The following is a 115,343-nucleotide window of genomic DNA, read 5'->3' as shown; positions in this document are numbered from 1 at the left end:
CGCGCTGTGGAGCCGCTCCGCCGCGTACAGCAGGAACCTCTGCACCGCCTGAGCCTTGCTCTCGCCGTAGGCGTTGCGGTAGTCGATGGTCCCCGCCTTCTCGTAGCTATACGCCCCATCGGGGAAGCGGATATAGTCGAACTGGATCTCGTTGAAGCCCAGAGCCGCCGCCTCCAGCGCCAGATCCACCTTGTACTGCCACACCGTCCGGTCGTAGGCGCTGGGCCAGTACATGGAGCTGATCTTCAGAGGCGTACCCTCCAGGTCGCAGATGACCTGCTCCGGATGGTCCGCCGCCAGATGGGCGTCGTTGAACACGGTGATGCGTCCGATGAGGTAGTATCCCGCAGCCTTCAGCTTCTGAATGTTGGTCTGGAAGTTTTCTCTGGTGTCCATGGCCGCCGCGTAGGCGGACGGGCTGTACTGCTGCATCACCGGTGAGGCGTAGGACACGGCGGTACCGTCTACGATGTCCACCACGAAGGCATTGACGCCGCTGCCCTCCGCCACGCGCAGGTAGCTGTCGGCGTACTGGACGGCGGAGCCGTTGAGGTACAGGGCCCGCACCTCATCGGGCATGACGTTGCCCTCGATGGCCCCCTTCTCCACAGGGTAGTAGTCCAGCCCCGCTGCATCGCCGCCGCCCCAGCTGTCGCCGCGGGAGGCGTGGAGCTGATATAGCTCCGCATCGTACTGGGTCAGAGCCTCGTCCTCTGTCATGCGGACGTTGGCAGCGGCGATATAGCCCTCGCCCCGCTGGCAGGACACCTGCCAGCGCAGCACCTCGCCGTTTTCGTCCAGCCCGTCGAAGCCGGTGACGGCGAGGGCCATGCCCTTTTCCACGGCGCAGCCCGGGACAGCCCCGGTCTCATCCAGCAGGCTCATGCCCCGCAGAGCGTACACCGTCTCCACCTGTACCGTCCGGCTGAGATCATCGGCCAGATGGGACGCGTCCAGCAGGACGTACCCCTCGCCGTTGACCACGCGGACGCGGCCGTCCTCACGGGGCGTCTCCACGTCTGCGGCCACGTAGGCCACCTGACTGCCCCGCACCAGTACGCCCAGCTCCGCGCCGCTGTCGGCGTCGTACACCGGCGCGGACGCCGTCTCCGACGCCACGTAGCCGATGGCCGTCTCCGGCGCCTTCGGCGGCTGCAGCTGCCGGCAGATATACACGCCCAGAACGGCCACCGCCGCCAGCGCCAGCAGGATAAAGAGGATCCCCGCGGTGCGGCCGGCGCTGCCGGTTTTCTCTTTTGTTGACATAGGCAAATTCTCCTTGTGCTCGTTGGTGTTACAGCGGACATTATACGATATTTTCCGCCATATTTCCACCCTGTTCTTCCTGCGGCGGCAAAATTTCCTCCTTTTTCCGTTTTTCCCCGCATTTCCGGTAGACAACAGCGGGAACGAATGGTATACTGTCAGTGATTATTATGTAAATCAGCGGCGTTCTCCGCCGCTTTGACGACTACTGAAAAGGCAGGGTGTATGCGATGAAAAGGATGAAGCGGAGCACCGCCATGGTGCTGGCCGCCGCCGTGGTGCTGAGCCTGCTGGCCACGGCGCTGCTGGCCGCCAGCAAGAACTGGCAGAACGCGGGACTGGGCGACCTGAGCCAGTACTACGAGACGGGCAACAGCGCCGACCCCGGCTACGTCTCCACCGTCCGCGGCGACAGCGGCGGCACGTCCTACGGCATCTATATGTTCGCCAGCAACGCCGGCACGCCCCTGAGCTTCGTCCAGTGGCTGCAGGAGTTCAACTCCGGCTCCATCTACCGCGACATGGGCGACACGCTGTATAACGCCTACGCCTACGACCGCAACGGCAAGTACTCGCCCGGCTACGGCAGCAATTTCAACGCCACCTGGCGCAGCGTGGCCGACGACTACCCCGACGAGTTCATGCAGTCCCAGAAGGACTATTGGGAGACCCACGCCTATGCGGACCTGCTGAAGAACATCAAGTCCGCCGTCCCCTCCTTCGATCTGGATGACTACTCCGTGGCTCTGCGCAATGTGTTCTGGAGCCGCAGCGTCCACCACGGCGCAGGTGTGATCCGCGGCGCCAGCAGCAGCGATGGGCGCAGCGGCGCCACCGGCGTCATCCTCCGTGCCTTCGACTCTCTGGGCGGCTTCAAGAACCAGAGCGAGGCCCAGCTGATCCAGGCCATCTACGCCGAGTGCAGCCGTCTGGACAAGACCCCCGAGCCCAAGCGCATGACCGGCGACACCGCCAGCAAATACGGCGTATCCGGCCAATCCATGGCTTATTTCAGCGCCAACTCCGGCGACGTGCAGCTCAGCGTGTACAGCCGCCTGCACGTCAATGAGCCGGCGGACGCGCTGGTAATGCTCTACGCCAACTCCGACGCCCCGCTGGCCGACGGTGCCTACCGCCTGTCGCCCCGCGGCACTACGGACCGCGGCATGGCCGCCGACCTGTCGGGTCTTACCAATATCTCCTCTGCCGCCTCCGTGCAGCTGACGTACTTCGCCAGCGGCTACTACACCCTGACGGTGGGCGATAAGCGCCTCAGCGATAACGGCGGCAAGGTCACGCTGGCCTCCGCCACTGCCGGCAACGAGCAGCTGTGGGCCCTCACCGGCGACAGCCCCTACTATCTCCAGAACCGCGCCACCGGCCGCTATCTGGCGCTCGCGGACAACAGCGTGTCCACTGTGAAGGACACCGCCGGCGCCACCAAGCTCCAGCTCACCGCCGATGGCAGTGTCTGGGGCGCCGAGGGTCTGTTCTACCCCGGCAGCGAGGGCAATGAAACCCAACTGCTGGCCAATAAATCCTCTTACCCCGTCCGCGGCGTCATCACCAGCAGCCTGCCCATCACCAGCGTCACCGTGAAGGCGGTGTCCTCCAGCGGCAGCACCGGCTTTACCGCCACCAGCAGCATCAAGGGCACCGTCTACTCCTACGACCTGTGGAAGCTGGACAGCGCCTGCGCCTTCAGCCGCCTCAGCGTCGGCGAGTACACCCTGACCATCACCGCGACAAACAGCGCAGGCACCGTGACTCTGGCGGAGTCCCAGTTCAAGGTCAACGCCAACAGTTCCTTCAGCCCCGGCGACCTCTCCGACGAGGAGTACGCCGTGTCCTTCCAGATAGGCGACGTGGTGGTCGAAAGCCGCATGTACCGCCTTACCGACACCTATGGCGAGCTGCCCACGGTGGACGAGGCCGGCTTCCAGGGCTGGTACCGCGAGGACGGCACGGAGATCTCCCCCAACTCGCCGGTGGCCGCCTCTAACCACACGCTTTACGCCCGCTTCGGCGACCTCTACACCGTCACCTTCCAGGTGGACGGCGAGACGGTCCGCACCTTCAAGCTGGCCCAGGGCGATCTCATCACCGCCCCTGCCAACCCCGTGAAGGCGGCGGACAGCAAGTACACGTACAGCTTCAAGAACTGGGTGGATCAGAACGGCGACGTTTTTGCCGCCAAGGCCACCTACATGGGCACCAAGGACATCACCTACACCGCCCAGTTCACCAAGACCGCCAAATCCGACCACGGCAGCGGCGATCCCACGGAGCCCTCCGGCGCGTTCCTCACCGGTATCGCGCCCCAGACCTCCGTCAAGACGCTGAACGACTCCGGCTACACCGTGTATGACGGCAAGAAGGAGATCACCTCCGGCTACGTGGGCACGGGCATGACCGCCGTCGACGGCAGCTCCAGCCTGACCATCGTCGTCACCGGCGATGTCACCGGCGACGGCCGCATCACCATCACCGATGTGGTCAAGCTCCAGAACTACGCCGCCGGCGCAGGCGACCTGAACGAGGCCGCTCTGAAGGCCGCCGACATCAACGGCGACGGCCGTGTCACCATCACCGATGTGGTCCAGGCGGCCCAGGTCACCGTGGGCCAGCGCACCATCTGAGCAGGAGGTACTCCATGAAAAACAAACTGCTTCGCACCGCCCTTTCCCTGGTCACAGCGTGCCTGCTGGTACTGGCCATCCTGCCCCAGCGGGCGGAGGCCGCCGGCGCGTCCCTCTCCGGCAGCAGCAGCGTCCAGGCCGGCAATTCCGTGACGCTGACCCTGTCCGTGGACAGTAAGATCCTCGGCCTGACGGCGGACCTGAACTGCGGCGACGGCCTGACCTTCACCAACTACTCCTGCTCCGTCAGCGGCTGGAGCATCCTGGTGAACCAGAACCATTTCAGCGTCTATGGCACCAACAGCGCCAGCGGCGGCATCATCACCGTGACGCTGAAGGTATCCTCCAGCGTTCAGGGCGGCGCGGCCCTCAGCGCCAGCTTCAGCAACATCGTAGCCTCCGACGGCGAGACCGACATCGACGTGGGCACCGCCAGCTGGACCGGCAGCGTGGCCGCCGCGCCCAGCGGCGACTGTACCCTGTCCGCCATCATGTGCGGCAACGCCACCCTGTCCCCCGCCTTCTCCTCCGGCACCACGTACTACACCGCCAAGGTCCCTTATAGCGTGTCCAAGCTGAGTCTGGATTATAACCGCAACGACAAGGGCCAGACCGTCAACATCAGCGGCAATGACCTGGCCGTAGGCGTCAATACCGTCACCCTGAAGGTCACGGCGGCCAACGGCACCACCAAGTCCTACGTCATTGAGGTCACCCGCGAGCAGGACCCCAACTACAAGGCCTCCACCGATGCCGCTTTGTCGGCGCTGGGCATTGAGGGTGCGACCCTCAGTCCCGCCTTCAGCAGCACCGTCCACGACTATGTGGCCTATGTGCCCTTTGAGACAAAAACGGTGAAGGTCAACGCCTCCGCCAACGACAGCAAGTCCAGCGGCATCACCGGCACCGGCGACATCACGCTGGACAAGGAGGGCGACAACCCCATCTCCGTGGTATGCACCGCCGAGGACAAGACCACCAAACTGGAGTACACCGTCCATGTGGTCCGTATGCCGGAGTACACCGGCACCCTGCCCGTGATCTCCGCGGCGGAGCCGGAACCGGAGCCGGAACCGGAGCCCGAGCCCGAGCCGGAGACTCCCATGCTCCAGATCCCCGTGAGCATCAAGCTGCCCCTGCTGGGTGAGGTCCGCACCGTGGTCGCCCTGATCGGCGGCGTGGTGCTGGTGGCCGCCCTGCTGTTCCTGCTTGGCCTGTTCATCGGCCGCGGCACCGGCGGCGGTCCCGATGATGACGGCAACGGCCCCGATGACCGCGATGACCGCCCCGACCGCGGCGGCAGAGACCACCGCGAGGAGCGCGAGGAGCGCCGCGAGCGCCGTCACCCTGCGCCGGAGCGTTCCCGCCCCGCGCCCCGCATCGTGCCCCGTCAGGCGGAGCCGGTACAGCAGCCCGCTCCCAAGGCCCGTGACTGGAAGGACTTCGACATCCCGCTGGACGATGAGCCCACCGTCAGGCCCGCGCCTCAGCCCGCCGCTCCCGACAAGGACCTGCTGGCGGACACGGTGGATCAGGTACTGGCGGACGAGCCCACTCCCAAGGACGAGGAGGACGTGCGCACCATGTCCCTGGAGGACCTGCTGAAGGATATTCGCAGCATGTAACAAAAAGAGTACGGACGCTTTCGCGTCCGTACTCTTTTTTTCTCACAGCGCCCCCTTGGGGCAGTTCTTCACACACTCCATGCACAGGATGCACTCCGTGCCGTTGGCCCGTCGGCGGGAGTTGTCCGTCATGTCCACCTCCATGGGGCACACCCTTCTGCACCGCCCGCAGGACACGCATTTGCTCTTGTCGCAGGTGATACGGACCAGGGAAAAATAGCTCATGGGCTTTAAGAACACCGTCACAGGGCACAGGTACTTGCAGAAGGCGCGGTTGTCCCGAAACGCAAAGGCCAGCAGGATACCTGCCCCGTAGTACAGTGCGTTGCCGATGACAAAGGCCCAGAACATGATGCGCTCCAGGTGCCCCACATTGGCCAGAAACAGCGTCGCCACAAAGGCCAGCGACAGTGTGAACGTCACGTACCGCAGCCAGCCGATGGGCTTCCGCGGCGTCTGCGGCACCTTGTAGGGCAGGAAGTCCAGCACCATGGCCGTCCAGCAGGCGTACCCGCACCAGCCTCGCCCGAACAGCAGCGGCCCGAAGATCTTGGCCACGGCGTAGTGGATGGTGGCCGCCTCGAACACGCCGGTGAACAGGTAGTACCAGAACCCCTCGATCTGCATATTCTCCCCGCAGATCAGGCCCAGATACACCAGCATATACGATCCCACCAGCAGCTGCGTCACCCGTCGGGCGTGCTTGTATTTTCCCACGAACAGCGCCGTCCCCAGGGCGATAGAGCCGCCGATATAGCTAAAATTAAAGAGGTAGAACAGGTTGTCCTTGGTGAGCCACAGCACCACGGCCACCGTCTCGAACACCGCCAGCAGCGCCAGCGAGGGCAGATACTTCTTCATACCCTTACTGCCCTCTGCGGAGCATGGAGGCCGCCTCGCGGGCCGCCGAAGCCGCGTCCTCGGTGTAGGCATCTGCGCCGATCTCGTCGCAGAAGCTCTGGCTGATAGGCGCGCCGCCCACCAGGATCTTCACCCTTCCGCGGATGCCCATCTCCTCCGCCAGACGCACCACGTCCCGCATCTCCTGCATGGTGGTGGTCAGCAGGGAGGAACAGGCGATGATGCCGCAGTTCTGGTGCAGCGCGGCCTCCACGAATTTCTCCGGCGCCACGTCCACGCCCAGGTCCACCACCTCAATACCGCTGCCCTCCATCATGATCTTCACCAGATTCTTGCCGATGTCGTGCATATCGCCCCGCACCGTACCGATGCAGGCGCGGCCCAGCTTCTCCGTGCCGCTGCCGGCCATGCGGGGCCGCAGCAGCTCCAGAGCTGCCTGCATACACCGCGCCGCCATCAGCATCTCCGGCACGAAGGCGATACCGGCGGAAAAGTCCACGCCCAGCCGGTCCATGCCCCGCATCAGCCCGCCGGACAGGATGTCCGCCGCCGCAATGCCCTGATCCAGCGCCTCCCGGCACAGGGCCAGCACCTTTTTCTGCTGTCCCCGCTGCAAGGCCGCCGCCACGCGGTCCAGTGCGTTGTCGCCGTTCTCCGCAGTCCGGACGGCATCGCCGCTCTCCTTCTGCGCCAGCACCCGCCGCGGCACCGGCGGCAGATCAAACTTCGGCAGGTGTACCTGCCGGTTATACCCGTCGATGGCCTCGTCGATATACCGATCCACGTGGGGATACACCGTCCCCGCCAGTCCGTAGGTGATGGATGGGATGAAGTGCCCCAGCGGCCCGCAGGCCGCCAGCACGTTCTTTGCGTAGTCCCGTATCTCCTCCGGCGACGCGTCGGCGCGGTCGATGGCGGCGCCCATGCCGCCCATCAGCACCAGTCTCCCCCTCAGCTGCCGCTGTAAGGCGGGGATATCGTTCTCCGGCAGCACGCCCTGCCACACCTGGATGCCGAGCTCCGCCATGTCCTCCACGATAGGCGCCAGATAGGAATCGGCGTGGTGGACGGCGATACAGCCCCGGGACCGGATGTACCCATAGAACCGGCGGTACGGCTCCTTGAAAAACTCCCGCCACATCTCCGGCTGCATGAACAGGGCGTTCTTGGTGCCCCAGTCGTCGTGGGAGAAGATGACGTCCGGCTGCAGGTTGTCGATGAGCAGCTTCACATATCCCAGCCGGTACTCCGTGATGTACTCAATGAGCTCGTGCATCTCCTGCGGGTGCTCGTACAGCGCCGTCAGCGTGTCCTCAAAGCCCATCAGGAAATGGCACTGTTCAAAAATACCGGTGCCCATGAACCCTGCCAGCAGCTTCTCCTGCCCGCATGCCTCCCGCGCCTGCTGCCGGACGGCCTCCCAGCCCTCCGCGCAGTTGGCCGCCAGATCCGGCGCATGCACCGTCTCCCGCCACCGCGTCACGTCGGGGCACACCGCAAGGCCATCGTGGGTGACGGGCATGGGCCCCGGCGCGTCCTCCGGAAAGCTGATGGTGGTGCCCCACCGGTCCACACTGACGGTGCCCCGCTTCCGGTTGCCCCGCAGGTAGGTGTTGATGGGATCGCCCAGGCACATGTGCAGCGCCTCGTACTGCCGCAGCAGCCGGTCCGGCTGTCCGTCCGGCTTCAGAAGCTCCAGAAAGATCTCTTTCGCTGTCATCATCGCGCTCACCTCACAAAGACTCTTGACAAAGCAGCCCCGCACTGCTTAAAGTAGTGGTATCATTATAGAAATCTGGTTCCCCCCTGTCAAGTACGGCGCGGCCCTTTCATCCCATCACGGAGGTATTCACATATGGAACTGCATTTTCCCCTTATTCTGGACGGTGCCACCGGTACGGAGCTGCAAAAGCGCGGCTACACCGGCGACGTCAGCGCGGAGCAGTGGGTGCTGGCCCATCCGGACAGCATCCTGTCCATCCAGCGCGATTACGTGGCCGCCGGCAGTCAGGTGCTCTACACCCCCACCTTCGGCGGCAATGCCGTGAAGCTGGCGGAGCACGGCGTAACGGAGGACACCGCCGCCTATAACCGCCGTCTGGCGGACCTGTCCCGTCAGGCCGCGGACGGCAAGGCCCTGCTGGCCGGCGACCTGTCTCCCACCGGCCTGTTTCTGGCCCCTCTGGGCAGCACCTCCTTCGACCAGCTGGTGGACGCCTACGCCCAACAGGCAGCCGGACTGGAAGCCGCCGGTGTGGACCTGTACGTCATTGAGACCATGATGACCCTGTCCGACGCCCGTGCCGCCGTGCTGGCCGTGCGCAGCGTCTCCGCCAAGCCCATCTTCGTCACCTTTACCTGCGACCAGAATGGCCGCAGCATCTCCGGCACCGACATCACCGCCGCCCTGCTGGTATTGCAGGGCATGGGCATCGACGCCTTCGGTCTCAACTGCTCGGCGGGGCCGGACCAGATGCTGCCCCAGCTCCGCCGCCTGCGGGAGTACGCCCGCATCCCCCTGATCGCCAAGCCCAACGCCGGCATGCCCACCATCGTGAACGGCAAGGCGGTGTACGACTGCACGCCGAAGCAGTTCACCGCGCTGGTGCCGGACATGCTGGCCTCCGGCGTCATGATCTTCGGCGGCTGCTGCGGCACCACGCCGGAGCATATTGCCGCCCTGCGCGGTGCGCTGGACGGCGCGGCCATCACGCCTCCCGCCCCGCTGCACACAGATCTGCTGCCCGCCGCCACAGAGAAGCTCCCCGCCCTGCTGCCCGCCAACGCTGCCCACGGGCCGGTACTGGACGTGACCCCCGGTCTGGAGGATGCCCTGTCCGACGCGCTGGAGCGGGACGACCCCATGGTGGCCCTCCGCGTTGCCTCCATGGCGGACGTAAACGCGCTGGCGGACTGCCAGTACCTGCTGACAAAGCCCCTGTGCCTGGTCTGCGGCGATGCCGCCGTGCTGGAGCAGGCCCTGCGGGTCTATCAGGGCCGCGCCCTGTACGAGGGCAGCCTGCCGGAGTCCGTTCTCCGGCCCCTGTCCGACAAATACGGCCTGCTGTTCTGAACCGCATAAAAAGAGGGGCGCTTCCCCAAGGGAAGCGCCCCTCTTTTTCTCATTTTTCGGCCTTCATGCGGAAGGTATAAATGCCATCGGCGCACACGGTGCCGCCGTCATCCTCCACCCACGCCCGCATCACCACGATGCTGTGACCCATCCGCACCGCCTCCGCGTGGGAGGTCAGCGTACCGCCTACCGCGCCCGCCGCCAGAAACCGCACGTCGCAGGTGACGGTACGGCACAGCGCGCCGCGGCTGCACGCCGCCGTCCCCGCCACCTGATCCATCATGGTGCAGTACACGCCGCCGTGTACGATACCCATGGGGTTGCCGTGCCGCACCTCGGTGTGCAGCTCCCCACGGGCCCAGCCCTCGCCCATGGCCACGATGCGCATGCCGTTCTCCACGCCGAAGGTGTCCTTCTGGTTGGCCCGCTTCATCACGGCCGCATACAAGATCTCCTTTTCCTGCTCTGTCATTTGCTCCTTATCCTTCCGCTATCAGCGTCATCTCGCCCAGCACCACATACCGGTAGTTGTCCGCCTCGTAGGAGCAGGTACACAGCCCCACGATGCGTCCCGTGGGGATGCCCCGTCCCGCGTAGAACGTGGACTGGCTGATGAACCGCTCCAGATCCACAGTCTGGAACGATGTGTTGAATACCTCGTGCTCTCCGGGCACAATGAGGCCCGCGAACAGATCCACCCGATACGTCCCCGCGTTGGTGTAGACGTAGAGACACGGGTGCGCGTCGTAATACCACTGCTCCTTGTAGCCGTCGATGGACGCGAACATGGTGCGGTCCTTCATGTGGTGGCCGTACAGCATATTGCACTGTGCGCTGAAATCCCGCGGCGCCCGGGCGTCCAGAAAGATGGTGCCGTACTCGCTGTAATTGCCGTCCAGATCGTGATGCAGGTAGTATTCGTTGTTGCCATCGTAGGCGATCGGATAGCTGATGGGCGTTCCCGGACAGTACACGTAGCCGATGATGTCGGGATAGCGGGCCTGCCACCAGCTCAGGTCGATGTCCGCCGGCGGGCCGCTGTGCAGCGCCTTTTCCACCGTCTCGTCCACACTGTCCCGCAGCTGCTGCACCGCCGCATCCAGCGGCTCTGCGGCGGACAGCGCCGCCTCCATCGCCGTACCGGCCCGCACCGCGGCTGACGCCAGCACCGGTACGGCATCCTCCCCGGCCGCGGGCGCCGCCGCCCCCGCCAACTGCACCGCCAGCCATGACGGCACGCCTACCACGGCCAGTGCCAGCAAAAATGCCGCCCAACGTCTCCTCATACTCCACGCGCCCCCACACAAAAATATGCTTCATTATACGCGGCACGGCGGCGCACCGTCAAGCACCGCACGGAAAAATCTCCATTTTCCCGCCCTATGCCGCCGCGTCCTCGCCGCAGAAAGCCGCCGCATCCCCCCACGGCCACCGCCGCCCGCCCTCAACAGCCGCTCGCCGCGCTCCCAACACAAACGCTCCCGTTTCCCCGTAAAAGCTCCCCTCGCCTCCGCAGCAAAAAAGGACTTCCCCGTAAAAGTTCCCCTCGCCTCCGCAGCAAAAAAGGACCGCCGCGCTTATGTGCGGCGGTCCTTTTTTATCGCATGTCCGTGAAGGGGTACGACTTATTTGTCGTACATCTCCACCAGCTTCTGCAGGTGCTCGAAGCGGGCCTTGGCCTCGTCCTCGTTGCGCTGGAACAGCACGTCCGCGCGCTCGGGGAACTCGCGGGTCAGACGGGAGTAGCGGGCCTCGTTCATCAGGAACTCCTGATAGCCGCCGGCGGGAGCCTTGGAATCCAGCGTGAACTTCTTCTCGCCCTCGGGGTTGTAGCGGAACAGGTTCCAATAGCCGCACTCCACAGCCTTCTTCATTTCCTTCTGGCAGTTCATCATGCCGCCCTTGATGCTGTGCATCTCGCAGGGGCTGTAGCCGATGATCAGGGACGGGCCGTGATAGGCCTCGGCCTCGGTGATGGCCTTGATGGTCTGCGCGGGGTTGGCGCCCATAGCCACCTGGGCCACGTACACATAGCCGTACTGCATGGCGATCTCAGACAGGCTCTTCTTCTTGATCTCCTTACCGGCTGCGGCAAACTGTGCCACCTGACCGATGTTGGAGGCCTTGGATGCCTGTCCGCCGGTGTTGGAGTACACCTCGGTGTCGAACACGAAGATGTTCACGTCCTGCTTGGAGGCGATGACGTGATCCAGACCGCCGTAGCCGATGTCGTAGGCCCAGCCGTCGCCGCCGAAGATCCACATGGACTTCTTGGCCAGATATTCCTTCTTGCTGAGGATATCAGCCGCCAGTGTGCAGGCAGCGCAGTCGCAGAACAGAGCGCCCTTGTTCTTCAGCTCAGCGGCGTGCGCAGCGAACTGAGGCACAGCGGCCAGCTCTTCCACGGTGCAGATGCTCTCCTCCAGAGCCTTGACGTAGGCTTTGGCAGGCTCAGCGTTGGCGGTACCGTCGTCCATGGTGTCCAGCCACGCCTGAGCGGCGGCCTTCAGCTCCGGACGGGCCCACTCCACAGCGATGAGCTCGCGGGTCTTGTCGGCCAGATCCTGACGGATCTTGTTCTGGCCCACGAATATACCCAGACCGTGCTCCGCGTTATCCTCGAACAGGGAGTTGCACCATGCGGGGCCATGGCCCTCCTTGTTGGTGCAGTAGGGAGAGGTAGCCGCGGGACCGCCCCAGATGGAGGAGCAGCCGGTGGCGTTGGAAACGTACATATGGTCGCCGAACAGCTGGGTGACGAGACGGGCATAGCTGGTCTCGGCGCAGCCGGCGCAGGAGCCGGAGAACTCCAGCATGGGCTGCTTGAACTGGCTGCCCTTGACGGTGTTGTCCTGCATATCCTTCTTCTCGGACACCTCGGCCACGCAGTAGTCGAACACATCCTGCTGCGCAAGCTCGCCCTCCTGAGCCACCATGGTCAGCGCGTTGACGGGGCATGCGCCCACGCAGACGCCGCAGCCCATGCAGTCCAGCGGGCTGATGGCCATGGTGAACTGATAGGTGCCCTTGCCCTTACCGGCCTTCACGTCCACGATCTTGGCGGCCTCGGGAGCCTTGGCGGCCTCATCGGCGGTCAGCGCGAAGGGGCGGATGGTGGCGTGGGGGCAGACATAGGCGCACTGGTTGCACTGGATGCACTTGGTGCTGTCCCAGGTGGGGACGGACACGGCCACGCCGCGCTTCTCATAGGCGGCAGCGCCCAGCTCGAACTGGCCGTCCACGTGATCGACGAAGGCGGAAACGGGCAGGCTGTCGCCGTCCATCTTGCCCACGGGGTTCAGAATGTCCTTGACCATCTTCACCAGCTCGGGCTTGCCCTTGAGCTGCTTGGGCTCCTTGGTATCCACGGCGTTGGCCCAGTCGGCGGGCACATCGATCTTCTTGTAGGCGGTGGCGCCCAGGTCGATGGCCTTGTAGTTCATATCCACCACGTCCTGGCCCTTCTTCAGGTAGGATGCCTTGGCCTTCTCCTTCATGTAGGTGATGGCCTCTTCCTCGGGCATGACCTTGGCCAGGGAGAAGAATGCGGACTGGAGGATGGTGTTGTTGCGCTTGCCCATACCGATCTCGATGGCCAGGTCGATGGCGTCGATGGTATAGAGCTGGATGTTGTTCTGCGCGATATAGCGCTTGGAAGCGGCATCCATGTGGTGGTTCAGCTCATCGAAGTCCCACTGGCAGTTGATCATATACACGCCGCCGGGCTTGACATCCTGCACCATCTTGAAGCCCTTGGTCACATAGCTGGGGTTGTGGCAGGCCACGAAGTCAGCCTTGTTGATATAGTACGGAGAACGGATGGGCTTGTCGCCAAAGCGCAGATGGCTGATGGTGACGCCGCCGGTCTTCTTGGAGTCGTACTGGAAGTAGGCCTGCACGTACTTGTCGGTATGGTCGCCGATGATCTTGATGGAGTTCTTGTTGGCGCCCACGGTACCGTCGCCGCCCAGGCCCCAGAACTTGCACTCGATGGTGCCGGCCGCAGCGGTGTTGGGACAGTTCTCATCCTCGGGCAGGGACATGTTGGTCACATCGTCCACGATGCCGATGGTGAACTGGCGCTTCATCTCGTCCTTCTTCAGCTCGCTGTAAACAGCAAACACGGAGGCGGGAGGCGTATCCTTGCTGCCCAGACCGTAACGGCCGCCGATGACCTTCACATCGTTCATGCCGGCGTTGGCCAGTGCGGTGACAACATCCTGATACAGGGGCTCGCCCTGGGAGCCGGGCTCCTTGGTGCGGTCCAGAACGGCGATCTTCTTGGCGGTGGCGGGAATGGCCTCGATCAGCTTCTCGGGTGCGAAGGGGCGGAACAGACGGACCTTCACCAGACCAACCTTCTCGCCGTGGGCGTTCAGATAGTCGATGACCTCCTCGGCCACATCGCAGATGGAGCCCATGGCCACGATGACGCGGTCAGCGTCGGCAGCGCCGTAGTAGTTGAACAGCTTATAGTCGGTGCCCAGCTTGGCGTTGATCTTGTCCATGTACTTCTCCACCACGGCGGGCAGGGCCTCGTAGTACTTGTTGCAGGCCTCGCGGTGCTGGAAGAAGATGTCGCCGTTCTCATGGCTGCCGCGCATATGGGGATGCTCGGGGTTCAGGGCGTGACGGCGGAACTCGGCCACGGCGTCCATGTCGCACATGTCCTTCAGATCCTCGTAGTCCCACACGGCGATCTTCTGGATCTCATGGCTGGTACGGAAGCCGTCGAAGAAGTTGATGAAGGGCACCTTGCCGGTCAGGGCGGCCAGATGTGCCACAGGGCTCAGGTCCATGACCTCCTGCACGTTGCCCTCGCACAGCATGGCAAAGCCGGTCTGGCGGCAGGCCATAACATCGGAGTGATCGCCGAAGATGTTCAGGGCGTGGGTGGACACGGTACGGGCGGAAACGTGGAACACGCAGGGCAGCTGCTCCGCCGCGATCTTGTACATGTTGGGGATCATCAGCAGCAGGCCCTGAGACGCGGTGTAGGTGGTGGTCAGCGCACCGGCACCCAGAGAGCCGTGAACGGCGCCGGCAGCGCCGGCCTCGGACTGCATCTCCACCACCTTGACCTTGGTGCCGAAGATGTTTTTCAGGCCGTTTGCGCTCCACTGGTCGACAAAGTCGGCCATGGGGCTGGACGGCGTGATGGGGTAGATGGCAGCAACCTCAGAAAACGCATAGGAAACATGCGCTGCGGCGTTATTGCCATCCATGGATTTCATTTTTCTTACCATAACGTGCCTCCTTAAATAAATGTCGGTGTGATCGCCCCCGTCTGCGCTGCACGCAGGCGAAAGCGCTCCCTCTCCGTCCTCCTCATCTGTCCGGAGAGAAAGCTGATCCGATCGAGGCCCCCTAAAAGGCCCCTATCCGTTGATATTGTTGATAGTATCACAAACTTTTCGCCATGTAAACCTGCTTTTTGTTATTTTTACTATTTTGAAACTTTTTTAGCACCATGCACAAAATTTCTCACTCCCATCCCGCCGGAAAGCGTCGTTCCGCGCAAAAACCGGAAGGCTTTTTTGAAAAAATCGCTGTTCACCGTCCCGATTTTATGATAAGATAGGTGCTGAACGACCATTTGGAAGGGGGAAACGACCCATGGTGGTCACTGTGCGTTCTCTGGGTCTCACCGGCATCCGCGGCTACGAGGTGACGGTGGAGTGCTTTCTCTCCGGCGGTCTGCCCGCCTTTGACATGGTGGGTCTGCCGGACGCGGCGGTCAAGGAGTCCCGCGAACGGGTGCGGGCCGCCGTGAAAAACTGCGGGGCAAAATTCCCCGTCAGCCGCATCACCGTAAATCTGGCCCCTGCCCGGGTCCGGAAGGAGGGCACACTGTACGATCTGCCCATCCTGCTGGGTATCCTGGCCGCAGCGGAGGAGCTGAAGCCCCTGCCGGAGGACGCTGCCTTTCTGGGCGAGCTGAGCCTTACCGGCGCGCTGCGCCCCGTCACCGGTGTGCTGCCCATGGCGCTGTGCGCCGCCCGTCTGGGCGTCAGGACTCTGTATGTCCCTGCCCAGAACGCCGCGGAAGCCACGCTGGCCGACGGCCTGACGGTCTACGGGGTGGAGAGCGTCTCCCAGCTCATCGCCCACCTCAACGGCGACGCGCCTATGACCCCCGCGCCGCGCTGGCAGCCGAAGCCGTCTGATCGCCCCCTGCCGGACTTTGCCGATGTCATGGGGCAGGAGAACGTGAAGCGGGCGCTGGAGATCGCCGCCGCAGGCGGCCACAACATTCTGCTCATCGGCTCTCCCGGCGCGGGCAAGTCCATGCTGGCCCGCCGTCTGCCCTCTATTCTGCCGGATATGACCCGCGCCGAGTCCCTCCAGACCACGGAGATCTACTCCGTGGCGGGCATGACGGATCCCGCCCACCCGCTGGTGGACACCCGCCCCTTCCGCAGTCCCCACCACACGGCCTCCACCGTGTCCCTGGCCGGCGGCGGCGGAACGCCCCGCCCGGGTGAAATATCTCTGGCCCACAACGGCGTCCTGTTTCTGGACGAGCTGCCGGAGTTCGACAAGTCGGCGCTGGAGACGCTGCGCCAGCCGCTGGAGGACGGCTTTGTCACCATCACCCGCGCCGCGGGAACGCTGACGCTGCCCAGCCGCTTCATGCTGGTGTGCGCCATGAACCCCTGCAAGTGCGGCTGGTACGGCCACCCCTCCGGCCGCTGCACCTGCTCGGAAAATCAGGTGGACCAGTACATGCGCCGCATCTCCGGTCCCCTGCTGGACCGCATCGACATGTATATCGAGGTCCCCTCCGTGGAGTACGAGGCCATGCGCCGCAAAGAGAAGCCGGAGTCCTCCGCCGTCATCCGTAAACGTGTCAACGCCGCCCGGGAGGTGCAGAAGCAGCGCTTTTCCGGCACGGAGGTATCCTGCAATGCCTATATGCCCCCCGCCATGATCGGGCAGTTCTGCGCGCTGGACGCTGCCGGCGAAAGGCTGATGCAAAGCGCCTTTGACCGTCTGGGCCTCACCGGCCGCAGCCATGACCGCATCCTGCGCATGGCCCGCACCATTGCCGATCTGGAGGGCGCCGCCCGCATCGAAGCACCGCACCTGGCCGAAGCCATCCAATACCGCAGCAGTATACTAAAATAAGGAGAAACCGCACCATGCACGAGATCATCCTCTGCAAGCTGGGCGAGGTGGTCCTGAAGGGCCTGAACCGCCGCAGCTTTGAAATGAAGCTCATGAGCAACATCCGCCGCCGCACCCAGCGGTTCGGCAAGTTCAGAATTTACTCCCGCCAGTCCACCATCTACGTGGAGCCGGCGGAGGAGACCTGCGACATCGCCGGGGCCTACGCCGCCTGCAAGCAGGTGTTCGGCATCATCGCCATCACCCGCGCCCTCCCCTGTGAAAAGTCCAAGGAGGCCATTTTCGACACCGCCAAGACGTATCTCGCCGGCGCCCTCACCGCCGCCGGGAGCTTCAAGGTGGAGAGCAAGCGGGCCGACAAGACCTTCCCCATGGGCAGCATCCAGCTGAGCCAGTGGGTGGGCGGCGCGCTGCACGACGCTTTTCCCCACCTGACGGTGGATGTCCACCATCCGGAGCTGACGGTGTACGTGGAGGTCCGCGAGGACGCGGCCTACGTCCACGGTCCGGCGGAGGCCGCCGCCGGCGGCCTGCCTCTGGGCATGGGCGGCCACGCGGTGAGCCTGCTGTCCGGCGGCATCGACAGCCCCGTGTCCAGCTACATGATCGCCAAGCGCGGTGTCCAGCTGGAGATGATCCACTTCGCCTCCCCTCCCTACACCAGCGAGCTGGCCCGGGAAAAGGTGCTGAAGCTGGCCCAGGAGCTGACGCCCTGGTGCGGCCGTCTGGCGGTGTTCATCATCCCCTTCACCGAGATTCAGGAGGAGATCCGCCGCAAGTGCCCCGAGGATCACTTCACCCTCATCATGCGCCGGTTCATGATGCGCCTTGCCGATATGCTGGCCCGCGAGCTGCGCTGCCGCGCTCTCGTCACCGGTGAGAATCTGGGTCAGGTGGCCAGCCAGACCATGCAGGCGCTGGCCGTCAGCGAGGACGTCGCCACCATGCCGGTGCTGCGCCCCCTCATCGGCCTTGACAAGGAGGAGATCGTGAAGATCGCCCGTAAGATCGGCACCTTTGACACCTCCATCCTGCCCTATGAGGACTGCTGCACCGTGTTCACCCCCCGCCACCCCAAGACAAAGCCCAGCGTGGAGGAGACGCGGGAGTACGAGGCCGCGCTGGACGTGGAGGGCCTGTGCCAGCGGGCCATGGCCAACCGGGAGATGATCCGCGTCAAGCCCCAGTATTAAGGAGGCGCATCCCATGCCCCGTACCGCGGAGATCATCGCTGTCGGCAGCGAGCTGCTGACCGGCGGCGTCACCAATACCAACGCCCGGTTCCTGTCGGAGCTGCTGACCGCCGCCGGTGTGGACGTGCTGTATCACACCGCCGTGGGCGACGATGAGGGCCGTCTGGAAGCCGCCGTCACCGCCGCGCGGCAGCGGGCGGAGCTGCTGGTATTCACCGGCGGCCTGGGCCCCACCTACGACGATATGACGAAAACGGCGGTGTGCGCCGCGCTGGACACGCCGCTGGTGTTCCATCCGGACATCGTACCGGACATCCGCCGCTATTTCGACACCGTGTTCCACCGGGAGATGCCCGCCTGCAATCTCCGGCAGGCCTATTTGCCTCAGGGCTGCACCGTGTTCCGCAACCCCGTGGGCACCGCCCCCGGCTGCGCCTTTACCGCAGGGGGCGTCACCGCCGTGCTGCTGCCCGGCGTTCCCGCGGAATGCCGCTATCTGGCGGAGCACTGCCTGCTGCCCTATCTGGAGCGGCTCCACGGCCAGGTCATCCGCTCCCACGACCTGCGCATCTTCGGCCTGACGGAGCCGCAGGTGCAGGAGCTTCTGAACGACCTGCTCCATCAGGAGGAGGATCTGACGCTGGCCCCCTACGCCGGTACCGGCGAGGTGTCGCTGCACCTGTCCGCCCGCGCCGCCGATGATGCCGCCTGCGAAGCCCGCATGGCCCCGCTGCTGGCGGAGGTCCGCCGCCGTCTTGGCAGCTATCTCTACGGCACGGACGTGTCGGGGCTGGAGGAAACGGCGCTGCGCCTCTGTCAGGCCCGGGGCCTGACCCTCTCCGCCGCCGAGAGCTGCACCGGCGGCCTCATCGCCAAGCGCCTGACGGACATCCCCGGCGCGTCCCAGACGTTTCTGGGCGGCGTGGTCAGCTACACCAACACCGTGAAGCAGCACGTGCTGGGCGTCCCCGCCTCCCTGCTGGAGACGTATGGCGCCGTGTCCGCCCCCGTGGCCCGCGCCATGGCCATGGGTGTCCGCGTCCTTACCGGCTCGGATCTGGCCCTGTCCGTCACCGGACTGGCCGGCCCCGCAGGCGACGACCACGGCAACCCCGTGGGCACCGTGTTCACAGCCCTTTCCACGCCTCAGGGCGTTTTCGTGCGGCAGCTGGCGCTGGGCGGCGATCGGGAGCGCATCCGCACCCTCTCCGCCCACCACGCGCTGGACCTGCTGCGCCGCTATCTCACGGATCAAATGACAGGAGGAGAATGACCCATGTCCAAAAACAGTTACCGGCCCGGCGTCAACCAGTACGCCAATCAGGAGGAAGCCCGCCGCAAGGCCCGGGGCAACCCCAACAAAAACGTACACCAGAAGAAGAAAAACAGCAATTACGCCGGCTACGCCGGCAATCCCGTGACCCAGAAGATCATCGAAAAGGCCAACCAGCAGGAGCGGGTGAAGCTCCCTACCTGGCTGAACATCTGGCTGGCGGTGCTGTTCGCCGCCATTATCGTGGTGCTGATCCTGCGTCTGGCGGTGTATAAGGACAGCATCCTGCTGAGCTCCCTGTCCTCCCTGCTGCTGGGCATCGCCTGCCTGTCCCTGTTCTATATCCGCCGCTTCAAGCACACGAAAAAGGAGAGCCCCGTCTACAAGATCATCACCGTGGTGCTCACCGTCTGCGGCGTCATCTACACGTTTATGGGCGCGGTGGGCCTGCTTTCGCTGGCCGGTATCCTGTAAAAAATCGGTTTTTTCGGCAAAATAGCCATTGACAAGGGCTAATTTTGTGAGTATAGTAGCGTTATCTTAAGGAAACACCGTACAACTGCGATGAAGGAGACGCGCCCCGCCTCCCTGCCGCGCGAAGAGAGCCGCCGTTTGGTGCAAGGCGGACGGGCAGCCGGTCTGGGGTATCACTCCCGAGCATCCGCCTGATGGCCTCTGGCCGGTAAGCGCGGACGGCAGCGGGCCGTTATCACCCCGTACCCACGGCTGGTGGGACTGAGTGGCCGCTTTCCGCGGCAACAAGAGTGGTACCGCAGAGGATGCTTTCACGCGCCTTTGTCTCTTAACGAGACAAAGGCGCTTTTTATTTTGTTTCAACAAAAAATTTCGGATAAAAGGAGACGCAACATGGAATACAAAAAGACCCTGAACATGCCCAAGAGCGGCTTTCCCATGCGTGCCGGCCTGCCCAAGCGCGAGCCGGACATGCTGAAGCACTGGGAGGAGATCGACCTCTACAACGAGCTGCTGAAGAAGAACGAGGGCAAGCCCCTGTTCTCCCTGCACGACGGCCCTCCGTTCTCCAACGGCGCGCTGCATATGGGCCACGCTCTGAACAAGTCCCTGAAGGACTTCATCAACCGCATGTACGCCATGCGCGGCTACTACACCCCCTATATTCCCGGCTGGGATAACCATGGCATGCCCATCGAGTCCGCCATCATCAAGCAGAACAAGCTGAACCACAAGGCCATGAGCGTGGCGGACTTCCGCACCGCCTGCCATGAGTTCGCCGACCACTATATCGACGTCCAGCGCGAGGGCTTCAAGCGCATGGGTGTGGTGGGCGACTGGGAGCATCCCTACAAGACCATGGACCCCGGCTTTGAGGCGCAGGAGGTTCGGGTGTTCGGCAAAATGTACCGGAACGGCCACATCTACAAGGGCCTCAAGCCCGTGTACTGGTGCCCTCACGACGAGACGGCGCTGGCCGAGGCGGAGATCGAGTATAAGGACGATCCCTGCACCACCGTCTACGTCAAGTTCCCCATGCACGATGATCTGGGCAGGCTGTCCCATCTGGACCACAGCAAGCTGTACTTCGTGATCTGGACCACCACCGTCTGGACCCTGCCCGGCAACCTGGCCATCGCTCTGCACCCTGACGAGAGCTACGCGGTGGTGAAGGCCCCCAACGGCGAGCTGTACGTCATGGCCGAGGCCCTGACCGACAAGGTCATGAAGATCGGCGGCTTCGACAGCTATGAGATCGTGGAGACTCACCCCGGCAGCTTCTTTGAAAATATGCTGGCTGACCACCCCTTCCTGCCCAAGACCTCCCGTCTGGTGCTGGCGGACTACGTCACCATGGATTCCGGTACCGGCTGCGTCCACACGGCGCCCGGCTTCGGCGCCGACGACTATGTGACCTGCAAGCGCTACGGTATGGACATGGTGGTGCCTGTGGACGATCAGGGCAAGCACACCGCCTACGCCGGCAAGTACGAGGGCATGACCACCGATGAGTCCAACCCCGTGATCCTTCAGGATATGAAGGACAACGGCTCCCTGTTCGCCAGTGAGGACATCGTCCACAGCTATCCCCACTGCTGGCGCTGCAAGCAGCCCATCATCTTCCGCGCCACCCCCCAGTGGTTCTGCTCCGTGGACTCCTTCAAGGATGAGGCCATCGCCGCCTGTGAGGACGTGCGCTGGGTGCCCTCCTGGGGCAGAGACCGCATGCGCTCCATGATCCTGGAGCGCACCGACTGGTGCATCAGCCGCCAGCGCCGCTGGGGCCTGCCCATCCCCGTGTTCTACTGCAAGGACTGCGGCAAGCCCGTCTGCACCGAGGAGAGCATCGAGGCCGTGGCCAGCCTGTTCGAGGAGAAGGGCTCCAACGCATGGTTCGATATGGATGCCGCCGACATCCTGCCCAAGGGCTTTACCTGCCCCCACTGCGGCAAGTCCGCCGGCTTCGAAAAGGAGAACGACACGCTGGACGGCTGGTTCGACTCCGGCTCCACCCACTTCGCCGCCATGGAGCGCGATCAGGGCTTCTGGCCCGCCACCATGTATATCGAGGGCCTTGACCAGTATCGCGGCTGGTTCCAGTCCTCCCTGCTGGTGGCCGTGGGCGCTCTGGGCCGCGGCGCTCCGTTCAAGGAGTGCGTCACCCACGGCTGGACCGTGGACGGCGAGGGCAAGGCCATGCACAAGTCTCTGGGCAACGGCATGGACCCCGCCGAGATCTTCGACAAGTACGGCGCGGATCTGCTGCGTCTGTGGGCCGGCTCCGCCGACTACCACGTGGATGTCCGCTGCTCCGACGAGATCTTCAAGCAGCTGAGCCAGAACTATCTGAAGTTCCGTAACACCTGCAAGTTCTGCCTGGATAACCTGGTGAGCTTCGATCCCGACCATCTGGTGCAGCCCGATGAGATGCTGCCTCTGGACAAGTGGGCCGTCACCCGCCTGAACACCCTGATTGAAAAGGTGTTCGCCGCCTACGACAACTACGAGTTCCATGTGGTGTCCCACATGATCAACGACTTCTGCGTGGTGGATCTCAGCTCCTTCTACTTCGATATCATCAAGGATCGCCTGTACTGCGGCGAGGCCAGCGGGCTGGAGCGCCGCAGCGCCCAGACGGCTGTCTGGCTGATCCTGGACGCCATGACCCGCATGTTCGCTCCCATTCTGGCCTTCACCTGCGATGAGGTCTGGCTGGCCATGCCTCACCGCTCCGCCGACGATGCCCGCAACGTCCTGTTCAACGAGATGGTGCAGCCCTACGCCGCCTATGCCCTCAGCGAGGAGGAAATGGGCAAGTGGGCGCGCCTCGCCGCCCTCCGTACCGCCGTTAACGGCGCGCTGGAGCAGGCCCGTGCCGACAAGACCATCGGCAAGAGTCTGGAGGCCGAGGTGGACCTGACCGTCACCGCCGAGGACGCCTTCCTGGCCGATATGGACGCCGCCGACCTGGCCGATACCCTCATCGTCTCTCAGGTCCGCGTGGATGTGGGCGCGGAGCAGGCCGTGGCCGTCCGCCCCGCCGCCGGCGCCAAGTGCCTGCGCTGCTGGAAGGTCCTGCCCACCGTGGGCAGCGATGCGGAGCACCCCGAGCTGTGCCCCCGCTGCGCCGCCGTGGTCAAGAATCTCCCCGTCATCGAGTGATTTCCATACAGCACAAAGGAGGCCTGCCGTCCGGCAGGCCTCCTCTTTTTATCGCGCACACTTTATCCGATATAAACCACCAACGTCAGGTAGCAGGTGTCCAGTTCCCGATTCAGATCGCCCAACTCGCTGTTGAAATCACTGTACGTGTAACCCGCGCCGTTCAACGTCAGATTGGTCAGCCGGATATAGGCATCGTAGTATGCCTTCAGCGCCCCATAGGCGTCCTCGTATCCCTCCGGTGCATCCTTGAGGCGGCTCATGCCCTCCGCTGCGCTTTTCCGGCTGCTGTCGATAAAGGCCTCCTTGCTCTGAAACTCGCCGTTCTCATACAGCTTACCCAGTGCATCGTTGAAGTCCTCCAGAAACACGCCGTCCTCCATGGTGTACGGGTCCGTACTCGCATCCCGCTCCTGATAGATGCTGTTGCGCCAGACGGAGGCCTGCACGACTGCCGCGTCGTAAGCGTCCTCTGCATAGCCCTGTATCCGCTCCGCAAGCTGCTTCAGCTCCTCCTGATAGGCGGCCGCCTGTTCCTCCGCGTCCCGTTTCACCACCGCGTCTTTTCTCTGCTGGACCCCCATTCCGATGAATATCCCCACAGCTACCAGCGCCACGGCGATCACCGCCGCCAGTACGATCTTTTTCACTCCGTGCGTCTGCCGCGTCTCCTTCTCCTCCATGTTCCGTTCTCCTTTCCCGAGTATGGTGTGGATATTGTATAACTTTTCCTGAATATACGCAAGTGCGTATACGCGCTCACGTATATTTTTTACAATCTCCACGAGGTGATGCTATGTCGGTAAAAGATGCGGTGGCCACGCGGCTGCGCGCCATTTGCGCCCAACAGGGCATTCGGATCAACGAGCTTGCCAACATTTCCGGCGTCACGCCCTCCACGGTTTACAGCCTGCTGGACCCCCGGTGCCGGGACGTCTCCGTGATCACGGTGAAAAAGCTGTGTGACGGGCTGAACATGACTCTGGCCGAGTTTTTTATCGCGCCGGTGTTTGACGAGCTGGAACAGGAGATACAATAGCAAAAAGGAGGTCTGCCAGATCCTCGCCCCCCTTGTGTATTGACCGATTCTAGTCAATACAAATATACACCTGATTCGGTTAATATTCAAGTGGAAAGAGGGGCTTGAATGTTATGATCTCCTGCGAAAACCTGTGGCTCACCATGGCGTGCAAAGGCGTCACACAGCATGCGCTCATCAAGAAGCACGGCGTCAGCCCTGCGCAGATCACCCGCCTGAAGCGCGGTGAGAGCGTCAGCACCCACACCATCGACATGTTTTGTCGCATTCTGGGCTGTGACGTTTCCGACATCATGGCGTATATTCCTGACGCCTGCGGCTGAACACACCGCACGTCGTCTCCTCCTGCCCATGGTTTATCTGAAAATCAGATAAAATGCAGTATCTGGAATAGGGATATTCTATGGTCAACTGGGTAATAAGAATGCGTTATGAAGTCCTGAGCTATGAGAATATCCGAAACCTGCGTATCGACCACGGCTATACCCAGCAGCAGATCGCGGAGTACCTGAACGTCCGCCAGAACACGTACTGTCAGTATGAGCTGGCACTCTGAATTATCCCATCGACGTGCTGTGCAAGCTGTCGGTGTTTTACAATGTCAGCGTGGATTATCTCCTGGGCCTCACTGAGGAAAAGAAGCCCTACCCCCGCAAGCGTTAGTCCGCCTGCACCCTTATACGCACAAAAGGGCACACGCGCCGTTGGCGCGTGTGCCCTTTCACTACACTTTCTTTTCCAGCTTCCGCAGCTGCTCCTGAAACTCCTGCGGCAGCGGGCAGTGCAGCTCCACCGCCTGGCCGGTACGCGGGTGGATAAATCGCAGCCCCACCGCGTGGAGACACTGCCCCGTCAGACCCGCCACCGGCTTTTTCGCGCCATACACCGTGTCCCCCAGAATGGGATGCCCGATGTAGGCCATGTGTACGCGGATCTGGTGTGTTCGCCCCGTCTCCAGACGGCAGCGCACATGGGTCACGCCCGCATACCGCGCGATGACCTCCCAGTGGGTCACGGCGGGCCGCCCGCCGGCTACCACCGCCATCTTCTTCCGGTCCGACGGATGCCGTCCGATGGGAGCATCCACGGTGCCGCTGTCCTCCTTCAGGTTGCCCACCACCAGACACTCGTACGTCCGCGCCAGCGTGTGGTCGCTGAGCTGGGCGCTGAGCCCCAGATGGGCGGCGTCGTTTTTAGCGGCAATGATGAGCCCGCTGGTGTCCCGGTCGATGCGATGGACGATGCCGGGCCGCTTCTCCCCGCCGATGCCGGACAGCGACGACCCGCAGTGGTGCAGCAGGGCATTGACCAGCGTCCCGTCGGGATGCCCCGGCGCCGGATGCACCACCAGCCCCGACGGCTTGTTCACCACGATAACGTCCTCGTCCTCGTACACCACGTCCAGCGGGATGTCCTGCGGCTCCAGCGCCGTCTCCCGCACCTCCGGCACGTCCACCGTCACCGTCTCGCCGCCGCCGATACGGCAGCTCTTGGCGGCGGGCTTGCCGTCCACGGATACCCGCCCCTCTTCGATGTACCGCGCCGCCTGCGAGCGGGTCAGTCCGTTGGCGCGGGAGGCCACAAAGGCGTCCAGCCGCGTCCCGGCGTCCTCCGTCTCAGCTTTCAGATGCAGCGTCATCCTTCGGCTCCTTCTTGTCGTACTTGTCGTAGAACCACAGATAGTACACAGCGCCCAAAATGACGCCCACCACCACAAAGCAGTCCGCCAGATTGAAAATGGGATAGCTGATGAACTGCAGGTCGAACATATCCACCACATACCCCCGGCACACGCGGTCGATGACGTTGCCGATGCCGCCGCCCAGGATCAGCACCCCTGCCGTCACGCCCAGCGGATGACGGACGATCTTCTTCACCAGCAGCCACGCCACCGCCAGCATCAGCACGATGGTCACGATGGCCAGCAGCCCGGTCTTGCCGGAAAAGCTGCTCCACGCCGCGCCGGTATTGTGCAGCCGCGTCAGCTGCACCACGCCCGGCAGCAGCGGCGCGGACTGCCCCATCTCCAGATGGGCCGTCACCCACCACTTCAACAGCTGGTCGCCTGCCACGCAGGCCGCCAGCAGCAATACATACCACATAGGGCATCCTCCCTGCCTGTTTGAGATTCCTCCCCATCATATCCCATTTGCCCGCGGTTTGCAACTTTTATTCCGCGGCTTTCTTGTATTGCGCATCGCCGCGTGGTATAATATCGTATTCAAATATCGCCCCGTATCCACATCGGGGCAGGGAGGCCCGACTTGGACAGAAAACAGGTATTGATCCCGGAGGAGCAGACGCTCCGTCAGCGGGATTTCGAACGGAAAATAAGAGAGTTGCACACCCAGCGGGGCAGGAGCGTCCGCGCTCTGGTGGACACCTTCGGCTGCCAGCAGAATGTGGCCGACAGCCAGCATATCATGGGTATGCTGGAGGCCATGGGCTGCACCTTCGTCACCGCGCCGGAGGAGGCGGACATCGTGGTGCTGAACACCTGCGCCATCCGTGACCACGCGGAAAAGCGGGTCTACGGCACGCTGGGCGCCCTGACCCACACGAAAAAGGCCAACCCGGAGCAGATCATCTGCCTGTGCGGCTGCATGGCACAGCGGCCCGAGGTGGCGGAGAAGGTACGCCAGTCCTATCGCCATGTGGATCTGGTATTCGGCCCCCAGGCGCTGTGGAAATTCCCCGAGCTTCTGTATCAGGTCTATACCCGCCGGGGCCGCGTGTTCTCCGTGGAGGACGAGCACGGCTCCATTGCCGAGGATATGCCGGTGGTGCGGGAGGGCCGCACCCGTGCGTGGGTGTCCATCATGTACGGCTGCAACAACTTCTGCTCCTACTGCATCGTCCCCTACGTCCGCGGCCGGGAGCGCAGCCGCGAGCCGGACCGCATCCTCGCCGAGGTCCGCCAGCTGGCCGCTGAGGGCTACAAGGAGATCACCCTGCTGGGGCAGAACGTCAACTCCTACGGCAAGGATCTGGATACGCCGTGGGACTTTGCCGACCTTTTGAGCGCACTGGACAAGATCGAGGGGGACTATCTCCTCCGCTTCATGTCCTCCCAGCCCAAGGACGCCAGCTATAAGCTGTTCGACACCATGGCCCGCTGCAAGCACGTGGCCAGGCAGCTGCACCTGCCGGTGCAGTCCGGCTGCGACCGGGTGCTCCGCGCCATGAACCGCCCCTACGACCGGGCCAAATATCTGGATCTCATCACCTACGCCCGGAAGGTCATGCCCGATCTGGTGCTGACCAGCGACGTCATCATCGGCTTCCCCGGCGAGACGGAGGCCGAGGCCATGGAGACGGTGGCGCTGGTGGAGCAGGTGCGCTTCGACGCCCTGTTCACCTTCATCTTCTCCCCCCGTCCCGGCACCCCCGCCGCCAAAATGGACGACCCCGTGCCCCGCAGCGAGAAGCAGAAGTGGTTCGACCGCCTCTGCGACGCCCAGAACAGGATCTCCGAGGAGATCCACGCCGGGTATGTGGGCGACACCCTGCGCTGTCTCATCGACGGTGAGAGCGACGACAGCCGCTGGCCGCTGACGGCCCGCACCGCCGGGGGACGGCTGGTGCATCTGGTGGGCAGTCCCGACGCCGTGGGTACATACCGCGACGTGAAGATCACCGACAGCAATACATGGGCGCTGTTCGGCCAACTGATTTGATTTTTCCCAAGGAGGTATCCCCCATGGCAGAGCTCACCCCCATGATGCGCCAGTATATGGAGATCAAGGAGCAGAATCCCGACTCCATCCTGTTTTTCCGTCTGGGCGACTTCTATGAGATGTTCGGCCCCGACGCCCGCACGGCGTCCCGTGAGCTGGATCTTGCCCTCACCACCCGCGACAAGGACAAGACCAAGTCCTTCGACGACAAGATCCCCATGTGCGGCATCCCCTACCACGCCTCCGACGCCTACATCGCCCGCCTCATTGCCAAGGGCTACAAGGTGGCCATCTGCGAGCAGACGGAGGACCCCGCCGCCGCCGCCAAGGGGCTGGTGAAGCGGGACATCATCCGCGTCGTCACCCCGGGCACCGTCATCGACGAGTCCTGCCTCAGCGCCGAGCGCAGCAACTACCTGTGCGGCGTGTATCTGGACGATACCGGCGCGGGTCTGTGCGCCTGCGACATCTCCACCGGCAAGGCCCAGGCCACAGTGTTCACCGGCCCCGACCGGGTCCGCGCCCTGCTCAACGAGCTGGGGCGGTTCTCCCCTGCCGAGGCGGTGATGAACGAGACGGCCTATTTTGACGAAACGCTGCACCGGACGATGCAGGAGCGCTTTTCCTGCCACATGGAGAAGCTGTCCGATGCCCGGTTCACCCCGGAGGACGCGGAGAAAAAGGTCCGCGCCCAGTTCGGTCAGGACGCGCTGGAGCGCCTGCCCCGGGACAATATGACGCCCCTGCTGGCGCTGGGCGGTCTGCTGGGCTATCTCTACGACACGCAAAAGACCGATCTGGGTCACCTCGACCAGCTGACGTGGTACCGCACCGGTCAGTATATGGAGCTGGACCTCACCGCCCGCCGCAATCTGGAGCTGACAGAGACGCTGCGGGGCAAGGAAAAGCGCGGCAGCCTGCTGTGGGTGCTGGACAAGACCAAGACCGCCATGGGCGCCCGCAACCTGCGGGCATGGCTCCAGCAGCCGCTGGTGGACGTGGCCGCCATCGACCGGCGGCTCAGCGCCGTGGCTGCTCTGGCGGAGCACACCGTGGCCCGGGAGGAGCTGACGCTGGCCCTCAGCGGCATCGCCGACATGGAGCGCCTCATCGGCCGGGTGGTCTACGGCTCTGCCGGCGGACGGGATCTGGTGTCCCTCCGTGCCTCCATGGAGCGTATTCCCGCCGTCAAGGCGCAGCTGGCCGCCTTCCCCTCCGGTGCGCTGCACCAGTTGGATCAGCAGCTGGAGGATCTCAACGATCTGGCCGCCCTGATCGGCCAAACGCTGGTGGACGAGCCGCCGTTCTCCGTCCGTGAGGGCGAGATGATCCGGGACGGCTTCGACCCGGAGGTGGACCGCCTGCGGGGCATCCTCCACGGCGGCAAGAGCTTCCTGGCCCAGATGGAGGCGGAGGAGAAGGAAAAAACCGGCATCCGCACCCTGAAGATCGGCTATAACAAGGTATTCGGCTATTATATCGAGGTATCCAACTCCTTCCGGGATCAGGTACCCGACCACTATATCCGCAAACAGACGCTGGTCAACGGCGAGCGCTACATCACTCAGGAGCTGAAGGATCTGGAGCACGATGTCCTCACCGCCAAGGACCGCGACGCCGCGCTGGAGTACGAGCTGTTCTCCTCCCTGCGCGCCAGGCTGGCGGCGTCCGTCACCCGCGTCCAACTGGCGGCGTCCCTTATCGCCCAGCTGGATACGCTCTGCTCCTTTGCCGCCGTGGCGGTGAAAAACAACTACTGCCGTCCCTCGGTGGACGAGTCCGGCGTTATTGAAATTCAGGGCGGCCGCCATCCGGTGGTGGAGAAAATGCGCTCCGACGCCCTGTTCGTCCCCAACGACACGGTCATGGGCGTGAAGGAGGATCGGGTCAGCATCATCACCGGCCCCAACATGGCCGGCAAGTCCACCTACATGCGTCAGGTGGCGCTGATCGTGCTGATGGCGCAGGTGGGCAGCTTCGTCCCCGCCCACGACGCCCACATCGGCGTGGTGGACCGCATCTTCACCCGCATCGGCGCCAGCGACGACCTGTCCGCCGGCCAGTCCACCTTCATGGTGGAGATGACGGAGGTATCCGACATCCTCCGCACCGCCACCAAGAACAGTCTCCTCATTCTGGATGAGATCGGCCGCGGCACCTCCACCTTTGATGGGATGTCCATTGCCCGGGCAGTGCTGGAATACTGCGCCCAGAAGCTGAAGGCCAAGACCCTGTTTGCCACCCACTACCACGAGCTGACAGCGCTGGACCAGACGCTGCCCAACGTCCGCAACTACAACATCGCCGTCCGCGCCCGGGGCGAGGACATCATCTTCCTGCGCAAGATCGTCCCCGGCGGGGCCGACCGCAGCTACGGCATCGAGGTGGCCAAGCTGGCCGGTCTGCCCGACAGCGTACTCAAGCGGGCCCGCGCCATTTTAGAGGAGCTGGAGAGCCAGTCCGGCCGTCCCGCCCCCGCCGCCCCACCGGACGACCAGCTGTCCCTGACCGCCATGGCCGAGAGCGAGGCGGCGGACACCATCCGCCGGACGCAGGTGGACTCCCTCAGCCCGCTGGAGGCTCTGAATCTTCTGTATGAGCTGAAGCGCCGCCTCAGCTGACCCTCCCCGTTTTGCCGCGCCGCGGCCTCAGGATCATACTTTCTTCATCATGAAGTGTAAAACCGGAAAAAACGGGGGTAAACCGGAAATAAAATGCGTCGTTTTTTGTGGCCCTTCCGGCCCGCAGGACCCTTGAAAGGAGGCCCCATCCCATGCCCCAGATCCAACAGCTGCCGCCCCATCTGGCGGACCTGATCGCCGCCGGCGAGGTGGTGGAACGCCCCGCCTCCGTGTGCAAGGAGCTTCTGGAAAACGCTCTTGACGCCGGCGCCTCCGCCATTTCCACCGAGCTGGAAAAGGGCGGCCTGACCTACATCCGCATCACGGACAACGGCTGCGGCATCGCGCCGGAGCAGCTGCCCACTGCCTTCCTGCGCCACGCCACCAGCAAGCTCCGCCGCCCCGAGGACCTTGCCGCCATCGGCACTCTGGGCTTCCGCGGCGAAGCGCTGGCCGCCATCGCCGCCGTGTCGCGGGTGGATATTTTTTCCAGGCAGACCGGTGCGGACTGCGGCGCCGCGCTGCACCTGGAGGGCGGCGTACCCGATGATGTCACCGAGGCCGGCTGCCCCGACGGCACCACCGTCTGCGTGCGGGACCTGTTCTACAACACCCCCGCCCGCATGAAGTTTATGAAGAAGGATTCCGCCGAGGGCGCCGCCGCCGCAGGCGTCGTGACCCATCTGGCGCTGAGCCATCCCGATGTGTCCTTCAAGCTGCTGCGGGACGGGCAGGAGATCCTCCACACCCCCGGCGACGGGCAGCTGCTGTCCGCCATCTACGCCGCGCTGGGCCGCGACTTTGCGGCCAGCCTGCTGCCCGTCAGCGGCAGCGGCGGCGATGTGCGGGTGGAGGGCTTTGTCACCAGACCTCTGGCGGGACACGGCACCCGCGGACGCCAGCTGTTCTTCGTCAACGGCCGGTTCGTCAAGAGCCAACTGCTGGCTGCCGCCGTGGAGGAGGCCTACCGCAACCGGCTGCTGAAGGGCAAGTTCCCCGGGTGCGTCCTTCATATCACGCTGCCGGTCAGCGAGGTGGACGTCAACGTCCACCCCGCCAAGACCGTGGTGAAATTCCTGTCCGACAAGACCGTCTTCGATGCGGTACACTATACCGTGAAGGACGCGCTGGACCGTGAGGGACAGCCCGCCGCGCCGGAGAAAAAGCCGTTCTATCAGGCCATGAGCGCGGAGGAATTCCGCGAGAAAGCCCCCGCGTCCCAGGGCGTCCGGCTGCCCTTTGTCAGCGGCAGGCCCGTCGGCTCCGCCGGAGCCGACCGTCCCACCGTCAACCGTTTTGCGCCCGCCGTGCCGACGGTGCAGACGCCGCGCGAGACGGTACGACCCGCCGCAGCGCCGCAGGGCGAGGTATGGCAGGTGCGGGACGCCGCGCCGGAGGCCGGCAGATCCTTCACTGTCCCCAGCGGACGGGAGGGCGTCGTCTACCGCATCACGCCGCCGGATGCGGCGGATGCGATGCCCGGCACGATGGGCGCTTCTCCTGACATGGCGGGTACATCATCCAACGGGCCGGAAAGCGCCGAGGTGTGCGGCGGCATGGCCGCTCCGCAGACGGAGGGCGTGTGCGCTCCCGCGCAGGCGGGCACTTATGCGGAGATAGACGCGGCCGCCGTGGCAGCGGAGCACGTCCAGCAGGAGCTGGCCATGCCGGAGGAGGAAGCCATCGGCGAGACGCCGTGGCGCATCGCCGGAGAGGTGCTGAAAACCTATATTATCTGCGAGGACGGGGAGCAGAACGTGTGGCTCATCGACAAGCACGCCGCCCACGAGCGCATCCGCTTCGATGCGCTGAAGGCGGACCCTGTGCCGCCCATGGCCCAGCAGCTGATGACCCCCGCCGCCGTGACGCTGACCGCTGAGGAGTACGGCGCGGTGCTGGAGCAGCTGGACGTGCTGGCGGGCTACGGCTTTTTGTGCGAGGACTTTGGGGACGGCACCGTGCTGGTGCGGGAGATCCCCGACTACATACGGGCGGAGGACGCTGCCGCCACGCTGGAGGAGTTGGCCCGCAAGCTGCTTTTGCAGCGGGCAGACCCTGACGGAGTGAGAGACGAGCTGCTGCACACCATGGCGTGTAAGTCCGCCATCAAGGCGGGCATGACCACCGACACCGCCGAGCTGACAGCACTGGTGCGGCAGGTACAGTCCGGCGCCGTCCGGTACTGCCCCCACGGCAGGCCCGTGGCGGTGAAGCTGCGGAAATACGAGGTGGAGAAAATGTTCAAGCGGGCGTGACCCCTTGACGCACAGGAGGTGAAGCGATGGCACAGCGGGTGATCTGCGTGGTAGGACCTACCGCGTCGGGCAAGACGAAAATGGGCGTGGCGCTGGCCAAGCGCTTCAGCGGCGAGGTGGTGTCCGTGGACTCCATGCAGATCTACCGGGGCATGGCCATCGGCACCGCCGCCCCCACGCCGGCGGAGATGGAGGGCGTGCCCCACCACATGATCGGCGTGGCCGACCCGGCGGAGAGCTGGTCCGTGTCCCGCTTCACGGAGGCGGCGGACCGGTGCGTACAGGACATCCTGTCACGCGGGAAGCTGCCCGTGCTGGTGGGCGGCACCGGATTATATCTGGACGCGCTGGTACGGGGCAATACGTTTGCCGCCGGACAGCAGGGCGGCGCGGTGCGGCAGGAGCTGCAGGAGCGGCTGGCGCAGGAGGGTGCGGCGGCGCTGCTGGCAGAGCTGGCGGCGGTCGACCCTGAGACGGCGGCGCGGCTCCACCTGCGGGATGAAAAGCGCATTCTGCGGGCGCTGGAGGTATACCGCGAGACCGGCGAGACCATCAGCGAGCATGACCGGAAAAGCCGGGAGACACCCGACCGCTACGACGCCCTGTACATTGGACTGAGCTTCCGTGACCGGCAGGATCTGCGCGACCGCATTGACCGGCGGGTGGACGCCATGGTGGCGCAGGGCCTTTTAGACGAGGTGCGGCGGCTGCTGGGCAGTGGGCTGCCCCGAGACGCCACGGCCTTACAGGCCATCGGGTTCAAGCAGTTTTTAGCGGTGGCCGACGGGACAGCCACCGAGGCGGAGGCCGTGGAGGAGGTCAAGCTCCGGTCAAGGCAGTACGCCAAGCGGCAGCTGACATGGCTGCGGCGGAATCCGGATATCCACTGGATACTATGGGAAAAAGAGCCTGATTTTCCGTGGGCTCTCCAAAATGCGACAGATTTCCTCACCGCCGCCGGCGTATGCTGAGAGCGGCGGACGGAGGACATGCCTATCGTCCGCACACAGACATAAAGGAGCAGACGATATGCAAAAGACAAACAATCTTCAGGAGATCTTTCTCACCCGCGCCCGCAAGCAGAACATCCCCGTGACCATGTTCCTGGTCAACGGGTTCCAGCTGCGGGGCATCATCACCGGCTTCGACTGCTTCGTGGTCATTCTGGACTCCGAGGGCAGGCAGCAGGTCATCTACAAGCACGCCATCTCCACCATCGCGCCGATGCGGCCCGTGGAGCTGCGGGAGGACGAGGCGGCGGAGGCATAGCGTCCGGCGCGGGGAGCAACATACGAGACAGAGGAAAGCACCATGAAAAAAACATCGCCCCTCATGAAAATACTGCCCATCGCCGTGCTGGCGGCGGTGCTCATCTATTTTGCCGTGCAGCTGTACAACTACCTGTCCGACCCTGTCACCACCACGCTGGTGACGGAGGGACAGGCGGAGGACACCATCCCGCTGAACGGCTGGATGGTGCGGGACGAGGAGCCGCTGGCCGCCCAGAGCGGCACGATCAGCCGTGTGCGGCAGGAGGGCGAGCACGTAGGCGTGGGCCAGATGCTGGCCCGTGTCTACGCCAACGACGGGGCCTTGCAGACCGTGAGCCAGATCGAGACGCTGCAGCTGCAATTGCAGCAGCTGCAATTCGCGCTGACCTCCTATCTGGACCCCGATGCGGCGCTGAAGCTGGACACCTCCATCACCGGCGACATCCTGACGCTGCGGCAGTCCCTCACCGGCGGCGACTACACCGCCGCGGAGAGCGACATCGCCCAGCTGAAGGCCGCTGTGCTGAAACGGGACCATCCCTACACCTCCCAGGAGGAGATCCAGACGGAGATCAAGTCGGTGGAAGGGCAGATCCAGTCGCTGGAGAACTCACTGTCCGGCGCCGCCACCGTCACCGCCAAGTCGTCGGGGACGTACTCCGCTGTGTGCGACGGATATGAGACGGTGCTGACCACGGAGTTTCTGGAGGATGTGACGCCCGCCAAGCTGGCGAAGCTCCAGCCCTCCGGCGAGGACAGCAACATCGGCAAGCTCATCTACGGCGACACGTGGTACTATGTGGTGACGCTGGCGGAGGAGCAGGCCAATGTGATCAGGGGGCGGAGCAGCGTGACGCTGCGGTTCGCCAAGGGCTTCGACCAGAATCTGCAGATGCGGGTGGTGTCCGTGTCCGCGGCGGAGAACGGGCAGGCGGCGGTGACGCTGTCCTGCCGGAAGTATCTGGCCCAGACCACGCTGCTGCGCCATCAGGCGGCGGACATCATCCTGCGGACCTACACGGGACTGCGGGTGCCGTCCAACGCGCTGCGGGTCAGCAGCGACGGCGTCACCGGCGTATACTGCGTGGACGGCGTCACTGCGGCGTTCCGGCCGGTGACGGTGCTGTATCAGGGGCAGGGCTATGCGCTGGTGCAGCCCGCCGACGGCGTGGACGATACCCAGACGCTGCGGGCGGGGGACGAGGTCATCGCCACCGCCGGTGAGCTCCACGAGGGCAAGGTCATTCGATAACGGACAGACATCCGATCAGAAATACGCAAGGAGGAAGGCTTCTATGTCTATCAGAGAAAATATTGCGGAGATCCGCCGCCGGATCGATGAGGCGGCCCGCGAGACAGGGCGCACCGGCGCGGACATCACGCTGGTGGGCGCCAGCAAGATGAATGACGCCGCCGCCTGCCAGGAGGCTATCGCCGCCGGTATCGACGTGCTGGGCGAGAACCGCGTGCAGGAGATGGTGACCAAGCTGGCGGAGAACGCCTACGACGGTGCGCCGCTGCACTTTATCGGGCACCTGCAGCGCAACAAGGTGAAGCAGGTGGTGGGCAAGGCCGCGCTTATCCAGTCCGCAGGCTCCGTGGAGCTGCTGGATGAGATCGAGAAGCAGGCGGAAAAGCTGGACATCGTGCAGGACATCCTGCTGGAGGTGAACATCGGCGGCGAGGCGGCCAAGAGCGGCTTCGCGCCGGAGGCCGTGGAGGCTGCGGCTGCCCATGCGAAAGAGCTGCCCCACGTGCAGGTAAGGGGATTGATGACCATCCCCCCTGCCGGTGCGGCGCGGGATGAAAATATGGTATATTTTGAAAAAGTCCATGCCCTATATGTTGACATAAATCAAAAAATGTATAATAATGAGTTAGACTATCTTTCCATGGGCATGAGCGGCGATTTCGCCGACGCCATCCGCGCGGGCAGCAACATGGTCCGCGTGGGTACGGCTATTTTTGGCGCCAGAGATTACACAAAATAACGCGGGAGGTACATTGCAATGGGCTTCATGGACGAGCTGAAGAAGATCATTCATCCCTACGATGATGAGGATTACGATTACGAGGACGATTTCGAGGAGTCTGCCAGGGAGTCCCGTTCCCCGTTTGAGGACCGCAAGGAGGAGCGGCGCGGCGAGGATCGCCGCACCGAGGATCGCAGGTCCGAGGACCGCCACAACAAGGTGGTGAACATCCACGCCACCACCCAGCTGAAGGTGGTGCTGGTGAAGCCGGAGCGATTCGAGAACGCCTCCGAGATCGCAGACCACCTGAAGGAAAAGCGGACGGTGGTGCTGAACCTGGAATCCACCAACAAGGACGTGGCGCGCCGGCTCATCGACTTTCTGTCCGGCGTGGCCTACGCCGGTGAGGGCAAGATCAAAAAGGTGGCGGCCAACACCTATATCATCACGCCGTACTCCGTGGACATCATGGGCGACCTGATCGACGAGTTGGAGAACAACGGCCTGTATCTGTAAGACTAAGGATCGGAGGGATCATTCATGTTTACACCGCAGGAGGTTTCGGAAAAGGTATTCCCCAAGGCATCGTTCGGCAGCGGCGGATACAGCATGAGCTCCGTGGACGAGTTCCTGGACGCGCTGACGGAGGATTACAGCACCCTGTTCAAGGAGAATGTGACGCTGAAGGCCAAGCTGAAGGTGCTGGCGGAGAAGGTGGAGGAATACCGCTCCACTGAGGACGCCATGCGGCAGACGCTGCTGACCGCCCAGAAGATGGCGGCCAAGCTGGTGCAGGAGGCGCAGGCCGAGAAGGACCGGATGCTATCCGGCGCCAAGGCCGAGGCGGCCCAGGAGATCCAGCGTCTGGAAAGCGAGAAGCAGGCCGCCCAGCAGAAGCTGGCGATGGCCCAGGAGAAGCTGGCGGAGTTCATCCGCCGATCCGATGAGCTGTGTCAGGCCCAGTCCGCGTTTCTGCAGACGCTGCCGGAGCTGGAGCTGGTACCTGCGGCGGCGGAGACGGCGGAGAAGCCCGACGCCGTGGTGGGCGCCATCGAGCAGGACATCCTGACCCAGTACGATGCGGCACCGGAGGAGAAGGCGGAGGAGATGAAGCCCGCCGTCACCGACGAGCCCACCATTCAGTTCCCGCCGGTGAACGACAACGCCGTCCCCACCGACTTCAAGCTCAGTCTGGACGAGCTGAAGTTCGGGCGGAACTACAACGGCGGCAAATAAGACGCACAATCAAAAAAGGCGGCCTGTGGCCGCCTTTTTTCAGAATGGACGCCTGCGGGAAATACCGGTAAGGGACCGCAGAAAACAGCCGGCCGCGCCGAAATGTGCGGCGTGGCGCAGCGGAGACGCCGGTGGCCGCGCTGAAATGTGCGGCGGGGCGCCGGCAGCGGGCGGCTGCGGTGAGAGACAGCCGCAGCTCCAACGGTCCGGTGCGGCGCTGGCGAGGGCGGGCAGCCACGATTCCGGCGGGCAGAGGACTATGGCCCCGGCAACGAAGAATGGCGGCTCCGGCGGGGCCGCACGGACAAACAAGGAGGAGAGCAGATGACGGACAAGCCTATCATCGCGCTGCTGTACGATTTCGACAAGACGCTGTGTACCACCGATATGGAGGACTACGCCTTTATCCCCGCGCTGGGGTACACCCCCGCCCAGTTCTGGGACAAGGCCAACACCTTCGGACGGGACAACCGGATGGACGGCCTCCTGGCTTATATGTACACCATGATCGCGGAGTGCCGCGCCCAGGGGAAACGGCTGGACCGCGATTTTCTGGTGCAGTGCGGCCACAGCATGGAGCTGTTCCCCGGCGTGCGGGAGTGGTTTGGGCGCATCAATGCCTTCGGCGAGGAACAGGGCGTCACCATCGAGCACTATGTCATCTCATCCGGCCTGCGGGAGATCATCGAGGGCAGCGGCATCGCCCATGAATTCCGCGAGATCTACGCCTGTGAGTTCTTCTACAACGCGGAGGGACTGGCGGCATGGCCCAAGCTGGATGTCAACTTTACCAACAAGACCCAGTTCGTCTACCGCATCAACAAGGGCGTTCTGGATGTGTCCGACGACAAGACGCTGAACGACTCCATGCCCGACGACAGCAAGCGTATCCCCTTCACCAACATGATCTACGTGGGCGACGGATTGTCCGACGTGCCGTGCATGAAGATGATGCGGGCCTACGGCGGGCAGGCTATCGCCGTGTATCAAGCCGGCAACCGCGTCGGTGTGGAGGACCTGCTGAGCAAGGGGCGGGTGGACTTCATCTTCCCCGCCGACTATCGGGAGGGCACGGGACTGGACAGCACCGTGAAGAACATCATCCGGAAGATGGCCATCAGCGATGCCCTCACCGCCGAGAACGTCCAGCAGCTCCAGGCCATCGGGCGGGGCGACCTGCCGGAGCAGGTGGGACTGTTCGAGTGAGAAAAAACTGCGAAAAAAGCGTCTGCACGCGGTGCGTGCAGACGCTTTTTTGTGTTTGGAGGGGTGCGGGCGGGGCTCACTGCATGACCTGACGGATCACGCGGATGAAGCGGGCGCGGTCGTAGATCACCGGCACGGGGTACGTGGGGTTGGCCTCCGCCGCGGCCCAGGCCGCCATCCGGGGCAGGTCCTGCTCCCGTATGCAGGTGAAACCGGTGGGAATGCCCAGGCGGCGTTCCATGGCGGAGATGGCGTCGATAAAGGCGTTGGCTCTGTCCGCCTCGCTGTCGCCGGTGAGGCCCACCAGCTCCGCCAGGCGGGCCAGCTTCCGGTGGGCCGCCGGACCGTAATCCCGCAGGACCACCGGCAGCAGTACCGCGTTGGCAAGGCCGTGGCCCACGCCGTACAGGCCGCCCAGAGTGTGTGCGATGGCGTGGACGTTGCCCACACCGGCGCGGGTGAAGGCGAAGCCCGCCTGATAGGAGGCGGTGAGCAGAGCCTGTCGGGCGGCCACATCATCGCCGTGGGCGCAGGCGTGCTCCAACGTTTGAAAAATGGTGACAACGGCCTGCTCCGCCAGCCGGTTGGTCTCACGGGTGGGGTAAAAACGGCCCAGATATGCCTCCACCGCGTGGGTCAGGGCATCCATGCCCGTCTCGGCGGTGGTGTGGGGCGGCAGGGATACGGTGAGCAGCGGGTCCAGCACGGCGCAGCGGGGGATCAGGCACAGGTCGCTGACGGCGTACTTGTGGTAGTCCGCGCCGGTGACTACGGCGGCAATGGTGGTCTCGGAGCCGGTGCCGGCGGTGGTGGGCACGGCAATGAAGGGCGGAATGGGGCGGCGCACCTTCAGAAGCCCCGCCATCTGGGCCAGCGTCCTGTGGGGACGGGCCAGCAGGGCGGCGGCAGCCTTGGCCGCGTCCATGGGACTGCCGCCGCCCACGGCCACGAAGCTGTCGCACTGTTGTGCGCGGTACAGGGCGGCGATGGCCTCCGCCTCGGCCACCGGCGGGTTCGGCGTCACGCCGGTATAGAGGGCATAGCCCTCCAGCCGGTCCAGCACCTGCCGGAAGGCAGGGGCGGCGCACTGGCGGCGGCTGGCCACCACCAGAGGGCGGCGGGCGCCGTACTTTTGCAGCAGGTCCGGCAGGCGGCGGAAGCTGCCGGCACCGGTGACGGCCTCCGGCCTGCGCCAGGGCAGCAGGCGGGCGCCCAGCCCGAAGGCCAGCTGGTAGGTACGATACCACAGATGCAGTAAGGTCAGGGCGGACACGTCCTTTCGTTTTTGTCCCATTATGGCAGATGGGGGCGGGTTTTGCAAGGAAAGGACGCAAAAAAGGGGGCGGCATACGCCGCCCCCTTGGGAGATGGTCTATCACTCCACCGTCTCGATCAGGCCGTAGCCGCCGTTGTTGCGGTGGTACACCACGCAGATGGCGTTGTCGTCAATGCGGCGGAACACATAGAACGAGTGATCCAGCAGGTTCATCTGCAGGATGGCCTCGTCCGTGGTCATGGGCTTGACGGCAAAGCGCTTGGTGCGGATGACATCGAAGTCGTTGTCCTCCACCACGTCGAACTCAGCCGGAACGGAGGATACCAGCGCATCGGCCCGCAGGTTCTTCGCCAGGCGGGTCTTGTTCTTGCGGATACGGCGGTCGATGAAGCTGACAGCCTCGTCAATGGCGCCGCGCATATCGCCGTCGGGGTCCTCCGTCTGGGCGCGGAACAACGTGCCGTTGGCGCTGCGAATGGTCAGCTCCACCACGCAGCGGTTCTTCTTCTCCACGGCAAAGGTCACAAAGGCGTCTGCCTCCTCCGGAAAATACTTATCCAGCTTACTGATCTTCTTTTCCGCGTATTCCTTGATGGAGTCGTTGAGGGAGATCTTCTTGCAGGCGAATGTGAACTTCATAATTCTTGCTCCTTTCGTCAGTGCGGTAAACACAGGTCAGGGTCGGGGAGCCGGTTCCCTTTATCCTTGTCCGTATTATAGCAAGTCGCATGACGTTTGAAAAGCCGTTTTCTGTGAATTTGTGAAAACTTCACAAATCGTTTGCAATTCAGACACATTCGACACCGGCCCCTAAAAGTCGTACCCGTCCGACAAAAGCTCCTATTTACAAGGGGACGGGCTTGCGCTACTATAATAGAGGAAGCTTTCCAATATCCCACCCGCTTGGGCCGCTCTGCTTGCAGGGCGGCTCCTTTTTTGTGAAAAAAAGAGAGAGAGACGGCATGCGCCGTCTCTCCTGCTCAGGCATCCAGTTTCTCCGAAAGGGTCTCGTCCAGCTTTACCGCGCCGTACAGGTTCTTGGCGGAGCAGCCGGCACGTCCGCCGCCGGCGCAGGCGCAGGCACACGCACAGGCGCAGCTGCTGGCGCAGGCGCAGCTGCTGGCGCAGGCGCAGTGGCTTCCGCCGCCGAAGCCACCTCCGCCGAAGCCGCCGCCCCTGCTGCCGCCGCCGAAGCCGCTGCCGCCGCTGCGGGGCGGGCGGGGACGCCGCTTGGTGCCCTTGCTGCCCGGGCGGGGACGTCCGTCGGGTCCCGCGGGATACCAGAGGTGGTTGACGAACACGTACCGTGTGCCGAAGCCGCCGGCGTAGCCGCCGAACAGCTCCCGGAGGATCCGCACCACCACCCAAACGATGAAAATGGTGATGATCAGCGTCAGGAACATGGCAGCCATGCTTGTGTCCTCGTCCTCGTCTCCGTCGTACCAGCCGTCATTCGGCGCGTTAACGGCGCTGTTGTCCGAGGACAGGACGGTGGGCCAGTCGGTGTAGACGGCGTGGACGCCCATGGTTTCGCCGTAGCCCAAGTCGGAGGCGGTGATAGTCATCATGCCGGTCTGGGGCGCGGCGGTGCCGCCGGCGTCCGCGGTAGCGGTGAGATCGCCGATAAGGCCCGCGGGGTCGATCCACTTCAGGGTCATCTCTCCCACCCCGGCCTCGTCGAACCAGCCCGGGGTATAGTCAAAAGTCACGGTATTGCCGCTGAGGGTATACATGTACTCCTGCACCCAGCGGTAGGAGAACGTAAACGTCTCTCCCTGTCTGTAGGCGCGGTCCAGGTAGACGTACATGTAGCTGTTGTCGAAGGACAGGCGCTCGATGTTGTCGGTGAGGGCTTCCTCGTCCCGCACGGAGCCGTTGGGCACGCCGATCTTCAGTTTCTGTCCGTAGGGCAGCTCCTCCAGCGCCGTCCATGTCAGATCGACGGTGATGGTCAGGCTGCCGTCATCGACGTTGGGGGCGGCGGTCACGTCGTAGCGGTCGATGTAGTCGTAGTCCGCCCAGGCGGTGACGGTGCAGCACAGGGCCGTCAGCAGGGCCAGCAGCAGGATGCGCAGTTTCTTCAGCATGTGACCGCCTCCTCCCTGTTGCCGGTATACAGCTGACAGATGTGATCCATTCTGGCACTCTCCGCGCGGATGGCGGCGCAGCGGTCGCTGTTCCAGACGGCGGACCAGTCGTCGGTGAGCATATTGCCCAGCGGCGCGGCGCTGAGCCAGCTCTGGCAGGGGATGATGCTGCCGTCCGGCGCGATGGCCATGTTGCTCAGGCAGGCGCCGCAGCTGGGGATCAGGTGCAGGCCCAGAGCGCGCAGCGTCTCCTCCGGCAGCCAGCCCGGGCTGGTGAAGTCCAGCTCCATGCTCAGCTCCTCCAGCACGGAGACGGCGCCTTGCAGCACGGCGGTGAGCTCCTGCTCCGTCAGGCGGGTAGCACGGCTCTCCGCGCCCTCGGCGCTGCCGGAGGGGATCAGGCCGGAGCAGGTGGCGTAGCGCACGCCCAGAGACGCGGCAAAGCGCAGCGTGGCGGCATAGTCCGTGTTCAGGCTGCACAGCGGCGTGTTCACGGAGACGATCAGCCCCGCCGCCACGGCGTTCCGGATGCCCTGCACGGTCTTGTCGAAGCCGTCGACCCCCACCAGTGCGTTGTGAATGGCCGGGTCGGCGCTGTAAAGCGTGACCTGTACGCTGTCCAGACTGGCGTCGTACAGCTTGGCGCACAGCTCCGGCGTCAGCAGCTGGCCGTTGGTGTTCAGGCGGGTGACGAACCACTGGGCCGCGTCCACCAGCTCCGGCAGGTCGGCGCGGAGGGTGGGTTCGCCGCCGGTGAACGTCACCTGGGGAATGTTGGCCTCCCGCAGGCGGCGGAGGATGTCCAGCCACTGCTGGGTGGACAGCTCCGGCGCGTCCGCCAGGGACTGGCCGGCGGCGTAGCAGTGCAGGCACTTCTGGTTGCAGTGCCACGCGCCGCTGCGGCGCATGGCGCTGAGCATCAGATCCATGCGATGAGGCGCGGTCATCTCCGCGGCATAATCCCCCAGCGACAGGGTCCCCACCTCCACGGCGGGCTCCTGCCCACGGGCGATGGCTACCAGCGAGGTGAGCATCAGCTCCAGGTCGCCGGCCAGTCGGGTCTTTGAGGTGAAGGGATAGGTCTTACGGGTCTCAGCCACAGCGGACGCGGCCATGGCGCGCCAGTCGGACTCACTGATCTCCAGACCGGCAAAGGGCTCCAGCCGATCCATGAAGTTGGCCAGCAGAATGGCCCAGGATAAGTTCAGCGGCACCAGCTTATCGCCGTTGAGCAGCAGCAGGAACGGCGCGTCGGCGGCGTCCTGCCGCGGCGGGATCATATGGATGCGCACCACGCCGTGGCCCTTGGGGTCCAGCGTGATGTGCCGCACGCAGCTCAGGTGCTTGCGGCGGTAGCGCTCCTCCAGAAAAGCAGGCATCGGTCCTCACTCCTTTCGTTGGCCACAGTATAGCACGGGGGCCGGAAAATGGCAACAGAAACGCCCCGCCTTCCGGCGGGGCGCTTCGTATACAGATGAGCCGTCAGTCGTTGACATCGTAGAAGATGCGCTCGCCCTCCTCGGCCAGACCCAACAGGTCGCGGGCCAGCGCTTTGATGAACTCCTGATCGTCCTTTTTATCCAGGTCCGACTGGAGGGCCTGGTTCTCCTGGGTCTTTTCCTGCAGCTGCTGGGTGAGGGCCGCCTCCTGGGCCCGTACCTCCTTCAAGCGGCCGTAGACGTTGATGATCTCCACGCCCACTACCAGGATCAACACGGCCAGTACCATGACCAGCACGGTATTGTTCCGCTTTTTGCGTGGTTTCTTCTTCTGCGCCATGGTCTCCTTCCCCTTTCTGACGACGGCAGAGCCGTCCCTTTCTCTTTATTGTAGCGCAGGCGCGGTGAAAAGGAAAGGTTTTTTTCAGGAAAGCGGCGGCTTTTTTCACCCAGCACGCCAGTATCGCCGCAGGGCGGCACAGCAGGCGGCAGCACTGCATCGCCGCGTCCAGCCAGAAATCCCACAGAGGGCGCAGCATCGGCGGCAGCGTCAGGCCGTACAGCAAAGCCCCCAGAGCCATGCCCGTAAGCATGTAGAGCCGCAGCTCTCCCTGTCCGATGCGCAGGGCGAACCACAGCAGAAGCAAGCCCTGCACGGCGATATACACCGCGTCCAGCGCACCGGTGAGGCGGCGGTTCCTGCGGCGGCGAAGCCGCACTGTGCGCAGCAGGTCGTAGCACATGGCGGAGGCGGCACCCAGCGCCGCGGCGGTCAGGTAGGCGGACAGCTGCTGGGAGACGTGGTTTTCCATGTCAGCCGAACAGGCGGGACAGGAACGACCCCTGCCGCACCTCCGTATCCTCGTAGGTCACGGCGTCGATGCGGCCATCCACCTGCATCTCGCCGCCGTCCAGCGACAGCTTGCCGATGTGCAGCTCCTCGCCGGTGATGATCAGCGTGCCGGCGCTGGTGGTGGTAACGATGCAGTTCTCGTCGAACCGCACCACGTCCTCCACGCCGGAAACGCTCAGCTTCTCCCGTCCCTCCAGCTGGAGACGGTGATAGGCGGCCACGCCGCCGTCGGTCATATCGTAAGACATTGAAAAAGCGCTCCCTCCCACACAGTTTTCACTGTATCGTATGAGGGAACGCCCTGCATTATGACAGTTTGTCCGGCTGAGCCGCCGCTTCGCGGTACATGGCGGCAGCCGCGTCCTTGCCCACGTTTTCCGCCACGCTGAGTACCTCCACCGTCAGGGTCTTCTGGCCGAAGCGGATGGAGATAACGTCGCCCACCTTTACATCGTAGGACGCACGCTGCACCCGTCCGTTGACGGTGACGCGCTCGTTGTCGCAGGCCTCGTTGGCCACAGTGCGGCGCTTGATGAGGCGGGATACCTTCAGATATTTATCCAGACGCATATGGTCCTCCTTCGCGATGAAAAAGGAGCCGGCGCGTCACGCCGGCTCCTGTGAAACCAAACTTACTCGGCCACGGCGTCCTTCAGGGCCTTGCCGGCCTTGAAAGCGGGGACCTTGGAAGCGGGGATCTCCACCGTCTCCTTGGTGCGGGGGTTCAGGCCGGTACGGGCGGCGCGCTTCTTGGTCTCAAAGGAGCCAAAGCCCACCAGCTGTACCTTCTCCTCGGCCTTCAGGGTCTCGGTGATGGTCAGCAGGGTAGCGTTGACGGCGGCCTCGGTGTCCTTCTTGGACAGACCGGTCTTCTCCGCCACAGCGGCGATCAGTTCAGTCTTATTCATGATAGTTCCTCCCAAAATTTTTCATTTGTTGACACCGTCCCGGCGGGCGGTGTATCTCAAAACGATCAAGATCGCATTAAGAACGTTTGGCTTCGTCCCACAGGGCGGTCATCTCCTCCAGCGACAGCTGGGAGACCTCCCTCCCCCGGACCGCCGCGCCCTCTTCCACGGCGCGGAAACGATGGATGAATTTTTCGCAGGTGCCGTTGACTGCGTCCTCGGGGTCGCATCCGCAGAAGCGGCCCACCTTCACGGCGGCGAACAGTACGTCGCCCAGCTCGTCCGGCACATCGCCGCCATTCTCCACGGCGCGGCGCAGCTCGGCCACTTCCTCCTCCAGCTTGTCCAGCGCGCCCTGTACATCCGGCCACTCAAAGCCGGCGGCGGCCGCCTTCTTCTGCAGCTTTTCAGCCCGCCATAGGGACGGCAGGCTGCGGGCCACGCTGTCCATACTGTCGGCCACAGTGTTCTGGCCCTTTTCCCGGCGCTTCAGCTGCTCCCAGCTGACCAGTACGGACTCCGGCGAGTCCTCGTGCCCGTCCCCAAACACATGGGGGTGGCGGAACAGCAGCTTTTTCACCACGCCGTCGCACACGTCGTCCATGGTGAAGCGGCCCGCGTCGGACTCGATGTCCGCGTGGAACACCACCTGCATCAGCACGTCGCCCAGCTCCTCCTTGAGAAGCACGGGGTCGTCGTTGTCGATGGCCTCGGCGGCCTCGTACGCCTCCTCCAGGAGGCCGCGGCGGATGGACTTGTGCGTCTGCGCCTTGTCCCAGGGGCAGCCATCCTCCGAGCGGAGAAGCCGGATGATCTCCAGCAGGTCCGCATAGTCATAGTGCGGTTTCCTTGTAAAATTTATCATATTTGCGCTCCTATTGCAAGAGGTTTTCGTGGTGATGCGCCGAAAAGTTCAGTGTAAGTGCAGCATTCGGGCAATTTTTTCACCTTTCGGCAGGTCCAACACGTCCTGCCGCGTCACGGCGCCCAGCGCCAGCACCAGCACGCCGTAGACCACCACCGCCACGGCAATGGCGGGCAATACGGCCCAGCGCTCCGGCAGGCTGCGGGCCAGCAGGCCGTAGGACGAGCGGGCGGCCAGTGCCATCACCGCCGTGATGAGAACCGGTCTGGCAAACAGGCGGAGGTAGGAGGGCCGCTCCGGCACGCAGCGGGCGATGGCGATGAGGTTCAGCACCACGATAAGCCCGTAGCAGTAGAGCGTGCTCACCGGTGCGCCGCGGACGTTGGTGGCGGGGTCGCCCACCATCAGGTAGTTGGTGATGATCTTCAGGATACCGCCGCACAGCAGGGTGACGACGGGGATGTACTCTTTGCCGTAGGCCTGGAGGACGCCGTTGGTGGCCACCATCAGGCACACGAAAATGCAGGCGATGCCCAGAATGGTCAGGTGATAGGCGGCGGCTGCGGCGGTGTCAGGCACCGCAGGGTACAGCAGGCGCAGGATGGGCCCCGCCAACACGGACAGGCCCGCGCCGGTAGGCAGGGCGATGAGGGTGGTGAGCTTCAGGGCCGCGGCGGCGCTGCGCCCCGCAGCGGGGCGGTCGCCCCGGGCCAGTGCGGCGGAGATGTCCGGCACCAGACTGACGGTGACGGGATAGATGAAGGACGGCGGCAGAGCGAACAGCGTCATGCCGAAGGTGTACTCGCCGTACAGCGCAGTGGCGGCGGCTTCCGTATAGCCCAGAGTATTCTGCAGGGTGGACATCACCAGCGCCTGATCCAGCAGGGTGATGAGGCTCATGCCCGCCGCGCCCAGCGTGATGGGGATGCCGGCAGTCAGCAGTTCACGGAGCACGGCGCTCCGCGCAGGCGGTACGTCCACGGCGGCGCGGTCACGGCGGCGCAGCAGGAACACGGTCAGCACCGTCAGAGACAGCAGGGACCCTGCGGTGACGCCGGCGATGGCGCCGGCGGCGCACAGGGACGAGTCCGCCCCCCGGTGCAGCAGCACCAGGCACAGGGCGAGGCCGATGACCAGCTTGCCGGCGGACTCCGTCATCTGGCTGACGGCGGTGGGCGTCATGTCGCCCAAGCCCTGCGTATACCCCCGGATGGCGGAGGTCAGGCAGACGAACAGCACGGCCGGTCCCAGCGTGCGGATGGCCGGCGCGGCCAGTGAGTCGTGGAGCAGGCCGCTGAGTACCTGCGGAAACAGGCACATGACGGCGCTGCACACCGCGCCGATGACGGCCAGCAGCGCCAGCGCCGTCCGGAAAATACAGCGCTGGGCGTTGCGTCTGCCCTGCGCCGCTGCGCGGGATACCAACCGGGACAGCGCCAGCGGCAATCCCGCCGTGGACAGCACCAGCAGCAGGTTATAGATGTTATAGGCCGCATAGAAATGGGCCATGCCCTCCTTGTCCAGCAGGTTGCCCAGCGGGATCTTGTAGAGCGCGCCCAGCACCTTGGTAACGGCCACGGCAAGGGCCAGCACGGCGGCGCCGCTGATGAAGTTGTGCCGTCGCTGGGCCATAGGCGCCTCCCGTCTGCTATTTCATGGCCTCGTGGAACCGGCGGAACGTCTCCAGATCCTGCCGGATCTTCTCGGGGCGGGCGATGTACTCCGTGGGAAACTTGGGGTGAAAGACCCGCTCGATACGGTCGTGTACGGGGTCCACCATCTTCGTGGAGCCGCCGGCGCCCAGAGACAGGATGCTGTGCAGCTCCTCCATGATGTAGATATTATACAGTCCCTCCGCGCCGGATATGCACCAGCCTACGTTCTCGAAGCTGCCGGACATATACTTCTGACGGTAGAGGTAGTAGGGAGTAAAACTCGCGGCGCGCAGGGCTTCGTTGGCGTAGTCCAGCATGGCGGACACGTCCTGCGCCGATGGGATGGGCAGGCCCTCCAGCAGAATGCGGCTGCCCTTCTTCAGGCTGAGGGTGTGGACGGTGATGTTGTCCGCGCCGAAGGTCAGGCACTTGTCCAGCGTGCGGCGGAAGCCCTCCGGCGTGTCGGCAGGCAGGCCGGCGATGAGGTCCATGTTCACATGGGGGAACCCCATGGAGGCAGCAAGCGCCATGGTCGCCTCGATGTCCGCCGCCGTGTGCTTGCGGCCGATGGCCCGCAGCACCTCGTCCTCCATGGACTGGGGGTTGACGCTGATGCGGTCCGCGCCGTGGTCCAGCAGGACCTGCAGCTTCTCCCGTGTGATGGTGTCGGGGCGGCCCGCCTCGATGCAGTACTCCGCGCAGTCGGTGAGGTCAAAGCTGCGGTTCAGATGGGTCAGCAGGTGATCCATCTGCCGGGCCGACAGGGTGGTGGGCGTGCCGCCGCCCATATAGAAGGACTTGATGCGCAGGCCCGTCTCCGCCACCATGCGGGCAGCGTCGGTGATCTCCTGCTCCAGCGATGCCAGATAGGGCTCCATCAGGCCGAAGGACTTCTCCACCGATGCGGACACGAAGCTGCAGTAGGCGCAGCGGGTGGGGCAGAACGGGATGCCCACGTACAGGGAGATCTCATCGGGGCGCAGGTCGCGTTTGGCCTTCAGGCCGGCCCGGGCCGTCTCGATGGCCAGGCGGCGGCGCTCCGGTGAGACGAAGTAGGTGTCACGCAGGACGCGGTCCGTTTCGCGCTCCGTTTTGCCCTGCTCCAGCATAGCGCGGGCCAGCTTGCCCGGACGGATGCCGGTGAGGGCGCCCCAGCTGGGGGTAACGCCGGTGATGTCCCGCGCCGCCTTGAAGAACGACAGCTTCAGGGCGCGCTGACGCAGACGCTCCCGCTCGTACTCGTCGGGGGCATCCGTAAGAACAGCGCGGGAGACGCCCCGCGCCGTTTTGCCATGATAATGAATGCTGGTAACGCCGGTGGCATAGCGCTTGCCCTCCGTCAGGGAGACATAAGCGCAGTCGTCCTCCCCCGTCTCCGCTGTCTCGTAGACGGGGCGCTCCTCGGGGAAGAAGGCCAGCAGGCTCTGCTCAATGGCATAGCGGTCGTCATGGCCGCGGAAGATCAGCTTCATCGCGCCGACCCCTGCCGCATGTAGGGGTTGACGCGGCGCTCGTAGTCCAGCGTAGTCTCCATGTCGTGACCCGGAAGCACCCGCAGGTTCCCCTCCAGTGCCGCCAGGCGGCCCAGAGAGGCCAGCATCTTCCGGTAGTCGCCGCCGGGGAAATCGCACCGGCCGCAGGAGCAGCGGAACAGGGTATCGCCGGCGAACAGCACGCCCTGCCCCTCCACCAGCAGGCAGACGGAGCCCTCGGAGTGACCCGGCGTTTCCAGCACGCGGAGAGTCAGCCCGCCCAGCGGCAGGGTGTCGCCCTCCTTATAGTAGCGCTGGTTCTCCGGCCCCACCTTGCGGAACAGCAGCTCGCCGCGCTCCGTATCCACGGCGTCCTTTTCGTGGATATATACCGGCACGTCCGGGTACTGCTCCAGCAGAGGGCGGACAGCGGAGGTGTGGTCAAAGTGGCCGTGGGTCAGAAGGATATATTGCAGGGTGCAGCCGCTCTGCTCTACCAGACGGGCCACCCGGGCGGCGTCGTCGCCGGGGTCGATGAGGGCGCAGACGCCGGCTGTCTCATCGCACAGCAGGTAGCAGTTGGTCATGATGGGGCCGACCTGAATGGATGTGATCTTCATGGCGCTTCCTTTCTTACAGCTGATCGGTGTCCACCACCAGCGTCACCGGCCCGTCGTTGAGGCTCTCCACCTGCATATAGGCGCCGAACTCGCCGGTCTCGGTGTGGAAGCCCTTGTCCCGGCAGAGCTGGACGAACTTCTCGTACAGGGGGATGGCCACCTCCGGCCGTGCGGCGGACAGGAACTCGGGACGGCGGCCCTTTTTGCAGCTGCCGTACAGCGTGAACTGGGAGACGATGAGCAGCTGGCCCTTCACGTCCTCCAGACTGCGGTTCATCTTACCGTTTTCGTCCTCAAAAATGCGGAGCCCGGTGAGCTTGTCCGCCAGCTTGACGGCCTGGGCCTCGGTGTCCTCATGGGTCACGCCCAGCAGGATGAGGAAGCCCTCTCCGATCTGGCCGTGTACCTTGCCGTCGATAGTGACGGATGCGTGCTTCACGCGGGTCAATACTGCTCTCATGGCATATGCTCCTTTTTCTGGTTTAACCGGCGGGGCGGGTGACCCGCATGACGCCGGAGATCTGCTCGATCCTCCGCATGACCGTTTGCAGCTGCTGGCTGTCGGACACGTCCGTGTCCAGCGTGATGAGGGCAAAGCCGTCCGGCGTGCTGCGGGCGTTCATGGAGGAGACGTGGGTCTTGGTGCTGGACAGCACCGTGGAGATGTCCACGATCAGGTTCAGGCGGTCCTTGGCCACCACCTCCAGCGTGGTACGGTAGCTCTCCCGGGTGTTGCCGCCCCAGGAGACTTTGATCCAGCGGCCGGCCTCCTCCGGCTTGCGGCGGGCGGGGTCGGCGTTGGGGCAGTCCGCCCGGTGGACGGAGATGCCATAGCCGCGGGTAATGAAGCCCACGATGTCGTCCCCGGGCACGGGGGTGCAGCATTTGGAGAACTTCACCAGACAGTTGGTAAGGCCCTCCACCACGATGCCCTGCTCTCCCTTGGCGTGCTGAGGCACAGCGGGGCGGGTCTGCTGGGGCTGATCCGCTACGGGCACCTCGGCCTGACGCTCTGTCTGGTGCTGGTGGAGGATACGCTGGATATCCTCCCGCAGGCGGCCCATGACCTTCAGGGCGGAGATGCCGCCGTAGCCGATGGCGGCGTACATATCGTCCAGGCTGTTGTAGCTCAGTTTTTTCAGGACATTGGACAGGTTTTCCTCGTTGGTCAGCTCCTTCAGCGTCACACCGGTGCGCTTCAGCTCCGACTCGAAGCTCTGGCGGCCGTTGACGATGTTCTCATCCCGCTTCTCCCGCTTGAACCACTGGCGTATCTTGCTGCGGGCGTTGCTGGAGCGGGCGATCTTCACCCAGTCGCGGCTGGGACCGTGGGCGGATTTGCTGGTCATGACCTCCACCACATCGCCGTTGCGCAGGTGGTAATCGAACTGGACGATGCGGCCGTTGACCTTGGCGCCGGTCATGTGGTTGCCCACGGCGGAGTGGATGGTGTAGGCAAAGTCGATGGGCGTGGCGCCGGCGGGCAGGTTGATGACATCGCCGTTGGGGGTGAACACAAACACCTCATCGGCGAACATGTCCACCTTCAGGGAGTGGATAAAGTCCTCGGCATCGGTGCCCTCCTGATTCTCCAGCAGGCGGCGCACCCATTCGTAGCTGCGCTCGTCACCGGCGCCCTGGCCGTTCTGCTTGTACTTCCAGTGGGCGGCCACGCCGTACTCGGCCACCTCATGCATCTCCCTGGTGCGGATCTGTACCTCGAAGGGGATGCCGCTCTCGCCCACCACCGTGGTGTGCAGACTCTGGTACATGTTGGGCTTGGGGGTTCCGATATAGTCCTTGAAACGGCCCAGGATGGGCTTATACAGGTCGTGTATCAGGCCCAGAACGTTATAGCAGTCCGCCACAGTGTCCACGATGACGCGGAAAGCGAACAGGTCGAACACGTCGTCCAGCGACTTGTTCTGGGTGTACATCTTGCGGTAGATGGAGTAGGGGTGCTTCATGCGGGCCTGCACCGTGGCGTCGATGCCGGCCTCCCGCAGGCGGGTGGTGATCTGGTCGTGGATGGCGGACATGAAGCCGTCGTACTCCGCCGCCTTCTCGTCCAGTGCCTCGATGATCTCCCGGTAGCCCACGGGGTCCAGATATTTCAGAGACAGGTCCTCCAGCTCCCACTTCATGCGCTGCATACCCAGACGGTGGGCGATGGGGGCGTAAATTTCCATGGTCTCGAAGGATTTCTGCTTCTGCTTCTCCGGCGTCTGGTACTCCATGGTACGCATGTTGTGGAGACGGTCGGAGATCTTGATGAGGATCACGCGGATGTCCTTGGCCATGGCCATCAGCATCTTGCGGAGGTTCTCCATCTGCTCCTCCTCTTTGGAGGTGTAGTGGACGCGGGTCAGCTTGCTGACGCCCTCCACCAGATCCGCCACTGTGGGGGAAAACAGCTTGCTGATCTCCTCATGGGTGGCGTCGGTGTCCTCAATGGTGTCGTGGAGCAGGGCCGCCACGATGGACTCCGTGTCCAGGTGCAGCTCCTCCGCCACGATCTGGGCCACGGCCAGCGGGTGGGTGATGAACGGCGAACCGTCCTTCCGGTTCTGTCCGGCGTGGTGGGCGGCGGCGTACTCATAGGCGGCGCGGATCTGGTCGAAGCCGGCGGACGGGTTATATGATTTCACTGTTTCGATCAGGCGATCGTACATCTCCTGGGGTGTCATGGTCATTGTACAGTGCCTCCCTTCTCCGTCATCTGGCGGAGCCACAGCAGATGGGGTGACTCCGACAGCACCACTTTCTTCCCGCGGTGCAGGCGGATGGTCACGTCATCGTCCTGATGCTCCATGGTCAAAAGTCCCCGCTCGGCAAATACCTCCAGGCACAGGGACGCCCGGGGGAACGGCTCGGTTTTGCCCAGCTCCGCCGCCATCGCCCGCAGCAGCGGGAGATATCCGGTGGTGAGGCCGGGCTCGGGTACCGTGTGCTCCAGAAAGCGCCATGCGGCGGCGAACTGATCCCGCGTAGGCAGCAGGCGGCGGGCGTCCCGTATCGTCAGGGACTGATGGGCCGTGCAGCGGTCCGTAAGGGCAAGCCCCTCCTGCTCCCGTCCGCTGGGGTACAGGGACGGCCGCAGGTCCACCATCTGGAGCTGCACCGTCCGGCTGCCGCGGAACTCGTTGATCTGCAAATAGAAGGCGGCATCCACGCGGTCACCGGCGCGGCAGCCGCAGTCCTCGGCCACGGTGGAGAAAAAGATGCCGTCAAACTGGGCGCTGCCCTTGCCGAGGCGCAGCTTCAGGTGGCGGTTCTGGCCCACGTTCTGGGTGCGCAGCAGCGTGGCGCCCAGCAGGCAGAATACGGGGCGGGCATTGCCGCTGCCGTAGGGCTCCAGCGCGGACAGAGCCTCCAGCTCCTCCAGCGTCACCGCGGAGGGGTGGGTGATGGCCACATCCACGTCCAGCTCGGACACGGGAGCCTGCCCGCCGCGGAAGCTGCGGGCATAGTCGTTCATGCGCTGACGGAAGGCGGGGATATTCTCCTCCTGGATGGTGAAGCCCGCGGCCAGCTCGTGGCCGCCGAAGCCCAGCAGCAGGTCCTTGCAGCTCTCCAGCGCAGCAAACAGGTTGAAGCCGCCCCAGCTGCGGCAGGAGCCCTTGCCGGTGGCGCCGTTCAGGTGGATCATAAAGCTGGGGCGGGAATACTTCTCGGAAAGGCGGCTGGCCACGATGCCCACCACGCCCTGATGCCAGCGGCTGCTCTCCAGCACCAGCGCGCTGCGGTCGCGGTCGGGCAGGTGGGCGATCATCTCCTCCGCCTGGGAGTAGATGGTCTGCTCCACGTTCTGGCGCTCGCGGTTCAGAGCGCACAGCTCACGGGCCATGCGCTCCGCCTCCGCCGGATCGGTACACAGCAGCAGCTCCGCCGCCTTGTCGGCGGCGCCCATGCGGCCCGCCGCGTTGATGCGGGGCGCCAGCACGAAGCCGATCTGCACGGAGGTGATCTCCCGGCCGGCCAGGCCGGCCTCCTTCAAAAGGGCGTGGAGCCCGATAAAATAGGAGTGGTCGATGGCGGCAAGGCCCCGGGACACGATGGTACGGTTCTCGCCGGACATCTGCATCACGTCGGCCACGGTGCCGATGGCGGCCAGCGTGCAGTAGCGGGAGAACAGGGCCTCCTCCCTGTCCGGCCCGCCCAGAGCCAGCACCAGCTTCAGCGCCACGCCGCAGCCGGCCAGATGCTTGAAGGGATAGCCGCAGTCGGGCCGGTGGGGGTCCACCACCGCGGCGGCATGGGGCAACGTCTCCTTGCACTCGTGGTGGTCGGTGATGATCACATCCATGCCCAGAGAGTTGGCGAAGTCCACCTCCTCCACGCCGGTGATGCCGCAGTCCACGGTGATCAGCAGGCGGGCGCCCTGGCGGTACAGGTTCTCGATGGCATCACGGCTCAGTCCGTAGCCATCCTCGATGCGGCGGGGGATATAGTGCAGCACGTCGGCGCCGCGGCTCTGGAGATAGTCCACTAAGATGCAGGTGGCGGTGATGCCGTCCACGTCGTAGTCGCCGAACACGGCCATTCGCTCTCCCGCGGCCAGCGCCTGCTGCAGCCGCGCCACGGCCTTATCCATGTCGGCCATCAGGAACGGGCTGTACGTCAGACGCTGCTCATGCTCCAGAAACGCGGCGGCCTGCTCCGCCGTCTCAATGCCGCGGGAGGCCAGCACCTCTGACACCAGACAGGGATAGCCTGCCGCTTTCAGGCGCTCCGCCGCCTGAGGATGTGCGTCAGCAATATGCCACTTCTGAAATTTCACGGCGGATCACCTCCTTCTTCCGGCGGCAGGGGCTATGCCGCCAATTTAACTTAATAATACTTTATTATATCAAATGTAAGGGAAAAGGTAAAGGGCAAAATATCCCGCTGCGCAATTGGGTTGCAATCGGCGGCGATATGGTCTACAATAGTCCTAATTCAGACAGAATCGAGGACCTGCCCATGCGCCCTGACGGAACGAGAGTCAAAGACCTGCCGCCCATCGTAGCGGCGGTGCCCTACATCATGCCCAAGCGATACGATGCCTGGAACTCCATCACCGAGTACATCGACGAGGAGGCCATTAAGTCCTATATCCGCGAAAAGCGCCGCAGCGGCGTGCGCATCAACCACATGGCCGTCATCATCGCCGCATACTACAAGGCGATACAGACCAACCCCAAGCTGAACTACTTCGTGGTGAACAGCCATATCTACCGGCGCAACCACTTCAGCGTGTCCTTCGTTATCCTGAAGAAGCTGGCGGACGGCTCGCCGGACGAGACGACGCTGAAGATCTATCTCGAGCCCAGCGACACCGTGTTCACCATCCAGCAGAAGATCACCGATGCCATCGAGGCCAACCGACACACGGAGCAGAAAAACAGCACCGATAAGTTCGCACGGATGATGTTCTCCGTGCCCGGGCTGCCCAAATTCGTGGTGTGGCTGGCGTACCATCTGGACAAGCACGGGCTGCTGCCCCGCAAGATCATCGACCTGAGCCCGTTCCACACCAGCCTGTTCATCACCAATCTGGCGTCTATCAAGACCAGCCACATCTACCACCACTGCTACGAATTCGGCACCACCAGCGTGTTCGTCTGCATGGGAAAGCCGGTGCCCAACTATATGAGCGGAGACCTCAGCAAGAAGATGATGCCGCTGGGCATCGTCATGGATGAGCGCATCGCCACCGGCTATGAGTACGCCTCCTTCTACAACGATTTCCGGAAGCACATCCGGAGGCCGGAGCTGCTGGAGATACCCTTTGACGGCAGCGCCGCGCCGGAGACGGCGAAAGCGGACACAGAGGAGCCCGCAGCGGTGTGATACATCTATGCACCATCGGCGGGCAGGGACAAAAATCGCCGGAAAGGCACGGTAACAGGCGTGCCCGCCCTTTCGGCCGATGGCAATATACGCAGAAACACAGGGACGGCGCCGACGCGCCGTCCCTGTGTGCGGGTATAGGGGATATGTGAGGGGGTGTCACACTTAGAAGAACAATGCCCAGCCCAGGAAGCCCAGGCAGGCCACCACGCCGGTGAACAGCAGGATCACCACCAGATAGCCCATGATGTCGCGGGCGGACAGCTTTGCGATGCCCAGCGCAGGCAGTGCCCAGAACGGCTGGATCATATTGGTCCACTGGTCGCCCCAGGCGATGGCCATGGCGGTGCGGCCGGCCGCGATGTTCATCTCCGCACCGGCAGGCATCATGATGGGGCCCTGGACGGCCCACTGGCCGCCGCCGGAGGGGACGAAGAAGTTGACGATACCGGCGGCCAGGAAGGACAGCATGGGAAACGTCACATTGTTGGAGATGTCCACGAAGAACTGGGAGATAACGCCGGCCAGCGACACGCCCTGATCGTTGGCGGCCACCATCATGCCCATGATGCCTGCATAGAACGGGAATTGCAGCAGAATACCGGCGGCGCCGGCGGCAGCATCGCCGATGGCGTCCACATAGCGGCGCAGGTCGCCGTGGAGCAGCAGACCCAGGAACAGGAAGATCATGTTCACGATGTTCAGACCCAGGGTAAAGCCGTTCTGCACGAAGTAATAGACGATGTACACGAAGCCGAACACCACGGTGATGGCCCACAGGATCTTGGAGTGCTCCAGCTTTTCAGCAGGGGTATCCATAGCGTACACGCGCTCCTCCTCGTCCACCAGCAGGGCGGGGTTCACGGTGATGGTATGATCCTTGTCGGGGTGCATGGCGTAGTTGATGAAGGGCATCAGCACCAGGATGACGCCGCACATGATGAGGTTCACGGGGTGGAATACCGTCTCGGTGATGGGAGCCTGGTACATCACGCCGCCGAAGTCCTTGCCGGCCACCAGATCCAGCGGGATAGAGCCGGACAGGCCGGCGTGCCAGATGACAAAGCCGGAATAGGCAGAGGCGATCAGCAGGGGGTAATCCACAGTGGGCACACGGCGCACCACCTCTTTGGCCAGCAGAGCGCCGATGACCAGACCGAAGCCCCAGTTCAGCCAGCAGCAGATAGTGGACACGAACGTGGTCACCAGAATGGCCTGCTTGTCATTATGGCAGAGAGCGGCCACGGCGCGCAGCGCCTTCTTGCAGGGGCGGGCGGAGGCCATAGCGGAGCCGAACACCAGCACCAGCGCCATCTGCATGGAGAAAGCCAGCAGATTCCAGAAGCCGCCCTTGGCATCGCCCCACTTGGCGATGACCTCGACGGGGCCCATGCCGGTGGCGCACATGGCGGCCACGAATACGATCAGGGTCAGGATGATGGCGAACAGAAACGCATCCGGCAGCCACCGGTTTACGACGCGCACACATCCATTGGTGAATTTTTTGAACACAACGTCACTCTCCTTCACTACATACAGGTTGGCAGGATACCGGCACAGCATCTTCCCTTTTGGTCCGTGACCGGCAAGACCAGTCTACTACGTTAAGGTTTTAACATCAAGTGTAAATGTGTCGTTTGTTAAAATTTTAATAAAGATCGCCCGTGTGAGAAGTCCAGGTTATGGCATTTTCTGTTACATCTGCACAAAAAGAAACACCGGAACAACCCATTTGTTGTTCCGGTGTTTTTCGTCAAAAGACATTACCACCCCGTATTGTCCGTATGGTCAGGGCCGTCGTAGGGTCGGAATTCGCCGCTGCCGCCGCGGTCCGGCGACCAGCCGATGCCCTTGGCCGCCTTGATCTGCTGGAAGAAGCCGACGTCAGTCTGGACGACGTAGGGATTCAGCCAGATGGCCAGGATGTTCAGCGTCAGGCCGCTGAGTATGCGCCAGCCGATGAAGCTCAGGTCCAGCACGAACAGCTGCCACTTGAAGCCGGCAGTCTGGGCCTTGCTCATGTTGATAGCCTCCATCACGCCCATGTCGGGGTTTTCGCACAGGTTATACACAGCGAAGCGGTAGCGGTAGGCCGCGATGAAGCCCGGGATGATGAACAGCAGCGTCCACAGGAAGATGAAGATGTACTGCACCAGCGCCAGCAGGATCAGCTTCCCGGCGAAGGAGAAGCCGTCGAACAGCCCCAGATACGGCACCTCCTCGCCGCGGCGTACCGCCAGATGGTACCGGTAGTAGCCCGCGTTCAGCAGCACGCTCAACAGCGACACCAGGATGGACACGAACGTCACCAGCGCCGCAGGGAACGCCCGATGCAGTACCAGAAACGACAGATCCACGCCGGTACTATAATAAATATTGTGGACCATGCCCTCATCAAAGGACACAAAGTCCGATACGGCGGTGAGCACCAGCGAGATGCCCATGAACAGCAGCGTGAACAGGTACGGGGAGACGCGGGCGCCGCGGAGGATGCCCTTCGCCTCGTTTTTCAGGGATACACGGTCAAGAAGCATAATGTCCCATCCTTTCTGCGCGGGGACCGAATGTATTTCTCCCGCGATGCGCTAATATTCTAACACAGCGGCGGCGGAAACACAAGGGCTGCCGCAGGGCGGCCGGAACGGCGGATTTTTTGGCGCTCGCCGGGAAATGTGGGAATATTTCACGAGAAACGCCGTCAAGCCCGCGATAAAAACGGCAAAAAACCACAGGAATTGCGCCGTAGGGCTGGACAAGAGAAAAGTTTTGTTGTAATATCTGAATAGTATGCGGTGGCAAAGGGCCACCCGGTAGTAAGATGAGGTGAAGACAATGGCACAAGCTTTCTTTGGCGGCGTTCATCCTAACGACATGAAGGCCGCGACCAATGAAAAGGCCATCGAACAGCTGGCAGCGCCGGCTGAGGTGGTCATTCCCATGTCTATGCACATCGGTGCGCCTTGCAAGCCTATCGTTGCGGTGGGCGACAAGGTAAAAATTGGACAGAGGATCGGCGAACCCGGCGGATTTGTTTCCGCACCCATCCACGCCAGCATCTCCGGCACGGTGAAAGCCGTGGAGCCCCGCCCCTTCAACATGGGCGGCAAGATGATGTCCGTGGTCATCGAGAACGACTTCCAGAACGAAGTGTCCGAGGAAGTCAAACCTGTGGCAGACCCCGACAGTCTGACCCCCGAGCAGCTGGTGGAGATCGTCAAGAACGCCGGCATCGTGGGCCAGGGCGGCGCGACCTTCCCCACCCACGTCAAGATCAGCTCCGGTCTGGGCAAGGTGGACTACGTGATCATCAACGCCGCAGAGTGCGAGCCGTACATCACCGGCGACCACCGCACCTGTCTGGAGCGTCCGGAGCAGGTCATCAAGGGCGCGACCCTGCTGGCCAAGTGCTTCGGCGTGGACAAGGTGTACATCGGCATCGAGGCCAACAAGCAGAACGCAGCCGATGTGCTGAACAAGACCATCGCCGAGCTGAACGCTCCCGTGGTGGTGGAGGTCCTGCACACCCGCTATCCCCAGGGCGCTGAGAAGCAGCTGGTCCAGGCCGTGTCCGGCCGTCAGGTCCCCAGCGGCAAGCTGCCCGCCGATGCAGGCTGCTGCATCTTCAACCTGAACACCACCTGCGCCATCTATCGCGCGGTGTACACCGGCATGCCCGTGGTGAACAAGATCGTCACCGTGTCCGGCTCCGGCGTTATCGACCCCAAGAACATCGAATGTCCCATCGGCACCCCCATCACCAAGCTGTTCGACGCCTGCGGCGGTCTGAAGGATGAGACCTACAAGCTCATCATGGGCGGCCCGATGATGGGTCTTGCCCAGTACGACGTGGACGTCACCGTGGGCAAGGGCACCGGCGCCATGCTGGCCTTCGCCGACAAGGAGGAGCAGTACGTCGAGGATCCCCAGTGCATCCGCTGCGGCAAGTGCGTGGGTGTGTGCCCCATCCGTCTGGAGCCCGTGTTCATGTACAAGTACCTGATGAAGGGCGACGTGGACACCTGGCAGAACGTGCTGCACGGTATGGACTGCATCGAGTGCGGCGCCTGCACCTACACCTGTCCCGCCCGCCTGCCCCTGACCCATGCGTTCCGTCTGGGCAAGCAGGAGGTCAACAACGCAAGAATGGCCGCCAAGGCCAAGGCGGAGGCCGAGGCAAAGGCCGCTGCCGAAAAGAAGGAGGCGTAAATCCATGACTGATTACAAGAATCTGAAGCTGATCGCGTCCTCCTCCCCCCATATCCGTTCCAACGAGGATACCCGCTCCATTATGCTGGACGTGATCATCGCGCTGCTGCCGGCCCTGGCCTGGAGCGTCTATGCCTTCGGCTGGAAGGCCCTGCTGCTCACCGCGGTGTCCGTGGTGTCCTGCGTGTTCTGGGAGTGGGCGTACCGCAAGCTCATGAAGAAGTCCAGCATGATCGGCGACCTGTCCGCAGTCGTCACCGGTATCCTGCTGAGCTTCGTGTGCCCCGTTGATCTGCCCTGGTGGGCTGTCATCATCGGCGCGTTCTTCTCCATCGTTGTGGTCAAGCAGCTCTACGGCGGCATCGGCTGCAACTTCCTGAACCCCGCGCTGGCGGGCCGTGCGTTCCTGCTGGCCAGCTATGCCACCGCCATGACCTCCTGGGCCATCCCCCAGATCCGTCCTGACGTCACCTCCGCCGCCACCCCCCTGCAGATCATGAAGGAGGGCACTGCCGAGGCCTTCAACACCCTGATGCAGAACTACTCCATCAGCGATATGTTCCTGGGCAAGATCGGCGGCTCTCTGGGTGAGGTCTCCTCCCTGTGCCTGCTGGTGGGCGGCGTGTTCCTGCTGATCCGCAAGGTCATCTCCTGGCACACCCCCGTGGCGTACATCGGCACCGTGGCCATCCTGTCCCTGATCGCGGCTCCTGCCGGCATCGGTGCTGTGGACTACATGCTCTACAACGTGTTCGGCGGCGGCCTGATGCTGGGCGCCATCTTCATGGCTACCGACTATGCCACCTCCCCCGTCACCAAGCCCGGCCAGCTGATCTTCGGCGTGGGCTGCGGTCTGCTGACCTGCTTCATCCGCCGCTTCGGCTCCTATCCCGAGGGCGTTTGCTATTCCATCCTGATCATGAACTGCACCACGTGGCTGCTGGATAAGTATGTCCGTCCCACCATCTACGGTGCTGTGAAGAAAGAGAAGAAGGAGGCGACTAAGTAATGAAGATCTCCGGTAAGTTTATTCTCAAGGTCGCCGGTACCCTGACCGTCATCTCTCTGGTCGTGGCCGCCCTGCTGGGTCTGGTCGACAACGTCACCGCTGACAAGATCGCGGCCATCGATGCCGAGAACACCCGCATCGCCATGAGCGCCGTTGTCCCCGAGGGCAGCGAGTTCACCGACAAGCTGGATATCCCCGAGGCCGTGGCCGCTGCCGCGTCCGCCCAGGGCGGTACGCTGTCCGAGCTGTACGGCGTCACCAACGGCGGCGCTGAGGCCGGCTATGTTATGAAGATCTCCGCCTCCGGCTCCCAGGGCACCATCGTGATGATGGTGGGCGTGGACGCCAACAAGGCCGTTACCGGCGTCTCCGTGGTCAGCCACTCCGAGACCTCCGGCATCGGCACCAAGGTGGTGGGCAACGAGCCCAACGCCGCCGGTGTCCCCGTGCTGGATCAGTTCATCGGTATGAGCGGCGCAGGCTCTCTGGTAGTCGGCAAGAACATCACCGCCGTCTCCGGCGCCACCGTTTCCACCAAGGGCATCAACATGGGCGTCAATGCCGCCCTGGCCGCCGTGGAAGCTCTGGGCTAAGAAAGGAGGAGCTGCATTATGAATTTCGGTAAGCAATTGAAAGAGGGTCTCATCACGCAGAACCCCGTGCTGGTCCAGGTCCTGGGCATGTGCTCCACCATGGCCATCACCACGTCGTTCTTCAACGGCCTGGGCATGGGCGTCAGTGTGCTGATCATCCTGACCCTGTCCAACATCTTTATCTCCCTGCTGCGCAAGATCATCCCTAATGAAGTGCGTATCGCCTGCTACATCGTGGTCATCGCCGGCTTCGTGACCTGCGTCGACCTGCTGCTGAAGGCCTTCGTTCCCGCCCTGTCCAGCTCTCTGGGCGTGTTTATCCCCCTGATCGTCGTGAACTGCATCATCCTGGGCCGTGCCGAGGGCTTTGCCTCCAAGAACGGCGTGGGCGCCTCCGCGGTGGACGGCATCTGCCAGGGCATCGGCTACACGCTGGTGCTGGTGGTGATGTGCGTGGTCCGCGAGTTCCTGGGCTCCGGTAAGTTCGGCGGCGGCCTGCTGGGCGGCGGCGGACTGGGCAGCGCACCCGGTGTCACCATTTTCCCCGAGGAGTTCGGCATCAAGGTCCTGACCCTGCCCGTGGGCGGCTTCCTGACCCTGGGCTGCCTCATCGCCCTGATGCAGTGGGCTCTGGCCAAGAGTGCTAAGAAAAAGGAGGCCAAGTAAGTTATGAGTGTGACTACGCTGCTCGCCATTTCTCTTGGCGCGATTCTGACCAATAACTTTATCTTCTCCCAGTTCCTGGGCATCTGCCCCTTCCTGGGCGTGTCCAAGAAGATCGACACCGCTGTGGGCATGGGCGCCGCCGTGACCTTCGTTATGGGTCTGGCCTCCGCGTTCTGCTATCTGGTGAATCTGGTGCTGGCGGCCCTGGGTCTGGAGTTCATGCAGACCGTGGCCTACATCCTGGTCATCGCCGGTCTGGTGCAGTTCGTGGAAATGTTCCTGAAGAAGAACATCCCCACCCTGTACACCGCCCTTGGCGTGTACCTGCCCCTGATCACCACCAACTGCGCTGTGCTGGGCGTTGCTCTGCTGAACACCCAGAACAATTACAACTTCATCGCGTCCGTGGTCTACGGCATCACCGGCGGTCTGGGCTTCCTGCTGGCCATCTTCCTGTTCGCGGCTGTCCGCGAGCAGCTGGAGGTCTCCAGTGAAAACCCCAAGGCCTTTGATGGCTTCCCCATCGCGCTGGTCACCGCCGGCCTGATGGCGCTGGCCTTCATGGGCTTCAGCGGCCTGAAGGTCTGGTAAGGAGGTAGCAACTATGACTATTGTATATGCGGTCGCCGTTCTGGGCGTACTCGCCATCGTTTTCGGCCTGATCCTCGCCGTCGCCGCCAAGGTGTTCGAGGTGGAGGTCGACCCCCGTCTGCCTGAGATCCAGGCATGTCTGGCCGGCGCCAACTGCGGCGGCTGCGGCTACCCCGGCTGCGGCGGCTGCGCCGAGGCCATCCTGGCCGGTAAGGCCCCCGTCACCGCCTGCGCACCTGCCGGTGCGGAGGGCGCTGCTAAGATCGCTGCCATCATGGGCATGGAGGCTCCCTCCGGCGACAAGATGGTGGCCCACGTGCTGTGCAACGGCGGCTGCAACGCCAAGGACAACTTCGAGTACCGCGGTGTGAAGGACTGTCTGGCAGCCACCAAGGTCTGCGGCGGCGACGCCAAGGCCTGCCGCTACGGCTGCTTCGGCTTCGGCTCCTGCGCCGCTGCCTGTAAGTTCGACGCCATCCACGTCGTCAACGGCGTGGCTGTGGTGGACAAGGAGAAGTGCACCAACTGCGGCGCCTGCCGCGCTGCCTGCCCGCACCACCTGATCGTGGAGGTGCCCTACAAGCAGAAGGTGTTCGTCAACTGCTCCAACAAGGACAAGGGCCCTGCCGTCACCAAGGTGTGCGCCTCCAGCTGCATCGCCTGCGGTATGTGTGAGCGCACCTGTAAGTTCGACGCCATCCACGTGGAGAACAACGTGGCCGTCATCGATTACAGCAAGTGCAAGAACTGCACCATGTGCGCCAAGGCCTGCCCCCGCAACGCCATCGAGCCCATCCCCACTCCCGAGGAGAAGGAGAAGTTCAAGGCTGCGCAGAAGGCTGCTGCCGAGAAGAAGGCTGCTGCCGCCAAGGCCGCCGCTGAGGCTCCCAAGGCCGAGTAACCACCCAATAAAACAAGAGACACGCCATCCGGCGTGTCTCTTGTTTTATTAGCTGTGGGGCCTCTCTCCGTCCTGCGGCAGATCTAAAAAAGGAAAGGGCGGGGTATCCCCGCCCTTTCCTTTTGACGTCCGCCGTGGTATACTGGAAAAAACGACCGCAAGGAGGCTCCCCGCCATGTCCGACACCATCGCTGCCATCGCCACGCCCCAGCTGCCCAGTGCCATCGGCATTCTGCGCCTGTCCGGCCCCGACACGCTGGCGGCGCTGGACCGCGTGTTCCGCGCCAGAAACGGCCGCCCCGCCGGTGCGCAGCAGCCTCGCAGCATGGTGTATGGCGACCTGCTGGACCGGAGCGGCAGCGTCATCGACCATGTGCTGTGCGTCCGGTTCGCGGGGCCCAACAGCTACACCGGTGAGGACTGCGCGGAGGTACACTGCCACGGCTCGCCGGTGGTGCTGAATGCGGGTCTGGCCGCGCTGTTGGCCGCGGGGTGCCGTCAGGCCAGAGGCGGCGAGTTCACGCGGCGGGCCTTCCTCAACGGACGCATGGACCTGATCCAGGCGGAGTCCGTGGCGGACCTCATCGATGCGGAGACGGCGGAGGCGGCGAAAAACGCGGTGTGCCAGCTGGACGGTGTGCTGAGCCGCACCATCGCCGGTATCTACGACAGTCTGATGGCCATGGCGGCACGGTTTTATGCCGTGGTGGACTACCCCGACGAGGACATCGAGGACGTACAGCGCCAGGAGATGCTGGACACATTGAGTCGTGCCCAGCGGGAGCTGGAGCGGCTGCTGGCCACCTTCTCCCGCGGACAGCTTCTGAAGCAGGGCGTCCCCGCCGTGATCTTAGGACGGCCCAACGCGGGAAAATCCTCCCTGCTCAACGCCCTGCTGGGCTACGACCGCGCCATCGTCACCGACATCGCCGGTACCACCCGCGACACCGTGGAGGAAAAGGTGCTGGTGGGCGGCGTACTGCTGCGGCTGACGGATACCGCCGGCATCCGAAACAGCGCTGACCGCATTGAGGCTATGGGTGTGGAACGCAGCCGTCAGGCGGCGCAGCGGGCGGCGCTGGCCCTGCTGGTGCTGGACGGCTCCCAGACTCTGACAGACGAGGACGAACAGGCCATGGCGGCGGCAGAGCAGACGCCCCGCCTGCTGGTGCTGGTGAACAAGAGCGATCTGCCCCAAAAGCTGGACACGGCGGCCTTGGCTGAGCGGTTCCCCCGCGTGCTGCATATCTCCGCCCAAACCGGCGCGGGGCTGGACGCGCTGGCGGAGACTGTGGCGGCGCTGTACCCTGCGGGGGAGACGCCTGCGGGCGAGCTGCTGACCAACGCGCGGCAGGCTGACGCCGTGGAACGCGCCCTGTCCGCCGTAGCGGAGGCCCGCGGCGCACTGGACATGGGCATGACACCGGATGTGGTGCTGACGGACTGTGAAGCGGCGCTGGAGGCACTGGGCGAGCTGAACGGCAAGCGCATCCGCGAGGATCTGGTGGATACCATCTTCTCCCGCTTCTGCGTGGGAAAATGACCGTATTTTTGTAAGAGGTGCGCAAATTTTCGGGTTTCCCCTTTTCAACTGGCGCGTTTCGTGTTACCATGGAGTATCGTGAACATCCATTCGACAAAAGGAGGCTTTTGCTATGCGTGACTATATCATCATGACCGACAGCTGCTGCGATCTGAACGCCCACATGGCCCAGGAGCTGGAGCTGAACGTGGTGCCCCTGACCGTCCACATGAACGGCAAGGACTACGCCAACATGCTGGACGGCAGTGAGATCAGCTTCGAGGAGTTTTACAAGAACATCCGCAGCGGTATCCTCAGCACCACCTCCGCCGCCAATGTAGGACAGTTCGAGGACGCCATGCGCGCCGTGCTGGCCCAGGGCAAGGACATCGTGTGCATCAACTTCTCCAGCGCTCTGTCCGCCACGTACCAGAACGCCTGCATCGCCGCCAAGACCATGGCGGACGAGTTCCCCGAGAGCCATGTCTACGTGGTGGACTCCCTGTCCGCCTCGCTGGGGCAGGGGCTGCTGCTGTATCTGGCGGTGCAGAAAAAGCGGGAGGGTCTGTCCGCTGAGGAGCTGGTGCAGTGGGTAGAGGAAAACAAGCTTCACATTGACCACTGGTTCACCGTAGACGACCTGAACTTCCTGAAGATGGGCGGCCGCGTGTCCGCCACCACTGCGTTTCTGGGTACCATGCTGTCCATCAAGCCGGTGATGCACACCTCCGACGAGGGAAAACTGGTACCCGTCAGCAAGGCTCGCGGCCGCAAGGCCAGCCTGCAGGCCCTCATTGACAAGGTGGCGGAGCTGGGCATCGAGCCCAGTGAGCAGGTGATGTTCATCTGCCACGCGGACTGCGAGAAGGAGTCCCGCGCCGTGGCCGAGGAGCTGAAGGCCCGCTACGGTGTGAAGGAGGTCTACATCAACTACATCGGGCCTGTCATCGGCAGCCACACCGGCCCCAACACCATGGGCCTGTTCTTCGTGGGCACCAAGCGCTGACACATGATTTCACATTCGGAGGGAACGCACATGGAATGGCTGGAGCTGAAGATCGACACCTCGCCGTCGGGGCTGGACGCGGTGACAGCACTGCTGGAGCAGCAGGGCATCACCGGCGTCATCATCGACGATGAAGCGGATTTCAAGGATTTTCTGGAGCATAACCGGCAGTATTGGGACTATGTGGATGAGGACCTGCTGCGGGAAAAGGCCGGCGTCAGCCGCGTCACCTTCTATCTGGAGCGGAACGAGGATGCCCTGAACATCGTGGCGCAGGTGCGCATCGCCATGTCCGCCCTGAAAAAGGAGCATCCGGAGTACGGCCCGATGCTGCTGACCATCGACAACGTGGCCGATGCGGACTGGGAAAACAACTGGAAGAAGTTCTACAAGCCCATGGAGATCGGGGAGCGGCTGCTGGTGGTACCCCAGTGGGAGGAGACCAAGGCCAGAGGGCGGATGAAGCTGGTGCTGAACCCGGGCCTCACCTTCGGTACCGGCAGCCACGCCACCACCCGGCTGTGCCTGCAATCGCTGGACAAGTACATCCATGGCGGCGAAAGAGTGCTGGATCTGGGCTGCGGCAGCGGCATCCTGTCCATCGCGGCGCTGGTGCTGGGGGCCAGAGAGGCTTTTGCCTGCGACATCGACGAGAAGTGCGTGGACGTGGCCTACGAGAACGCCGCCCTCAATGGCATCGGCAAGGACCGCTACACCGTGCGCTGGGGCGACGTGCTGACGGACAAAGCATTACAGGCGGAATTCGGCGGCGACTACGACATGGTGGTGGCCAACATTGTGGCGGACGTCATCATGGGTCTTTCCGGCAAGGTGCGGCCCTTCCTGAAGGAGGGTGGTCTGTTCCTGTGCTCCGGCATCATCGACGACCGCGCAGAAGAGGTTTCCGCCAAGCTGCGCGCCGAAGGCTGGACCATCGTGGAGCAGCACGACTCCGAGGGCTGGTACAGCTTCCTGTGCCGGTAAAAAAATCGCATAAAAGGAGCCGGACTCATAAAGTCCGGCTCCTTTTTTCGTCCTTATCGGTATTCCCGCGGCACGGCGCTGTCCACGTATTTGGGCCGCACCTCCAGACGCACCGTGTCCCCAACGGCACAGGGCACGTCCGTCACGTCCAGCGCCAGCTGGGTGGCACCTACCACGCCCCGCACAGGGCAGCGCCGGCCGTTGACCAGCCCCGTCAGACCGTTGCTGCGCAGCAGTGCCCGCCCGGTGCGGAGCAGCCGGTACACCCTGTCCCGCAGGCGCAGGGCGTTGGATTCCTCCGTTACCCCCACGCCGCTGGTATAGCCCGCCGGCAGCAGAGCCAGACGCGTGGGCCGCTTGGTGCGGTACGCGCCGGTGTAGCCCACCTTCCAGCCAGACGGCAAGTCCTTCAGTTCCATGACCTGCGTCTCCAGCCAGCCGATCTTCTCCAGCCCCAGTGGGTCCGGCACCGACAGCCGTCCCAGCAGCGCCGAGCCTAGACGCACCGCGTCCAGCTGCATCTCCGGATACCGCAGAAACGCGGAGGAGGCGCAGACGTGGCGCAGACCCGTTTCGATACCGGCCCGTTCCAGCAGGGCCGCTCCCTCCTGAAACTGCTGGTACTGCCGGCGGGTCAAGGCTTCGTCGGTGGTGTTGGCGAAGTGGGTGAACACCCCCTCCACCCGCATCGATGGCAGGCTTTTCAGCAGGGCGGCGGCCTCCGTCACGTCCTGCGGCAGGAAGCCGAAGCGGCCCATGCCGGTGTCCAGCTTCACGTGGACGCGGGCAGTGACGCCCTTTTCCACGGCCACAGCGGACACCGTCTCCGCCGCAGCGCAGGAGCCCACCGTCAGGATGGCGCCGCAGTCCAGCAGGACGGCCACATCCCGGGGTACTGCGGTGGAGGACAGCATCAGCACCTCCGCCGCGATCCCCGCCTGACGCAGAGCCGCAGCCTCCTCCGCCGTGGACACAGCCAGCATATCCACGCCGTGCTCCGTCAGAAAGCGGGCGTAGTCCGTCAGGCCCAGCCCGTAGCCGTTCCCCTTCACCACGCCGATGATGCGGGCCGACGCAGCTCGCCGCAGCCTGTCCAGGTTCCGCGCCAGCGCCGCGGCATCGATGACCAGTGTGCGCACAGTATTTCCCTCCCTCCGGTGATGTCTGTGTTTCGATTATACCCCTTCTGCGGCGGTACGCAAGTGAGCCGCTGCCGATTTAAGGTGTTCGGCGGAAACATTTAATAAAATCGCAAGATTCGACAGTCTCCGCCTGCAAAAAGGGGCATATCGCGGATATGCCCCTTTTCGTTATTCGCTGTCGCCCGGCAGATACCCAGGCGCCACCAGAATGATCTTGTTGCCCACGTCGTAGTGGCTGTCGGCCTCCACGCGGCTGGACAGCAGGTTGCCGTCGCCATCGTAGATGTTGCGCCACGTCCGGACGTAGTAGCCGGTATGGCCATACTGGTCGATGACCTCCTCGCCCGGGGCCACGTCCGGCGACTCCTGATACACCGTCTGATAGTCCGTGACGCCCAGCACGGCGTTGGTCATCACCACGTAGTGGTCATCCACCTTGGTGCCCAGAATGGTACACGTCACCTCGTTGGTATTGTCGTTGTAGGACGTGACGATCTTGATAGGATAGTCGCGGCTGTTGCGGAAGGCGAAGTCCGGCCCGCCCCAGCTCACCGTGGCGTCGCAGCCAATGGGCATATAGCCCGGGTTGAACATGTGGCAGTAGCGCAGCACGATATCCAGATCGCTGAGCAGTACCGCGTAGTACAGCGTGGAGGACACCTGGCAGATGCCGCCGCCGATGCCGGTGGTGGTGCGCCCGCCCTCGTAGACGCCGGCCTCCTGGTAGCCGCGGGCCGCCGTGCGCTGGCCCACCGCGGAGTTATACCAGAACTCCTCACCGGGGTTATAGATCCTGCCGTTGATGGCCGCCGCCGCCAGCTTGATGTTCTGGTGACGGCCCCAGGGTCCCGCACACTTGGTGGTGTAGGTGCCCAGCACGTCGCGGAACATGCACTCCTCCAGCTCCTCGGTGGACACGGTGGGGAACTCCACCTCCGCATCGGCCAGGAATTCCGTACCCGCCGGTGCGGCGTCCAGCTGAGCCTGCACCGCCGTCACATCGAAGGAAAGGCCCACACGGGACTCGGTGGGCTTCCCCGTCTCCTTGTCGCAGACGGCCTCCACCTTCTCTCCCGCCAGCTGGTCGTGTATCGCCTGCACGTCCACGGTCTGGGCCTTCTTCTCCTCATAGACGCAGGCCACCGGCGTCAGCTCCCCGCTTTGCAGCATGGCGGCAAGGTCGCTCTCCAGCTGCGGCGCGTCCAGCATGCGGCCGTCAGCGGGCTTGGTGATATACAGGCCCTCGCCCTTTTCCAGACGGTAGCCGCCGTCCACCACCGTGCAGTTCAGCGATGCCGCCAACTTCTCGCAGGCGGCATCCAGCGCCGACTGATCCACGTCCAGCGCCGGTACGGCGGAGGTCTGGACAAACCAGCTGCGGATCAGCTCATACCCGCCGCGGAGCCATGCCAGCGCCCCGCCGCCCCAGCTTTCGTACCGCCGGGACGCACCGGCGGCCACAGCCGCCGCCTGGGGCGTCACGGTGACGCCCAGCTCCTCCAGCGTGACGGCGCCGATGCTCTCACCGCTCTCCGTCAGGGTCACGGCGGTGTCATGGAGGACCCGCTCGCCCTGCTGCTCCCACAGCGCTTCGATCTGCTGGGCAGCCTGTCCCGACACGTCCACCCCCAGCACATCCGTGTGGGGCAGCGCGGTGTCGTTATACAGGAACTGCACCACCGCGCAGGCGGCTATGTAGGCCAGTGCCAGCACGCCCACGACGATGCCGACGATCAAGCCCGCCTTTCTGCCGCCGGAGACCGGCGGCTTCTCCGGTGCAATCTGTTCCAGCCGTGCGCCGTCGGCCGCTTCTGTCGTTTTCACAGAGGACACGATGTTTTCTTCCATAGATGTCCCCCTCCTTCCCTTTCGCCACAGGGGTATCCTGTGCCAGCCCATGATACCATACCCCTGTGGGAAATGGGTTACGAATCCGTAACAACCCCTGCGGGCCGGCGCTTGGGAATGTGGATGGTCAAGAGGATCTCCTCGTCCGTGTCGCAGCGGCCTACCTCCGCGCCTACGCCCGCCGACTGCATCAGCCGCACGCCCCGCTCCACGCTGTTCAGGAACAGCCGCACGTCCTTGATGATGTACGTGGGACGCCGCCGCAGCGGCTCCGTCCGGTTCCGGGCGGCCAGGGCATCTATGTATTGCTCCGCCTGGGCCACGTTGAGGCCCCGCTGCCCCATGTGCCGCGCCGCCGCCAGCTGCTGCTCCGGGTCGGTGAGCCGCAGCAGCGCCCGGGCATGGCGCTCCGTCAGGCCGTACTGCCGCAGGCAGTCCGTCACCGGCGGCCCCAGCCGCAGCAGCCGCAGCTTGTTGGCGATGGCGGGCTGGGACTTGCCCAGCTTCTCCGCCGCCTGCTGCTGGGACAGGCCGTACCGCCCGATGAGGCGGGAGATGGCCGCCGCCTCCTCCAGATAGTCCAGATCCCGCCGCTGCAAATTCTCGATGAGGGCCAGCAGCGCCGCGTCTTCCTCCCCCACCGCCGCAATGAGACACGGCACCTCCCGCAGGCCCGCCATGCGGGCGGCCCGCAGCCGCCGCTCTCCCGCCACCAACTCGTAATAGCCGCCCTTGTCCCGCACCGTCAGCGGCTGTAAAATCCCGTAGGCGCGGATGCTGTCCGCCAGCTCCCGCAGCGCCGTCTCGTCAAAGCTGCGGCGGGGCTGCTGCGGATTGGGCCGCACGGCGCCAATGGCGATGTAGCGGACGCGGCTGGACAGAAACTCCCCCTTCTGGTTTTTCCTCATGGTCTCCCCCTCCTTTCCCCCATTTTACGGCGCATTTGCCGCGAAATCAGGCAGAAACCGTCGGGAAATCCGAAAAATCTGTCCCTGCGCGCAAAAAAAGACGCCCGCAGGCGTCTTTTTTACGTCCTGTTCATATCACTGCCGCTCCCGCTTCAGCCGCCGGATGTCCTCGCCGAAGAAGGGCAGGATCTCGTACTCCCCCTCCAGACGGGACAGCACGGACCGGCCGTAGCGGCTGCCGATCTCCTCCGGCGCCAGATTGGTGCTGATGATGGTAGAGCGCTTTTCCATCAGCCGCCCGTTGACGATCTGGTACAGGGCGCTCTGGACGAAGGAGGTGGTCATCTCTGTACCCAGATCGTCCAAAATCAGCAGGTCGCAGCGCATGCAGCGGTCCGCATCCTCGCCGCCGTCCTCATCCCGCCGGAATTTGGCGTCCTCGAACCGTGCGAACACGCTGGCCGCCGTGTCGTACACCACGGAGAAGCCGTTTTCGCTGACCACCCGCGCGATGCAGGCGGAGAGAAACGTCTTGCCCAGTCCCGTACCGCCGGACAGCAGCAGGCTGCCGCCGCCCTTGGCGAACTGGTAGGCGTAGTCGCGGCAGACGTCGAAGTTCCGCTCCATATTGGCCCGGGGCGACACGCCGAAGGCCGGCTGCACCGCGCCGTCATACCAGTCGAAGCTGAACGTCTCGAAGCTGTCCTCCCCCAGGGGCAGCAGGCGGGACAGCTCCGCCAGCTGCTCGCGGGCGTAGTAGGCCCGCAGGCAGCCGCACACGCGGCCGTTGGCATAGCCGGTGTCGCCGCACAGGCGGCAGGCAGGCTTCTCCTCCAGATAGTCCGCAGGATAGCCCATGGCTGCCAGCAGCTGCGTCCGCTCCTGCTGTAAGGCAAGGTTCTCGTCCCGCAGTACCCGAATGGCGGGCAGCGGGTCCGTCCCCCGGGCCAGTGCGGAGGAGATGATACGGCTCATGGTGCCCCGCAGCTCCGTCTCGATCTCCGCCAGCCGCGGCTCACGGGCGTAGAGCGCCCGCCGCCGCTGATCCAGCTGGGCGGATCGGCGCTGCTTGTCCTCGTCGAAGCGGGCCAGCGCCCGCTGCATGATCCTGCCGTCGTATGCCATGTCGTCACCTCTTGATGTACCGGCGCATCCACGCGTTCTGCTCCGCGCCTCCCTGCTGGCCGCTCTGGCCGCCGCTCTGGGCCGGTGCGCTCTTGCGCTCCTCGCCCTTTTCCACCTGCTGCGGCGTGTGCCAGCCGTTTTCGTGCCAGCGGCGCAGGATGCCGTTGAGATAGCGCCAGTTCATATCCTTCTTATAAAACACCGTCCGCTCATAGGCCATGACCACCGTCTCCGGCGGGAAGCCCATGTCCATCCAGTCTGTGATATAGCGGCTCTCCGCTTCCACCGGCGGGCGGTCCGGCAGCTGCATCGCCTTCATATACGCCCCCATCTTCTGGCGGCGGCGGCTCCACGTCCGCAGGTAGGCGGCGGCGCTGTCCTGATCGAACAGGCCCAGCTGGGCCCAGTGATAGCCCTCCTTCTCCACCTGCCGCATGGTGGGCCGGCGTCCTTCGCCCCACTGGGCTCTGGCCCTGTCCACACAGTGGCACAGCAGCAGATAGATCACGTCCGCCGGCAGGCCCAGATCATCGTACAGCCCCGCCAGTATCTGCAAGTCTGCGGTGCGCAGCTTTTTGCCCAGCTGCTGCTCCGTCTGGGGGATCAGCAGGCGGAAGCCCTCGTTGTCCGTCAGCAGGGCGGTGATGTCCTCTGCGGAGTAAACGGGCTTTTCCGCCGCCGGTTCGGGGCCGGGCGTCTGGGGCCGCGGCAGGAGTCCCAGCTCCTGCAATACCCGCTCCGCTGCGTCCAGCCGCAGGCGGCTCATGGTGGGCAGCACCTTTTCCAGCTCCTCCGGCGTTACGCCGCGGCCGAACCGCTGCAGCGCCAGATACAGCAGGGCGGCATCGCCCTCCCCGCGGCGCAGCAGGCTCTCCACTGCGGCGGCGGGCAGCGTGATATTCTCTTGTCCGCCCCGCAGGATATAACCGCTCATGGCTCCGGCCTCCCTTTTCTCAGTGCTCCCTATTTTACATGAAAAGTCCGTCGGCGTAAAGCAGGGACGGTCACATTTTTACAAATTTCCGCTTTTCGTCAAAATAGGCTTTCCACAGCGGGAAATTGTGCTATAATGGATGCTGTATTGATATCTTTACCGATAGAGACAACATAATTTTTGCGAAGATACAGAGGAGGTTGACCTATGGCGAATCGGGTAACAATGACCATCTGCGGCACGGAGTACACGCTGGTGGCAGAGGAGGACGCGGCCTATATGGAGAAGGTAGGCGCCATGGTGGACGGCGAGATGCGCCAGCTGATGGACGGCGCTCACATGAGCCGCGACAACGCCGCCGTACTGGCCGCCGTGAACCTGGCGGATGAGCTGTGCAAGGCCCAGGAAAACGCCGACAATCTGCGCCGCCAGCTGAAAACCTATCTGGACGAGGCCAGCCGCGCCAAGAATGAGGCCGCCGAGCTGCGCCGCAAGCTGCAGTCCCAGCAGAACCGCAAGGGATGATGGAGCTCCTCTCCCCCGCCGGCGGCCTCGACTCCCTCATTGCCGCCGTCCAGACCGGCGCGGACGCGGTATATATGGGCTTCGGCGCCTTTAACGCGCGGCGCAGTGCCAAAAACTTCACCGATGAGGAATTCGCTTCGGCAGTGGCGTACTGCCATCTGCGAGGCGTGCGGGTCTTTCTGACGCTGAACACCCTGCTGACGGACCGTGAGCTGGAGCAGGCGGCAGAGTCGCTGCGCAAGGCCAGTGATATGGGTGTGGATGCCATACTGGTGCAGGACTGGGGGCTGCTGACCCTGGCCCGCGAGATCGTGCCGGACGTACCGCTCCACGCCAGCACCCAGATGAGCCTGTTCACCCTGGGCGGAGCCAACGAGGCCGCCGCGCTGGGACTGGAGCGGGTGGTGCTGGCCCGCGAGCTGGCCCGCGATGAGATACGCGAGATCTGCGCCGGCTGTCCCGCCGAGATCGAGGTTTTTGCCCACGGCGCACTGTGCATGTGCTACTCCGGTCAGTGCGAGATGAGTGCCGTGGTGGGCGAGCGCAGCGGCAACCGCGGCGCCTGCGCCCAGCCCTGCCGCCTGCCCTACGGGGTCAACGGGCCCTGCCGCGGCGGCCATCCCCTGAGCCTGAAGGACGCCAACCTGTCGGCGTATCTGGCGGAGATGGAGGCCATGGGCGTGGCCTGTCTCAAGCTGGAGGGTCGGATGAAGCGGCCGGAGTATGTGGCGGTGGTCACCGGCATCTACCGGCGGCTTTTGGACGAAAAGCGGCAGCCCACGGCAGAAGAATCCCGCCGGCTGGAGCAGGCGTTTTCCCGCAGCGGTTTCACCGACGGCTACTGGCTGGGCAAAAAGGGTCCCCAGATGTTCGGCACCCGTCCGGAGAACGCGCCGGAGCCGAAGGAGCTGTTTGCAAAGGCCCGTGAAATGTATGAAAACGGGCGTGAAAACAGAAAAATACCGGTAAATCTCCGCCTGTCAGTACGGCGAGACGAACCTGTGCGGCTGAGCGGCGCCTGCGCCGTCCACGGCGGCGCGGCCTTCGCCGTGGACGGCGCTGTACCGGAGGAAGCCCGGAACCGCGCGGTAACAGCGGAGGAGCTGCGGCAGCGGCTGAGCAAGACCGGCGGCACCGTATTCACAGCAGACCGTATCGAAATCGAGCTGGATGAGGGACTGACGATACCCGCCAGCGCCGTCAACGGTCTGCGCCGGGAGCTGCTGGAGGAGCTGGCAAAGCGGCGGATGGACATCCCACCCCGCCGGAAGCTGCCTGCCCTCCCCCTGCCGGATGCGCCGGAGGGCGGGCAGGCTATGCGCTTCACCTGTTCCGTGCAGAAGGCAGAGCAGGTAACAGCGGCGCTGCTGGCAGAAAAGCCTGCGGCGGTGTATGTTCCTGTGGAAGAACTGGAGCGGCTGGACCCCGAACTGGACTGGGGCGAGACGGAGCTGTGCGCTGTGCTGCCCCGCATTTTCCGGACGGCAGACGAGACGCCCCTGCGGCAGCTGCTGGAGCAGCACCCCGAGGCGTCGGCGGTGGCCATAGGCAATCTGGGCCATCTCCCCATCGTCCGGGGACTGAACCGGACGCTGCGGGGCGACTTCGGACTGAACATTTTCAACTCCCGCGCCCTGCTGTTCTGGCAGGAGCAGGGGTTGGCCAGCGCGACAGTCTCCTTCGAGCTAAGGTGGCAGCAGGTGCGGGATCTCCGGAAGTACCTGCCCTGCGAGGCCATCATTTACGGGCGGCTGCCGCTGATGGTGACGGAGAACTGCGTCACCAGATGCAGCGTGGGCTGCACCCACGGGGCAGGCAGCGTCCTCACTGACCGTACCGGCGCACGATTCCCTGTGCTCTGCGGCTACGGCTGCCGGTGCGAGATCCAGAACAGCAAGACGCTGTTCCTCGCCGACAAGCCGGAAATGCGGCGCTGCGGCCTGACCTATGGGCGGCTGCGGTTCACTACGGAGACACCGGAGCAGTGCGTGCAGGTGCTGCAGCGGTATCAGAACGGCGGCAACTGGACGCCGGAGGACCTGACCCGCGGCCTGTTTTACCGCGGCGTTGAGTAAACTCATGGTATAATTACGATAGTATATTACAGATAGTTTTCAATATTTGAGGAAAATTTGCCTATGGAACTGAAGATCAAAGCTCTGTCCCCCAAAATCGGGACGGACATCCCCCTGCCCCGCTTCGCCACGGCGGGCGCAGCGTGCATGGACCTGTACGCCTGCATCGACCAGCCGGTGACGCTGGCCGCCGGTGAGCGGCGGCTCATCCCTACCGGCATCGCCATTGCCCTGCCCTCGGCGGACTATGTGGCGCTGGTGTTCGCCCGCAGCGGGCTGGGCATCAAGCAGGGTGTGTGCCTGTCCAACGGCGTGGGCGTCATTGACAGCGACTACCGCGGCGAGATCGGGGTGGGTCTGGTGAATCTGGGCAGCGAAGCCTACACCGTCCAACCCGCCGACCGCATCGCCCAGCTGATGGTGACGCCGGTGGTGCAGCCCACGGTGGTGCCGGCGGACACGCTGGACGAGACGGATCGCGGCACGGGTGGCTTCGGCTCCACGGGGCGGTGAGCGGTATGGCGAGGATCATACTGGCCTCCGGCTCCCCGCGGAGACAGGAGCTTTTGCAGCGGATTGGCATCCGTGACTTCACCGTCCGCGTGCCCCAGGTGGAGGAGTGGTATCCCGACGGATTGACGCCGGAGGAGATCGTGCGCTACATCTCCCGCGAGAAGTCTCAGGCTGTGGCGTCCACGGAGAATGAGATCGTCATTACCGCCGACACCATGGTGTTTCTGGACGACAAGAAGCTGGGTAAGCCCGCTGACGAGGCTCAGGCGCTGGCCATGCTGACGGCGCTGCAGGGGCGGCGCCACACGGTGTGTACCGGCGTCACGGTGCGGCAGGGGCAGCGGGCGCTGACCCGCGCCCTGTCCACGGATGTCTATTTCCGCACCGCATCGGAGGCAGAGCTGCGGGCCTACATCGCCGGCGGCGAACCCATGGACAAGGCGGGGGCCTACGGCGTGCAGGGCCAGGGCGCGCTGCTGGTAGAGCGCATCGACGGCGACTTTTTCAACGTGATGGGGCTGCCGGTGCTGCTGTTGAGCCGGATGCTGGCGGAGTTCGGCATCACCCTGCTGGGCTGAAAGGAAACGGTCAATGAAGCGATTTTTTACCAAAACAGGTATCTGGCTGCTGGGCGGCGCGGCGGTGATCGCCGTGGTACTGTGCATCATCTCGGCCATGGGCTCCGGCACCAGCTTTCTCCACAACGCATTGGGCGTTATTGCGTCCCCCTTCCGCGCAGCGGGGTCCGCGGTGGTGAACTGGGTGGACGGCATCAGCGACCACTTTGCCAGCGTGGAGGAATTGCAGGCGGAGAACGAGGCCCTGCGGCAGGAGAATGCCCAGCTGCGGAAGGAGCTGCAGAGCGCCCAGCCCGCAGCGCAGGAGAACCAGCGGCTGCGGAAGCTTCTGGACCTGCGGGAGCAGCGGTCCGACCTGAAGTTTGAGGCGGCCCGCGTCACCCAGCGGGACGTGTCCAACTGGGCCAGCACACTGGTGCTGAACCGAGGCAGCCAGCACGGCGTGACGGAAAACGACTGCGCCGTGGACTGCTACGGCAATCTGGTGGGTGTGGTGACGGAGGTGGGCCTGAACTGGTGCCGCCTGACCACCATCCTGGACACCGGCTCCCAGCTGGGCGCTATGGTGTTCCGCACGGAAGAGACGGCCATCGCCGCCGGAGATCTGGCGCTGATGAGTCAGGGCAAGCTGAAGCTCACCTATCTGCCGGACTCCTCCACCCTTATCACGGGGGATCTCATCGTCACCTCCGGGCTGGGCGGGTACTATCCCTACGGGCTGACCATTGGCTCCGTGGAGGATGTGCGCACAGACGACGGCGGGCTGGCCCGCTACGCGGTGCTGGAGCCCCGCTGCGACCCGGAAGGGCTGACGGACCTGTATATCATCACCGACTTCGACGTGGTGGAGTGACCGCGGGAAAGGAGACGCCATGACTCGGCGCGCCATCGTACAAAAATGGATACTCTACTGCCTGTGTGCGCTGGTGCTGCTGGCAGTGCAGGACCTGATCCTGGTACGCATCCGCATCGGCGGCGTCCACCCCTTCCTGCTGCCGGCGCTGGCGGTCATTCCCGTAACGCTGGAGCGCAGCGGGCAGTCGCTGCTGTACGCCCTGTTCTTCGGGCTGGCCTGCGATCTGCTGATGCCCACCGGCGTGTTCGTGTGCTTCTACTGCCTGGTCTTTCTGGCGGCGGCGGTCATCGCGCAGCTGCTGTCCGGTCAGGTCATCGTGGCGGGATTTTTCTGCTCGCTGGCAGCGAACGCCGTGGGCCTGCTGCTGTGCGGGCTTTTGCAGATCCTGCTGCGGACGTACCAGCAGAGCATCTCCACCGGTCCGGCGCTGATGCTGATGGGCAAGGAGCTGCTGCTGTCGCTGGCGGCCACGCCGCTGGCACATATCTCGTTTTACAAGGTGTTCCGCCTGACGCGGAGCGCATGACCAAAAGGAGTTTCCCATGATGCAGAACCCACATCCGGCCAAGCGGAGGGTCATCGCCCTGCTGGCGTTTTTCGGCGCGTTCCTGCTGCTGTTCGCGGCGGTGCTGTACGACGCCCAGATCCTCCACGGCGGCGAAAACCGCGCCAAATCCATCTCCAGTAATGCCGCCAGTGAGACGGTGACGGCCTCCCGCGGCATCATCACCGACCGCAACGGCAAGGTGCTGGTGTCTAATCGGCTGGCCTATACGCTGGTGTTCGACCGCAGCGGCTTTGACGATGATGCGGCGCTGAACGCCGCCATCCTGCGGCTGGTGCAGCTGTGCGAGGAGACGGGGACCGGCTGGAACGACACCCTGCCCATTGGGCGGGTGGGCAACTTCCTGCGGTACTCCAACGCGCGGTCGGAGACCTTTGACAAGTTTATCGAAAAAAACGATCTGACCTCCGGCGCCAGCGGGCGGCAGCTCCTCTCGGAGCTGCGGGAGCTGTACCACGTGGACGAAAGCCTGTCGGAGCGGGAGGCGCGGCTCATCGTAGGCGTGCGGTATGAGCTGCACAGCCGCGACAGCTACACCTTCGCCGAGGATGTGTCCACGGAGGTGCTGAGTCTCATCACCGATGGACGGTACGAGGGTGTCACCATCCGCACCGCTTCAGCGCGCGTATACAACACTGCGCTGGCGGCCCACATTCTGGGCACTATCGGCCCCATCTGGCAGGAGGAGTGGAGCAGCAACGAGGACACCGACTATGTGGGGTACGCCGACAAGGGGTACTCCATGAACGATCTGGTGGGTAAGGACGGCGTGGAGAAGGCATTTGAGTCCTACCTGCGGGGCACGGACGGGCGGCGGCTCATCACCACCGACGAGACCGGCAAGATCACCGGTGAGCTTTACACCCGTGAGCCGCAGCCGGGCGGCACGGTGGCGCTGACGCTGGATATCGATCTCCAGGCCGATGTGGAGGCGGCGCTGGCGGAGACCATCTCCGGCATGATCGACAAGGACAGCAACGAACGCGGCGGTGCGGCCGCCGTGGTGAGTGTGGGAACCGGCGAGGTGCTGGCGCTGGCCAGCTACCCCACCTACGACCTGTCCACGTTCAACGAGGACTACGATGAGCTGGTGAACGACCAGCGTCTGCCCATGTTCAACCGCGCTACCCAGGGCATCTATGCCCCAGGCTCCACATTCAAGATGGTGACGGCGGTGGCGGCACTGGAGAGCGGCATCATCACGCCGTCCTCCATCATCCAGGACCGCGGTATCTACACCTATTACAAGGACCCGCAGCCCATGTGCTGGATCTACAGTCAGACCGGCTCCACCCACGGACGCATCAATGTGTCTCAGGCCATCACCGACTCCTGCAACTACTTTTTCTATGAGGTGGGACGGCTCACCGGTATCCGGACACTGGACAGCTACGCCTCTCAGTTCGGGCTGGGGCAGTCCACCGGCATTGAAATTGGCGACTCCAGCGGCGTGCTGGCCTCCCCCGAGTGGGCGGAAAGCCACGATCAGGAGTGGACCGACGGCCAGACCATTACCGCCGCCATCGGCCAGTCCTACAACCTGTTTACGCCGCTGCAGCTGGCCAACTACGTGGCCACGCTGGTGGGCGGCGGCGACCATTATCAGGCTCATCTGCTGAAGAACGTCAAAGCCTACGACAACTCGCGGCTGCTGTACATGTACGGCGATAAACCGATGAATACAGTCGAAATATCCGATTCTACGTTGAGCGCTGTGACCAGGGGCATGCACGAGCTGACGGTGTCCGGCTCCGTGGCCTACGCCTTCGAAAACTGCGTGGTATCCGCCGGCGCAAAAACCGGTTCGGCTCAGGTGGGTACCGACATCGCCAACGGCGTGTTCGTGGCCTATGCGCCCTACGAAAAACCCGAGATCGCCGTGGCCATCGTCATCGAGAAGGGCGGCAGCGGCGCGGCGCTGGCCAACACGGCGGTGGAGATCATCAACTCCTGGTTCAGCCGCGCCCAGGACGGCACTGCCATAGGCGAAAATACCCTTTTGAAGTAAGTGTGAGGTCTTTCTATGTTTCCTGTTTTTGATCCGCGGGACGCCGCCTGCAAGTCCCCCTTCGGCGCGGTAGCCTGCGGCGCTGAGGTGTCCTTTACCCTGCGGGACGGTGACTACTACGCCTGTGAGCTGCTGGTACACCGCGAATTCGCGGGGGTGGACGAGGTATGCCCCCTCCCCCCTGCCGAGGGCGGCTTCTCCGGCATATACACTGCTCCTCAAGAGCCGGATCTGTGCTGGTACGCCTTTCGGTTCACCCGCGCGGACGGCAGCACCGTGTGCTACGGCCGCAGCGGCTGGTGCGGGCAAGACGCGCTGGTGCGGTGGCAGCTGACGGTGTATGAGGACACGCCCACTCCCGCATGGTTCGGACAAGGCGTGACGTATCAGATCTTTCCGGACCGGTTCCGGCGCACCTCTGTGCCGGATGTCGGCGGTATGGTGGGCCGGCGGTGGGTCCACGACAACTGGAGCGAACAGCCTGTGTTCCTGCCGGATGAGCAGGGACAGATCACCAACCGCGATTTCTTCGGTGGATCGCTGGCGGGCATCACGGAGAAGCTGGACTATCTCAAGAGCCTGTCGGTGTCCACCATCTATCTCAACCCCATATTTGAAGCGGACAGCAACCACCGCTACAACACGGCAGATTACCACGCCATTGATCCCATGCTGGGCTCTGAGGAGGACTTCCGCACGTTGTGCCGCGAGGCTCACGCACGGGACATCCGCATTATTCTGGACGGTGTGTTCAACCACACCGGCTCCAACAGCCGGTACTTCAACGCGGAGGGATTCTATCCCGAGCCGGGGGCGGCCCAGAGCACGGAATCTCCGTATTTCAGCTGGTACAGCTTCCACCCGTGGCCCACGGACTACGATGCCTGGTGGGGCGTACACACCCTGCCGGCGGTGAATGAGGAACAGCCGGACTACCGGCGGTTCATCATTTCGGACAAGGATTCCGTGGTGCGGCACTGGCTCCGCGACGGGGCCGACGGCTGGCGGTTGGACGTGGCCGACGAGCTGCCGGATGACTTTATCGCCGCCATCCGCGACGCCATCCAAGCGGAGAAGCCCAACGGCTATCTGCTGGGTGAGGTGTGGGAGGACGGCAGCAACAAGATCGCCTACTCCCGACGCAGGCGCTATCTTCTGGGGCGGGAGACCCACGGGCTGATGAACTATCCCTTCCGGACGGCGCTGTTGGCGTGGCTGGGCGGCGGTGACGCCGCTGCCTTCCGCGACGACATGGAGACCATACGGGAAAACTATCCCCCCGCGGCGTTTTATGGGGCCATGAACTTTCTGGGGACCCATGACACGCCCCGTATCCTGACCCTGCTGGGTGTGGAACGGACGCCGGAGGACAAGGGACAGCGGGCGGCATACCGCCTCTCCCCCGCCGAGCTGGCGCGGGGACAGAAGAAGCTGCGTCTGGCGGCTATGCTCCTGTACAGCTTCCCAGGCTCCCCCACCCTGTACTATGGCGATGAGGCGGGAATGCAGGGGTTCGAGGACCCGCTGAACCGCGGCACCTATCCCTGGGGCAGTGAGGATGGATCGCTGCTGGCCTTCTTCCGGCGGCTGGGACAGCTGCGGGTGGAACGGATATCCATGCAGTGCGGAATTATCCGCTATCTCCACGCCCAGGGCGGCGGACTGGTGGTAGAGCGGCTCCACGGGACGGAGCGCACCGTGACGGCACTGAACGCCGGTGATACGCCGCTGGAGCTGACGCTGCCGGGGGACGGACGGCTGTGCATCGACGCCGTGACGGGTCAGCAGTTCCTATCGCAGAACGGCACGGTACACTTGACGCTGCCGCCGCTGGATGGTGTGATACTGGTGTGAGAAGATAAGCAGATACGGATGGAGGGTGTTTCACGTGAAACACCCTCCCCCTTTTTTTGAGGCGGCATGTTTCACGTGAAACATGCGTCAGGGCGCGCAGTTCGACGTTTCACGTGAAACAGTTTCTGTTTTTTGCAAATTCTCTATTGAATCCACAGGCGCACCTGTTATATAATACTCCCAAGGCGGCGCTGTCCGCTGCCTTTGCCGCGCCTCCACACGGGGCGAGACCGCTGTTTACGGCGGCGTCGGGCGGGATACTATATAGAAAGAGGAATTTGCTGTGTCCAAGATCATCGCCATCGTTAACCAAAAAGGCGGCGTGGGTAAGACCACCACCTGTGTCAATCTGGCCGCCGCTGTGAAGGCCAAGGGTAAGCGGGTGCTGCTGTGTGATTTCGACCCGCAGGCCAACGCCACCAGCGGCATGGGCGTGGACAAATCCGTGTCCAACGGTGTGTATGACGTGCTCATCAACGGCACGGAGACGGCAAAGGCCATCGTCTCCACCCCCTACGGTGATGTGCTGCCCAGCAGCAAGGCGCTGGCCGGCGCGGGTGTGGAAATGATCGAGATGGAGAACCGGCAGTTTCTGCTGAAGGCCGCGCTGCGGCAGGTGACGGAGCAGTACGACTTCATCTTTATCGACTGCCCTCCATCGCTGGAGCTGCTGACGCTGAACGCGCTGTGCGCCGCCAACAGTCTGCTGGTGCCGGTGCAGGGCGAGTATTACGCGCTGGAGGGTCTCAGTGACCTGATGAACACAGTGCGCATCGTGCGCCGCAGCATGAATCCGTCCCTGGACATTGAGGGCGTGCTGCTGACCATGTTTGACGGGCGCACCAATCTGTCCATCCAGGTGGCGCAGGAGGTCAAGCGCTTCTTTGGTGTCAAGGTGTACAGCACCGTCATCCCCCGCAACGTCCGGCTCAGCGAGGCGCCCAGCCACGGACGGCCCATCACCGCTTACGACCGCAACTGCCGCGGAGCTGACGCCTACATCGCGCTGGCGGAGGAATTTTTGAAACGAAACGCCTGAAAGGAGACGCAGTATGGCAAACATATCCAAGGGCCTCGGAAAGGGTCTCGGCGCTCTTATGGGCGACGATATGATGGCCCTCCACGAGGAAAAAACCAGTCTGATGCTGCCCATCAGTCAGGTAGAGTCCTGCGCGGCCCAGCCGCGCAAGCTGTTTGACCCCGATGCACTGGCCGACCTGGCCGACTCCATCCGGCAGCACGGCATCATCCAGCCGCTGACGGTGCGGAAGCTCCAGTCCGGCTATTACCAGATCATTGCCGGCGAGCGCCGATGGCGCGCCGCCCGCATGGCGGGGCTGACTCAGGTGCCCGCCGTGGTCATTGAGGCCGACGACCGCAAGGCCATGGAGCTGGCCATGATCGAGAACCTACAGCGCGAGGATTTGAACCCCATCGAAGAGGCCGAGGGGTACAAGGTGCTGATGGAGCAGTACAACATGACCCAGGAGGAGACGGCCAAACGTGTAGGTAAGTCCCGTCCCGCCGTGGCCAACGCTCTGCGGCTGCTGAACCTGTGCGAGCCGGTGCGGGCCATGGTGGAGGACGGCAGGCTGTCCGGCGGACACGCCCGTGCGCTGCTCCCCCTCCCTGCCAAGCAGCAGGAAACGGCGGCGGCAGCCGTGCTGAAAAGTGAGCTGTCCGTGCGGCAGACGGAGCTGTTGGCTAAGAAGCTGATGGCGGAGACGCCGGAAAAGCCGGCCAAGGGCCCCTTGTCCGTCAACTACGCCGAGGAGGCCGCCCGAGAGCTGGGCGAGCGGCTGGGGCGCGGCTGCCGCATCGTCAGCGGCCGCAAAAAGGGACGCATTGAGCTGGAGTACTACGGCACCGACGATCTCAACGATCTGCTGGACGCGCTCCACGCCATCAAAAAGAAATAACTGGGCTGTTTCACGTGAAACAGCCGGAAATCGAGGTTCACAATGCTTGATATCAAATTTGTGCGGGAAAATCCCGAGGCGGTAAAGGAGAACATCCGCAAAAAGTTCCAGAACGCCAAGCTGCCTCTGGTAGATGAGGCCATCGCCCTGGACGCCGAGCGCCGCCAGGCCATCGCCGATGGCGAGGCGCTGAAGGCGGAGCGCAACAAGCTGTCCAAGGCCAACGGTCCCCTGTTCGGACGGCTGAAAAAGTGTACCGATGAGGCGGAAAAGGCCGCCATCCAAGCGGAGATCGATGCCAACAACGCCGCCGTCAAGGCGGACGCGGAGCGTATGGCCCAGCTGGAGGCCAAGAAGGAGCACGCCGAGTCCGCGCTGAACAAGATCATGCTGGTCATTCCCCAGATGATCGATCCCTCCGTGCCCATCGGGCCGGACGATAGCTGCAACGTGGAGGTGCAGCGGTTCGGCGAGCCAAAGACGCCGGACTTTGAGGTGCCCTACCACACCGACATCATGGAGCGCTTTGACGGCATCGACATGGACGCCGCGGCCCGCGTGTCCGGCAGCGGCTTCTACTACCTGTTGGGCGATATCGCCCGGCTGCACGAAGCAGTGCTGGCTTACGCCCGCGACTTCATGATCGGCAAGGGCTTTACCTACTGCATCCCGCCGTTTATGATCCACGGCAACGTGGTGGAGGGCGTCATGAGCCAGACGGACATGGACGCCATGATGTATAAGATCGAGGGCGAGGACCTGTATCTCATCGGCACCAGCGAGCACTCCATGATCGGCAAGTTCATTGACCAGATCCTGCCGGAGGACAAGCTGCCCCAGACGCTGACCTCCTACTCCCCCTGCTTCCGCAAGGAGAAGGGCGCCCATGGCATCGAGGAGCGCGGCGTCTACCGCATCCATCAGTTCGAAAAGCAGGAGATGATCGTGGTCTGCAAGCCTGAGGACTCCAAGAAGTGGTACGAGCAGATGTGGCAGTACAGTGTGGAGCTGTTCCGGTCCCTGGACATCCCCGTGCGGCAGTTGGAGTGCTGCTCCGGCGATCTGGCAGACCTGAAGTGCAAGTCCTGCGACATCGAGGCCTGGTCCCCCCGCCAGCAGAAGTATTTCGAGGTTTGCTCCTGCTCCAATCTGGGCGATGCGCAGGCCCGCCGCCTGAAGATCCGCTACAAGGACGCCGACGGCAAGATGCAGCTGTGCCATACGCTGAACAACACCGTGGTGGCTCCTCCCCGCATGCTCATCGCACTGCTGGAGAACAACCTGCAGGCGGACGGCTCCGTGCTGGTGCCCAAGGTGCTGCAGCCCTACATGGGAGGCAAGGATCGTCTGGTGCCCCGCCACTGAACGATTTTCGATAACATCTCGGAATATTTATCACGCATTATACAACCCGTATAGGAGAGTTGACCTGTGAAGAAGTTTTTCAGCGAATTTAAGACCTTCGCCATGCGCGGCAACGTAATGGATATGGCCATCGGCGTTGTCATCGGCGCCGCCTTCGGCAAGATCACCACGTCCATCGTCAACGATATCATTATGCCCCTCATCGGGCTGCTCACCGGCGGCATCGATCTGGCAAAGTGGAACATCCTGCTCAACAGCGCCGCCGTGGAGGCGGGTGCCGACCCCGTCACGCTGGGCATTGGCAATCTGCTTGCCGTTATCCTGGACTTCATCATCGTGGCGTTTGCCATGTTCCTGCTGGTGAAGGGCATGAATAAGCTGGCCAGCCTGAAGAAGAAAGAGGAGGAGCCCGCCCCCGAGGAGGAGCCCAAGCCCACCTCCGAGGATCTGCTCACCGAGATCCGCGACCTGCTGAAAGAGCAGCAGAAATGAGAGAGTCCCTGACACGGGGACTGACCCAGCTGGGACTGTCCCCCGATGCCGTACCCCAGCTGGAGGCCTACGCGGCAGCGCTGCTGGAAAAGAACAGGGTGATGAACCTGACGGCCATCACTGCGCCGCAGGATGTGGCCACACTGCACCTGCTGGACTGCGCGGCGCTGCTAACTATGGCGGACCTGCGGGGCAAGCGGGTCATCGATGTGGGCACCGGCGCCGGCTTCCCCGGCATGGTGCTGCGCATCCTGGAGCCGGACTTTGATCTGACGCTGCTGGACAGTCTGGGCAAGCGCATCGACTTTCTGAAGGAGGTGTGCAGCCAGCTGGGACTGGCACGGGTGGATTGCGTCCACGCCCGAGCCGAGGAATACGCCGCCGGACACCGGCAGCAGTACGACATCGCCGCGTCCCGGGCCGTGGCCAACCTCAACGTATTGTGCGAGCTGGCGCTGCCGCTGGTAAAGGTAGGCGGCCAATTCCTGGCCATGAAGTCCGTGTCCTCCGATGATGAGATCGCCGGAGCGCGGGGCGCCATCGGACAGTTGGGCGGCCGCATCGCGGACATCCGCGACTACACTGTACCGGAGACGGAGGTGCGCCACCGGCTGGTCATCGTTGAGAAGGTCAAGGACACCCCCGCAATCTATCCGCGGAGCTTTGCCCGCATCAAGAAAGCGCCGCTGAAATAGCGGCAGCACTCAGAAGGGAGGGTCACATGGGAAAGATCATCGCCGTTGTCTCCGGCAAGGGAGGCACCGGTAAGACATCCTTCACCGCCAATACCGGTCTAGCGCTGGCATCGCTGGACCAGCACGTGTTGTGCATGGACTGCGACATCACGCTGCGGAACCTGGATCTGGCGCTGGGGCTCAGCGATCGGGCTCTGATGGATTTCTCCGACGTGCTGGCGGAGCGCTGCACGCTGGAGCAGGCCGTGGTGACCCACGAGAAATACCGGTCGCTGGACCTGCTGGCCGCACCCATGGCTGACAGGCCGCTGGCCCTGACGGTACGGCAGCTGGCAGCTCTGGCCCGCGAGATACGGGAGAAGTACGACTGGTGCCTGATGGATGCTCCCGCCGGACTGGGCCAAGGGTTCAAGATGGCGGCCTGCATGGCCGATCAGGTCATCGTCGTCACCACCACCGATATCTCCGCCATGCGGGACGCCCAGCGCACCGCCATGGAGCTGTCCGCCTTCCCCGCCAACGCGGTGCATCTGGTGGTGGGCCGCGTGTCCCGTAAGACGCTCCGGGCCCTGCACACCACCATCGACGACGCCATTGACACCGCCGGTCTGCCCCTGCTGGGGGTAATCCCGGAGGACGAGGACGTCCCCTACTGCCTGAATCGCGGTCTGGTTCTGCGGGATCGGAATTTCTACGCCGCCCGCGCCTACGAAAACATCGCCAAACGCATCATGGGCCGAAAAATGCCCCTGATGAAGATATAACAGAGAAAGGAGCGCCCCTCTATGAATATTGCTTTGATGGCGCATGACAACAAAAAAGAGCTGATGGTGCAGTTCTGCACGGCTTACTGCGGTATCCTGGCCAAGCACACCCTGTGCGCCACCGCCAGCACCGGCCAGCAGATCGCAGATGCCACCGGCCTGACCATCCATCGGTTCCTGTCCTTCACCCACGGCGGCGGCCAGCAGATCGCGGCCCGCATCGCCTACAACGAGATCGACATGGTCCTGTGCTTTGACGACCCCAACCAGAAGACCACAGATGAGGACGTGACCTATATCTCTCACCTGTGCGACCAGAACAATATCCCCTTTGCCAGCAATCTGGCTACTGCGGAGATGCTGGTGCTGGGCCTGAATCAGGGTTATCTGGACTGGCGCGACATCGTGAATCCCAAGAGCAAGCCCTTTACCGCCTGAACCGCCTTGACAACCGGCAAAAAATCGCCTATTATAAAGAGTGACCGCGTTGACTTTGCAGGAGTAACCCGCGCAACGCCGCCAGCAGAGAGGTGCGCCGCCGGCTGAAAGCGCACCGCGGCAGGACGGGCCAAGACAGCAGACGAGCGGGGATGGAAACATCCACGGCGCGCTCCCCGTAACAGGAGCAGAAAGGGCCGCACGGCGGCTGAAATTGGGTGGCACCACGAAGTGTTTGAACGCTCTCGTCCCAACGCAGGGGACGGGAGCGTTTTTTCACGCCGCCCGTGAAAAAAAAGGAGGCGTCTATGCAGTCTGTCATACGCTTTATCCACGAACACTACTACGACATCTTCATTCCGGTGACGGCGCTGGCTCTGCTGCGGCTGGCCATGTGCTTCGCCCAGCTGAAGCGCACCGCCGCTATCCGCCGGAAGAAGGGCGTCTACCATAGCGTACGGGATGCCTACGCCGAGATCGGCGCATGGCTGGGCATGCTGCCCTTCCTGGCGCTGGCGCTGGCCGTACCGGCGTTCTGGCCGGTATGGGCTGCGCTCATCGTGGCTGGCGGCATCGTGGTGGGCAAGTTAGGCCGGAAAAAGGGTCTGGAGACAGACGACATCTACCGCGAGGTGGCCCGGGAGCTGAAGCACGAGGCGGAGGCCGAAGCCGCGCGGGAGGCGGCGTCCCACACGCTGGACAGCGGTACGGACGCCATCGGCGACGGCGCAGAGACACATTACGAAACGGAAAACACCGAAGATAAAGGAGAACATGACAATGGCTAAAATGACACCCCGCACCCTGTCGGGCTTCATGGAGCTGCTGCCCCAGCCGCAGCAGCAGATGGAACGGATGATGGATATCCTCCGCCGGACGTACAGCCTGTACGGCTTTACGCCGCTGGACACGCCGGTGATCGAGGCCAGCGAGGTACTGCTGGCCAAGGGCGGCGGCGAGACGGAAAAACAGATCTACCGCTTCCAGAAGGGCGACGCCGACTTGGCGCTGCGCTTTGATCTGACGGTGCCGCTTGCCAAGTATGTGGCCCTGCACTACAACGACCTGTCCTTCCCCTTCCGCCGCTATCAGATCGGCAAGGTATACCGCGGCGAGCGGGCGCAGCGCGGCCGGTTCCGCGAGTTCTATCAGGCGGACATCGACGTCATCGGCGACGGCAAGCTGGACATCACCAATGAGGCGGAGATTCCCGCCATCATCTACCAGACGTTCACCTCCCTGGGCCTGAAGCGCTTCCAGATCCGTGTGAACAACCGCAAAATTCTCAATGGCTTCTACGCCATGCTGGGTCTGACGGAGCAGTCCGGCGACATCATGCGCACCGTGGACAAGCTGGACAAGATCGGCGCCGAGAAGGTCCGGACCCTGCTGATGGACGAGTGCGGCGTGGATGCGGAGAAAGCGGATGAAATTCTGGCCTTCATCGCCATCAGCGGCGGCAACGATCAGGTGCTCTCCGCGCTGGAGGGCTACCGCAGCCGGAACGAGGTGTTCGACGAAGGTCTTGACCAGCTGAACACCGTGGTGAAGTACCTGTCCGCCTTCGGCGTACCGGCGGAGAACTTCGCCGTGGACCTCACCATCGCCCGGGGCCTGGACTACTACACCGGCACGGTGTACGAGACCACGCTGCTGGATCACCCTGAGATCGGCTCCGTCTGCTCCGGCGGACGGTACGACAACCTGGCGGAGTACTACACCGACAAACAGCTGCCCGGCGTGGGCATCTCCATCGGTCTGACCCGCCTGTTCTACGTGCTGGGTGAGCAGGGCATGCTGAACCCCGCGCTGCCCACCGCCCCTGCCGACGTGCTGATCCTGCCCATGACCGCCGATCTGGCCCCCGCTGTGACGCTGGCCACCCGCCTGCGCGCTGCCGGTGTCCGCACCCAGCTCTACACCGAGCAGAAGAAGTTCAAGGCCAAAATGAACTATGCCGATAAGATCGGCGTGCCCTATGTGCTGTTCCTGGGCGACGACGAGATCGCCGGAAACGTGGTGGGCTGCAAGGATATGGCCTCCGGCGAACAGACCACCCTGCCCTTCGACGAGACGCTGGCCATCATCCAGAAGGGTCTCGCCCAGCGCAGCGAAGGCACGGTCATCGTGGAATAAGCCGGCCAATACCGAAAACAAATCGTAATATATACCTTATTTTATACAAATCATTATCAAAATAGGAGGACAAAACAATGATGCAGATGCGCACACATACCTGCAACGAGCTGCGGCTGGAGCACGTGGGCCAGTCCGTGAAGCTGGTGGGCTGGATGGAGAACGTCCGCGCCGTGGGCCAGAATTTCGCCTTCGTGGTGCTCCGCGACTTCTACGGCACCACCCAGATCGTGGTGGAGACCGAGGACATGATGGCCATTATCCGCGACCTGAACAAGGAGTCCACCATCAGCGTGGAGGGCGTCGTCCGCGAGCGCGCCAGCAAGAACCCCAAGCAGGCCACCGGTGATATTGAGGTGGTTCCCAGCAAGATCGAGGTGCTGGGCCGCTGCCGCTACAACTCCCTGCCCTTTGAGATCAACCGCAGCCGCGAGGCCGACGAGCAGCAGCGTCTGAAGTACCGCTATCTGGACCTGCGGAACCCCGCGGTGAAGCAGAACATCATCCTGCGCTGCCAGGTGGTGGCCGCCCTGCGCGCTGCCATGACCGAGCACGGCTTTCTGGAGATCACCACCCCCATCCTGACGGCCTCCTCCCCCGAGGGCGCCCGTGACTATCTGGTGCCCGCCCGCAAGCACCCCGGCAAGTTCTATGCCCTGCCCCAGGCGCCCCAGCAGTTCAAGCAGCTGCTGATGACCTCCGGCTTTGACCGCTACTTCCAGATCGCCCCCTGCTTCCGGGACGAGGACGCCCGCGGCGACCGCTCCCCCGGTGAGTTCTACCAGCTGGATATGGAGATGGCCTTCGCCACCCAGGACGACGTATTCGCCGTGCTGGAGGATGTGCTGCCCCCCATCTTCGCCAAATACGGCACCTACAACGTGGCCTCCGCCGCGCCGTTCCGCCGTATCGCCTACAACGACGCTATGGAGACCTACGGCTCCGATAAGCCTGACCTGCGTATCGACCTGACCCTCACCGACATCTCCAATGAGGTGAAGGGCTGCGGCTTTGAGCAGATCGACGGCAAGGTGGTCAAGGCCATCGCCGTCAGCGACTGCACCCTGACCCGCAAGGCCATCGATCAGCTCTGCACCGATGTGGAGGTCCAGTCCGGCAGCAAGCCCTACTGGTTCAAGGTGGATGAGAACGGTCAGCTGGCCGGCGGCATCGCCAAGTTCATGAACGGCTGCCATGAGGCGCTCACCGCCAAGCTGGGTCTGAAGCCCAATATGCTGGTGGGCGTGGCTGCCGGCGACAAGGGCGCGGCCATCAAGACCGCCGGCGTCCTGCGCGGCAAGCTGGGCGCCGCCTGCGAGGGCCACATGGACAAGGAGCGCTACGAGTTCTGCTGGATCGTGGACTTCCCCATGTACGAGATCGGCGACGAGTCCGGCGAGCTGGAGTTCTGCCACAACCCGTTCTCCATGCCCAGCGGCGGGCTGGAGGTGCTGCTGAAGGCGGAGCGGGGCGAGATCGATCCCCTGACCATCACCGCCGACCAGTACGATCTGGTGTGCAACGGCGTGGAGCTCAGCTCCGGCGCGGTGCGTAACCACGATCCCGAGATCATGATCAAGGCCTTCGAGCTGGTGCGTCTGGGCGAGGAGGACGTGAAGAAGAAGTTCCCCGCCATGTACAACGCCTTCTGCTACGGTGCGCCTCCCCATGCCGGTATCGCTCCGGGCGTGGACCGCATGGTCATGCTGCTGGCGGGTGAAAGCTCCATCCGCGAGATCATCCCCTTCCCCATGAACAAGAACGCCCAGGATGTCATGATGGGCGCCCCCTCCGTGGTGGAGCAGAAGCAGCTGGATGAGCTGCACATCGCCATCGTGGGCGACGTGGAGAAGGACGACTGATGGCCACCCGCAAGCTCTACTATGAAAACGCCTTCGCGCAGGACTTCACCGCCGTGGTGGAGTCCTGTGAGGCGGTGAAGGGCGGCTTTGCCGTCACACTCGACCGTACCGCCTTCTACCCCGAGGGCGGCGGTCAGCCCGCCGATCACGGCACGCTGGGTGAGTCCCGCGTGCTGGATGTACACGAGAAGGACGGTGTCGTCACCCACCTGTGCGACCGGGCGCTGTCCGTAGGCGCGGAGGTCGGCGGCCACATCGACTGGGCGCGGCGCTTCGACCATATGCAGCAGCACTCCGGCGAGCATATCATCTCCGGCCTGCTGTGCAGCACGTTCCACTGCGACAACGTGGGCTTCCACATGGGCGCGGACGTGGTCACTATCGACTATAACGCCCCCATTACCTGGGAGCAGGCGCTGGAGGTGGAGCGGCGCGCCAACGCCTACATCTGGGCCGACCACCCCATCCGCATCTGGTATCCCTCGCCGGAGGAGCTGGCCGCCCTGCCCTACCGCAGCAAAAAGGCGCTGGAGGGTCCCGTGCGCATCACAGAGTTCCCCTGCGCGGACATGTGCGCCTGCTGCGGCACCCACGTAGCCCGCAGCGGTCAGGTGGGGCTGGTGAAGCTATTGAGCTGTCAGAAATTCCGGGACGGCGCGCGGCTGGAGCTGCTGTGCGGACGGCGTGCGCTGGACTACCTTTCCGCCAGCTGGGAGCAGGCCCGCCAGATCGGGCAGGCCCTGTCCGTAAAGCCCCAGAGCGCCGCAGCCGCCGTAGGCCGTATGCAGGAGGAGCTGCTGGCTCTGAAGGAAAAGGCCGCCCATCTGGAGGAGGCCGACTTCGCCCACACGGCAGAGCGATACCGTGATGCCGGAAACGTCCTGCACATCACGGGAAAGCTGGACGGCGACGGCGCCCGCCGCCTGTGCGACGCCATTGCCAGGGCCGCAGGCGGACGCTGCGCCGTGTTCGCCGGCAGCGACGGCGCCTACCAGTACGCCGTCATTGAGAGCGGCGGCGACCTGCGCCCCCTCGTCAAGGACATGAACGCCGCCCTCCATGGCCGCGGCGGCGGACGGGATGGCTTCGCCCAGGGAAGCGCCGCCTGCACGGCGGAGGATATCCGCAGCTTCTTCCAAAACCGGTAAATACTTCGCATCACGAAAAGTTTTTTCGCATTTTTGCCAAAATCTGTGCCCCGAAAGTGCGCATTTCCCGCACTTTCGGGGCTTTCCTTTTGGTGCGGAACATGCTACAATAATAGGCTGAGAGTATATGAGCCAAAAGGAGTCCGTATGGAAAACGAAAACAAGCTGGGCGTTATGCCCATTTCCAAGCTGATCTGGAACATGTCCCTGCCCATCATCGCATCCATGCTGGTGCAGGCGCTTTATAACATCGTGGACAGCGTATTCGTCAGCCGCGTCAGCGAACAGGCGCTGACCGCCGTATCCCTGGCCTTCCCCGCCCAGAACCTGATGATCGGTCTTGCCACCGGTACCGCCGTGGGCGTCAACGCCCTGATGGGCCGGGCTCTGGGCGCACAGATGCGGGAACGGGCCGACCGCGTGGCCAACAACGGCGTCTTTCTGGCCGTGGTGGGCTTCCTCATCTCCGCCGTACTGGGCCTGACCTGCGCGGATCTGTTCTTCCGCTCCCAGACCCAGGTGGAGAACATCATCCAGATGGGCAGCGAATACCTGCGCATCGTCACCATCGGCTCGCTGGGCATGTTCTGCCAGATCATGTACGAGCGGCTGCTTCAGGGCACAGGCCGCTCCCTGCTGAGTATGTACACTCAGGGTCTGGGCGCTATCGTCAACATCGTGCTGGACCCCGTGTTCATCTTCGTGCTGGACATGGGCGTGGCAGGCGCCGCCGTGGCTACCATCATCGGCCAGTTCTGCGGCTGTGCGCTGGCCATATACTTCAACCATAAGAAGAACACCGACATCACACTGTCCATCAAGGGCTTCCGCCCCGACTGGTCCCTGATCGGCGAGATCTACGCCATCGGCCTGCCCAGCGTCATCATGGTGGGCATCGGCTCGGTGATGACCTTCCTGATGAACAAGATCCTCATCACCTACCACTCCGCCCATGAGACGGCGGCCACCGCCTTCGGCGTGTACTTCAAGCTGAACTCCTTCATCTTTATGCCGGTCTTTGGCATGAACAACGGCATCATCCCTATCGTGGCGTATAACTACGGCGCCCAGAACCGCCGCCGCATGATGGAGACCATCAAGCGCGGCACACTGTACGCCTCCTGCATCATGGTGGCGGGCACCATCCTGTTTCAGGCCATCCCCGGCCCTCTGCTGAGCATCTTCGACGCCACCGACACCATGATGGCCGTGGGCATCCCCGCCCTGCGCATCATCTCCCTGAGCTTCTGCATGGCCGGTGCGTGCATCGCGCTGGGCAGCTCGTTCCAGGCACTGGGCAAGTCACTGTACTCCATGGTCACGTCCATCGTGCGGCAGCTGGTGTTTCTGGTGCCCATCGCCTACGTGCTGGCCCGCTACGGCGCGTCCGTGGGCAACGACGATCTGGTGTGGTGGTGCTACCCCATCGCCGAGATCGCGTCCCTGCTGCTGACACTGTGCTTCTTCCGGCATGTGTACAAGACCATGATCGCCCAGATCCCCGAGGGGCGGGCGTAACAAAAAAGAGACGGACGCTGCAGCGTCCGTCTCTTTTTTTGCCGGTCTATCCTCTATCGCTGGTCCGAGAGGCCCGCGTCGGGACGAGAGGATTTCCTCGTTTATGTATAAGGGGCATTTCCCCTTTGTAGGGGCGGAGTTCTACCCGCCCACACTTCTTACTGCACTGTCCGGCCGCACACCCGTAGGGGCCGGCGTCCCCGACGGCCCGCTTTATTTCTAAAAGGTACACTGTTGCGGTGCCCAAAATTTCTGTGCTTCCTGACGGCGGACGCTTGAAATTTTGACCGCTGCCACTCGCTCACCCCCCTGCATCCGCCACTGGCGGCGCTCGGATCGCTCCCTCCGGCCGGGAGAGTTCCGCGCCCCCGAGCGCGGGTCGCTTTTGGCCGCAGCCCCAAAAGTGACCAAAAACGCTGCTTGAAACCGCAGGTTTCAAGACTTCCTGCGCGCCTGACCGTGTTGGAAAAACGTGACCGCGTACCACGCGAAGTCCCAAATTGCTGCAAATCGTCGTACAACGAATCACTTGCAGTCCTCATATCGCTGCCGCTCCCACGTCCCGCACGGCGGCACTTTGCTCTACCAACGTAAAATGGCGGCCCATTAGGCCGCACCTACACTTGCCGCTGACGGCGGCAAGTGCGCGATTTGATAATCGCCTAAATCGGTAGTCCCGCCAATATCCCCCGCCCACCACGTCAGCGGCAGCGAGGGTAGGCTCGCGGTCGATTCCCTGCGGAACCTTTTCCCACCGCATCGAAATTGGCCTGAAGGAATTCCAAAGACCATGGGTCTTTGGCGGCGTTCTTTCCCCCATTTCTTCCGCTGCTGGAAGAAATGGGGCCGCCGGAGGCATGTAACAAAAAGAGACGGACGCTGCCGCGTCCGTCTCTTTCTTTCACACTTGCTCAGTACGCCAGCTTCTCCGCCAGATACGCCTTCAGCTCGCTGATGGGCACGCGCACCCTGCGCCCCGCCCAACGGCGTTGCGCGGGGGCCCCGATCTGACTTCCTGTTGGGGCGAAATGAATTCGCCCCAACGTAAGATTTTGGCTGCGCCAAAATGCTTACACGCCGCTTCCGCGGCGGAGGGAGCAGGTGCGCCGTCTACCCTGCCCTGCCGTTTAGTACGCCAGCTTCTCCGCCAGATACGCCTTCAGCTCGCTGATGGGCACACGCACCTGCTCCATGGTGTCGCGCTCGCGGACGGTGACACAGTTGTCGCCAGCCTTCTCCGCATCGCCCACGGTATCGAAGTCCACCGTGATGCAGTACGGAGTACCCACCTCGTCCTCGCGGCGATAGCGCTTGCCGATAGAACCGGTCTCATCGAAGTCGATCATCCACTCCTTCGCCAGCTCGGCGTAGACCTCGCGGGCCTTGTCGCTGAGCTTCTTGCTCAGAGGCAGCACCGCCGCCTTGTAGGGTGCCAGCGCCGGGTGCAGGTGCAGCACCACGCGGACATCGTTCTTCTCCGCGTCCACGACCTCCTCGTCATAGGCGTCCACCAGCACGGCCAGCACACTGCGCTCCACGCCAAGGGACGGCTCCACCACGTAGGGGATGTAGCGCTCGTTGGTCTCGGGGTCGAAGTAGGTCAGATCCTTGCCGGACACGTTCTGGTGCTGGGTCAGGTCGTAGTCGGTGCGGTCCGCCACGCCCCACAGCTCGCCCCAGCCGAAGGGGAACAGGAACTCGAAGTCCGTGGTGGCCTTGGAGTAGAAGCACAGCTCCTCGGGGTCGTGGTCACGCAGCCGCAGATTCTCGTCCTTCAGGCCGATGCCCAGCAGCCAGTTGTGGCAGAAGGTGCGCCAGTAGTTGAACCACTCCAGATCAGTGCCGGGCTTGCAGAAGAACTCCAACTCCATCTGCTCGAACTCGCGGACGCGGAAGATGAAGTTGCCCGGGGTGATCTCGTTGCGGAAGGACTTACCGATCTGGCACACGCCGAAGGGCAGCTTGCGGCGGGTGGTGCGCTGGGTGTTGACGAAGTTGGTGAAGATGCCCTGCGCCGTCTCAGGCCGCAGGTACACGGTGTTCTTGGCATCCTCGGTGACGCCCTGGAACGTCTTGAACATCAGGTTGAACTGCCGGATGTCGGTGAAGTTGTGCTTACCGCAGGTGGGGCAGGGGATGTTCTTGTCCTCGATGAAGTCCTTCATCTCCTGCTGGGAGAAGGCGTCGATGGGCTTGGGCAGCTCCACACCGTTGGTCTGGCACCAGTCCTCGATGAGCTTATCGGCGCGGAAGCGCTCCTTGCACTCCTTGCAGTCCATCAGGGGATCGGAGAAGCCGGCCAGATGTCCGCTGGCCACCCACGTCTGGGGGTTCATGAGGATGGCTGCGTCCTGTCCCACGTTGTAGGGGTTCTCCTGCACGAACTTTTTCCACCAGGCCTTCTTGATGTTGTTCTTCAGCTCCACGCCCAGGGGACCGTAGTCCCAGGTGTTGGCCAGGCCACCGTAGATCTCGGAGCCTGCGAAGATGATGCCGCGGTTTTTGCACAGCGCCACGATCTTATCCATGGTCTTTTCCGTGTTTTTCATGTGAACGTCTCCTTTATGTGAATATTTTTGGTCTCTATGGTCAAGCCGCCTCCGGCGGCGTTACCTGCACAGTCACGACTCCCGCATTCCAATCCGTCTGGTCTGTGGACACACCGTACCACCACATGGTCCCGCCGTCCGGCAGGTGGTACAGGATCGCATAGAATTCTCTTGGGTGCAGCGCCATGGGATAGTTGCTCTCCGGCAGTTGATCTCCCGTGGTCTGCCACGCGGAAAAGGCGTCGTATCCGCCCTCCACGCGCCAGAACTCGCGGCTGGCGTAGTCACTCCATTCGGAGATATCCTGCTCCCCGAAGTAGGCGGCTTCGTATGCTTCACCGGCGATGGTCAGTGTGTCCGTGCGGAGCGGCTCCAGCTCCGGCTTTTCCTCCCGCGCCAGATTGGCACAGGTCACCGTCACCTTGCTGCCGTAGTGCGCCGCGATCTGAGCCGCCATGGAGGGCACGGTGCCGGTCTGGTGATCCATCCCGTTGGGGTCAGCGTGGGCGCTGCCGCAGAAGGCTACCACGCTGACGCCGTCCAGCGCGTCAAAGGCGTCACAGAAGTTGGCCGCCATGATATGCTCCCGCTGCACATCGGCCGCATCGTCTGCGCCGCGCCGATAGTACATGGCGCCCTGCTTGATGCTCCGATCCACCGTGCGATATTCGTCGGTATCGGTCTTTCCCTCGTCCTCCAGCAGCCGGCGCGCTTTTTCGCCGGAGGCGGCGTACTGATGCTCTATGTCAAAGCCGTGGAACACCGTGTCCGGACACGTCTCCTTGATCTGATGGTAAAAATCCGCCACCACCTCCGCATGGAACAGCGTTCCCTCGCAGGCGCCGTACACCATGTCCCAGTAGGCGTCGTCCTCTGCCGCCATCCAGCGGTTCAGCAGCAGCGTGGAGCCTGCGCCCATCTCTATGAACAGGTGGCGCATTCCCTGACCGTAGCAGGTCTGCCACAATGTCAGCTCCTTATCCAGACAGGCAGCGTTGGCGTGCTCCTCGCCGTAAATAAAAATCTCCCCTGTGGGCGCACCTGTTTCTGGCGGTGCGCCGCAGGCTGTCAGCCCCAGCAGCGCCGCCAGCAGCAGCGCCGCGATCCTCTTTTTCATAGACAGCTCTCCTTTATTGCAGCAAAAAACGCCCTGATGCCATTGCTGACATCAGGGCGAACTAAGTTTTAGTCCGTGGTTCCACCTGAATTTGGATGATTCCACACTCTTACTGCCGGTAACGGGGCGTCCGGCGGGCATTTCCTCCCGCAGCTCCGGGCAGCCACGCCCTTCATCGCCTGTAACAGGGAAAGAATAGCATCTTTTCTCCCGCCCGTCAAGCCTATTTTTCGCTATCCGGCGAGTCGGCGTCCTCGGGGCAGGGCGCAGCATCCGTGACAGTGCCGCTGCCATACACGTACCGCACGTCGTCGGTCTGGCCCATGGCGCCCTTTGAGAACGTCACCGCCCAGCAGCCGGTCTTCACATCGTACCAGCCGTAGGCCATGTCGTACTCCCCATCGTACTGTGCCCGGGCCAGCTCGATAGCTTCCTCCTCCGTGGGGATGCCTCGCCCGATCCGGGCAGTGCCCAGGATAGCCAGCACCTCATCGCGGCAGCCGTCCCACGCGGCCCTGTCCATCATGCCGTCGTCGGAGGGCATACACACATAGCTGCCTGGTGTACCCCGGAACACGACGTTCACCCACACGTTGTTGTTGACGCCCTCGGTGTACTGCCAGGCCGTCTGGCCGCCGGACAGCGTCAGCTCCTGCTCCGTCACGCCGGTACCGCAGATGCCGTAGCCGTCCAGCCAGCAGGTGAGCCGGAAGTCCACGGCGTCGTCGTCCGTCTTCCAGAACCGCAGCCCCGCCTGCCCATCCTCCTCCAGCGTCTCAAAGGCCCAGCCATCGGGGATAGTCAGCGCCATGTCCACGTGGTCTCTGGTATACTCCGCCAGCTGACCCGTGATCTCGGACGGGTCCGGTGCAGGACTGACCTGTGGCTCATCCCCCTCCAGCGGCAGCGGAACAGCCGACCACTCGCAGGCCATCAGCACCGCGGCGCAGCCCAGCGCCAATACGCACAGCAGCAGCTTTTTCATACTCTCACCCTCCTTTTGTCCATATGACGAAGCAGGGAGGGGAAATGTTCCCCTCCCTGCCAGAGCTCAGATGTCCAGCAGCTCCAGCTCGCTGTCGTCCACCTTTCGCAGCTCCTTCTTATTCATCATATCGTACATGCACGGCACCACGAACAGCGTCATCAGCGTGGCGTACAGCAGTCCGCCGATACACACCAGCGCGATGGGCTGGATCAGGGCCGTACCGGCGTTCTTGGCCAGCGCCGTCACCACAAGGCCCAGGATGGTGGTAAGGCTGGTCATCAGAATAGGCCGCAGACGGGTGACGCCCGCGTCGATGATGGCCTCCCTCCGCGCCATACCGTCCTGCCGCTGCTGGTTGATGTAGTCCACCAGCACAATGCCGTTGTTGACGATGACGCCCACCAGCATCACGAAGCCGATAAGACTGACGACCGACACCTCGATACCGGAGACCAGCAGTGCCAGGAAGCCGCCGGTGAAGGCCAGCGGAATGGTGAACATCACGATAAACGGGGACTTCAGGGATTGGAACTGGGCCACCATGATGAGGTACACCAGCACCACGCCCAGCAGCAGCATCAGCATCAGCTGGCTCATGGCATCCATGATCTGTTCGTTCTCGCCGTTGAACTCCACGGTGACGCCCTCCGGCAGCGCCAGCGGCGCCACGGCCTGCTGCACCGCCGATGTCACCTTGGTAACGTTGTAGCCATCGGCCAGCGTGGCGGTCACGGTGATACACCGCCGCTGCTGGTCGCGCTGGATGCTGTTGAGGGACACAGTCTCGCGGACCTCCGCCACCTCGCCCAGCTTGAAGGAGCCATCGTCGTCCTCCTCCGTCTCCTCGCCGGTGAGCTGGCTCAGGCCGGAGGTATCGCTGCTGCCGCTCATGGCGGCGGACATGGAGCTGTCCGGTGTGATGGTCAGATCCAGCAGCTTCTCGCGGGTCAGCTTGCTGTCCGCCGCCGCGTCCACCATCAGCTCCATGCTCTCGCCGTCCAGCGTCACGTCCGCCACCGTGGTGGTATCCTGCAGCGCCGCCGCCAGCTGCATGTAGATCTGGGCCACGGTGACACCGCGGGTCATGGCCGCGTTGCGGTCCACCACCACCTGTAAGGCAGGCGCCGCGTCCTCCAGACCGTCGGACACATCCTTGACGCCCTCCACCTGTCCGATGCGCTGGCCCAGCGCACGGGCGGCGGTCTGCAGGCCCTCCATATCGTCGCCGTAGACCTGCAAAGAGATGCCGCTGCCGGTCATATAGCTCATCATACCGCTCATGACGCCGGAGGCCTTCACCGTGCAGGGCAGGTCGGCGCACAGCGCCTCGATCTCCCGCCCTGCGTCGGAGCCGAAGGTGCCCTCCGTCATGGTGAGGTAGCCGGTAACATCATAGTCGCCGTTGTCGCTGCTGGTCATGCTGAGGCCGCCCATGTTGCCGCTGCCCATCATGAAGCCCACAGCTTCCACATTCTCCACGGACATGGCCCGTTCCATCACCTGGTCGGCCGCCTCCACCGCTTCCTCGCGGGTGGTGCCCTCCGGCATGGTGATCTCCAGCGAGAGGTTATTCATGTCGATCTCCGGCATGAACGTAAAGCCGCGGCTCAGTGCGCCCCAGGCCGACGTCACCAGCAGCACCAGCGACAGCAGCAGCACGAGGGCCTTGTGGTCCAGCGACCAGGAGATGGCCTTGCGGTAGGCGGGGTAGAGCTTATCCAGCAGACCGGCCTTGGGTGTGAAGTCCCGCCGCAGCATGCCGGACGCCATGGCCGGCACCAGCGTCAGCGCCACCAGCAGGCTGGCCAGCAGGGAATATGTAATGGTCAGGGCCAGATCGGTGAACAGCTGCTTCGTCAGGCCCTCCACGAACACGATAGGCGCGAACACGCACACCGTGGTGAGAGTGGACGCCGTCACCGCGCCCAGCACCTGTCCCGCGCCGGACACCGCAGCCTGGATGATGGTAGCGCCCTTGGCCCGCAGGCGGTAAATGTTTTCGATGACCACCACCGAGTTGTCCACCAGCATACCCACCGATACGGCCAGGCCGCTGAGGGAGATCATGTTGATGGTGACACCGGTGAAGTACATCAGCACCACCGCGAAAATGACGCTGACGGGGATGGAGATCAGGGTGATGAGGGTGGGCCGCCAGTCACGCAGGAACAGGAACAGCACCACCACAGAGAACACCGCGCCCCACAGCAGGGACGAGAGGATGGTCTCCACAATGAGATAGATATAGTCGCCCTGATCCATCAGGGCCACGAATTTCAGGCCGTCGTACTGGGCCTCCAGCGTCTCGAACCGGTCGGCGATGTTGTTGGACACCTCCGCCGTGGCGTAGTTGGACTGCTTGGTAAAGGACAGCAGGATGCCGTTGTCGCCGTTGAGCTTGGTGTAGAGCTGGTCGCCGTTGTCCGTCACCACCACCGTGGCCACGTCACCCAGCGTGATGGGCTCCACGCCGTCCAGTCCCAGGTCGAACAGCACCATGTCCTCCAGCTCGCCGCTGTTTTCAAACTTCTGGCCCACCGACACCATATAGCTGACGCCGCTGTTGTCGTCGATGTACCCCGCTGGCATGGAGAAGTTCTGGGCCGTCAGCAGCCCGCTGACGGTGGAGATGGACAGCAGTCCCCCCAGATCAGTCTGTTCGGCCACCTTGTCATAGGCCGCCTGTATCTGCTTCAGCCCGCTTTCGATCTGGGCCTTGGCCTCGCTGAGCTGCAATTCCGCGCCGGTCATCTGGGTCATACCGTCCATCAGCTCCACCAGCAGGTCGGACACGTCGCCCTCCACCTGTGCGCGCAGGTGACCGCTCTTCAGCGCCTTCATCAGCTTCTCCATGCTGCCCTGCAGCGTCTTCAGATCGTCGTTCAGCTTCTTCAGCGTCCCATCCGGGTCGGTAATAAAGCCGCCCACGATGTCATCGATATCCGTGTCCTCCAGCACACCGTAGATATCCTTCAGCTTGTCGTACACCTTATCCACCGCGTCGCCGACAGACTCGGCTACGCCGTCAGCAGCGGCGCGCTTGGCGTCCGCCAGCGCCTGCTGTCCGTCCGTCACCTTCTTCTCCGCGTCGCGGAGCTTGCCCTCCGCCTTCTTCAGCTGGTCCTTCACCGCGTCCTCCAGTGTGGCGGACAGGGCGTCCATCTTCTCCTGATCCAGTATCACGTGGGCCTCGCGGGTCAGCGCGCCGGACACCGTGACGCCGGCCACGCCGCTGACGCCCTCCAGCTTGCCGGTGAGCTCATCGGTGACGAAGTCGCTGAGGGCGTAAACATCCTTCCCCTCCTGGGACACCGCCGCCACCATGACCGGGATCATGGAGGGATTGATCTTCAGCACGTAGGGCGCACCCACCGAGTCGGACCACTGGCCCTGCAAAATCGAAATTTTCTGTTGGATGTCCACACTGATGGTGTCCATGTTCACGCCGTCCTCGAACTCCAGCATCACCATGGAAACACTGTTCTGCGTGGTGGAGGTAACAGTTTTGATGCGGTCCAGCGTGGCCATGGACTGCTCCATGGGCCGCGTGATGGTCTCCTCCACGGACTCGGGGCTGGCGCCCGGGTCGGTGGTGACGATGACCACATAGGGAAAGTCCATGTTGGGCAGCAGATCCGGTGTCATCCTCAGATACGCCACCACACCAAGCACAACAATAGCCAGCACCACCACGAAGACGGTCAGCGGCTTCTTTACGCTGAATTTCGCCATACTCCTGCTCCTTTGCGGGCATACGCCCCAAAATACCATAATAGAGAAGTGTATCACGCTGCCGCCGTTTCTGCAAGAGCCGTACCGGAAAATTCACGAAAGCGTTACAATATCCCACAGTTTCCGGTAAAAAAGTTCGCATGCCGAACAAATTAAGAAATCGTAAAGCGATGGGACGGGAGAGTTTCCTCTCCCGTCCCATTTGTCGTTCATTTGTCCTCACACAACGCAGAAATCGCCCTCCGCGGCGGCGGCCAGACGGGCCGCCTTCTGTTGGCCCAGCGCCTCCTGCAGGGCCGCGATGATGCTGTTGGACACCAGGAAGCCCTTGGGCGTCAGCCGCCAGCCTCCCTCCGTCCGGACGGCCAGCCCCGCCCCCTCGTATTGCAAAAACAGCTCCTCCATGGGCTCGAACCGCTGGCGGTAGCGGTTTTCGAAGGTGCGGCGGTCGATGCCCGCCGCCGTCCGCAGCGACAGCATCACGTATTCGTAGTCCCGGGCCAGTGTGCTCTCCCCCTCGGACTCCGACAGCACCAGCCGCCCCGCGATGTACCCGTCCAGATCCCGCACGTAGCCGTACCGGACGCCGCCGAAATCGGAGTGCGCCCCGGGGCCGAAACCGGCGTACTCCTCCATGCTCCAGTATTTCAGGTTGTGGCGGGACTCCCGCCCGGGCTTTGCGAAGTTGGAGATCTCGTACTGCCGGTAGCCCGCCTCCTCCAGCGCCGCCACAGTGTAAAGATACATATCCGCCTGCGCGTCGTCATCCGGCAGCGTCAGCTGCTGCCGCTGCTGCCACAGGGGCGTGCCCTCCTCCACCTTCAGCCCGTAGCAGGACAGGTGCTCCGGTCCCAGAGCCACGGCGTCCGCCAGCGTCCGCTGCCAGTCCTCCATGGTCTGGTCCGGCAAACCGTAGATCAGGTCCAGACTGAGATTTTCGATCTTCGCCTTCCGCGCCGCCGTCACCGCCTGCTGCACCTGCTCATAGGTGTGTACCCGCCCGATGCGCCGCAGCAGCGCGTCATCAGTGGACTGCACCCCCAGCGACAGCCGGTTGAATCCCGCTCGCCGCAGCTTCCGCAGCTCGCGCCAGTCGCCGGCGCTGTCAGGATTGGCCTCCAGCGTGATCTCCGCGCCTCTGGCCACGTCGTACCTTCGCAGCACCGTCTGCAAAAGGCGTGTCAGTCGGGACACGCCCAGATAGCTGGGGGTGCCGCCGCCGAAATACACCGTGTCCACCTGCATACCGGCGGCGCGGGGCGCCACCTCCTCCAGATGCCGCACCAGCGCCGCGGTGTAGGCGTCCATCTTCTCCTCGCTGTGGGCCAGGGAGTAAAAATCGCAGTAGGCGCACTTGGCCTTGCAGAACGGGATGTGGACATACAGCCCCAGCACGGGCCTTTCTGCGGGCCGCCTCATGGCCGCACCTGGGGCGGCAGCATGGTCACTGCGCCGTAAAAGCAGTTGACCTTACAGCTGCGGCAGCCGATGCACTGCTCCGCGTCCACGGTGTAGATGCCATCCTCCCGCAGGAGGATACACTTCACTGGACAGAACATGGCGCACCAGCCGCAGCCGGTGCAGCTCACCTCGTCAATGACCGCCAGCTGTATGGCTTTTCGTCCAAAGGGATGTGCAGGGTCTGTCATGGACTCACCCGCCTTTCCTGAATTCGTCACATGTATTATATCCGCATCGGCTATATTTGACAACCCCGCATAGTTTGCCGCGCACCGGCGCACACTACGCGGGAAAGGATGTGACTGCCATGACCCCCGAGGAATATCAGGCGCTGGTAAAGCGCATGGCGCCCCGCTCCCCCATCCTGCGGGACACGGCGCTGGCCTTTCTGGTGGGCGGCGCCATCTGTGTGGTAGGCCAGCTGCTGTCCCACTGGTACGGCACGCTGGGGCTGGACGACTCCGACGCCGGCACCGCCACCTCCGTGACGCTGGTGTTCCTGTCGGCGCTGGCCACGGGGCTGGGCCTTTATCATAAGCTGGCCCGCTGGGCCGGAGCCGGTACGCTGGTTCCCATCACCGGCTTTGCCAACGCCGTGGCATCCCCCGCCGTGGACTTTCAGGCGGAGGGCCTCATCACCGGCACCGCCGTGAAGATGTTCACCGTGGCAGGACCGGTCATCGTGTTCGGCACCGCCGCCAGCGTGGTCTACGGTCTGGTGCTGTGGCTGGTGCAGCTGGCGTAAAAAAGAGGGAGACGCGCTGCGTCTCCCTCTTTCGTTGTCTCAGGCTCAGTTGTCCACGCGGTTGCGCCACTCCAGCTCCTGCTCCAGCTCGAACTTCAGCTTCTTGTTCTCCTCCACCAGCGTATCGTAGTGCGTACCCTGCACGTAGTACTTCACGAAGGCGAAGGTGGCCTCGTTGAACTCCTCCTCGGAGTATTCCGGCAGCAGGGAGCCGTTCTTGCGGCGCAGGCCCGTGACCTCCACCACCACCAGACGGCGCTGCTCCTCGCTGAGCTGGAACAGCTTCAGCGTCTCGGGGATATCCAGCTCCAGATCGTACCGCTCGTTGACGATCTCCAGCAGGCGGCGCTGCTCCGGCTTGGCGGAGACGATGACGCCGTGCTCGGCGAACAGGCGCTTGAGGTAGGACACGGAGACCTCCTCGCGGGTAATGGTGCCCTTGCCGATGCCGGTGAGCATGGTGTTGGACAGGTTCAGGCTGACATAGACCTCGTGGCCAGTGGTGGGATAGCTCATGTGGTACCTCCTGCATTTGCTGCGTCAAATTGGTTTTCCGCCGCTCAAAGCGGCCTTTTTTGTTCTGCTGTTAGCATACCACACGTCGCGGCAAATAGCAATACAAAGTTGTACCAAGTACGTTTATTTATACGAAAAAATGGCCTATTTTTTCGAAACTATGGCACTTTCTTCTACCAAATGTACCATACGACCCAAACGGTCCAAAAGCCACCCATGACAGGCCCGTTCCCCTCCCGCCGCAGCGCCGGATGGGCGAAAGAGGCGCCGCTCCTGAGCGGATGGAGCTTTCGTCAAGACAAGGCGCGGCGACGACGGCATACTGGGTGTATGTCGAGGAGCCGCAACGCCGTATTGGCGAAAGAAACACCGCTCAGACGCCGGTAAGGTCAAATGGCGGCGTATATTCCTCCTTCGCCGCCGTCCGCTCCTGGGTGAATCCGTCCACAATACCGCAGTTGCGCATGTACTCCGCGGCGGCGCGGTACTCGGCGCGGGTGACGCGGCGGGCCAGACGCCCCTGTGCGTCGGGCTGGGGGGTATACTGGCTCATCAGCGAGAACAGCACGTCCCCGGGCCGGAACGTCCGGGCCACCCAGTCCATGACGCGGCGGCTGTTGTCCGGATATCCCGGCAGCACCAGATGGCGGATGACCACGCCCCGCCGCAGCAGGCCGTTCTCTATGACATAGGGTCCCGTCTGGCGGAACATCTCCTGAATGGCCGCAGCGGCCACGGGGAAATAGTCCGGTGCGGCGGACAGCTCCGCCGCCAGACCGCCGTCAGCGTACTTCATATCCGGCAGCCAGATGTCCACCAGTCCCTCCAGCCGCCGCAGCGTCTCCACCTTTTCATACCCGCCGCAGTTATACACCAGCGGCACGGGGAGCTTCGGCTCCAGCGCCGGCAGGATCCAGGGCAGGAAGTGGGTGGCGGTGATGAGGTCGATGTTGTGCGCGCCCTGGGCGATCAGCTCCTCAAAGATGGCGCGGAGCCGCTGGGGGGTCACATCCTTGCCGAAGCCCTCCGCCGAGATGGCGTGGTTCTGGCAGTAGCAGCACCGCAGGGTGCAGCCGGAGAAAAACACCGCGCCGGAGCCGTTGGTGCCGGAGATGGGCGGCTCCTCCCAGCGGTGCAGGGCGGCCCGGGCCACTCGAATGCCCACGGGCATGCCGCAGAAGCCGCTGCCCCTCTGCTCGGTGCGCTGCGCCCCGCATTCGCGGGGACAGAGACGGCAGATCATACGGCGTGGATGTCGAAGTCCGGTCCCAGATCACCGGCGATCCAGTGGCGGCGGCACAGGCCGATATACTTGTCGTTGGCGCCCAGCACCACCTGCGCACCCTCCTTCACCACGCGGCCCGTCTCATCGAAGCGGGCATTGAACGCCGCCTTCTTGCCGCACCAGCAGATGGTCTTGACCTCCTCCAGCTTGTCCGCCAGCACCAGCAGGTGGTAGCTGCCCTCGAACAGCTCGCCCTTGAAGTCCGCCCGCAGGCCGTAGCAGATGACGGGGATGCCGCAGTCGTCCACCAGATGCACCAGATAATAGACCTCCTCCTTGGTGAGGAACTGGGCCTCGTCGATGATGATGCAGGCGTAGCGCTGTAAATCTGCGTCCGCCATGGCGCGCATCTCATCGAAGTAGATGCAGGGGTGCTTCAGGCCGATGCGGGAGTAGACCATGTGGTCGCCGTCGCGGGTGTCCAGCCGCGGCTTTACCAGCAGTGTCTCCTGTCCCCGCTCCTCATAGTTGAAGCGGGCCATCAGGGCGTTGGCCGTCTTGCTGGAGCCCATGGCGCCGTATTTGAAGTAAAGCTGAGCCATTGTCATTTCTCCTTTTTTATCTCATTCCTCTGCGGTACTGCCGTCCAGCGCCGCCGTAAATACCTGAAAGGCCGAGGGGATGGCCCGCTGCTGCCGCGCCGCTGCATCGGCCCACAGCCAGTCCGGCTCCCCCTCCCCCGCCGCCGTCAGCAGGTAGCCGGTCATGCGCCAGCGGAGATGGGTGAATTCGTGCTTGGCGTGGAGGATCTTCTCCCACCGCAGCGGCGTCACGTGCCACTCCGCCAGCTGCGCGGCGGCGGCCGCCTCGTCCAGCTCCCCCTCCACGTGGGGGAACTCCCACAGCCCCGCCAGCAGTCCCGTGTCCGGCCGCTGCCGCAGGGCCGCGGTGCCATCCTCTTTCTTCATGATGAACAGGGTCAGACGCACCTCGCGCTTCTCTTTTTTCTTCTCCCGCACCGGCAGAAGCGCCTGTGTCCCGTCCCGCTTCGCGGTGCAGAAGCCTGCGGCGGGACACCGGTCACACAGGGGCTTTCCGTTGGGCAGGCACACTGCCGCCCCCAGGTCCATCAGGGCCTGGTTGAAGTCCCCGGGCCGGTCCTGGGGCATGGTATCGGCCATGGCCTGCCGGAACGCGGCGCGTACCTTTGTCTCCAGCACGTTACGGCTGTCGCCGGTGAGCCGCGCCGCCACCCGCAGCACGTTGCCGTCCACGGCGGGCACGGCCTGTCCGAAGGCGATGGACAGGATGGCCCCCGCCGTGTAGTCCCCGATGCCTGCCAGACGCCGCAGGTCGTCATAACTGTCAGGGAATTCGCCGCCGAAATCCTGCACCACGGTCTGCGCTGCTCTTTTCAGATTGCGGGCGCGGCTGTAATATCCCAGCCCCTGCCACAGCCGCATCAGCTGCTGCTCCGGCATGGCGGCCAGCGCCGCCACATCCGGCGCGGCGTCCATAAACCGTTGAAAATAGGGCAGTACCGCCTGGACGCGCGTCTGCTGGAGCATGATCTCCGACACCCACGTGCGGTAGGGGGACACCTCCTCCCGCCAGGGAAGCACCCGCCGGTTGGCGTCGTACCACGCCAGCAGCGGGGCCGGTAATTTTTGTAAGCTCATCAGTTCCATTGTTACCTGTTAAAGCGCGCGGCGTAGCCGCAGCGGCGGCACAGCTCCTCGGCGGGGCGGCGGGCATCGAAGCCCTTCTGAATGGCCCGGGCCCGGGGCGATGCCAGTATGTCGTCCATCTCCTGTGACAAAAGGTTCCCCAGTGCCAGCCGTCCCTCGCTGTCCAGACAGCAGGGCACCACTGTCCCGTCACACAGCACGGCGATCTGCTGGCGCAGACCGTAGCAGAACTGGGTATCCTGCGGGGCCTGCCGGGGGTCGGGCCAGTCGAACTTCTCCCCCTCCTCCAGATAGAGATTTTCCTCCAGCCTGCGGTTGCCGCGGCGGTCTCTTGGCAGGGTCTCCGTATTCTTCTTCATCATGCGGTCCAAAACACGAAGTATCCGGAAATTTTCCGCGTCCGCGCCCCCCTGGTTCCACAGGCGCAGGGCGCAGATGACTCCCCCGCCCGCCAATGAAAGACAGCTATCCGCGACGCGCTCCACGTACTCCTCCAGCCCATCGCTGCGGCCGTTGCCCTCGAAGGAATGGAGGGAGACGCTGACCTTGTGGATGGCAGAGCTTTCCAGCAGCAGAGGCAGCTTTTCCGGCAGCAGCGTACCGTTGGTGGTGAGACAGACGCGGAAGCCAAGCTCCTCACAAATGTGCAGAATTTCCGCCAATTGTGGGTGCAGGAGCGGCTCTCCCATGACGTGGAGGTACAGAAAATCGGTGTAAGGCCGGAGCTTTCCCGCCAACAGGGCAAAGGTCCCCGGCGTCATAAAGCGCTTTTCCCGCGCCGTGCCCGGACAGAAAGCGCAGGCCAAATTGCACACGTTGGTGATCTCCACATAGGCGCGGCTGAACACGGCGCTTCCCCCCCTCTCCGGCGTTTTTGCCTCAGTCTTTGGGACAGTGTACCACAAATAGCCCCGTTTGAAAAGCGGAAATCCTTATAGGAAAGCCGTGGGTGCAAGCAAAAAAACGGCAGTCCGCCGGACTGCCGTTTTTTGGTGCTTATCTGCATTGTTTCCCGTGAAACATGGGAAAAGCGGAACATTTATTTGCCCTCACGGTCGTAGGCCACCACCACGCGGCGATTGGGTTCCGTGCCGATGGAGTAGGTGGTGACGCCCTTCACATCCTGCAGGGCGGCGTGGATGACATGACGCTCGTAGGCGTTCATGGGCTCCAGCGTCACGCTGCGGCGGTACTTGGCCACCTTGGCGGCCACCTTACCGGCCAGACTCTCCAGACTCTGCTCCCGCTTGGCGCGGTAGTTCTCCGCGTCCATCTGGATGCGGATGCGCTTGTCACTGCCGGTGTTGACGGCGTAGTTGGTCAGCTGCTGGATGGCGTCCAGCGTTTCGCCGCGGCGGCCAATGAGCTGACCCAGCTTGTCGCCCTCGAGAATGACCTTATAACGGCCCTTCTCCACCTCGTAGACCTTGACCTGGGCCACGCTGTCCATATGCTCCAGCAGACCGGTGACAAAAGCCACGATGCGCTGGGCGTTCTCGTCCTCGCACAGGGGCAGGTCAATGGTGGGGATATCCTTCTTTTCGGGGCGCTCCGTCTGCTGGGGACGGTCCGTGCGGGGAGGACGGGCAGGCCGGTCATTCCGGTCAGGGCGGTCGTTACGGGGACGGGCGGGGCGGTCCTCCGCCTTGGGAGCGGCAGGCTTTGCGGCAGGCGCCGCGGGCTTTTCCTCGGCGGGCTTCTTCACAACAGGCTTGACAATGGGAGCCGGCTCGGCCACAGGGGCCTCCTCCGGACCGTAGGTCAGACGAACACGGGCAGGGCTGCTGCCGATGCCCAGAAAGCCGCTCTTGGCCCGCTCCAGGATCTCCACAGACACGTCGTCGCGGTCCATTCCCAGCTGCTCCAGGCCCTTTCGAATGGCCTCCTCCTCAGTCTTGCCCGTTACATCGATATAACTCATAGACAAAACTCCTTATCAGTTGTCGTTGTAGTGATCCTCGCTGAAGGCGCGGCCCCGTGCGTAGGGGCGCTGGCCCACGCGGCCGGCTTCCGTGGTGCTGCCGCCGTACTCGCCGTCGGAGGACTTTTTCTTCTTCTGGGGCTGGGGCTTCTTTTCGCCCTTGCCCGACACCATCTGCTGGTTATAGTTCTCGCGGGCCGCCTGCATCTTGGCATAGCGCTTCTCCCGCTTCTCCCGCTCCTTGTCGGTCTCCTCACGGTCCAGGATCTTATTGAAGTACTTGTTCAGGAACAGCTCCTGGATGCAGGAGAACGCGGCGTTGCAGATCCAGTACACGCACAGAGCGGCGGGCAGGATGTAGCCCATCCACACGGTCATCAGGGGCATCATGTACATCATGGCCTTGCCGGAGCCGTTCATCTGGGTGTTCCCATTGCTCTTCATGGAGATCATGGTCATCAGGAACTGCAGACCGGCGGAGATCAGCGGCATGATCAGGATGCCGATGACGGGCCAGCCGCCGGAGGGGAACTGGCTGAACAGGTCCTTGCCCACAGCGGACAGATCCATGCCCAGGAAGTTGTAGTTCAGGTCGATGAGGCCGGCAAACTTACCGTCAAAGTCGGCCCAGTGCTCGTGGATGAATTTGGCCAGATAGATCTGCTCGTAGGCAGCGGCCTGACCGTCTGTGGCGGCGACGTAGCCCAGAGACGTGGCCAGAGTGGTGATCTCGGCGATCACGCTCTGGGACAGGCTCATGAAGTAGCGCAGCGGCGTGCGGATGATATAGTACAGTGCGATCAGAATGGGGAACGGCAGGAAAGACCACAGACAGCCGGACATGGGGTTCACGCCCTCCCGGGCGTAGAGATCCGCCATCTCCTGCTGCTGCTTCTCCCGATTGTTGGCATACCGCGTCTGGATGTCCTTGATCTTGCTCTGCATGCGGTTCATGCGCAGCATGCTCTTCTTGCTCTTGAGCTGGAAGGGCAGCAGCACCAGCTTCACCAGCAGGGTGAACAGGATCAGGGCCACGCCATAGGAACCCGTCCAGGTGTAGAACAGACGGGTCAGCCACGCGAACGGTACGCAGATGTAGTATCCGAGTTGTGCAAACATGGATGATCTCCTTCGTTGTGAAATAAAACGAGGCTTTCAGGATTTTCAGGGCACCGGATCATACCAGCCGCCCTTGTGGAAAGGATGGCACCGCAGAAAGCGCTTCAAGGCCAGCCATCCGCCTCTGGCCGCGCCGTACTTCTCAATGGCTTCCAGCGCATATTGAGAGCAGGTGGGCACAAAGCGGCAGCTGGGGGGAAACAGAGGTGAGATGGAACGGCGGTAAAACCGGATCAGGGACAGCAGCAGCTTTTTCATGCGTCCTCCCGCAGCAGCTCCAGTTGGGAAAGGCAGTGCAGATACTGCTTTTCCAGCTTGGCATACGGCATGTCCACCGCCCGTACACGGGCCACCACGATCAGGTCGTAGCCCGGGATCAGCTCCGCCTTATGCAGGCGGTACAGCTCCCGCAGGCGGCGGCGGACGCGGTTGCGCACCACGGCATGGCCCAGCTTGGTGGACACAGTGACCCCCAGGCGGCTCATGCCCTTTCGGTTCTTCAGGCAGTAAACCACCACGCCGCCGGAGACGGCGGAGCGGCCCCTGCGATAGATGCGGCGGAAGTCGCCGTTCTCTTTTACCGTAACTCGCGCGTCCATACGTTCCCTCTTTTTCTTCAGCGCAGTCTTTTGGAGAAAGACCAGTAGGGACGGCAGATATCCACCGTCCCTCAAGGCTTTATCTCACTGTGCGATGCACTTTCCGCGACCTCAATGGGTCAGGCGAGCGCGGCCCTTGGCACGACGGCGAGCCAGCACCTTGCGGCCATTGCGGGTGGCCATTCTCTTGCGGAAGCCGTGCTCCTTGGAGCGCTGGCGCTTCTTGGGCTGATAGGTACGGAACATTGCATGACACCTCCATCTTCAAAAAAATATCCGGCGGCGGAACAGAGCCGCCGCTCTTACTCGACAGCAGAGGACGTTGTTCCCTGCCGCAGTCGACACATCAGACGCCATAAAACGGCGCGGAATACATTATACATAACGAAAACTGTCATGTCAACATAAAATTGCCCACTGCCGCCGCATTTCACACCCTGCCCCGCCGCAGAAAAACTGCTTTATATTTAGAATATGTAGTAGCTTTTTTCCACAGGGTCTGGTATAATGTACTGGGATATTTTGCGCCCTCACGGGTGCATTTCCGCGCGTACACAGAAAACACATCACAGGAAAGGAGAGCTTCCTTTGAAATCACTGTCAGATCTGTGGGACAGTATCCTCGCCCGTCTCAGCGGCGAGCTGTCCGACATGACTATCAAGACCTGGTTTGACGAGATCACCGTGGTGACCATGGAGGATTCGGCGCTGGTGCTGCACTGCAGCAATCCGTTCAAGAAGAACACGGTGGAGGCCCGGTTCCTCCCCCACATCAAGGCGGCGCTGAAGGACATCTTCTCCACCGATCTGGAGGTAAAGATCCTCAGCGACGAGCAGCTGGCGGCCTATCACGGCGTGGCGCCGGACCGGCCGGGAAACCTGTTTGATTCCGACGCCTTCACCTTTGAGACCTACGTGGTGGGCCCCCAGAACAAGCTGGCCTACGCCGCGGCCAAGGCGGTGGCGGAAAAGCCGGCGGAGGGCTTCAACCCCCTGTTCATTTACGGCGAGTCGGGACTGGGCAAGACCCACCTGCTCTACGCCATCGCACACCTGATGCGCAGCCGCCGTCCAGAGTCCCGCATCGTCTATATCAAGGGCGATGACTTCACCAACGAGCTGGTCAGCTCCATCCGCGAGAACCGCAACGCCGAGTTCCGCGAGAAGTACCGGCAGGCCGACATCCTGCTGGTGGACGATATCCAGTTCATCGCCGGCAAGATCCAGACCCAGGAGGAATTCTTCCATACGTTCAACACGCTGTATGAATCCGGCAAGCAGATCGTGCTGACCTCCGACCGGCCGCCGCGGGAGATGACACAGCTCAGCGACCGCCTGATGTCCCGCTTCGAGTCCGGCCTGATGGTGGACGTAGCCCCGCCGGACTTTGAGACACGTCTGGCCATCATCCACAACAAGGCGGCGCTGCTGGGTGTGAAGCTGCCCAACGAGGTAATGGACTACATCGCGGAGAACGTCACCACCAATGTCCGGCAGCTGGAGGGCACCCTCAATAAAATACTGGCCTACCGCGATCTGCTGGGAGACCAGGTGGACGAGGAATCCGTGGGCCGCGCCGTCCGCGATATGCTCAAGCGCAGCAACGAGTACGTTCCTTCTCCCAAGGTCATCATCAGCTATATCTGCAGCTACTATAACATCGACGAGGAGACACTGCGGGGACAGAGCCGCAGCCGCGACGTGGTGGCAGCCCGTCAGCTGGCCATGTATCTCATCCGGCGTATGCACGCCACGTCGCTGGACGGCATCGGCAAGGAGTTCGGCAACCGCGACCACTCCACCATCCTCCACTCCCTGGACAAGGTGGAAAAGCAGATGCAGACCGATCCCAAGTTCGCCGAGCGGGTCAAGGAGATCACCACCAACATCAGCAGCAAGCGATAATGCTTTTTCCACAGGGATCGTGGTATCCACGTGGAAGAACGGTGGAAAAAAAGAGAATGGAGGGGAACGGTGGAAAAGCTCCCTCCCTTTTCCAGAGAAGGAGTGGAAAATAAATCTCTGTCCCACAAGGGCTTCGGGGAAATTTCCACAAAAATTCTCTCTACTACTAACGCTACTAAAAATAAATGATTAGTTTATGATTTGTCCGTGAAAAGTATGCCTGCGAAATACGAGAAAGGAACGAGATAGAGATGCTGAAATTTTCCTGCGAAAAAACGCTGCTCCAGCAGGCCGTCAGTACCGTGTCCCGGGCGGTGGCGGCCAAGAGCTCCATCCCCGCGCTGGAGGGTGTGCTGCTGGAGGGCGACACGCAGCTGACGCTGTCCGGCTACAATATGCAGACCGGTATCCGCACCGCCATCTCCGCCGAGATCCATCAGGAGGGCCGCATCGTGCTGAATGCCCGCCTGTTCGGCGAGATGATCCGCCGCCTGCCTGACGATATCGTGGTGTTCTCCGCCGACGAGAAATATGTGGTGAAGCTGGTGTGCGGCGATGCCAGCTTTGAGCTGCCCGGGCTGTCCGCAGACGACTATCCGGAGCTGCCCACGGTGGACGACGAGTTCTCCGTGTCCATCCAGCAGAATACCATGAAGGCCATGATCAACCAGACCAGCTTCGCCGTGTCCACCAACGAGGCACGTCCCATCCACACCGGTGCGCTGTTTGAGATCAGCGACACGGGGCTGACCATGGTGGCGGTGGACGGATTCCGTCTGGCTCTGCGGCGGGAGCCGCTGGAGCGCATCGACGGCGGCGCGTTCCGTTTTGTGGCGCCGGGTGCCGCCCTCAACGAGGTGGAGAAGATCTGCGCCGACACCGACGCGCTGCTGACGGTGGTGCAGGGTAAGCGGCACCTGATGTTCGAGGCAGAAAATACTCAGCTCATCTGCCGCCGTCTGGAGGGAGAGTTCCTGGACTACCGCAATGCTATCCCGAAGAACAATCCCATCTGCGTGGAGGTGGAGACCAAGGCGCTGCTGGAGAGTCTGGACCGCGTTTCCGTTGTCATCAGCGAGAAGCTGAAAAGTCCCGTGCGCTGCCTGTTCGATGCAGATCGGGTGTATCTCTCCGCCCGCACCGGCAACGGCGAGGCCAAGGACATCTGCCCCATCAGCGGCGACGGCCAGCAGCTGGAGATCGGCTTCAACAACCGCTATCTTATGGACGCGCTGCGCTATGCGCCGGCGGACAAGGTGAAGATGCAGCTGAATACCGGCATCTCCCCCTGCATCATCACGCCGGTGGACGGAGGGGACGAGTTCCTCTATATGGTACTGCCCGTAAGATTGAAGGCACAATAAAAGGGGATCTTTTTCGTCCCGCCTGCGGCCGGCGGACGCAGGCTATCGGCGGAACGCAAAATCTCTCCCTGTTCTATCACAGTGGATTCGAACGCGAGGAAAAAATATTATATGGAAAACATCGAGATCACAACGGAATATATCAAATTGCAGGACCTGCTGAAGTTCGCGGCGGCCGTGCAGACCGGCGGCGAGGCCAAGGTCGTCATCCAGGAGGGTGATGTCACGGTGAACGGCGAGGTGTGTACCATGCGAGGCAGGAAGCTCCGCCCCGGGGACGATGTGTGCTTTCAGGGAAAGCACTACACGGTGACGTATGCGGGTCGATAGGCTGACGCTGGACGGCTTCCGCAACTATCGGCGTCAGGCGCTGGAGCTGGATGAGAGCTGCAACGTCATCTACGGCGAGAACGCTCAGGGTAAGACCAACCTGCTGGAGGCGGTGGTATACCTGTCCTGCGGCAGAAGTCCCCGTGCCCACGGGGACAGGGAGCTCATCGGCTTCGAGCGGCAGGACGCCTCCGTCACGGGACATATTTATTCCCGTGAGCGGGAGTTCACCACGGAGATACAGCTTTTTCGGGAAAAACGGCGGAGGATGACGGTGAACGGCGTGCCTGCCAGGACCAACGCGGCGCTGTCCGACGTGCTGCACACTGTGTTCTTCTGCCCCGAGGATCTGTTCCTCA

At 63.3% G+C, this 115,343-nt stretch carries 103 protein-coding genes and 2 pseudogenes (2 of these 105 running past the window's edge); 56 read left to right on the top strand and 49 right to left on the bottom strand.

The window, feature by feature from the left end:
* A protein-coding gene (locus tag ACZM22_RS01055) for a putative glycoside hydrolase (protein ID WP_489542815.1) crosses the window boundary here: on the bottom strand, positions 1–1,266 show its 5' portion. 414 nt of this gene lie to the left of the window's left edge; only the first 1,266 of its 1,680 coding nucleotides appear in the window; its start codon is at positions 1,264–1,266; the stop codon falls past the left edge of the window.
* 230 nt (positions 1,267–1,496) lie between these two features.
* Here ACZM22_RS01055 and ACZM22_RS01050 point away from each other — a divergent pair, with 230 nt between their 5' ends.
* Both ACZM22_RS01050 and ACZM22_RS01045 read left to right on the top strand, forming a co-directional pair.
* A complete protein-coding gene (locus tag ACZM22_RS01050; RefSeq protein WP_489542814.1) occupies positions 1,497–3,905 on the top strand; it encodes a VgrG-related protein in 2,409 nt (802 codons plus the stop codon).
* Between the two features lie 14 nt (positions 3,906–3,919).
* A complete protein-coding gene (locus ACZM22_RS01045; protein ID WP_489542813.1) occupies positions 3,920–5,530 on the top strand; it encodes a cadherin-like beta sandwich domain-containing protein in 1,611 nt (536 codons plus the stop codon).
* A gap of 42 nt (positions 5,531–5,572) precedes the next feature.
* Here the strand turns inward: ACZM22_RS01045 and ACZM22_RS01040 are convergent, their stop codons facing one another.
* Together ACZM22_RS01040 and ACZM22_RS01035 are read right to left on the bottom strand one after the other, a co-directional pair.
* Entirely contained in the window at positions 5,573–6,391 is an 819-nt protein-coding gene (locus ACZM22_RS01040) for a 4Fe-4S binding protein (RefSeq protein ID WP_489542812.1), read from the bottom strand.
* A 4-nt stretch (positions 6,392–6,395) separates the two neighbouring features.
* Complete coding sequence (locus ACZM22_RS01035; RefSeq protein ID WP_489542811.1) at positions 6,396–8,114, bottom strand: cobalamin-dependent protein; 1,719 nt, start codon at positions 8,112–8,114, stop codon at positions 6,396–6,398.
* A gap of 132 nt (positions 8,115–8,246) precedes the next feature.
* Here ACZM22_RS01035 and ACZM22_RS01030 point away from each other — a divergent pair, with 132 nt between their 5' ends.
* Positions 8,247–9,464: a homocysteine S-methyltransferase family protein gene (locus ACZM22_RS01030; RefSeq protein ID WP_489542810.1), complete on the top strand. Its 1,218-nt coding sequence runs from the start codon at positions 8,247–8,249 to the stop codon at positions 9,462–9,464.
* Between the two features lie 49 nt (positions 9,465–9,513).
* Here the strand turns inward: ACZM22_RS01030 and ACZM22_RS01025 are convergent, their stop codons facing one another.
* From ACZM22_RS01025 to nifJ, 3 genes are all read right to left on the bottom strand, one after another.
* Positions 9,514–9,936, bottom strand: coding sequence for a PaaI family thioesterase (locus tag ACZM22_RS01025; protein WP_489542809.1), 423 nt, complete (start codon positions 9,934–9,936; stop codon positions 9,514–9,516).
* A 7-nt stretch (positions 9,937–9,943) separates the two neighbouring features.
* Positions 9,944–10,750, bottom strand: a complete 807-nt coding sequence (locus ACZM22_RS01020) for a class B sortase (RefSeq protein WP_489542808.1) — start codon at positions 10,748–10,750, stop codon at positions 9,944–9,946.
* Positions 10,751–11,089: 339 nt separating this feature from the next.
* Complete coding sequence (gene nifJ, locus ACZM22_RS01015; protein ID WP_489542807.1) at positions 11,090–14,710, bottom strand: pyruvate:ferredoxin (flavodoxin) oxidoreductase; 3,621 nt, start codon at positions 14,708–14,710, stop codon at positions 11,090–11,092.
* A gap of 370 nt (positions 14,711–15,080) precedes the next feature.
* Here nifJ and ACZM22_RS01010 point away from each other — a divergent pair, with 370 nt between their 5' ends.
* The 5 genes from ACZM22_RS01010 to ileS all read left to right on the top strand — a co-directional run bounded on the left by ACZM22_RS01010 (position 15,081) and on the right by ileS (position 22,694).
* Complete coding sequence (locus ACZM22_RS01010; protein ID WP_489542806.1) at positions 15,081–16,592, top strand: YifB family Mg chelatase-like AAA ATPase; 1,512 nt, start codon at positions 15,081–15,083, stop codon at positions 16,590–16,592.
* A 14-nt stretch (positions 16,593–16,606) separates the two neighbouring features.
* Positions 16,607–17,785, top strand: a complete 1,179-nt coding sequence (gene thiI / locus ACZM22_RS01005) for a tRNA uracil 4-sulfurtransferase ThiI (RefSeq protein ID WP_484423734.1) — start codon at positions 16,607–16,609, stop codon at positions 17,783–17,785.
* Positions 17,786–17,798: 13 nt separating this feature from the next.
* Positions 17,799–19,058 (top strand): competence/damage-inducible protein A, encoded by a 1,260-nt coding sequence (locus tag ACZM22_RS01000; protein WP_489542805.1) that lies wholly within the window; start codon positions 17,799–17,801, stop codon positions 19,056–19,058.
* Positions 19,059–19,061: 3 nt separating this feature from the next.
* Entirely contained in the window at positions 19,062–19,532 is a 471-nt protein-coding gene (locus tag ACZM22_RS00995) for a hypothetical protein (protein WP_483267170.1), read from the top strand.
* A gap of 393 nt (positions 19,533–19,925) precedes the next feature.
* A complete protein-coding gene (ileS, locus tag ACZM22_RS00990; protein ID WP_489542804.1) occupies positions 19,926–22,694 on the top strand; it encodes an isoleucine--tRNA ligase in 2,769 nt (922 codons plus the stop codon).
* A gap of 62 nt (positions 22,695–22,756) precedes the next feature.
* On the opposite strand, the gene ACZM22_RS00985 is transcribed toward ileS, so the two are convergent.
* Positions 22,757–23,377, bottom strand: coding sequence for a hypothetical protein (locus ACZM22_RS00985; RefSeq protein ID WP_489542803.1), 621 nt, complete (start codon positions 23,375–23,377; stop codon positions 22,757–22,759).
* Positions 23,378–23,490: 113 nt separating this feature from the next.
* On the opposite strand from ACZM22_RS00985, the gene ACZM22_RS00980 reads away from it, so the two are divergent.
* The 3 genes from ACZM22_RS00980 to ACZM22_RS00970 all read left to right on the top strand — a co-directional run bounded on the left by ACZM22_RS00980 (position 23,491) and on the right by ACZM22_RS00970 (position 24,289).
* Entirely contained in the window at positions 23,491–23,733 is a 243-nt protein-coding gene (locus tag ACZM22_RS00980) for a helix-turn-helix domain-containing protein (protein ID WP_489542802.1), read from the top strand.
* 113 nt (positions 23,734–23,846) lie between these two features.
* Complete coding sequence (locus tag ACZM22_RS00975; RefSeq protein WP_489542801.1) at positions 23,847–24,056, top strand: helix-turn-helix domain-containing protein; 210 nt, start codon at positions 23,847–23,849, stop codon at positions 24,054–24,056.
* 101 nt (positions 24,057–24,157) lie between these two features.
* Complete coding sequence (locus tag ACZM22_RS00970; protein ID WP_489542800.1) at positions 24,158–24,289, top strand: helix-turn-helix domain-containing protein; 132 nt, start codon at positions 24,158–24,160, stop codon at positions 24,287–24,289.
* Positions 24,290–24,457: 168 nt separating this feature from the next.
* Here ACZM22_RS00970 and ACZM22_RS00965 read toward each other — a convergent pair whose 3' ends face one another.
* Together ACZM22_RS00965 and lspA are read right to left on the bottom strand one after the other, a co-directional pair.
* A complete protein-coding gene (locus ACZM22_RS00965) occupies positions 24,458–25,372 on the bottom strand; it encodes an RluA family pseudouridine synthase (RefSeq protein WP_489542799.1) in 915 nt (304 codons plus the stop codon).
* Positions 25,350–25,835 (bottom strand): signal peptidase II, encoded by a 486-nt coding sequence (lspA, locus tag ACZM22_RS00960; protein ID WP_483267173.1) that lies wholly within the window; start codon positions 25,833–25,835, stop codon positions 25,350–25,352. The genes ACZM22_RS00965 and lspA overlap by 23 nt, the downstream gene beginning before the upstream one ends.
* A 162-nt stretch (positions 25,836–25,997) precedes the next feature.
* On the opposite strand from lspA, the gene miaB reads away from it, so the two are divergent.
* The 10 genes from miaB (at position 25,998) to ACZM22_RS00910 (ending at position 37,972) form a co-directional block, all read left to right on the top strand.
* On the top strand, positions 25,998–27,410 hold the full coding sequence (gene miaB / locus ACZM22_RS00955; RefSeq protein ID WP_484438496.1) for a tRNA (N6-isopentenyl adenosine(37)-C2)-methylthiotransferase MiaB: 1,413 nt from the start codon (positions 25,998–26,000) through the stop codon (positions 27,408–27,410).
* Positions 27,411–27,433: 23 nt separating this feature from the next.
* A complete protein-coding gene (mutS, locus tag ACZM22_RS00950) occupies positions 27,434–30,031 on the top strand; it encodes a DNA mismatch repair protein MutS (RefSeq protein WP_489542798.1) in 2,598 nt (865 codons plus the stop codon).
* Positions 30,032–30,183: 152 nt separating this feature from the next.
* Positions 30,184–32,286: a DNA mismatch repair endonuclease MutL gene (gene mutL / locus ACZM22_RS00945; RefSeq protein ID WP_489542797.1), complete on the top strand. Its 2,103-nt coding sequence runs from the start codon at positions 30,184–30,186 to the stop codon at positions 32,284–32,286.
* A 26-nt stretch (positions 32,287–32,312) separates the two neighbouring features.
* Entirely contained in the window at positions 32,313–33,257 is a 945-nt protein-coding gene (miaA, locus tag ACZM22_RS00940) for a tRNA (adenosine(37)-N6)-dimethylallyltransferase MiaA (RefSeq protein ID WP_489542796.1), read from the top strand.
* A gap of 58 nt (positions 33,258–33,315) precedes the next feature.
* Positions 33,316–33,555, top strand: coding sequence for an RNA chaperone Hfq (gene hfq, locus ACZM22_RS00935; RefSeq protein WP_483267178.1), 240 nt, complete (start codon positions 33,316–33,318; stop codon positions 33,553–33,555).
* A gap of 42 nt (positions 33,556–33,597) precedes the next feature.
* Positions 33,598–34,809, top strand: a complete 1,212-nt coding sequence (locus ACZM22_RS00930) for a biotin/lipoyl attachment domain-containing protein (protein WP_489542795.1) — start codon at positions 33,598–33,600, stop codon at positions 34,807–34,809.
* Positions 34,810–34,852: 43 nt separating this feature from the next.
* Positions 34,853–35,548 carry a YggS family pyridoxal phosphate-dependent enzyme gene (locus ACZM22_RS00925; protein ID WP_489542794.1) on the top strand — a complete coding sequence of 232 codons (696 nt, stop codon included), beginning with the start codon at positions 34,853–34,855 and terminating at the stop codon, positions 35,546–35,548.
* 18 nt (positions 35,549–35,566) lie between these two features.
* Complete coding sequence (locus ACZM22_RS00920) at positions 35,567–36,046, top strand: cell division protein SepF (RefSeq protein WP_483267181.1); 480 nt, start codon at positions 35,567–35,569, stop codon at positions 36,044–36,046.
* Positions 36,047–36,070: 24 nt separating this feature from the next.
* The gene (locus tag ACZM22_RS00915; RefSeq protein WP_483267182.1) at positions 36,071–36,766 is read left to right on the top strand and encodes a DivIVA domain-containing protein; all 696 of its coding nucleotides are present in this window, start codon (positions 36,071–36,073) and stop codon (positions 36,764–36,766) included.
* 324 nt (positions 36,767–37,090) lie between these two features.
* Positions 37,091–37,972: an HAD family hydrolase gene (locus tag ACZM22_RS00910; protein WP_484423745.1), complete on the top strand. Its 882-nt coding sequence runs from the start codon at positions 37,091–37,093 to the stop codon at positions 37,970–37,972.
* Positions 37,973–38,048: 76 nt separating this feature from the next.
* On the opposite strand, the gene ACZM22_RS00905 is transcribed toward ACZM22_RS00910, so the two are convergent.
* The 16 genes and pseudogenes from ACZM22_RS00905 to recJ form a co-directional block, all read right to left on the bottom strand.
* Positions 38,049–39,266, bottom strand: a complete 1,218-nt coding sequence (locus ACZM22_RS00905; RefSeq protein ID WP_489542793.1) for an iron-containing alcohol dehydrogenase — start codon at positions 39,264–39,266, stop codon at positions 38,049–38,051.
* 81 nt (positions 39,267–39,347) lie between these two features.
* Positions 39,348–39,887 (bottom strand): ribosome hibernation-promoting factor, HPF/YfiA family, encoded by a 540-nt coding sequence (hpf, locus tag ACZM22_RS00900; RefSeq protein ID WP_483267516.1) that lies wholly within the window; start codon positions 39,885–39,887, stop codon positions 39,348–39,350.
* Positions 39,888–40,228: 341 nt separating this feature from the next.
* Positions 40,229–41,335 (bottom strand): hypothetical protein, encoded by a 1,107-nt coding sequence (locus tag ACZM22_RS00895; protein WP_489542792.1) that lies wholly within the window; start codon positions 41,333–41,335, stop codon positions 40,229–40,231.
* The gene (locus tag ACZM22_RS00890; protein ID WP_489542791.1) at positions 41,329–42,714 is read right to left on the bottom strand and encodes a radical SAM protein; all 1,386 of its coding nucleotides are present in this window, start codon (positions 42,712–42,714) and stop codon (positions 41,329–41,331) included. The genes ACZM22_RS00895 and ACZM22_RS00890 overlap by 7 nt, the downstream gene beginning before the upstream one ends.
* Before the next feature lie 103 nt (positions 42,715–42,817).
* On the bottom strand, positions 42,818–43,114 hold the full coding sequence (locus ACZM22_RS00885; protein ID WP_489542790.1) for an FtsB family cell division protein: 297 nt from the start codon (positions 43,112–43,114) through the stop codon (positions 42,818–42,820).
* Between the two features lie 217 nt (positions 43,115–43,331).
* Positions 43,332–43,586 (bottom strand): annotated as a pseudogene (yabQ, locus tag ACZM22_RS00880) (spore cortex biosynthesis protein YabQ); the annotation flags it as partial.
* Between the two features lies 1 nt (position 43,587).
* Positions 43,588–43,875 (bottom strand): YabP/YqfC family sporulation protein, encoded by a 288-nt coding sequence (locus ACZM22_RS00875; RefSeq protein WP_483267520.1) that lies wholly within the window; start codon positions 43,873–43,875, stop codon positions 43,588–43,590.
* 58 nt (positions 43,876–43,933) lie between these two features.
* Entirely contained in the window at positions 43,934–44,197 is a 264-nt protein-coding gene (locus tag ACZM22_RS00870) for an RNA-binding S4 domain-containing protein (RefSeq protein ID WP_483267521.1), read from the bottom strand.
* Between the two features lie 62 nt (positions 44,198–44,259).
* A complete protein-coding gene (locus tag ACZM22_RS00865; protein ID WP_482681337.1) occupies positions 44,260–44,535 on the bottom strand; it encodes an HU family DNA-binding protein in 276 nt (91 codons plus the stop codon).
* Between the two features lie 76 nt (positions 44,536–44,611).
* Entirely contained in the window at positions 44,612–45,400 is a 789-nt protein-coding gene (mazG, locus tag ACZM22_RS00860; RefSeq protein ID WP_484423749.1) for a nucleoside triphosphate pyrophosphohydrolase, read from the bottom strand.
* 288 nt (positions 45,401–45,688) lie between these two features.
* Positions 45,689–47,032 (bottom strand): annotated as a pseudogene (locus ACZM22_RS00855) (putative polysaccharide biosynthesis protein); the annotation flags it as partial.
* A 16-nt stretch (positions 47,033–47,048) separates the two neighbouring features.
* On the bottom strand, positions 47,049–48,527 hold the full coding sequence (gene hemZ / locus ACZM22_RS00850; RefSeq protein WP_489542789.1) for a coproporphyrinogen dehydrogenase HemZ: 1,479 nt from the start codon (positions 48,525–48,527) through the stop codon (positions 47,049–47,051).
* Positions 48,524–49,147 carry an MBL fold metallo-hydrolase gene (locus ACZM22_RS00845; RefSeq protein WP_484423751.1) on the bottom strand — a complete coding sequence of 208 codons (624 nt, stop codon included), beginning with the start codon at positions 49,145–49,147 and terminating at the stop codon, positions 48,524–48,526. Before ACZM22_RS00845 ends, hemZ begins: the two co-directional genes overlap by 4 nt.
* Before the next feature lie 13 nt (positions 49,148–49,160).
* The gene (gene dtd / locus ACZM22_RS00840) at positions 49,161–49,607 is read right to left on the bottom strand and encodes a D-aminoacyl-tRNA deacylase (RefSeq protein WP_484423752.1); all 447 of its coding nucleotides are present in this window, start codon (positions 49,605–49,607) and stop codon (positions 49,161–49,163) included.
* Positions 49,608–49,629: 22 nt separating this feature from the next.
* Positions 49,630–51,834, bottom strand: a complete 2,205-nt coding sequence (locus ACZM22_RS00835; protein ID WP_489543040.1) for a RelA/SpoT family protein — start codon at positions 51,832–51,834, stop codon at positions 49,630–49,632.
* Between the two features lie 2 nt (positions 51,835–51,836).
* The gene (gene recJ / locus ACZM22_RS00830) at positions 51,837–53,927 is read right to left on the bottom strand and encodes a single-stranded-DNA-specific exonuclease RecJ (RefSeq protein ID WP_489542788.1); all 2,091 of its coding nucleotides are present in this window, start codon (positions 53,925–53,927) and stop codon (positions 51,837–51,839) included.
* Positions 53,928–54,064: 137 nt separating this feature from the next.
* Here recJ and ACZM22_RS00825 point away from each other — a divergent pair, with 137 nt between their 5' ends.
* On the top strand, positions 54,065–54,979 hold the full coding sequence (locus tag ACZM22_RS00825) for a hypothetical protein (protein WP_489542787.1): 915 nt from the start codon (positions 54,065–54,067) through the stop codon (positions 54,977–54,979).
* Positions 54,980–55,144: 165 nt separating this feature from the next.
* Here ACZM22_RS00825 and ACZM22_RS00820 read toward each other — a convergent pair whose 3' ends face one another.
* Together ACZM22_RS00820 and ACZM22_RS00815 are read right to left on the bottom strand one after the other, a co-directional pair.
* Complete coding sequence (locus ACZM22_RS00820) at positions 55,145–56,491, bottom strand: short-chain fatty acid transporter (RefSeq protein WP_489542786.1); 1,347 nt, start codon at positions 56,489–56,491, stop codon at positions 55,145–55,147.
* A 251-nt stretch (positions 56,492–56,742) separates the two neighbouring features.
* Positions 56,743–57,513, bottom strand: coding sequence for a DUF975 family protein (locus ACZM22_RS00815; protein WP_489542785.1), 771 nt, complete (start codon positions 57,511–57,513; stop codon positions 56,743–56,745).
* A 298-nt stretch (positions 57,514–57,811) separates the two neighbouring features.
* Here ACZM22_RS00815 and rsxC point away from each other — a divergent pair, with 298 nt between their 5' ends.
* From rsxC to prmA, 9 genes are all read left to right on the top strand, one after another.
* Positions 57,812–59,185 carry an electron transport complex subunit RsxC gene (rsxC, locus tag ACZM22_RS00810; RefSeq protein WP_483267530.1) on the top strand — a complete coding sequence of 458 codons (1,374 nt, stop codon included), beginning with the start codon at positions 57,812–57,814 and terminating at the stop codon, positions 59,183–59,185.
* A gap of 4 nt (positions 59,186–59,189) precedes the next feature.
* Entirely contained in the window at positions 59,190–60,194 is a 1,005-nt protein-coding gene (locus ACZM22_RS00805; RefSeq protein WP_484436870.1) for an RnfABCDGE type electron transport complex subunit D, read from the top strand.
* Entirely contained in the window at positions 60,194–60,787 is a 594-nt protein-coding gene (locus ACZM22_RS00800; protein WP_489542784.1) for an RnfABCDGE type electron transport complex subunit G, read from the top strand. Before ACZM22_RS00805 ends, ACZM22_RS00800 begins: the two co-directional genes overlap by 1 nt.
* An 18-nt stretch (positions 60,788–60,805) precedes the next feature.
* On the top strand, positions 60,806–61,453 hold the full coding sequence (gene rsxE, locus ACZM22_RS00795) for an electron transport complex subunit RsxE (protein ID WP_484423757.1): 648 nt from the start codon (positions 60,806–60,808) through the stop codon (positions 61,451–61,453).
* Positions 61,454–61,456: 3 nt separating this feature from the next.
* A complete protein-coding gene (locus ACZM22_RS00790; protein ID WP_483267534.1) occupies positions 61,457–62,044 on the top strand; it encodes an electron transport complex protein RnfA in 588 nt (195 codons plus the stop codon).
* Between the two features lie 13 nt (positions 62,045–62,057).
* Positions 62,058–62,945: an RnfABCDGE type electron transport complex subunit B gene (locus ACZM22_RS00785; protein WP_489542783.1), complete on the top strand. Its 888-nt coding sequence runs from the start codon at positions 62,058–62,060 to the stop codon at positions 62,943–62,945.
* 175 nt (positions 62,946–63,120) lie between these two features.
* Positions 63,121–64,488, top strand: coding sequence for a tRNA uridine-5-carboxymethylaminomethyl(34) synthesis GTPase MnmE (gene mnmE / locus ACZM22_RS00780; RefSeq protein ID WP_489542782.1), 1,368 nt, complete (start codon positions 63,121–63,123; stop codon positions 64,486–64,488).
* Between the two features lie 112 nt (positions 64,489–64,600).
* Positions 64,601–65,473, top strand: coding sequence for a DegV family protein (locus ACZM22_RS00775; RefSeq protein ID WP_484423762.1), 873 nt, complete (start codon positions 64,601–64,603; stop codon positions 65,471–65,473).
* A gap of 30 nt (positions 65,474–65,503) precedes the next feature.
* A complete protein-coding gene (prmA, locus tag ACZM22_RS00770) occupies positions 65,504–66,457 on the top strand; it encodes a 50S ribosomal protein L11 methyltransferase (protein ID WP_484438498.1) in 954 nt (317 codons plus the stop codon).
* Between the two features lie 53 nt (positions 66,458–66,510).
* Here prmA and alr read toward each other — a convergent pair whose 3' ends face one another.
* From alr to ACZM22_RS00745, 5 genes are all read right to left on the bottom strand, one after another.
* Positions 66,511–67,596 (bottom strand): alanine racemase, encoded by a 1,086-nt coding sequence (alr, locus tag ACZM22_RS00765; RefSeq protein WP_489542781.1) that lies wholly within the window; start codon positions 67,594–67,596, stop codon positions 66,511–66,513.
* A gap of 171 nt (positions 67,597–67,767) precedes the next feature.
* Positions 67,768–69,447, bottom strand: a complete 1,680-nt coding sequence (locus ACZM22_RS00760; protein WP_489542780.1) for a VanW family protein — start codon at positions 69,445–69,447, stop codon at positions 67,768–67,770.
* Positions 69,448–69,524: 77 nt separating this feature from the next.
* On the bottom strand, positions 69,525–70,355 hold the full coding sequence (locus tag ACZM22_RS00755) for a ParB/RepB/Spo0J family partition protein (RefSeq protein WP_484423766.1): 831 nt from the start codon (positions 70,353–70,355) through the stop codon (positions 69,525–69,527).
* Between the two features lie 135 nt (positions 70,356–70,490).
* Positions 70,491–71,480 (bottom strand): ATP-binding protein, encoded by a 990-nt coding sequence (locus ACZM22_RS00750; RefSeq protein WP_489542779.1) that lies wholly within the window; start codon positions 71,478–71,480, stop codon positions 70,491–70,493.
* 4 nt (positions 71,481–71,484) lie between these two features.
* On the bottom strand, positions 71,485–72,414 hold the full coding sequence (locus tag ACZM22_RS00745) for a DnaD domain protein (RefSeq protein WP_489542778.1): 930 nt from the start codon (positions 72,412–72,414) through the stop codon (positions 71,485–71,487).
* 207 nt (positions 72,415–72,621) lie between these two features.
* On the opposite strand from ACZM22_RS00745, the gene zapA reads away from it, so the two are divergent.
* The 20 genes from zapA (at position 72,622) to ACZM22_RS00645 (ending at position 93,725) form a co-directional block, all read left to right on the top strand.
* Positions 72,622–72,939 carry a cell division protein ZapA gene (gene zapA, locus ACZM22_RS00740; protein WP_483267548.1) on the top strand — a complete coding sequence of 106 codons (318 nt, stop codon included), beginning with the start codon at positions 72,622–72,624 and terminating at the stop codon, positions 72,937–72,939.
* Entirely contained in the window at positions 72,936–75,014 is a 2,079-nt protein-coding gene (locus ACZM22_RS00735; protein ID WP_489542777.1) for a U32 family peptidase, read from the top strand. The genes zapA and ACZM22_RS00735 overlap by 4 nt, the downstream gene beginning before the upstream one ends.
* Before the next feature lie 63 nt (positions 75,015–75,077).
* Positions 75,078–75,527 (top strand): dUTP diphosphatase, encoded by a 450-nt coding sequence (gene dut / locus ACZM22_RS00730; RefSeq protein WP_489542776.1) that lies wholly within the window; start codon positions 75,078–75,080, stop codon positions 75,525–75,527.
* A 5-nt stretch (positions 75,528–75,532) separates the two neighbouring features.
* A complete protein-coding gene (locus ACZM22_RS00725) occupies positions 75,533–76,105 on the top strand; it encodes a Maf family protein (protein WP_489542775.1) in 573 nt (190 codons plus the stop codon).
* Positions 76,106–76,118: 13 nt separating this feature from the next.
* Complete coding sequence (gene mreC / locus ACZM22_RS00720) at positions 76,119–76,958, top strand: rod shape-determining protein MreC (RefSeq protein ID WP_489542774.1); 840 nt, start codon at positions 76,119–76,121, stop codon at positions 76,956–76,958.
* A gap of 19 nt (positions 76,959–76,977) precedes the next feature.
* Positions 76,978–77,487, top strand: coding sequence for a hypothetical protein (locus tag ACZM22_RS00715; protein WP_484423773.1), 510 nt, complete (start codon positions 76,978–76,980; stop codon positions 77,485–77,487).
* Positions 77,488–77,503: 16 nt separating this feature from the next.
* Positions 77,504–79,534 (top strand): penicillin-binding transpeptidase domain-containing protein, encoded by a 2,031-nt coding sequence (locus tag ACZM22_RS00710; RefSeq protein WP_489542773.1) that lies wholly within the window; start codon positions 77,504–77,506, stop codon positions 79,532–79,534.
* Between the two features lie 15 nt (positions 79,535–79,549).
* On the top strand, positions 79,550–81,388 hold the full coding sequence (locus ACZM22_RS00705; protein WP_489542772.1) for a glycoside hydrolase family 13 protein: 1,839 nt from the start codon (positions 79,550–79,552) through the stop codon (positions 81,386–81,388).
* Positions 81,389–81,671: 283 nt separating this feature from the next.
* Positions 81,672–82,427 (top strand): ParA family protein, encoded by a 756-nt coding sequence (locus ACZM22_RS00700; RefSeq protein ID WP_489542771.1) that lies wholly within the window; start codon positions 81,672–81,674, stop codon positions 82,425–82,427.
* 13 nt (positions 82,428–82,440) lie between these two features.
* Positions 82,441–83,307: a ParB/RepB/Spo0J family partition protein gene (locus ACZM22_RS00695; protein ID WP_483268153.1), complete on the top strand. Its 867-nt coding sequence runs from the start codon at positions 82,441–82,443 to the stop codon at positions 83,305–83,307.
* Positions 83,308–83,349: 42 nt separating this feature from the next.
* The gene (serS, locus tag ACZM22_RS00690; RefSeq protein WP_483268154.1) at positions 83,350–84,672 is read left to right on the top strand and encodes a serine--tRNA ligase; all 1,323 of its coding nucleotides are present in this window, start codon (positions 83,350–83,352) and stop codon (positions 84,670–84,672) included.
* Positions 84,673–84,738: 66 nt separating this feature from the next.
* On the top strand, positions 84,739–85,164 hold the full coding sequence (gene mscL, locus ACZM22_RS00685) for a large-conductance mechanosensitive channel protein MscL (RefSeq protein WP_483268155.1): 426 nt from the start codon (positions 84,739–84,741) through the stop codon (positions 85,162–85,164).
* Positions 85,161–85,859 carry a 16S rRNA (guanine(527)-N(7))-methyltransferase RsmG gene (gene rsmG, locus ACZM22_RS00680; protein WP_483268156.1) on the top strand — a complete coding sequence of 233 codons (699 nt, stop codon included), beginning with the start codon at positions 85,161–85,163 and terminating at the stop codon, positions 85,857–85,859. The genes mscL and rsmG overlap by 4 nt, the downstream gene beginning before the upstream one ends.
* Before the next feature lie 26 nt (positions 85,860–85,885).
* A complete protein-coding gene (locus ACZM22_RS00675) occupies positions 85,886–86,623 on the top strand; it encodes an AAA family ATPase (protein WP_483268157.1) in 738 nt (245 codons plus the stop codon).
* 21 nt (positions 86,624–86,644) lie between these two features.
* Positions 86,645–87,061, top strand: coding sequence for a methylglyoxal synthase (locus tag ACZM22_RS00670; protein ID WP_483268158.1), 417 nt, complete (start codon positions 86,645–86,647; stop codon positions 87,059–87,061).
* A 308-nt stretch (positions 87,062–87,369) separates the two neighbouring features.
* Entirely contained in the window at positions 87,370–87,849 is a 480-nt protein-coding gene (locus tag ACZM22_RS00665) for a hypothetical protein (protein WP_489542770.1), read from the top strand.
* The gene (gene hisS / locus ACZM22_RS00660) at positions 87,842–89,197 is read left to right on the top strand and encodes a histidine--tRNA ligase (RefSeq protein WP_489542769.1); all 1,356 of its coding nucleotides are present in this window, start codon (positions 87,842–87,844) and stop codon (positions 89,195–89,197) included. Before ACZM22_RS00665 ends, hisS begins: the two co-directional genes overlap by 8 nt.
* A gap of 77 nt (positions 89,198–89,274) precedes the next feature.
* A complete protein-coding gene (gene aspS, locus ACZM22_RS00655; RefSeq protein WP_483268161.1) occupies positions 89,275–91,059 on the top strand; it encodes an aspartate--tRNA ligase in 1,785 nt (594 codons plus the stop codon).
* The gene (locus ACZM22_RS00650) at positions 91,059–92,207 is read left to right on the top strand and encodes an alanyl-tRNA editing protein (protein WP_489542768.1); all 1,149 of its coding nucleotides are present in this window, start codon (positions 91,059–91,061) and stop codon (positions 92,205–92,207) included. The genes aspS and ACZM22_RS00650 overlap by 1 nt, the downstream gene beginning before the upstream one ends.
* Before the next feature lie 147 nt (positions 92,208–92,354).
* Positions 92,355–93,725: an MATE family efflux transporter gene (locus ACZM22_RS00645; RefSeq protein ID WP_489542767.1), complete on the top strand. Its 1,371-nt coding sequence runs from the start codon at positions 92,355–92,357 to the stop codon at positions 93,723–93,725.
* A 538-nt stretch (positions 93,726–94,263) separates the two neighbouring features.
* Here ACZM22_RS00645 and ACZM22_RS00640 read toward each other — a convergent pair.
* From ACZM22_RS00640 to ACZM22_RS00610, 7 genes are all read right to left on the bottom strand, one after another.
* Positions 94,264–94,485: a hypothetical protein gene (locus ACZM22_RS00640; protein ID WP_489542766.1), complete on the bottom strand. Its 222-nt coding sequence runs from the start codon at positions 94,483–94,485 to the stop codon at positions 94,264–94,266.
* A 367-nt stretch (positions 94,486–94,852) separates the two neighbouring features.
* A complete protein-coding gene (locus tag ACZM22_RS00635; protein ID WP_484423785.1) occupies positions 94,853–96,274 on the bottom strand; it encodes a glycine--tRNA ligase in 1,422 nt (473 codons plus the stop codon).
* Positions 96,275–96,314: 40 nt separating this feature from the next.
* Positions 96,315–97,391, bottom strand: coding sequence for a hypothetical protein (locus ACZM22_RS00630; RefSeq protein WP_484423786.1), 1,077 nt, complete (start codon positions 97,389–97,391; stop codon positions 96,315–96,317).
* A gap of 223 nt (positions 97,392–97,614) precedes the next feature.
* A complete protein-coding gene (locus ACZM22_RS00625) occupies positions 97,615–98,376 on the bottom strand; it encodes a hypothetical protein (protein ID WP_489542765.1) in 762 nt (253 codons plus the stop codon).
* A 66-nt stretch (positions 98,377–98,442) separates the two neighbouring features.
* Positions 98,443–102,111 carry an efflux RND transporter permease subunit gene (locus tag ACZM22_RS00620; protein ID WP_489542764.1) on the bottom strand — a complete coding sequence of 1,223 codons (3,669 nt, stop codon included), beginning with the start codon at positions 102,109–102,111 and terminating at the stop codon, positions 98,443–98,445.
* A 219-nt stretch (positions 102,112–102,330) separates the two neighbouring features.
* On the bottom strand, positions 102,331–103,530 hold the full coding sequence (gene hemW / locus ACZM22_RS00615; RefSeq protein WP_489542763.1) for a radical SAM family heme chaperone HemW: 1,200 nt from the start codon (positions 103,528–103,530) through the stop codon (positions 102,331–102,333).
* A complete protein-coding gene (locus ACZM22_RS00610; RefSeq protein ID WP_483268170.1) occupies positions 103,527–103,760 on the bottom strand; it encodes an ATP-binding protein in 234 nt (77 codons plus the stop codon). Before ACZM22_RS00610 ends, hemW begins: the two co-directional genes overlap by 4 nt.
* Before the next feature lie 119 nt (positions 103,761–103,879).
* Between ACZM22_RS00610 and spoVAC the strand changes: the two genes are divergently transcribed.
* Positions 103,880–104,317 (top strand): stage V sporulation protein AC, encoded by a 438-nt coding sequence (gene spoVAC, locus ACZM22_RS00605; RefSeq protein WP_483268171.1) that lies wholly within the window; start codon positions 103,880–103,882, stop codon positions 104,315–104,317.
* 45 nt (positions 104,318–104,362) lie between these two features.
* On the opposite strand, the gene ACZM22_RS00600 is transcribed toward spoVAC, so the two are convergent.
* The 10 genes from ACZM22_RS00600 to rpmH all read right to left on the bottom strand — a co-directional run bounded on the left by ACZM22_RS00600 (position 104,363) and on the right by rpmH (position 111,631).
* Positions 104,363–104,833, bottom strand: a complete 471-nt coding sequence (locus ACZM22_RS00600) for a hypothetical protein (protein WP_483267299.1) — start codon at positions 104,831–104,833, stop codon at positions 104,363–104,365.
* A gap of 373 nt (positions 104,834–105,206) precedes the next feature.
* Positions 105,207–106,076 carry a radical SAM protein gene (locus ACZM22_RS00595; protein WP_489542762.1) on the bottom strand — a complete coding sequence of 290 codons (870 nt, stop codon included), beginning with the start codon at positions 106,074–106,076 and terminating at the stop codon, positions 105,207–105,209.
* Positions 106,073–106,660, bottom strand: a complete 588-nt coding sequence (locus ACZM22_RS00590; protein WP_484423791.1) for a thymidine kinase — start codon at positions 106,658–106,660, stop codon at positions 106,073–106,075. Before ACZM22_RS00590 ends, ACZM22_RS00595 begins: the two co-directional genes overlap by 4 nt.
* A gap of 21 nt (positions 106,661–106,681) precedes the next feature.
* Positions 106,682–107,746 (bottom strand): A/G-specific adenine glycosylase, encoded by a 1,065-nt coding sequence (mutY, locus tag ACZM22_RS00585; RefSeq protein ID WP_489542761.1) that lies wholly within the window; start codon positions 107,744–107,746, stop codon positions 106,682–106,684.
* Positions 107,747–107,748: 2 nt separating this feature from the next.
* Entirely contained in the window at positions 107,749–108,594 is an 846-nt protein-coding gene (locus tag ACZM22_RS00580; RefSeq protein ID WP_489542760.1) for a radical SAM/SPASM domain-containing protein, read from the bottom strand.
* Positions 108,595–108,785: 191 nt separating this feature from the next.
* A complete protein-coding gene (gene jag / locus ACZM22_RS00575) occupies positions 108,786–109,667 on the bottom strand; it encodes an RNA-binding cell elongation regulator Jag/EloR (protein WP_484423794.1) in 882 nt (293 codons plus the stop codon).
* A 15-nt stretch (positions 109,668–109,682) separates the two neighbouring features.
* Complete coding sequence (locus tag ACZM22_RS00570; protein ID WP_489542759.1) at positions 109,683–110,786, bottom strand: YidC/Oxa1 family membrane protein insertase; 1,104 nt, start codon at positions 110,784–110,786, stop codon at positions 109,683–109,685.
* A gap of 45 nt (positions 110,787–110,831) precedes the next feature.
* Entirely contained in the window at positions 110,832–111,044 is a 213-nt protein-coding gene (yidD, locus tag ACZM22_RS00565) for a membrane protein insertion efficiency factor YidD (RefSeq protein WP_483267292.1), read from the bottom strand.
* Complete coding sequence (gene rnpA / locus ACZM22_RS00560; protein ID WP_484438689.1) at positions 111,041–111,385, bottom strand: ribonuclease P protein component; 345 nt, start codon at positions 111,383–111,385, stop codon at positions 111,041–111,043. Before rnpA ends, yidD begins: the two co-directional genes overlap by 4 nt.
* 111 nt (positions 111,386–111,496) lie before the next feature.
* A complete protein-coding gene (gene rpmH, locus ACZM22_RS00555; protein WP_021859246.1) occupies positions 111,497–111,631 on the bottom strand; it encodes a 50S ribosomal protein L34 in 135 nt (44 codons plus the stop codon).
* A 342-nt stretch (positions 111,632–111,973) separates the two neighbouring features.
* Here rpmH and dnaA point away from each other — a divergent pair, with 342 nt between their 5' ends.
* From dnaA to recF, 4 genes are all read left to right on the top strand, one after another.
* Positions 111,974–113,290, top strand: a complete 1,317-nt coding sequence (gene dnaA / locus ACZM22_RS00550; RefSeq protein ID WP_484423797.1) for a chromosomal replication initiator protein DnaA — start codon at positions 111,974–111,976, stop codon at positions 113,288–113,290.
* Positions 113,291–113,541: 251 nt separating this feature from the next.
* Positions 113,542–114,654 carry a DNA polymerase III subunit beta gene (gene dnaN / locus ACZM22_RS00545; RefSeq protein ID WP_484423798.1) on the top strand — a complete coding sequence of 371 codons (1,113 nt, stop codon included), beginning with the start codon at positions 113,542–113,544 and terminating at the stop codon, positions 114,652–114,654.
* Positions 114,655–114,765: 111 nt separating this feature from the next.
* Positions 114,766–114,984, top strand: coding sequence for an RNA-binding S4 domain-containing protein (locus tag ACZM22_RS00540; RefSeq protein WP_484436838.1), 219 nt, complete (start codon positions 114,766–114,768; stop codon positions 114,982–114,984).
* On the top strand, positions 114,971–115,343 hold the 5' portion of the coding sequence (gene recF, locus ACZM22_RS00535) for a DNA replication/repair protein RecF (RefSeq protein ID WP_483267287.1). Its footprint extends 731 nt past the window's final position; the window shows 373 of its 1,104 coding nt (coding positions 1–373); it begins with the start codon at positions 114,971–114,973; its stop codon lies beyond the right edge, outside the window. The genes ACZM22_RS00540 and recF overlap by 14 nt, the downstream gene beginning before the upstream one ends.

It is taken from the genome of Vescimonas sp. (assembly GCF_057856985.1).
This window is presented reverse-complemented; position numbering and strand designations above follow the sequence as displayed.

Excerpts from the sequence above, each read along its gene's own strand:
- ACZM22_RS01050 (WP_489542814.1), top strand. The coding sequence starts at position 1,497 with ATGAAAAGGATGAAGCGGAGCACCGCCATGGTGCTGGCCGCCGCCGTG.
- ACZM22_RS01045 (WP_489542813.1), top strand. The coding sequence starts at position 3,920 with ATGAAAAACAAACTGCTTCGCACCGCCCTTTCCCTGGTCACAGCGTGC.
- ACZM22_RS01040 (WP_489542812.1), bottom strand. The coding sequence starts at position 6,391 with ATGAAGAAGTATCTGCCCTCGCTGGCGCTGCTGGCGGTGTTCGAGACG.
- ACZM22_RS01035 (WP_489542811.1), bottom strand. The coding sequence starts at position 8,114 with ATGATGACAGCGAAAGAGATCTTTCTGGAGCTTCTGAAGCCGGACGGA.
- ACZM22_RS01030 (WP_489542810.1), top strand. The coding sequence starts at position 8,247 with ATGGAACTGCATTTTCCCCTTATTCTGGACGGTGCCACCGGTACGGAG.
- ACZM22_RS01025 (WP_489542809.1), bottom strand. The coding sequence starts at position 9,936 with ATGACAGAGCAGGAAAAGGAGATCTTGTATGCGGCCGTGATGAAGCGG.
- ACZM22_RS01020 (WP_489542808.1), bottom strand. The coding sequence starts at position 10,750 with ATGAGGAGACGTTGGGCGGCATTTTTGCTGGCACTGGCCGTGGTAGGC.
- nifJ (WP_489542807.1), bottom strand. The coding sequence starts at position 14,710 with ATGGTAAGAAAAATGAAATCCATGGATGGCAATAACGCCGCAGCGCAT.
- ACZM22_RS01010 (WP_489542806.1), top strand. The coding sequence starts at position 15,081 with ATGGTGGTCACTGTGCGTTCTCTGGGTCTCACCGGCATCCGCGGCTAC.
- thiI (WP_484423734.1), top strand. The coding sequence starts at position 16,607 with ATGCACGAGATCATCCTCTGCAAGCTGGGCGAGGTGGTCCTGAAGGGC.
- ACZM22_RS01000 (WP_489542805.1), top strand. The coding sequence starts at position 17,799 with ATGCCCCGTACCGCGGAGATCATCGCTGTCGGCAGCGAGCTGCTGACC.
- ACZM22_RS00995 (WP_483267170.1), top strand. The coding sequence starts at position 19,062 with ATGTCCAAAAACAGTTACCGGCCCGGCGTCAACCAGTACGCCAATCAG.
- ileS (WP_489542804.1), top strand. The coding sequence starts at position 19,926 with ATGGAATACAAAAAGACCCTGAACATGCCCAAGAGCGGCTTTCCCATG.
- ACZM22_RS00985 (WP_489542803.1), bottom strand. The coding sequence starts at position 23,377 with ATGGAGGAGAAGGAGACGCGGCAGACGCACGGAGTGAAAAAGATCGTA.
- ACZM22_RS00980 (WP_489542802.1), top strand. The coding sequence starts at position 23,491 with ATGTCGGTAAAAGATGCGGTGGCCACGCGGCTGCGCGCCATTTGCGCC.
- ACZM22_RS00975 (WP_489542801.1), top strand. The coding sequence starts at position 23,847 with ATGATCTCCTGCGAAAACCTGTGGCTCACCATGGCGTGCAAAGGCGTC.
- ACZM22_RS00970 (WP_489542800.1), top strand. The coding sequence starts at position 24,158 with ATGCGTTATGAAGTCCTGAGCTATGAGAATATCCGAAACCTGCGTATC.
- ACZM22_RS00965 (WP_489542799.1), bottom strand. The coding sequence starts at position 25,372 with ATGACGCTGCATCTGAAAGCTGAGACGGAGGACGCCGGGACGCGGCTG.
- lspA (WP_483267173.1), bottom strand. The coding sequence starts at position 25,835 with ATGTGGTATGTATTGCTGCTGGCGGCCTGCGTGGCAGGCGACCAGCTG.
- mutS (WP_489542798.1), top strand. The coding sequence starts at position 27,434 with ATGGCAGAGCTCACCCCCATGATGCGCCAGTATATGGAGATCAAGGAG.
- mutL (WP_489542797.1), top strand. The coding sequence starts at position 30,184 with ATGCCCCAGATCCAACAGCTGCCGCCCCATCTGGCGGACCTGATCGCC.
- miaA (WP_489542796.1), top strand. The coding sequence starts at position 32,313 with ATGGCACAGCGGGTGATCTGCGTGGTAGGACCTACCGCGTCGGGCAAG.
- hfq (WP_483267178.1), top strand. The coding sequence starts at position 33,316 with ATGCAAAAGACAAACAATCTTCAGGAGATCTTTCTCACCCGCGCCCGC.
- ACZM22_RS00930 (WP_489542795.1), top strand. The coding sequence starts at position 33,598 with ATGAAAAAAACATCGCCCCTCATGAAAATACTGCCCATCGCCGTGCTG.
- ACZM22_RS00925 (WP_489542794.1), top strand. The coding sequence starts at position 34,853 with ATGTCTATCAGAGAAAATATTGCGGAGATCCGCCGCCGGATCGATGAG.
- ACZM22_RS00920 (WP_483267181.1), top strand. The coding sequence starts at position 35,567 with ATGGGCTTCATGGACGAGCTGAAGAAGATCATTCATCCCTACGATGAT.
- ACZM22_RS00915 (WP_483267182.1), top strand. The coding sequence starts at position 36,071 with ATGTTTACACCGCAGGAGGTTTCGGAAAAGGTATTCCCCAAGGCATCG.
- ACZM22_RS00910 (WP_484423745.1), top strand. The coding sequence starts at position 37,091 with ATGACGGACAAGCCTATCATCGCGCTGCTGTACGATTTCGACAAGACG.
- ACZM22_RS00905 (WP_489542793.1), bottom strand. The coding sequence starts at position 39,266 with ATGGGACAAAAACGAAAGGACGTGTCCGCCCTGACCTTACTGCATCTG.
- hpf (WP_483267516.1), bottom strand. The coding sequence starts at position 39,887 with ATGAAGTTCACATTCGCCTGCAAGAAGATCTCCCTCAACGACTCCATC.
- ACZM22_RS00895 (WP_489542792.1), bottom strand. The coding sequence starts at position 41,335 with ATGCTGAAGAAACTGCGCATCCTGCTGCTGGCCCTGCTGACGGCCCTG.
- ACZM22_RS00890 (WP_489542791.1), bottom strand. The coding sequence starts at position 42,714 with ATGCCTGCTTTTCTGGAGGAGCGCTACCGCCGCAAGCACCTGAGCTGC.
- ACZM22_RS00885 (WP_489542790.1), bottom strand. The coding sequence starts at position 43,114 with ATGGCGCAGAAGAAGAAACCACGCAAAAAGCGGAACAATACCGTGCTG.
- ACZM22_RS00875 (WP_483267520.1), bottom strand. The coding sequence starts at position 43,875 with ATGTCTTACGATATGACCGACGGCGGCGTGGCCGCCTATCACCGTCTC.
- ACZM22_RS00870 (WP_483267521.1), bottom strand. The coding sequence starts at position 44,197 with ATGCGTCTGGATAAATATCTGAAGGTATCCCGCCTCATCAAGCGCCGC.
- ACZM22_RS00865 (WP_482681337.1), bottom strand. The coding sequence starts at position 44,535 with ATGAATAAGACTGAACTGATCGCCGCTGTGGCGGAGAAGACCGGTCTG.
- mazG (WP_484423749.1), bottom strand. The coding sequence starts at position 45,400 with ATGATAAATTTTACAAGGAAACCGCACTATGACTATGCGGACCTGCTG.
- hemZ (WP_489542789.1), bottom strand. The coding sequence starts at position 48,527 with ATGAAGCTGATCTTCCGCGGCCATGACGACCGCTATGCCATTGAGCAG.
- ACZM22_RS00845 (WP_484423751.1), bottom strand. The coding sequence starts at position 49,147 with ATGAAGATCACATCCATTCAGGTCGGCCCCATCATGACCAACTGCTAC.
- dtd (WP_484423752.1), bottom strand. The coding sequence starts at position 49,607 with ATGAGAGCAGTATTGACCCGCGTGAAGCACGCATCCGTCACTATCGAC.
- ACZM22_RS00835 (WP_489543040.1), bottom strand. The coding sequence starts at position 51,834 with ATGACACCCCAGGAGATGTACGATCGCCTGATCGAAACAGTGAAATCA.
- ACZM22_RS00825 (WP_489542787.1), top strand. The coding sequence starts at position 54,065 with ATGGTCTACAATAGTCCTAATTCAGACAGAATCGAGGACCTGCCCATG.
- ACZM22_RS00815 (WP_489542785.1), bottom strand. The coding sequence starts at position 57,513 with ATGCTTCTTGACCGTGTATCCCTGAAAAACGAGGCGAAGGGCATCCTC.
- rsxC (WP_483267530.1), top strand. The coding sequence starts at position 57,812 with ATGGCACAAGCTTTCTTTGGCGGCGTTCATCCTAACGACATGAAGGCC.
- ACZM22_RS00805 (WP_484436870.1), top strand. The coding sequence starts at position 59,190 with ATGACTGATTACAAGAATCTGAAGCTGATCGCGTCCTCCTCCCCCCAT.
- ACZM22_RS00800 (WP_489542784.1), top strand. The coding sequence starts at position 60,194 with ATGAAGATCTCCGGTAAGTTTATTCTCAAGGTCGCCGGTACCCTGACC.
- rsxE (WP_484423757.1), top strand. The coding sequence starts at position 60,806 with ATGAATTTCGGTAAGCAATTGAAAGAGGGTCTCATCACGCAGAACCCC.
- ACZM22_RS00790 (WP_483267534.1), top strand. The coding sequence starts at position 61,457 with ATGAGTGTGACTACGCTGCTCGCCATTTCTCTTGGCGCGATTCTGACC.
- ACZM22_RS00785 (WP_489542783.1), top strand. The coding sequence starts at position 62,058 with ATGACTATTGTATATGCGGTCGCCGTTCTGGGCGTACTCGCCATCGTT.
- mnmE (WP_489542782.1), top strand. The coding sequence starts at position 63,121 with ATGTCCGACACCATCGCTGCCATCGCCACGCCCCAGCTGCCCAGTGCC.
- ACZM22_RS00775 (WP_484423762.1), top strand. The coding sequence starts at position 64,601 with ATGCGTGACTATATCATCATGACCGACAGCTGCTGCGATCTGAACGCC.
- prmA (WP_484438498.1), top strand. The coding sequence starts at position 65,504 with ATGGAATGGCTGGAGCTGAAGATCGACACCTCGCCGTCGGGGCTGGAC.
- ACZM22_RS00760 (WP_489542780.1), bottom strand. The coding sequence starts at position 69,447 with ATGGAAGAAAACATCGTGTCCTCTGTGAAAACGACAGAAGCGGCCGAC.
- ACZM22_RS00755 (WP_484423766.1), bottom strand. The coding sequence starts at position 70,355 with ATGAGGAAAAACCAGAAGGGGGAGTTTCTGTCCAGCCGCGTCCGCTAC.
- ACZM22_RS00750 (WP_489542779.1), bottom strand. The coding sequence starts at position 71,480 with ATGGCATACGACGGCAGGATCATGCAGCGGGCGCTGGCCCGCTTCGAC.
- ACZM22_RS00745 (WP_489542778.1), bottom strand. The coding sequence starts at position 72,414 with ATGAGCGGTTATATCCTGCGGGGCGGACAAGAGAATATCACGCTGCCC.
- zapA (WP_483267548.1), top strand. The coding sequence starts at position 72,622 with ATGGCGAATCGGGTAACAATGACCATCTGCGGCACGGAGTACACGCTG.
- ACZM22_RS00735 (WP_489542777.1), top strand. The coding sequence starts at position 72,936 with ATGATGGAGCTCCTCTCCCCCGCCGGCGGCCTCGACTCCCTCATTGCC.
- dut (WP_489542776.1), top strand. The coding sequence starts at position 75,078 with ATGGAACTGAAGATCAAAGCTCTGTCCCCCAAAATCGGGACGGACATC.
- ACZM22_RS00725 (WP_489542775.1), top strand. The coding sequence starts at position 75,533 with ATGGCGAGGATCATACTGGCCTCCGGCTCCCCGCGGAGACAGGAGCTT.
- mreC (WP_489542774.1), top strand. The coding sequence starts at position 76,119 with ATGAAGCGATTTTTTACCAAAACAGGTATCTGGCTGCTGGGCGGCGCG.
- ACZM22_RS00715 (WP_484423773.1), top strand. The coding sequence starts at position 76,978 with ATGACTCGGCGCGCCATCGTACAAAAATGGATACTCTACTGCCTGTGT.
- ACZM22_RS00710 (WP_489542773.1), top strand. The coding sequence starts at position 77,504 with ATGATGCAGAACCCACATCCGGCCAAGCGGAGGGTCATCGCCCTGCTG.
- ACZM22_RS00705 (WP_489542772.1), top strand. The coding sequence starts at position 79,550 with ATGTTTCCTGTTTTTGATCCGCGGGACGCCGCCTGCAAGTCCCCCTTC.
- ACZM22_RS00695 (WP_483268153.1), top strand. The coding sequence starts at position 82,441 with ATGGCAAACATATCCAAGGGCCTCGGAAAGGGTCTCGGCGCTCTTATG.
- serS (WP_483268154.1), top strand. The coding sequence starts at position 83,350 with ATGCTTGATATCAAATTTGTGCGGGAAAATCCCGAGGCGGTAAAGGAG.
- rsmG (WP_483268156.1), top strand. The coding sequence starts at position 85,161 with ATGAGAGAGTCCCTGACACGGGGACTGACCCAGCTGGGACTGTCCCCC.
- ACZM22_RS00675 (WP_483268157.1), top strand. The coding sequence starts at position 85,886 with ATGGGAAAGATCATCGCCGTTGTCTCCGGCAAGGGAGGCACCGGTAAG.
- ACZM22_RS00670 (WP_483268158.1), top strand. The coding sequence starts at position 86,645 with ATGAATATTGCTTTGATGGCGCATGACAACAAAAAAGAGCTGATGGTG.
- ACZM22_RS00665 (WP_489542770.1), top strand. The coding sequence starts at position 87,370 with ATGCAGTCTGTCATACGCTTTATCCACGAACACTACTACGACATCTTC.
- hisS (WP_489542769.1), top strand. The coding sequence starts at position 87,842 with ATGGCTAAAATGACACCCCGCACCCTGTCGGGCTTCATGGAGCTGCTG.
- aspS (WP_483268161.1), top strand. The coding sequence starts at position 89,275 with ATGATGCAGATGCGCACACATACCTGCAACGAGCTGCGGCTGGAGCAC.
- ACZM22_RS00650 (WP_489542768.1), top strand. The coding sequence starts at position 91,059 with ATGGCCACCCGCAAGCTCTACTATGAAAACGCCTTCGCGCAGGACTTC.
- ACZM22_RS00645 (WP_489542767.1), top strand. The coding sequence starts at position 92,355 with ATGGAAAACGAAAACAAGCTGGGCGTTATGCCCATTTCCAAGCTGATC.
- ACZM22_RS00640 (WP_489542766.1), bottom strand. The coding sequence starts at position 94,485 with ATGCGGTGGGAAAAGGTTCCGCAGGGAATCGACCGCGAGCCTACCCTC.
- ACZM22_RS00635 (WP_484423785.1), bottom strand. The coding sequence starts at position 96,274 with ATGAAAAACACGGAAAAGACCATGGATAAGATCGTGGCGCTGTGCAAA.
- ACZM22_RS00630 (WP_484423786.1), bottom strand. The coding sequence starts at position 97,391 with ATGAAAAAGAGGATCGCGGCGCTGCTGCTGGCGGCGCTGCTGGGGCTG.
- ACZM22_RS00625 (WP_489542765.1), bottom strand. The coding sequence starts at position 98,376 with ATGAAAAAGCTGCTGCTGTGCGTATTGGCGCTGGGCTGCGCCGCGGTG.
- ACZM22_RS00620 (WP_489542764.1), bottom strand. The coding sequence starts at position 102,111 with ATGGCGAAATTCAGCGTAAAGAAGCCGCTGACCGTCTTCGTGGTGGTG.
- hemW (WP_489542763.1), bottom strand. The coding sequence starts at position 103,530 with ATGAGGCGGCCCGCAGAAAGGCCCGTGCTGGGGCTGTATGTCCACATC.
- ACZM22_RS00610 (WP_483268170.1), bottom strand. The coding sequence starts at position 103,760 with ATGACAGACCCTGCACATCCCTTTGGACGAAAAGCCATACAGCTGGCG.
- spoVAC (WP_483268171.1), top strand. The coding sequence starts at position 103,880 with ATGACCCCCGAGGAATATCAGGCGCTGGTAAAGCGCATGGCGCCCCGC.
- ACZM22_RS00600 (WP_483267299.1), bottom strand. The coding sequence starts at position 104,833 with ATGAGCTATCCCACCACTGGCCACGAGGTCTATGTCAGCCTGAACCTG.
- ACZM22_RS00595 (WP_489542762.1), bottom strand. The coding sequence starts at position 106,076 with ATGATCTGCCGTCTCTGTCCCCGCGAATGCGGGGCGCAGCGCACCGAG.
- ACZM22_RS00590 (WP_484423791.1), bottom strand. The coding sequence starts at position 106,660 with ATGGCTCAGCTTTACTTCAAATACGGCGCCATGGGCTCCAGCAAGACG.
- mutY (WP_489542761.1), bottom strand. The coding sequence starts at position 107,746 with ATGGAACTGATGAGCTTACAAAAATTACCGGCCCCGCTGCTGGCGTGG.
- jag (WP_484423794.1), bottom strand. The coding sequence starts at position 109,667 with ATGAGTTATATCGATGTAACGGGCAAGACTGAGGAGGAGGCCATTCGA.
- ACZM22_RS00570 (WP_489542759.1), bottom strand. The coding sequence starts at position 110,786 with ATGTTTGCACAACTCGGATACTACATCTGCGTACCGTTCGCGTGGCTG.
- yidD (WP_483267292.1), bottom strand. The coding sequence starts at position 111,044 with ATGAAAAAGCTGCTGCTGTCCCTGATCCGGTTTTACCGCCGTTCCATC.
- rnpA (WP_484438689.1), bottom strand. The coding sequence starts at position 111,385 with ATGGACGCGCGAGTTACGGTAAAAGAGAACGGCGACTTCCGCCGCATC.
- rpmH (WP_021859246.1), bottom strand. The coding sequence starts at position 111,631 with ATGTTCCGTACCTATCAGCCCAAGAAGCGCCAGCGCTCCAAGGAGCAC.
- dnaN (WP_484423798.1), top strand. The coding sequence starts at position 113,542 with ATGCTGAAATTTTCCTGCGAAAAAACGCTGCTCCAGCAGGCCGTCAGT.
- ACZM22_RS00540 (WP_484436838.1), top strand. The coding sequence starts at position 114,766 with ATGGAAAACATCGAGATCACAACGGAATATATCAAATTGCAGGACCTG.